110 protein-coding genes and 1 tRNA gene (1 of these 111 running past the window's edge) are annotated in these 111638 nt (G+C 70.4%); 47 read left to right on the forward strand and 64 right to left on the reverse strand.

What is annotated here, in order from left to right; genetic code table 11:
• Positions 1–539 precede the first annotated feature (539 nt).
• From ACFYRX_RS00005 to ACFYRX_RS00025, 5 genes are all read right to left on the reverse strand, one after another.
• Positions 540–1190, reverse strand: coding sequence for a TetR/AcrR family transcriptional regulator (locus ACFYRX_RS00005; protein WP_389095089.1), 651 nt, complete (start codon positions 1188–1190; stop codon positions 540–542).
• Entirely contained in the window at positions 1187–1867 is a 681-nt protein-coding gene (locus ACFYRX_RS00010) for a DUF4166 domain-containing protein (protein WP_389095091.1), read from the reverse strand. Before ACFYRX_RS00010 ends, ACFYRX_RS00005 begins: the two co-directional genes overlap by 4 nt.
• A complete protein-coding gene (locus tag ACFYRX_RS00015; protein WP_389095093.1) occupies positions 1864–2616 on the reverse strand; it encodes a hypothetical protein in 753 nt (250 codons plus the stop codon). Before ACFYRX_RS00015 ends, ACFYRX_RS00010 begins: the two co-directional genes overlap by 4 nt.
• Before the next feature lie 140 nt (positions 2617–2756).
• Positions 2757–3050 carry an MTH1187 family thiamine-binding protein gene (locus ACFYRX_RS00020; protein ID WP_141206993.1) on the reverse strand — a complete coding sequence of 98 codons (294 nt, stop codon included), beginning with the start codon at positions 3048–3050 and terminating at the stop codon, positions 2757–2759.
• The gene (locus tag ACFYRX_RS00025; RefSeq protein WP_389095095.1) at positions 3047–3391 is read right to left on the reverse strand and encodes a DUF3817 domain-containing protein; all 345 of its coding nucleotides are present in this window, start codon (positions 3389–3391) and stop codon (positions 3047–3049) included. The genes ACFYRX_RS00020 and ACFYRX_RS00025 overlap by 4 nt, the downstream gene beginning before the upstream one ends.
• 575 nt (positions 3392–3966) lie before the next feature.
• Here ACFYRX_RS00025 and ACFYRX_RS00030 point away from each other — a divergent pair.
• From ACFYRX_RS00030 to ACFYRX_RS00045, 4 genes are all read left to right on the forward strand, one after another.
• Positions 3967–4599, forward strand: a complete 633-nt coding sequence (locus tag ACFYRX_RS00030) for an AIM24 family protein (protein ID WP_389096848.1) — start codon at positions 3967–3969, stop codon at positions 4597–4599.
• A gap of 1 nt (position 4600) precedes the next feature.
• Positions 4601–5251 carry an AIM24 family protein gene (locus ACFYRX_RS00035; RefSeq protein WP_389095097.1) on the forward strand — a complete coding sequence of 217 codons (651 nt, stop codon included), beginning with the start codon at positions 4601–4603 and terminating at the stop codon, positions 5249–5251.
• On the forward strand, positions 5248–6045 hold the full coding sequence (locus ACFYRX_RS00040) for an AIM24 family protein (RefSeq protein WP_389095099.1): 798 nt from the start codon (positions 5248–5250) through the stop codon (positions 6043–6045). The genes ACFYRX_RS00035 and ACFYRX_RS00040 overlap by 4 nt, the downstream gene beginning before the upstream one ends.
• 92 nt (positions 6046–6137) lie before the next feature.
• Positions 6138–6614: a MarR family winged helix-turn-helix transcriptional regulator gene (locus ACFYRX_RS00045; protein WP_389095101.1), complete on the forward strand. Its 477-nt coding sequence runs from the start codon at positions 6138–6140 to the stop codon at positions 6612–6614.
• 61 nt (positions 6615–6675) lie between these two features.
• Here ACFYRX_RS00045 and ACFYRX_RS00050 read toward each other — a convergent pair whose 3' ends face one another.
• Both ACFYRX_RS00050 and ACFYRX_RS00055 read right to left on the reverse strand, forming a co-directional pair.
• Positions 6676–8067 (reverse strand): sensor histidine kinase, encoded by a 1392-nt coding sequence (locus tag ACFYRX_RS00050; protein ID WP_389095103.1) that lies wholly within the window; start codon positions 8065–8067, stop codon positions 6676–6678.
• Entirely contained in the window at positions 8064–8732 is a 669-nt protein-coding gene (locus ACFYRX_RS00055) for a response regulator transcription factor (protein WP_389095105.1), read from the reverse strand. Before ACFYRX_RS00055 ends, ACFYRX_RS00050 begins: the two co-directional genes overlap by 4 nt.
• 125 nt (positions 8733–8857) lie before the next feature.
• On the opposite strand from ACFYRX_RS00055, the gene ACFYRX_RS00060 reads away from it, so the two are divergent.
• Positions 8858–9463 carry a PepSY domain-containing protein gene (locus tag ACFYRX_RS00060; RefSeq protein ID WP_389095106.1) on the forward strand — a complete coding sequence of 202 codons (606 nt, stop codon included), beginning with the start codon at positions 8858–8860 and terminating at the stop codon, positions 9461–9463.
• Positions 9464–9471: 8 nt separating this feature from the next.
• Here ACFYRX_RS00060 and ACFYRX_RS00065 read toward each other — a convergent pair whose 3' ends face one another.
• The 3 genes from ACFYRX_RS00065 to ACFYRX_RS00075 are packed head-to-tail and all read right to left on the reverse strand — an operon-like array spanning position 9472 to position 11826.
• Positions 9472–9606 (reverse strand): hypothetical protein, encoded by a 135-nt coding sequence (locus tag ACFYRX_RS00065; RefSeq protein WP_389095108.1) that lies wholly within the window; start codon positions 9604–9606, stop codon positions 9472–9474.
• A gap of 35 nt (positions 9607–9641) precedes the next feature.
• Positions 9642–10598 carry a methylmalonyl Co-A mutase-associated GTPase MeaB gene (gene meaB, locus ACFYRX_RS00070; protein ID WP_389095109.1) on the reverse strand — a complete coding sequence of 319 codons (957 nt, stop codon included), beginning with the start codon at positions 10596–10598 and terminating at the stop codon, positions 9642–9644.
• A 25-nt stretch (positions 10599–10623) separates the two neighbouring features.
• Positions 10624–11826, reverse strand: coding sequence for an acetyl-CoA C-acetyltransferase (locus ACFYRX_RS00075; protein ID WP_389095111.1), 1203 nt, complete (start codon positions 11824–11826; stop codon positions 10624–10626).
• 148 nt (positions 11827–11974) lie between these two features.
• Between ACFYRX_RS00075 and mce the strand changes: the two genes are divergently transcribed.
• The 8 genes from mce to ACFYRX_RS00115 all read left to right on the forward strand — a co-directional run bounded on the left by mce (position 11975) and on the right by ACFYRX_RS00115 (position 21975).
• Entirely contained in the window at positions 11975–12415 is a 441-nt protein-coding gene (gene mce, locus ACFYRX_RS00080; RefSeq protein ID WP_389095113.1) for a methylmalonyl-CoA epimerase, read from the forward strand.
• Between the two features lie 230 nt (positions 12416–12645).
• Complete coding sequence (gene scy, locus ACFYRX_RS00085) at positions 12646–16557, forward strand: polarized growth protein Scy (RefSeq protein WP_389095115.1); 3912 nt, start codon at positions 12646–12648, stop codon at positions 16555–16557.
• A gap of 182 nt (positions 16558–16739) precedes the next feature.
• Positions 16740–17675, forward strand: a complete 936-nt coding sequence (locus ACFYRX_RS00090; protein ID WP_389095116.1) for a cellulose-binding protein — start codon at positions 16740–16742, stop codon at positions 17673–17675.
• A gap of 73 nt (positions 17676–17748) precedes the next feature.
• Complete coding sequence (locus ACFYRX_RS00095; protein WP_389095118.1) at positions 17749–17922, forward strand: hypothetical protein; 174 nt, start codon at positions 17749–17751, stop codon at positions 17920–17922.
• A gap of 103 nt (positions 17923–18025) precedes the next feature.
• Positions 18026–18988 carry an ABC transporter ATP-binding protein gene (locus tag ACFYRX_RS00100; RefSeq protein WP_389095120.1) on the forward strand — a complete coding sequence of 321 codons (963 nt, stop codon included), beginning with the start codon at positions 18026–18028 and terminating at the stop codon, positions 18986–18988.
• A gap of 2 nt (positions 18989–18990) precedes the next feature.
• Positions 18991–19761, forward strand: coding sequence for an ABC transporter permease (locus tag ACFYRX_RS00105; protein WP_389095122.1), 771 nt, complete (start codon positions 18991–18993; stop codon positions 19759–19761).
• A 115-nt stretch (positions 19762–19876) separates the two neighbouring features.
• On the forward strand, positions 19877–21103 hold the full coding sequence (locus ACFYRX_RS00110) for an ABC transporter ATP-binding protein (RefSeq protein ID WP_389095123.1): 1227 nt from the start codon (positions 19877–19879) through the stop codon (positions 21101–21103).
• Positions 21100–21975 carry an ABC transporter permease subunit gene (locus ACFYRX_RS00115; RefSeq protein WP_389095125.1) on the forward strand — a complete coding sequence of 292 codons (876 nt, stop codon included), beginning with the start codon at positions 21100–21102 and terminating at the stop codon, positions 21973–21975. Before ACFYRX_RS00110 ends, ACFYRX_RS00115 begins: the two co-directional genes overlap by 4 nt.
• Before the next feature lie 6 nt (positions 21976–21981).
• Here the strand turns inward: ACFYRX_RS00115 and ACFYRX_RS00120 are convergent, their stop codons facing one another.
• Positions 21982–22323 carry an ATP/GTP-binding protein gene (locus tag ACFYRX_RS00120; RefSeq protein ID WP_389095126.1) on the reverse strand — a complete coding sequence of 114 codons (342 nt, stop codon included), beginning with the start codon at positions 22321–22323 and terminating at the stop codon, positions 21982–21984.
• A 223-nt stretch (positions 22324–22546) separates the two neighbouring features.
• Here ACFYRX_RS00120 and ACFYRX_RS00125 point away from each other — a divergent pair, with 223 nt between their 5' ends.
• A complete protein-coding gene (locus ACFYRX_RS00125; RefSeq protein ID WP_389095128.1) occupies positions 22547–23575 on the forward strand; it encodes an LLM class flavin-dependent oxidoreductase in 1029 nt (342 codons plus the stop codon).
• An 88-nt stretch (positions 23576–23663) separates the two neighbouring features.
• On the opposite strand, the gene ACFYRX_RS00130 is transcribed toward ACFYRX_RS00125, so the two are convergent.
• Positions 23664–24056 carry an SCO5389 family protein gene (locus ACFYRX_RS00130; RefSeq protein WP_389095130.1) on the reverse strand — a complete coding sequence of 131 codons (393 nt, stop codon included), beginning with the start codon at positions 24054–24056 and terminating at the stop codon, positions 23664–23666.
• Positions 24057–24311: 255 nt separating this feature from the next.
• On the opposite strand from ACFYRX_RS00130, the gene nucS reads away from it, so the two are divergent.
• A complete protein-coding gene (gene nucS, locus ACFYRX_RS00135; protein WP_389095132.1) occupies positions 24312–24983 on the forward strand; it encodes an endonuclease NucS in 672 nt (223 codons plus the stop codon).
• A gap of 79 nt (positions 24984–25062) precedes the next feature.
• On the opposite strand, the gene ACFYRX_RS00140 is transcribed toward nucS, so the two are convergent.
• The 4 genes from ACFYRX_RS00140 to ACFYRX_RS00155 all read right to left on the reverse strand — a co-directional run bounded on the left by ACFYRX_RS00140 (position 25063) and on the right by ACFYRX_RS00155 (position 29955).
• Positions 25063–27609 (reverse strand): ATP-binding protein, encoded by a 2547-nt coding sequence (locus tag ACFYRX_RS00140; protein ID WP_389095134.1) that lies wholly within the window; start codon positions 27607–27609, stop codon positions 25063–25065.
• A gap of 243 nt (positions 27610–27852) precedes the next feature.
• Positions 27853–28176 carry an STAS domain-containing protein gene (locus ACFYRX_RS00145; RefSeq protein ID WP_328750541.1) on the reverse strand — a complete coding sequence of 108 codons (324 nt, stop codon included), beginning with the start codon at positions 28174–28176 and terminating at the stop codon, positions 27853–27855.
• 151 nt (positions 28177–28327) lie between these two features.
• Entirely contained in the window at positions 28328–29176 is an 849-nt protein-coding gene (locus ACFYRX_RS00150; protein WP_389095136.1) for a 3-hydroxyacyl-CoA dehydrogenase family protein, read from the reverse strand.
• A gap of 137 nt (positions 29177–29313) precedes the next feature.
• Positions 29314–29955: a TetR/AcrR family transcriptional regulator gene (locus ACFYRX_RS00155; protein ID WP_389095138.1), complete on the reverse strand. Its 642-nt coding sequence runs from the start codon at positions 29953–29955 to the stop codon at positions 29314–29316.
• Positions 29956–30034: 79 nt separating this feature from the next.
• Here ACFYRX_RS00155 and ACFYRX_RS00160 point away from each other — a divergent pair, with 79 nt between their 5' ends.
• Genes ACFYRX_RS00160 through ACFYRX_RS00170 form a run of 3 tightly spaced genes read left to right on the forward strand, consistent with a single transcriptional unit; the run spans position 30035 to position 32177 of the window.
• Positions 30035–30817, forward strand: a complete 783-nt coding sequence (locus ACFYRX_RS00160; protein ID WP_389095140.1) for an ABC transporter ATP-binding protein — start codon at positions 30035–30037, stop codon at positions 30815–30817.
• Positions 30818–30841: 24 nt separating this feature from the next.
• A complete protein-coding gene (locus tag ACFYRX_RS00165) occupies positions 30842–31591 on the forward strand; it encodes an ABC transporter permease (protein ID WP_389095142.1) in 750 nt (249 codons plus the stop codon).
• Positions 31592–31604: 13 nt separating this feature from the next.
• Positions 31605–32177, forward strand: coding sequence for a cob(I)yrinic acid a,c-diamide adenosyltransferase (locus ACFYRX_RS00170; RefSeq protein WP_389095144.1), 573 nt, complete (start codon positions 31605–31607; stop codon positions 32175–32177).
• A 78-nt stretch (positions 32178–32255) separates the two neighbouring features.
• Here the strand turns inward: ACFYRX_RS00170 and ACFYRX_RS00175 are convergent, their stop codons facing one another.
• Positions 32256–32786, reverse strand: a complete 531-nt coding sequence (locus ACFYRX_RS00175; protein ID WP_389095146.1) for a hypothetical protein — start codon at positions 32784–32786, stop codon at positions 32256–32258.
• Positions 32787–32936: 150 nt separating this feature from the next.
• Here ACFYRX_RS00175 and ACFYRX_RS00180 point away from each other — a divergent pair, with 150 nt between their 5' ends.
• The 3 genes from ACFYRX_RS00180 (at position 32937) to ACFYRX_RS00190 (ending at position 36697) form a co-directional block, all read left to right on the forward strand.
• Complete coding sequence (locus tag ACFYRX_RS00180) at positions 32937–34109, forward strand: sensor histidine kinase (RefSeq protein ID WP_389095147.1); 1173 nt, start codon at positions 32937–32939, stop codon at positions 34107–34109.
• Positions 34106–34747, forward strand: coding sequence for a response regulator (locus ACFYRX_RS00185; protein WP_389095149.1), 642 nt, complete (start codon positions 34106–34108; stop codon positions 34745–34747). The genes ACFYRX_RS00180 and ACFYRX_RS00185 overlap by 4 nt, the downstream gene beginning before the upstream one ends.
• Before the next feature lie 126 nt (positions 34748–34873).
• The gene (locus ACFYRX_RS00190; protein WP_389095151.1) at positions 34874–36697 is read left to right on the forward strand and encodes a glycosyl hydrolase family 18 protein; all 1824 of its coding nucleotides are present in this window, start codon (positions 34874–34876) and stop codon (positions 36695–36697) included.
• A 20-nt stretch (positions 36698–36717) separates the two neighbouring features.
• Here ACFYRX_RS00190 and ACFYRX_RS00195 read toward each other — a convergent pair whose 3' ends face one another.
• The 26 genes from ACFYRX_RS00195 to ACFYRX_RS00320 all read right to left on the reverse strand — a co-directional run bounded on the left by ACFYRX_RS00195 (position 36718) and on the right by ACFYRX_RS00320 (position 64791).
• The gene (locus tag ACFYRX_RS00195) at positions 36718–37164 is read right to left on the reverse strand and encodes a DUF2550 domain-containing protein (protein ID WP_389095153.1); all 447 of its coding nucleotides are present in this window, start codon (positions 37162–37164) and stop codon (positions 36718–36720) included.
• 142 nt (positions 37165–37306) lie between these two features.
• A complete protein-coding gene (locus ACFYRX_RS00200; protein ID WP_389095155.1) occupies positions 37307–37681 on the reverse strand; it encodes a F0F1 ATP synthase subunit epsilon in 375 nt (124 codons plus the stop codon).
• 217 nt (positions 37682–37898) lie between these two features.
• Positions 37899–39335, reverse strand: a complete 1437-nt coding sequence (gene atpD / locus ACFYRX_RS00205; RefSeq protein WP_389095157.1) for a F0F1 ATP synthase subunit beta — start codon at positions 39333–39335, stop codon at positions 37899–37901.
• Positions 39335–40252, reverse strand: a complete 918-nt coding sequence (locus ACFYRX_RS00210; RefSeq protein WP_389095159.1) for a F0F1 ATP synthase subunit gamma — start codon at positions 40250–40252, stop codon at positions 39335–39337. Before ACFYRX_RS00210 ends, atpD begins: the two co-directional genes overlap by 1 nt.
• 20 nt (positions 40253–40272) lie before the next feature.
• Positions 40273–41865 (reverse strand): F0F1 ATP synthase subunit alpha, encoded by a 1593-nt coding sequence (gene atpA, locus ACFYRX_RS00215; protein ID WP_389095160.1) that lies wholly within the window; start codon positions 41863–41865, stop codon positions 40273–40275.
• A 125-nt stretch (positions 41866–41990) separates the two neighbouring features.
• The gene (locus ACFYRX_RS00220) at positions 41991–42806 is read right to left on the reverse strand and encodes a F0F1 ATP synthase subunit delta (protein ID WP_389096850.1); all 816 of its coding nucleotides are present in this window, start codon (positions 42804–42806) and stop codon (positions 41991–41993) included.
• 2 nt (positions 42807–42808) lie between these two features.
• Positions 42809–43354, reverse strand: a complete 546-nt coding sequence (locus ACFYRX_RS00225) for a F0F1 ATP synthase subunit B (RefSeq protein ID WP_389095162.1) — start codon at positions 43352–43354, stop codon at positions 42809–42811.
• Between the two features lie 40 nt (positions 43355–43394).
• Positions 43395–43643: an ATP synthase subunit C gene (locus ACFYRX_RS00230; RefSeq protein ID WP_030008695.1), complete on the reverse strand. Its 249-nt coding sequence runs from the start codon at positions 43641–43643 to the stop codon at positions 43395–43397.
• Positions 43644–43715: 72 nt separating this feature from the next.
• The gene (gene atpB / locus ACFYRX_RS00235; protein ID WP_389095164.1) at positions 43716–44552 is read right to left on the reverse strand and encodes a F0F1 ATP synthase subunit A; all 837 of its coding nucleotides are present in this window, start codon (positions 44550–44552) and stop codon (positions 43716–43718) included.
• A gap of 210 nt (positions 44553–44762) precedes the next feature.
• On the reverse strand, positions 44763–45176 hold the full coding sequence (locus tag ACFYRX_RS00240) for a hypothetical protein (RefSeq protein ID WP_389095166.1): 414 nt from the start codon (positions 45174–45176) through the stop codon (positions 44763–44765).
• Between the two features lie 310 nt (positions 45177–45486).
• The gene (locus ACFYRX_RS00245; protein ID WP_389095168.1) at positions 45487–46791 is read right to left on the reverse strand and encodes an MraY family glycosyltransferase; all 1305 of its coding nucleotides are present in this window, start codon (positions 46789–46791) and stop codon (positions 45487–45489) included.
• Between the two features lie 129 nt (positions 46792–46920).
• A complete protein-coding gene (glyA, locus tag ACFYRX_RS00250) occupies positions 46921–48162 on the reverse strand; it encodes a serine hydroxymethyltransferase (protein WP_389095170.1) in 1242 nt (413 codons plus the stop codon).
• A gap of 144 nt (positions 48163–48306) precedes the next feature.
• Complete coding sequence (locus tag ACFYRX_RS00255; RefSeq protein ID WP_389095172.1) at positions 48307–48981, reverse strand: protein-tyrosine-phosphatase; 675 nt, start codon at positions 48979–48981, stop codon at positions 48307–48309.
• Positions 48978–49625, reverse strand: a complete 648-nt coding sequence (locus tag ACFYRX_RS00260) for an L-threonylcarbamoyladenylate synthase (RefSeq protein WP_389095174.1) — start codon at positions 49623–49625, stop codon at positions 48978–48980. Before ACFYRX_RS00260 ends, ACFYRX_RS00255 begins: the two co-directional genes overlap by 4 nt.
• Positions 49626–49677: 52 nt before the next feature.
• Positions 49678–50523: a peptide chain release factor N(5)-glutamine methyltransferase gene (gene prmC, locus ACFYRX_RS00265; RefSeq protein WP_069765549.1), complete on the reverse strand. Its 846-nt coding sequence runs from the start codon at positions 50521–50523 to the stop codon at positions 49678–49680.
• Between the two features lie 66 nt (positions 50524–50589).
• Positions 50590–51666: a peptide chain release factor 1 gene (gene prfA, locus ACFYRX_RS00270; RefSeq protein ID WP_389095175.1), complete on the reverse strand. Its 1077-nt coding sequence runs from the start codon at positions 51664–51666 to the stop codon at positions 50590–50592.
• 105 nt (positions 51667–51771) lie between these two features.
• Complete coding sequence (rpmE, locus tag ACFYRX_RS00275) at positions 51772–51990, reverse strand: 50S ribosomal protein L31 (protein ID WP_389095177.1); 219 nt, start codon at positions 51988–51990, stop codon at positions 51772–51774.
• Positions 51991–52140: 150 nt separating this feature from the next.
• Positions 52141–53247 (reverse strand): LCP family protein, encoded by a 1107-nt coding sequence (locus ACFYRX_RS00280; protein ID WP_389095179.1) that lies wholly within the window; start codon positions 53245–53247, stop codon positions 52141–52143.
• Positions 53248–53454: 207 nt separating this feature from the next.
• Positions 53455–55269 carry a trypsin-like serine protease gene (locus ACFYRX_RS00285; RefSeq protein ID WP_389096852.1) on the reverse strand — a complete coding sequence of 605 codons (1815 nt, stop codon included), beginning with the start codon at positions 55267–55269 and terminating at the stop codon, positions 53455–53457.
• A gap of 143 nt (positions 55270–55412) precedes the next feature.
• On the reverse strand, positions 55413–57500 hold the full coding sequence (gene rho, locus ACFYRX_RS00290) for a transcription termination factor Rho (RefSeq protein ID WP_389095180.1): 2088 nt from the start codon (positions 57498–57500) through the stop codon (positions 55413–55415).
• Positions 57501–57925: 425 nt separating this feature from the next.
• The gene (thrB, locus tag ACFYRX_RS00295; RefSeq protein WP_389095182.1) at positions 57926–58861 is read right to left on the reverse strand and encodes a homoserine kinase; all 936 of its coding nucleotides are present in this window, start codon (positions 58859–58861) and stop codon (positions 57926–57928) included.
• Between the two features lie 238 nt (positions 58862–59099).
• Complete coding sequence (gene thrC, locus ACFYRX_RS00300; RefSeq protein ID WP_389095184.1) at positions 59100–60158, reverse strand: threonine synthase; 1059 nt, start codon at positions 60156–60158, stop codon at positions 59100–59102.
• Positions 60159–60164: 6 nt separating this feature from the next.
• Positions 60165–61457, reverse strand: a complete 1293-nt coding sequence (locus ACFYRX_RS00305; protein ID WP_389095185.1) for a homoserine dehydrogenase — start codon at positions 61455–61457, stop codon at positions 60165–60167.
• A gap of 141 nt (positions 61458–61598) precedes the next feature.
• Positions 61599–62990, reverse strand: a complete 1392-nt coding sequence (gene lysA, locus ACFYRX_RS00310) for a diaminopimelate decarboxylase (RefSeq protein WP_389095187.1) — start codon at positions 62988–62990, stop codon at positions 61599–61601.
• Between the two features lie 25 nt (positions 62991–63015).
• Positions 63016–64107: an ArgS-related anticodon-binding protein NrtL gene (gene nrtL / locus ACFYRX_RS00315; RefSeq protein ID WP_389095189.1), complete on the reverse strand. Its 1092-nt coding sequence runs from the start codon at positions 64105–64107 to the stop codon at positions 63016–63018.
• Between the two features lie 165 nt (positions 64108–64272).
• The gene (locus ACFYRX_RS00320; RefSeq protein ID WP_389095191.1) at positions 64273–64791 is read right to left on the reverse strand and encodes a response regulator; all 519 of its coding nucleotides are present in this window, start codon (positions 64789–64791) and stop codon (positions 64273–64275) included.
• A 129-nt stretch (positions 64792–64920) separates the two neighbouring features.
• On the opposite strand from ACFYRX_RS00320, the gene ACFYRX_RS00325 reads away from it, so the two are divergent.
• Positions 64921–64992: transfer RNA gene (locus ACFYRX_RS00325), tRNA-Arg, on the forward strand.
• A gap of 679 nt (positions 64993–65671) precedes the next feature.
• Positions 65672–66310: a hypothetical protein gene (locus ACFYRX_RS00330; RefSeq protein ID WP_389095193.1), complete on the forward strand. Its 639-nt coding sequence runs from the start codon at positions 65672–65674 to the stop codon at positions 66308–66310.
• A gap of 19 nt (positions 66311–66329) precedes the next feature.
• Here ACFYRX_RS00330 and ACFYRX_RS00335 read toward each other — a convergent pair whose 3' ends face one another.
• Positions 66330–67019, reverse strand: a complete 690-nt coding sequence (locus ACFYRX_RS00335; RefSeq protein WP_389095195.1) for a M24 family metallopeptidase — start codon at positions 67017–67019, stop codon at positions 66330–66332.
• 460 nt (positions 67020–67479) lie between these two features.
• Positions 67480–68268 (reverse strand): VOC family protein, encoded by a 789-nt coding sequence (locus ACFYRX_RS00340; protein ID WP_389095196.1) that lies wholly within the window; start codon positions 68266–68268, stop codon positions 67480–67482.
• Positions 68269–69099: 831 nt separating this feature from the next.
• Here ACFYRX_RS00340 and ACFYRX_RS00345 point away from each other — a divergent pair.
• Positions 69100–69318 carry a hypothetical protein gene (locus tag ACFYRX_RS00345; protein WP_318318927.1) on the forward strand — a complete coding sequence of 73 codons (219 nt, stop codon included), beginning with the start codon at positions 69100–69102 and terminating at the stop codon, positions 69316–69318.
• Between the two features lie 366 nt (positions 69319–69684).
• Here ACFYRX_RS00345 and ACFYRX_RS00350 read toward each other — a convergent pair whose 3' ends face one another.
• Both ACFYRX_RS00350 and ACFYRX_RS00355 read right to left on the reverse strand, forming a co-directional pair.
• Complete coding sequence (locus tag ACFYRX_RS00350; RefSeq protein WP_389095198.1) at positions 69685–70614, reverse strand: M56 family metallopeptidase; 930 nt, start codon at positions 70612–70614, stop codon at positions 69685–69687.
• Complete coding sequence (locus ACFYRX_RS00355) at positions 70611–70982, reverse strand: BlaI/MecI/CopY family transcriptional regulator (protein WP_389095200.1); 372 nt, start codon at positions 70980–70982, stop codon at positions 70611–70613. Before ACFYRX_RS00355 ends, ACFYRX_RS00350 begins: the two co-directional genes overlap by 4 nt.
• Before the next feature lie 117 nt (positions 70983–71099).
• On the opposite strand from ACFYRX_RS00355, the gene ACFYRX_RS00360 reads away from it, so the two are divergent.
• From ACFYRX_RS00360 to ACFYRX_RS00380, 5 genes are read left to right on the forward strand one after another with little or no spacing between them, the layout of a single operon-like run.
• Positions 71100–71768: a DedA family protein gene (locus tag ACFYRX_RS00360; RefSeq protein WP_389095202.1), complete on the forward strand. Its 669-nt coding sequence runs from the start codon at positions 71100–71102 to the stop codon at positions 71766–71768.
• Positions 71765–72370, forward strand: a complete 606-nt coding sequence (locus tag ACFYRX_RS00365; RefSeq protein ID WP_389095204.1) for a phosphatase PAP2 family protein — start codon at positions 71765–71767, stop codon at positions 72368–72370. The genes ACFYRX_RS00360 and ACFYRX_RS00365 overlap by 4 nt, the downstream gene beginning before the upstream one ends.
• A complete protein-coding gene (locus tag ACFYRX_RS00370; protein ID WP_389095205.1) occupies positions 72367–73098 on the forward strand; it encodes a phosphatase PAP2 family protein in 732 nt (243 codons plus the stop codon). The genes ACFYRX_RS00365 and ACFYRX_RS00370 overlap by 4 nt, the downstream gene beginning before the upstream one ends.
• Complete coding sequence (locus ACFYRX_RS00375) at positions 73052–73714, forward strand: response regulator transcription factor (protein ID WP_389095206.1); 663 nt, start codon at positions 73052–73054, stop codon at positions 73712–73714. The genes ACFYRX_RS00370 and ACFYRX_RS00375 overlap by 47 nt, the downstream gene beginning before the upstream one ends.
• The gene (locus ACFYRX_RS00380) at positions 73711–75084 is read left to right on the forward strand and encodes a sensor histidine kinase (protein WP_389095208.1); all 1374 of its coding nucleotides are present in this window, start codon (positions 73711–73713) and stop codon (positions 75082–75084) included. The genes ACFYRX_RS00375 and ACFYRX_RS00380 overlap by 4 nt, the downstream gene beginning before the upstream one ends.
• A gap of 6 nt (positions 75085–75090) precedes the next feature.
• On the opposite strand, the gene ACFYRX_RS00385 is transcribed toward ACFYRX_RS00380, so the two are convergent.
• Both ACFYRX_RS00385 and ACFYRX_RS00390 read right to left on the reverse strand, forming a co-directional pair.
• Positions 75091–75981 carry a hypothetical protein gene (locus tag ACFYRX_RS00385; protein ID WP_389095210.1) on the reverse strand — a complete coding sequence of 297 codons (891 nt, stop codon included), beginning with the start codon at positions 75979–75981 and terminating at the stop codon, positions 75091–75093.
• Between the two features lie 156 nt (positions 75982–76137).
• The gene (locus ACFYRX_RS00390; protein ID WP_389095212.1) at positions 76138–76977 is read right to left on the reverse strand and encodes a hypothetical protein; all 840 of its coding nucleotides are present in this window, start codon (positions 76975–76977) and stop codon (positions 76138–76140) included.
• Positions 76978–77146: 169 nt separating this feature from the next.
• Between ACFYRX_RS00390 and ACFYRX_RS00395 the strand changes: the two genes are divergently transcribed.
• A complete protein-coding gene (locus tag ACFYRX_RS00395; protein ID WP_389095213.1) occupies positions 77147–78199 on the forward strand; it encodes a sodium-dependent transporter in 1053 nt (350 codons plus the stop codon).
• 147 nt (positions 78200–78346) lie between these two features.
• Here ACFYRX_RS00395 and ACFYRX_RS00400 read toward each other — a convergent pair whose 3' ends face one another.
• A complete protein-coding gene (locus ACFYRX_RS00400; RefSeq protein ID WP_389095215.1) occupies positions 78347–79648 on the reverse strand; it encodes a sensor histidine kinase in 1302 nt (433 codons plus the stop codon).
• Between the two features lie 154 nt (positions 79649–79802).
• Between ACFYRX_RS00400 and ACFYRX_RS00405 the strand changes: the two genes are divergently transcribed.
• From ACFYRX_RS00405 to ACFYRX_RS00425, 5 genes are all read left to right on the forward strand, one after another.
• Positions 79803–80471 carry a hypothetical protein gene (locus ACFYRX_RS00405; protein ID WP_389095217.1) on the forward strand — a complete coding sequence of 223 codons (669 nt, stop codon included), beginning with the start codon at positions 79803–79805 and terminating at the stop codon, positions 80469–80471.
• 5 nt (positions 80472–80476) lie between these two features.
• Complete coding sequence (locus ACFYRX_RS00410) at positions 80477–81217, forward strand: ABC transporter ATP-binding protein (RefSeq protein WP_389095218.1); 741 nt, start codon at positions 80477–80479, stop codon at positions 81215–81217.
• Positions 81204–81866 carry an ABC transporter ATP-binding protein gene (locus ACFYRX_RS00415; protein ID WP_389095220.1) on the forward strand — a complete coding sequence of 221 codons (663 nt, stop codon included), beginning with the start codon at positions 81204–81206 and terminating at the stop codon, positions 81864–81866. The genes ACFYRX_RS00410 and ACFYRX_RS00415 overlap by 14 nt, the downstream gene beginning before the upstream one ends.
• Entirely contained in the window at positions 81863–84514 is a 2652-nt protein-coding gene (locus tag ACFYRX_RS00420; protein ID WP_389095222.1) for an FtsX-like permease family protein, read from the forward strand. The genes ACFYRX_RS00415 and ACFYRX_RS00420 overlap by 4 nt, the downstream gene beginning before the upstream one ends.
• A 62-nt stretch (positions 84515–84576) precedes the next feature.
• Entirely contained in the window at positions 84577–85326 is a 750-nt protein-coding gene (locus tag ACFYRX_RS00425; RefSeq protein ID WP_389096854.1) for a response regulator transcription factor, read from the forward strand.
• A 133-nt stretch (positions 85327–85459) separates the two neighbouring features.
• Here ACFYRX_RS00425 and ACFYRX_RS00430 read toward each other — a convergent pair whose 3' ends face one another.
• Complete coding sequence (locus ACFYRX_RS00430) at positions 85460–86374, reverse strand: lysylphosphatidylglycerol synthase domain-containing protein (protein ID WP_389096856.1); 915 nt, start codon at positions 86372–86374, stop codon at positions 85460–85462.
• 29 nt (positions 86375–86403) lie between these two features.
• Positions 86404–87891 carry a hypothetical protein gene (locus tag ACFYRX_RS00435; protein WP_389096858.1) on the reverse strand — a complete coding sequence of 496 codons (1488 nt, stop codon included), beginning with the start codon at positions 87889–87891 and terminating at the stop codon, positions 86404–86406.
• Between the two features lie 127 nt (positions 87892–88018).
• Here ACFYRX_RS00435 and ACFYRX_RS00440 point away from each other — a divergent pair, with 127 nt between their 5' ends.
• Positions 88019–88405, forward strand: a complete 387-nt coding sequence (locus ACFYRX_RS00440; protein WP_389095224.1) for a BlaI/MecI/CopY family transcriptional regulator — start codon at positions 88019–88021, stop codon at positions 88403–88405.
• Between the two features lie 58 nt (positions 88406–88463).
• Here the strand turns inward: ACFYRX_RS00440 and ACFYRX_RS00445 are convergent, their stop codons facing one another.
• The 4 genes from ACFYRX_RS00445 to ACFYRX_RS00460 form a co-directional block, all read right to left on the reverse strand.
• Entirely contained in the window at positions 88464–89132 is a 669-nt protein-coding gene (locus ACFYRX_RS00445; protein ID WP_389095226.1) for a response regulator, read from the reverse strand.
• On the reverse strand, positions 89129–90385 hold the full coding sequence (locus ACFYRX_RS00450; RefSeq protein ID WP_389096861.1) for a sensor histidine kinase: 1257 nt from the start codon (positions 90383–90385) through the stop codon (positions 89129–89131). The genes ACFYRX_RS00445 and ACFYRX_RS00450 overlap by 4 nt, the downstream gene beginning before the upstream one ends.
• Positions 90386–90449: 64 nt before the next feature.
• On the reverse strand, positions 90450–91289 hold the full coding sequence (locus ACFYRX_RS00455; RefSeq protein WP_389095228.1) for an ABC transporter permease: 840 nt from the start codon (positions 91287–91289) through the stop codon (positions 90450–90452).
• Positions 91286–92233: an ATP-binding cassette domain-containing protein gene (locus ACFYRX_RS00460; RefSeq protein ID WP_389095230.1), complete on the reverse strand. Its 948-nt coding sequence runs from the start codon at positions 92231–92233 to the stop codon at positions 91286–91288. Before ACFYRX_RS00460 ends, ACFYRX_RS00455 begins: the two co-directional genes overlap by 4 nt.
• A gap of 203 nt (positions 92234–92436) precedes the next feature.
• Here ACFYRX_RS00460 and ACFYRX_RS00465 point away from each other — a divergent pair, with 203 nt between their 5' ends.
• Positions 92437–93228 carry a hypothetical protein gene (locus tag ACFYRX_RS00465; RefSeq protein ID WP_389095232.1) on the forward strand — a complete coding sequence of 264 codons (792 nt, stop codon included), beginning with the start codon at positions 92437–92439 and terminating at the stop codon, positions 93226–93228.
• 631 nt (positions 93229–93859) lie between these two features.
• On the forward strand, positions 93860–94063 hold the full coding sequence (locus ACFYRX_RS00470) for a cold-shock protein (protein WP_319213826.1): 204 nt from the start codon (positions 93860–93862) through the stop codon (positions 94061–94063).
• A gap of 169 nt (positions 94064–94232) precedes the next feature.
• Here ACFYRX_RS00470 and ACFYRX_RS00475 read toward each other — a convergent pair whose 3' ends face one another.
• Complete coding sequence (locus ACFYRX_RS00475; RefSeq protein WP_389095234.1) at positions 94233–94922, reverse strand: response regulator; 690 nt, start codon at positions 94920–94922, stop codon at positions 94233–94235.
• Positions 94919–96583 carry an ATP-binding protein gene (locus ACFYRX_RS00480; RefSeq protein WP_389095236.1) on the reverse strand — a complete coding sequence of 555 codons (1665 nt, stop codon included), beginning with the start codon at positions 96581–96583 and terminating at the stop codon, positions 94919–94921. Before ACFYRX_RS00480 ends, ACFYRX_RS00475 begins: the two co-directional genes overlap by 4 nt.
• Before the next feature lie 237 nt (positions 96584–96820).
• Between ACFYRX_RS00480 and ACFYRX_RS00485 the strand changes: the two genes are divergently transcribed.
• The 3 genes from ACFYRX_RS00485 to ACFYRX_RS00495 all read left to right on the forward strand — a co-directional run bounded on the left by ACFYRX_RS00485 (position 96821) and on the right by ACFYRX_RS00495 (position 99707).
• On the forward strand, positions 96821–97681 hold the full coding sequence (locus ACFYRX_RS00485) for an ABC transporter ATP-binding protein (protein WP_389095238.1): 861 nt from the start codon (positions 96821–96823) through the stop codon (positions 97679–97681).
• Positions 97678–98556 carry an ABC transporter permease gene (locus ACFYRX_RS00490; RefSeq protein ID WP_389095240.1) on the forward strand — a complete coding sequence of 293 codons (879 nt, stop codon included), beginning with the start codon at positions 97678–97680 and terminating at the stop codon, positions 98554–98556. The genes ACFYRX_RS00485 and ACFYRX_RS00490 overlap by 4 nt, the downstream gene beginning before the upstream one ends.
• Before the next feature lie 62 nt (positions 98557–98618).
• On the forward strand, positions 98619–99707 hold the full coding sequence (locus tag ACFYRX_RS00495; protein WP_389095242.1) for an ABC transporter substrate-binding protein: 1089 nt from the start codon (positions 98619–98621) through the stop codon (positions 99705–99707).
• A 188-nt stretch (positions 99708–99895) separates the two neighbouring features.
• Here ACFYRX_RS00495 and ACFYRX_RS00500 read toward each other — a convergent pair whose 3' ends face one another.
• A complete protein-coding gene (locus tag ACFYRX_RS00500) occupies positions 99896–100912 on the reverse strand; it encodes a M56 family metallopeptidase (RefSeq protein WP_389095244.1) in 1017 nt (338 codons plus the stop codon).
• Between the two features lie 4 nt (positions 100913–100916).
• Positions 100917–101297, reverse strand: coding sequence for a BlaI/MecI/CopY family transcriptional regulator (locus ACFYRX_RS00505; RefSeq protein ID WP_389095246.1), 381 nt, complete (start codon positions 101295–101297; stop codon positions 100917–100919).
• 199 nt (positions 101298–101496) lie between these two features.
• Here ACFYRX_RS00505 and ACFYRX_RS00510 point away from each other — a divergent pair, with 199 nt between their 5' ends.
• The 3 genes from ACFYRX_RS00510 to ACFYRX_RS00520 all read left to right on the forward strand — a co-directional run bounded on the left by ACFYRX_RS00510 (position 101497) and on the right by ACFYRX_RS00520 (position 104329).
• Complete coding sequence (locus ACFYRX_RS00510; protein WP_389095248.1) at positions 101497–102897, forward strand: glycosyltransferase; 1401 nt, start codon at positions 101497–101499, stop codon at positions 102895–102897.
• Entirely contained in the window at positions 102894–103631 is a 738-nt protein-coding gene (locus tag ACFYRX_RS00515) for a polysaccharide deacetylase family protein (protein WP_389095250.1), read from the forward strand. Before ACFYRX_RS00510 ends, ACFYRX_RS00515 begins: the two co-directional genes overlap by 4 nt.
• 221 nt (positions 103632–103852) lie before the next feature.
• On the forward strand, positions 103853–104329 hold the full coding sequence (locus tag ACFYRX_RS00520) for a hypothetical protein (protein WP_389095252.1): 477 nt from the start codon (positions 103853–103855) through the stop codon (positions 104327–104329).
• A 1066-nt stretch (positions 104330–105395) separates the two neighbouring features.
• On the opposite strand, the gene ACFYRX_RS00525 is transcribed toward ACFYRX_RS00520, so the two are convergent.
• Positions 105396–105569, reverse strand: coding sequence for a hypothetical protein (locus ACFYRX_RS00525; RefSeq protein WP_389095254.1), 174 nt, complete (start codon positions 105567–105569; stop codon positions 105396–105398).
• Positions 105570–105718: 149 nt separating this feature from the next.
• Here ACFYRX_RS00525 and ACFYRX_RS00530 point away from each other — a divergent pair, with 149 nt between their 5' ends.
• The 3 genes from ACFYRX_RS00530 (at position 105719) to ACFYRX_RS00540 (ending at position 107153) form a co-directional block, all read left to right on the forward strand.
• Complete coding sequence (locus ACFYRX_RS00530) at positions 105719–106276, forward strand: GIY-YIG nuclease family protein (RefSeq protein ID WP_389095256.1); 558 nt, start codon at positions 105719–105721, stop codon at positions 106274–106276.
• 203 nt (positions 106277–106479) lie between these two features.
• The gene (locus ACFYRX_RS00535; RefSeq protein ID WP_389095258.1) at positions 106480–106743 is read left to right on the forward strand and encodes a CopG family transcriptional regulator; all 264 of its coding nucleotides are present in this window, start codon (positions 106480–106482) and stop codon (positions 106741–106743) included.
• Positions 106740–107153, forward strand: a complete 414-nt coding sequence (locus ACFYRX_RS00540; protein WP_389095260.1) for a PIN domain-containing protein — start codon at positions 106740–106742, stop codon at positions 107151–107153. The genes ACFYRX_RS00535 and ACFYRX_RS00540 overlap by 4 nt, the downstream gene beginning before the upstream one ends.
• 71 nt (positions 107154–107224) lie before the next feature.
• Here ACFYRX_RS00540 and ACFYRX_RS00545 read toward each other — a convergent pair whose 3' ends face one another.
• From ACFYRX_RS00545 to ACFYRX_RS00555, 3 genes are all read right to left on the reverse strand, one after another.
• Positions 107225–108658: a hypothetical protein gene (locus ACFYRX_RS00545; RefSeq protein ID WP_389095262.1), complete on the reverse strand. Its 1434-nt coding sequence runs from the start codon at positions 108656–108658 to the stop codon at positions 107225–107227.
• 8 nt (positions 108659–108666) lie between these two features.
• Positions 108667–110160, reverse strand: a complete 1494-nt coding sequence (locus tag ACFYRX_RS00550; RefSeq protein ID WP_389095264.1) for a DUF4365 domain-containing protein — start codon at positions 110158–110160, stop codon at positions 108667–108669.
• 206 nt (positions 110161–110366) lie between these two features.
• Positions 110367–111638, reverse strand: the 3' portion of a protein-coding gene (locus tag ACFYRX_RS00555; protein ID WP_389095266.1) for a tyrosine-type recombinase/integrase. The gene runs 120 nt beyond the window's last position; 1272 of the gene's 1392 nt are visible here — the last part of the coding sequence; the start codon falls outside the window, past its right edge; its stop codon occupies positions 110367–110369.

A 111638-nucleotide genomic window follows, 5' to 3' on the forward strand; every position in this document is an offset into this window, starting at 1 on the left:
GGCTCCTTGAGCAGTGCTCGGTTCCGGACGCCGGCCGCTGCGGGCGGACACCCCCCACCCCGTCCCCTTCCCGCCGTCGGCGACTGCAGGTGCGTCCACCGTCCCACCCAGGGCGTCGGCGGCTGCGTGCGTCCACCGTCCCGCCCAGGGGTGCGGGGGCCGTGTGCGTCCGAGGTGCGTTCACCGTCCCCACCTAGGGGCGCGGGGAACTGCGCGGCCAGCCCCCACCGGGCCGCACTCGCCCTACGGCAGGCCGTCCCACCCCCTTAGGGGCGCGGGGAACTGCGCGACCAGCCACGACGGAGCCGCAGCCGGTCCACAACCTCTGCAACCTTGACGCCCTCGCACCGACATCGCCGGCGAATACAGAGAGTCGTGGCTGCGATCAGGCATCAGGAGCCGGCTGACGAACCCGTGCATGGGGGAGCACGACGGAGTCGTTCGGGATGTCGCTCCGGATCAGCCGGCGCCAGGCGGGCAGGTGCAGCGGGCCCTACGCCCAGCGGCGGGGGTCCTCTCGGGTCGGGGAGCGGACGGGGTCAGCGGCGGCCGGTCCTGCGCAGGTGGTGGCGCACGGCGCGCTGGGCTACCGGGCCCAGGTCCTCCAACGCGGCGACGAGCACGCCGAGTTGCTCCAGGGCGTCCAGAGCCGCGCCGGCTCCGGCCGCGTCGACCCCTTCGTACAGCTCGATGCCCACGAAGGACGCGGCCACGGCCCGGGCCAGGCCCGCCGGGTCGGCGAACTCCCCGAAGGGCGTGGCCGCGAGGACCCTGGTGAGGACCCTCTCGATCTCGGCGATCCACAACTCCAGACCCGCCGCCGTGGCCGGGCCGAGGGTGGCGTGGGTCTGGGCGCCGGCCAGCAGCTGCCCGAGGAGGGCCACATGTCCGCCGGCCCGCTCCTCCTCGTGGACCCGCCGCCCCACCGCGAGGAGTTCGGACAGCGAGCTCACCGCGGCGAACCGCTCCCGATAACGGGCCACCGAGCGCTCGGCCCCGTAACGGCAGGCCGCCGCGAGGAGTTCGTCGACGGAGCCGAAGTGGTAGAAGACCAGGGCCTGGTTGACCCCGGCGGCCGCCGCGACCGTGCGGGCGGAGGTCTTGGCGATGCCCTGTTCGGTAAGGGTGCGCAGAGCGCCTTCGAGGAGTTTGGTCTTCGTCTCCAGGGACTTCGCGGTCTCGGGGCTCATGCGCGCGCCTCCTCACGGACCGGCCGGAGACCGGGGCGGACTCCGCAGGCCGCGATGTCGGTGTACGTCGCCTCGAAGGAGCCCTCGTAGCCGAAGAGCGGGCCGAAGTACCGGTTCACGACCCGGACCCGGATACGGAAGCGGCCGGCCTCCTCGTCGTACGACTCCCGCACCTCCGCGGTCGCACCGACCAGGTCGGGCACCCGGACGTCCACCATGCCCTCCCGGAACCGGTGCTCCCCGGAACGGATCAGCAGCGAGCCGTCGGGCTCGGCGTGGAAGTGCAGCTCGCTGGCCAGGTGCTGGTGGGTGCCGAGGTAGTCGAGAATGCGGTCGCCCTGGGGGCTCAGCACCATCTGGGCGTCGAAGCGGCGAGGGCGGCCGGGCAGGCGGAAGGTACGCACGAAGCTCACCGTCTCACGGCCGTAGGTGTCGGCGTAGGGCACGTTCTCGATCACGAACGGCACGTTCCGCCCCGGTCTCGGCACCAGGATGTTGCGCGTGGCCCCGAGCGCCAGGAACGGCTTCACGAAGGCCCGGCCGTGCCAGACACGGTCCATCACGCCCCGGCCGGTACAGGCCTCGCCGCTCGCGAGACCGACCGAGAAGCGGCGCTGGAGCTGGGGGTGCAGACGGTCGAAGGCGTCGCCCATCACCGTGCGGAACATCGAGGTCATCGCGGGGTCTCCAGGGTTCGAAGGACACTCGGGGCACGCACGCGTGTGGCCGGTTGGCGCAGGCAGCGCCGGGCCGCGGGAGTACCGGCCAGGGGCGACGTGAACAGGGCCAGCGAGACGATCACGGCGAGCAGCAGTGGCCACACGTACGCCAGCGACGCGGCCAGCGGGCCGAAGAGGCGCAGGAACCGCTCCAGGCCGAGACCGGTGCAGCCGACGGTGACGACGAGGGCGCGCACCAGCAGTTCGGCCAGCCAGTTCCGCAGCGCCCGCTCCGGGGTGATCCCGCGCTCCAGCCACAGCCTCAGCCGGTCGAAGGACCAGGCCGTCGCCCAGCCGATGAGAGGGCGGAAGAGCAGCCTGTCGGCGAGGGCACCGACGCGTCCCCAGCGGGGGCGGTAGTCGTAGCCGGTGAGGAACGTGACGCTGTCGCCGTCGGGGAGGTAGCGCCAGTAGCCGCTGCCCTCCGCGAGGAGCGAGAGCGGGTGCGGGGAGGAGAAGCGCAGGGCCGAGGTGCGAGTGCCGTCGGGGCGTTCCCGCTCCCCCGCCGAGACCCCGGTGCCGGCGACGGTGAGGCCGGGCAGCACGCGCGTGGCGTACCGGAAGCGCTGCGGTTCGCCCTCCGCGCGCGGGAGGTGGGTGATGCGCGTGAAGCGGAGGTCCCAGCGCTGATGCTGCGACGGTTCCTGTGTGCGGGTCCAGAGGTCGTCGAGATCGGCGCGGATGCGGGCCTCGATATAGAGCCCCATTGATTCCCCCAGGTGAGCTCACTGTTTGAGCGACTGCTCAAACACTCAGAGCGGAACCGTACACACTTTTGAGCGATCGCTCAATAACTCGGCCCGAGAAAACCCCGACCCGCGCGGGCCGGGGTTCACATGCGGGGGCGTCAGCCGGCGAGGTGCCGCTCCACCGTCTCCACCTTGGACGTCAGACCGTCCGTCACGCCGGGGCGGATGTCCGCCTTGAGGACCAGCGACACACGCGGCGCCCGCGCCTCGACGGCAGCCACGGCACGCTTCACCACGTCCATCACCTCGTCCCAGTCACCCTCGACCGAAGTAAACATGGCGTCGGTGCGATTGGGGAGCCCCGACTCCCGAACGACCCGCACCGCGTCGGCGACGTACTCACCCACGTCCTCGCCGACCCCGAGCGGGGTCACGGAAAAGGCGACGATCATGCCTTCACGACCCCTTCGCTCCGGGCACGGGAGGCGATGACCGCGTCTTCGGCCTCGCGCTTGAGCTTGCGCTCGGCGAAGAAGCCGCCGGTGGGCAGCACGGAGAGAACGAAGTACCAAATACCGGTCTTCGCGGACCACTTGGTGCGATTCCAGGCGTCCAGCCAGAAGATCACGTACAGGATGAACAGGACGCCGTGGAGCATGCCCATCGGCCGCACGGCGTCGAAGTCCGTGGTCCGCTTCAGCACCGAGCAGACGAGCAGGATCAGGAACGAGACCGCCTCGGGGGCGGAGACCAGGCGGAGGCGTCGGATGGCGGAGGCTGTCTTGAGGTCCACGGGTCACCTTCGGTGAGAGGTACGTCGACGGTCTGGCGGTTTGTGAACGCACGCACAAGCGTTCACCCATTGTGGCAAACGGTTCGGGGGTCCCCGGCTGGGGGGTCGTAGTGCCGTTGGTTTCCTTCATGCCGCTACCGGGACTGGTGGGGCGCCCATTGAAGTGCCGGGCGAGGTCGTCGGGCGGATGCAGGCCGGTGGGGGCTGATCGCGCAGTTCCCCGCGCCCCTGGGTGGGAACGGTGGACGCACCTTTGGACGCGCACGGCCCCCGCGCACCCCTGGGTGGGGACGGTGGACGCACGCAGCCGCCGACGCCCTGGGTGGGACGGTGGACGCGCCTGCAGTCGCCGACGGCGTGAAGGGGACGGGGTGGGGGGTGTCCGCCCGCAGCGGCCGGCGTCCGGAACCGAGCACTGTTGAAACGACCGAGCCGCCGGACCGAGGACGGGCACCCCCCACCCCGGCCCCGACCCACCCACGGGCCTATAGGGGCGCGGGGAACTGCGCACAACACCAGCCCCCACCGGCCCGCAGACACAAGGGCTTTCGGCCAGATATCTTCACTTCGTGGCGATGTTTCGACTCCAAGGCAGCAAGGTGCTGGCCGTCGACATGACCGGAGACGCCGTAAAGGCGAAGAACGGCTCGATGGTCGCGTACGACGGACAGATGGCGTTCAAGAAGATGAGCGGCGGTGGTGAGGGGATCCGCGGCATGGTGACCCGCCGGATCACCGGCGAGCAGATGACCGTGATGGAGGTGTCGGGGCACGGAACGTGCTGGTTCGCGGACCGGGCCTCGGAGATCAACCTCGTCGGCCTCCAGGGGGACAAACTGTTCGTGGAGTCGAGCAACCTGCTCGCGACCGACGCCGGACTCAGGACCGGCACCAGCTTCACCGGCCTACGCGGGGCGACACAGGGCAACGGGCTCTTCACGACGACCGTCGAGGGCCACGGCCAGGCCGCGATCATGTCCGACGGCCCCGCGGTCGTCCTGCGGGTGAGCCGGCAGTACCCCCTGACCGTCGACCCGGGCGCGTACATCGCGCACCAGGGAAACCTGAGCCAGTCCTTCCAGTCCGGTGTGACGTTCCGCACGTTCATGGGCGAGGGCGGCGGCGAGGCCTTCCAGATCCGCTTCGAGGGCGACGGCCTGGTGTACGTCCAGCCCAGCGAGCGGAACACGATCGCGGGGGACGTGTGACATGCCCTTTCGTGAGATCAACTCCAAGATGATCGAGGCGACCGTCCTCCCGGGCCAGCGCCTGTTCAGCCAGCGCGGCGCGATGCTCGCCTACAAGGGCGAGGTGTCCTTCACACCGAACATCCAGGGCGGCCAGGGCGGCATCGCGTCGATGCTCGGGCGCCGGGTGGCGAACGAGGACACCCCGCTGATGACGGTGGAGGGCAGCGGCACCGTCCTGTTCGGGCACGGCGGCCACCACGTCCAGGTCATCAACCTCACCGGCGACACCCTGTACGTCGAGGCGGACCGCCTGCTCGCCTTCGAGGGCACCCTCCAGCAGGGCACCATGTTCATGGGCTCGCAGGGCGGCGTCATGGGGATGGTGCGGGGCCAGGTCAGCGGCCAGGGACTCTTCACGACCACCCTCAAGGGCCACGGCTCGGTGGCCGTCATGGCCCACGGCGGCGTCTTCGAGGTCCCGATCACCCCGCAGCGCCCGGTGCACGTCGACCCGCAGGCCTACGTCGCCCACCACGGCGACGTCCGCAACAAGCTGTCGACGGCGCTCGGCTGGCGCGACATGGTGGGCCGCGGTTCCGGCGAGGCCTTCCAGCTGGAGCTCAGCGGAAACGGCGCGGTGTACGTCCAGGCCTCTGAGGAGAAGCTGTGAGCCACTACCCGGGCGCGGGTCCCACCGTGTACGACCCCATGACGCTGCCCTCGGACGACAACGTCAACAACTACACCTTCTGCATGGAGCTCAAGGGGAGCCAGTGGTTCCTGCAGAAGGGGAAGATGATCGCCTACTACGGGCAGATGGACTTCAACGGCATCGGGCACGGCCGTTTCGACGGCCTCATCCGTACGTCCTTCCATTCGCCTCTGCACGCGAGCGACTGGGTCGTGGCGCAGGGTTCCGGCAAGATGCTCCTCGCCGACCGGGCCTTCGACGTGAACTCGTACGACCTGGACAACGGCAACCTGACCATTCGCTCGGGCAACTTGCTCGCTTTTCAGCCAAGTCTCGCGCTCAAGCAGTCGATCGTGCCGGGCTTCCTGACCCTCATCGGAACCGGAAAGTTCGTGGCCGCCTCCAACGGCCCGGTGGTGTTCATGGAGCCCCCGATCCGGGTGGACCCGCAAGCGCTTGTGGGCTGGGCGGACTGCCCCTCACCGTGCCACCACTACGACCACGGGTACATGACAGGCCTGATGGGTGGTCTACGTGCGATGACGGGCCTCGGCGGGGCTTCCGGGGAGGAGCACCAGTTCGAGTTCGTGGGGGCCGGAACGGTACTTCTCCAGTCCTCCGAGGCACTCATGGCCGAACAGGCCACGGGGGCGGTTCCGCTCGAGCCCGGAGTGCCCGGCGGACACGGGGTACCCACAGGGCATCCACAGCAGCCGGGGGTACCGCGCCTTCCCGGACAGCTGGGTGACCTCCAGCGTCGCTTCGGGCTGTGAGCGGTAGTCTGCGGAGTGTGACGTCGAACGTGTGCGCGCCGTCACACCACCCTCATTAGTTCGCCTTTCAACCTTTTAGGTAGACTTCATTCATGGAGACCGAGACGGCCACGCGCTGGCTGACCGATGCGGAGCAGTGCGCCTGGCGCACCCACCTGGAGGTCAACAGGCTGTTGACGTATCAGCTCGAAAGGGACCTTCAACCGTTCGGCCTGACGATGAACGACTACGAGATCCTGGTCAATCTCTCCGAGTCGGAGGGCGTACGGATGCGGATGAGCGACCTCGCGGCCGCCACCCTCCAGTCCAAGAGCCGGCTCTCGCACCAGATCACCCGCATGGAGAGCGCGGACCTGGTCAGGCGGGAGAACTGCGAGTCCGACCGCCGCGGCCTGTACGCGGTCCTGACCGAACACGGCATGGAGACGATGAAGAAGGTCGCGCCCCATCACGTGGCCTCCGTGCGAAGGCACTTCATCGACCTCGTACCGGTCGAGTCCCTGCCGGAACTGGACAAGGCCTTGAAGCCGATCGCGGAGCACCTGAGAGGTCACCGGGGCCGCCCCTGAGGAACTGCGCGACCGGCCACGACGGCGAGGCAGACGCCGGACGGCAGGTCGAGGCAGTCCCCTAGGCGATCGAAACCGGCAGGCGGAGCTCGAAAAGAGCCCCGCCTGTCGGCGCATCACGAACCGTCAGCGTGCCACCATGCCGAGCCGCGACATCCCGGGCAATGGCAAGACCCAGCCCCGCGCCCCCGTCGTCCCGCGCCCGCGCCTCGTCCAGCCTCACGAACCGCTCGAAGATCCGCTCCAGGTCCGCCGGGGGCACCCCGTCCCCGTCGTCGGCGACCTCCACGACGGCCCATGCCCCGTCCCGCCGCACGGTCACGGTGACCGCCGACCGGGCGTGCCGCTGGGCGTTGTCGAGCAGATTGCCCAGAACCCGTTCCAACTGCCCCCGGGATCCGGTCACTTCCACCCGCGCCGCCCCGGCCGTCACGCCGTCCCGCCCGCGGCTCTCCCGCAGGGCCAGCTCGCCGAGGTCGATCCGGCCGTCACCGGGCCGCTCCCCCGCGTCCAGCCGGGCCAGCAGCAGCAGGTCCGCCGCAAGCCGCTGCAAGCGAACCGTGTCCTCGACCGCCCCCTCCAGATCCAGCAACTCAGGATGCGCGGCGGCGACCTCCAACTGCGTCCGCAGGGAGGCGATCGGGCTGCGCAGCTCGTGCGAGGCGTCCGCGACGAACCGGCGCTGGCGTTCCACCGAGGTCTCCAGCGCGGCCAGGGTCTCGTTGGTGGTGCGGGCGAGGCGGGCCACCTCGTCGTGGGTGTCCGGCACCGGGACGCGGCGCGCGAGGTCCTGCGAGGCGGTGATGGCCGCCATTTCCCGGCGGATGGCCTCAACCGGGCGAAGGGCGCGACGCGTGACGGTCCAGGTCACCCAGGCGACCACCCCGAGCAGGAGGGGCAGGCCGATCAGCATGACCGTGGCGGCGGTGTGCACCGCGTCCTGCTGGGCCTGGAGCGAGGCACCGGCGTACACGAGGACCGTCTGTTCGCGTCGGTCGGTGACGTCGACCTGGGCGAACCGGTACGCGGCGCCCTCCCCGTCCACGGTGGCCCGGCCCTGCCCGTGCCAGGTGACCTCACCGACCTCGCCGGCCTCGTTGTCGTCGTTGTCCTCGCCCTGCCGCGCGTCGGGGCTCGGGATCGGGGTGACGTCCAGGACCCCGGTACCGCTGATCGACTCCAGGTCCTCGCTCGCCGCGAGCACCCGCCCGTCCCGGTCGACCACCTGGACCGGATGGTCCTCGTCCAGGTCCAGTTCCCGGTACGGCACACCCTGCGCGATCTGCGTCGCCACCCCCCGGGCGGCGCTGTCGGCGACGGTGTCCGCCTGGCCGGCGAGGTTGCTGCGCAGCGACAGCAGGACGACGGCGCCGGCGGCGATCAGGGCCACGGCCACCACGGCGGTCGCGGCCAGCGTCGCCCGCGCCCGGACCGAGCCGAACAGCCTCCTCACCTCCCGGCCTCCAGCCGGTATCCCGCGCCCCGGACCGTCCGGATCAGCCCCGCGTCCAGCTTCCGGCGCAGGGTGCTGACGTACACCTCGACGATGTTCGGGTCCCCGTCGTACGCGAAGTCCCAGACGTGCTCAAGGATCTGCGCCTTGGAGACCACCTCGCCGGCCCGCACGGCGAGCTGTTCCAGGACGGAGAACTCCTTGGTGGTGAGGGTGACTTCGCCGCCGTCGAGGAAGACCCGGCGGGCGGCGGTGTCGATCCGGAGGCCGCCGAGTTCGAGCACCGGCGAGGCCCCGTTCCCGTTGCCGCGCCGCCGCAGCAGGGCCTTGATGCGGGCCACGAGGACGACGTAGGAGAAGGGTTTGGTCAGGTAGTCGTCGGCGCCCGTGTCCAGGCCCTCGGCCTCGTCGTACTCGCCGTCCTTGGCGGTGAGCATCAGGATCGGCACCTCGTGACCCGCGGCGCGCAGGGCGGCGCAGACCCGGTAGCCGTTGAGGCCGGGCAGCATGATGTCGAGGATCACCAGGTCGTACGACCCCTCGGTGGCCCGGTGCAGTCCCTCCCGGCCGTCGTGGACGACGTCGACGGCGTAGCCCTCGGCGGTGAGTCCCTTGGCGAGGGAGAGGGCGAGTCGCTTTTCGTCCTCGACGATCAACAGGCGCATGCGTCCAGGGTGGCAAACCGAACCTGAAGACGCCTTCAGGAGGCTTCAGGCCTGCTTCAGCTCCCCTCCGGCAGCGTGGGTCCCGTCGAAAGCGAACGAAGCAGAACGGCTCTGGAGGAATCCTCATGAAGCGCAACATCGTCATCGCCACCCTCACCGCCGCCGCCCTGGCGACCGGCGGCACCGTCGCGGCATTCGCGGCGGGGAACGACGCGGCGACGGCGACGCAGCGCCAGGCGAACACCGGCGCCCAGGTGGCCGCGGACCACGACGACTCCGACGACGACCGCACAACGGTCCGCACCGGCAACGTCACCGCCGCCGAGGCGATCGCGGCCGCCCTGAAGCACACCCCGGGCACCGCCGTCTCCGCCGACCTGGACGACGACGGCGCCGACGCGTGGGAGGTGACCGTCGTCAAGGGCGACGGCTCGGAGTACGACGTGCGGGTCGCCCCGGACTCCGGCAAGGTGCTCGGCGCCCAGCGCGACACCGACGACGACAACGACGCCGACGACCGCGCCGAGCTCGCCGCACTGAAGGGCGCGAGGACCGACGCCCGCGAGGCCGCCCTGGCCGCCGCCGCGAAGGGCACGGTCACCGAGGTCGGTCTCGACGACGACAAGGGCGCCGTGACCTGGAGCGTGGACACCGTGAAGGACGGCAAGCAGGGCGAGTGGAAGGTCGCCCTCGGCTCGGGCAAGGTCACCCAGGACCGCGACGACGACTGACACGGCCGTCACACGACAGCCGCACCACCGCGAAGGGCGCCCCTCCCCCGGGCGCCCTTCGCCATGGTCAGCACCGCCGTCACGGCGACCACCCCGCCCGTCACCGCGAAACACACGGCCTGCCCCGCGAGAACTCCGCCCACGGCCGTTCCACCCGTGCTGCCGGCGTTGAAGGGCCTCAGCCCTGTGTGAGCCCCTCCACCAGTTCGTCCGCCGCCCCGTACGGGTCCAGTTCGCCGGCGACGATGCGCTCGGCGAGCGCGCCGAGGCGCCGGTCGCCGCTCAGGTCGCCGATGCGTGCGCGCAGGGCCGTGAGGGCGATCGCCTCGACCTCGTGGGCGGCGCGGGCGCGGCGGCGCTCGGTGAGGACACCGTGCTCCTCCATCCAGGCGCGGTGCTTGTCCAGCGCCTCGACGACCTCGTCGATGCCCTCGGCGCGACTGGCGACCGTCTTGACGATGGGCGGACGCCAGTCGCCGGGGCCTCGGGACTCGCCCAGGCCCAGCATGTGGTTGAGCTCGCGGGCGGTCGCGTCGGCGCCGTCGCGGTCGGCCTTGTTGACGACGTAGACGTCGCCGATCTCCAGGATTCCGGCCTTGGCGGCCTGGATGCCGTCGCCCATGCCCGGGGCGAGCAGCACCACGGAGGTGTCGGCCTGGGAGGCGATCTCGACCTCCGACTGGCCCACGCCGACCGTCTCGACCAGGATCACGTCGCAGCCGGCCGCGTCCAGGACCCGGATGGCCTGCGGGGCGGACCGGGCGAGACCGCCGAGGTGGCCGCGGGTGGCCATGGAGCGGATGTAGACGCCGGGGTCGGAGGCGTGGTCCGACATGCGCACCCGGTCGCCCAGCAGGGCGCCGCCGGAGAACGGCGAGGACGGGTCGACGGCCAGGACGCCGACCCGCCTGTCCTGCTTGCGGTAGGCGGTCACGAGGGCCGAGGTGGACGTCGACTTGCCCACCCCGGGCGATCCCGTCAGGCCCACCACGTACGCGTTGCCCGTCAGCGGGGCCAGCGCCTGCATGACCTCCCTGAGCTGCGGGGACGCCCCCTCCACGAGGGAGATCAGCCGGGCCACGGCCCGCGGCCGGCCTTCCCTGGCCTGGGCGACCAGCGAGGAGACGTCCTGCATCACAGCTCCGTTCAGCGAGGGGGACTCAGGCCTTGGGTACCCGCACGATCAGCGCGTCACCCTGGCCGCCGCCGCCGCACAGCGCGGCCGCGCCCACGCCGCCGCCCCGGCGCTTCAGCTCCAGGGCCAGGTGCAGGACGAGCCGGGCGCCGGACATGCCGATGGGGTGGCCCAGGGCGATCGCGCCACCGTTCACGTTCACCTTTTCGGTGGACACGCCGAGGTCCTTCATCGACTGGACCGCGACGGCCGCGAAGGCCTCGTTGATCTCGATCAGGTCGAGGTCGGAGACCTCCAGGCCCTCCTTCTTGAGGGCGTGCAGGATCGCGTTGGACGGCTGGGACTGCAGGGAGTTGTCGGGACCGGCCACGTTGCCGTGGGCGCCGATCTCGGCGATCCACTCGAGGCCGAGCTCCTGCGCCTTGGCCTTGCTCATCACGACCACGGCGGCGGCACCGTCGGAGATCTGCGAGGAGGTGCCGGCCGTGATGGTGCCGTCCTTGGTGAAGGCCGGGCGCAGCTTGCCCAGGGACTCGGCCGTGGTGTCGGCGCGGATGCCCTCGTCCTTGCTGAAGACGACCGGCTCGCCCTTGCGCTGCGGGATCTCGACCGGGGTGATCTCGGCCTCGAAGACGCCGTTCTTCTGCGCTGCGGCGGCGCGCTGGTGGGACAGCGCGCCGATCTCGTCCTGCTCGGGGCGCTGGATGCCGAGCCGCGTGTTGTGCTTCTCCGTGGACTCGCCCATGGGGATGTTCTCGTAGGCGTCGGTGAGGCCGTCGTAGGCCATCGCGTCGAGCATCTCGATCGCGCCGTACTTGAAGCCCTCGCGGGACTTCGGGAGCAGGTGCGGGGCGTTGGTCATGGACTCCTGGCCGCCCGCGACGACCACGTCGAACTCGCCCGCGCGGATCAGCTGGTCGGCCAGCGCGATGGCGTCGAGGCCCGAGAGACACACCTTGTTGATGGTGAGCGCTGGGACGTTCATCGGGATGCCGGCCTTGATCGCGGCCTGGCGTGCCGGGATCTGGCCCGCCCCGGCCTGGAGCACCTGGCCCATGATGACGTACTGCACCTGGTCGCCACCGATTCCCGCACGGTCGAGGGCGGCCTTGATCGCGAAGCCGCCGAGGTCGGCTCCGGAGAAGGACTTCAGCGAGCCCAGCAGTCGTCCCATGGGCGTACGGGCGCCCGCGACGATCACCGAGGTGGTGCTGTTCGATCCAGACATGAGGTGCGATCCCCTTACCGGCTGCACTGCCGAGGAGTGAACGAGGGTTTACTTCGAATGTACTGAGTGGCACTCCGTGCCGTCATCGCTCCGTCGGTGTGATCGCGCGCACGTTGCGTAACCGTTCCGCGAGCGCTGCACTGACTACATGCTGACGCGAATCGACCACATCGGGATCGCCTGTTTCGACCTCGACAAGACCGTCGAGTTCTACCGGGCCACGTACGGCTTCGAGGTGTTCCACTCGGAGGTCAACGAGGAGCAGGGCGTGCGCGAGGCCATGCTCAAGATCAACGATACGTCCGACGGCGGCGCTTCCTACCTGCAGCTTCTGGAGCCGACCCGCCCCGACTCGACCGTCGCGAAGTGGCTGGACAAGAACGGCGAGGGTGTCCACCACATCGCTTTCGGTACGGCGGACGTCGACACCGAGGCGGCGGACATCAAGGACAAGGGCGTACGCGTTCTGTACGAGGAGCCGCGACGTGGCTCCATGGGGTCACGGATCACCTTCCTGCACCCGAAGGATTGCCACGGCGTACTGACAGAACTGGTCACTTCGGCGCCTGTTGAGTCACCTGAGCACTGACCCTCGTACATATGGGCCGGTAGGGTTGGGGGCGGTCGCCGCTCTTGCCAGGGCGACCGGGTCCTGCCCATGGCGGCAGAACCGCGCCGGGGTCCGGGTTTCGGGGGCGAGCAGTGGGCGGCAGCCCATGCTCCACCGTGATCTGACACCATTCCCCGGGGGCCCCGTTCGGCGGATGGACAGGGCTCGTTCGGAAAGACTTGCGACCAGGGGACGGATGGGACCGCGCAGTGCGGGGCTACGAACGCCAGGAGCGAGAGCCGGCGGCTGACGTCGACCACCTCTCTCGGTTCGAGGCCGAGATGGATCGGCTGAAGACCGAGCGGGAAAAGGCGATTCAGCACGCCGAGGACCTCGGCTACCAGGTCGAGGTGCTGCGCGCCAAGCTGCACGAGGCGCGGCGCACCCTCATGTCCCGGCCCGAATTCGGCGGCGGCGACATCGGCTACCAGGCCGAGCAGTTGCTGCGCAATGCGCAGATCCAGGCCGACCAGTTGCGCCAGGACGCCGAGCGCGAGCTGAGCCAGGTCCGCGCGCAGACCCAGCGCATCCTCCAGGAGCACGCCGAGCAGGCCGCCCGCCTGCAGGCGGAGCTGCACCAGGAGGCGGTCACCCGCCGTCAGCAGCTCGACCAGGAGCTGTCCGAGCGCCGCCAGACCGTCGAGTCCCACGTCAACGAGAACGTGGCATGGGCCGAGCAGCTGCGCGCCCGCAGCGAGTCCCAGGCCCGCCGGCTCCTGGAGGAGTCCCGCGCGGAGGCCGAGCAGGCCCTGGCGGCCGCCCGCGCGGAGGCCGAGCGGGTCGCCGCCGAGGCCCGTCAGCGTCTGACGAGCGAGGCCGAGGCGGCCCGTGCGGAGGCCGAACAGCTGCTGCGCCGCGCCCGCGCGGACGCCGAGCGACTGATCGACAGCGCCTCCACACAGGCCCAGGAGGCCACCGACCACGCCGAGCAGCTGCGCACCTCCACGGCGACCGAGTCGGACTCCGCCCGCCGTCAGGCCACCGAGCTCAGCCGCGCCGCCGAGCAGCGCATCGCGGAGGCCGACGAGGCGCTGCGCAAGGCGCAGGCCGAGGCCGACAAGGTGCTCAGCGAGGCCAAGGCGGCCGCCGAGAAGGCGCTGGCGAGCGCGGAGTCGGCGAACGAACAGCGCACGCGCACGGCCAAGGAGCAGGTCGCCCGGCTCGTCACCGAGGCCAGCCAGGAGGCCGAGGCGACCAAGGCGGCCGCCGAGCAGATCGTCGCGGACGCCCGCGCCGAGGCCGAGAAGATCACCGCCGAGGCCTCCGAGAAGGCCCGCACGCTCACCGCCGAGGAGAGCGCGACCCAGCTCTCCAAAGCGGCCAAGACCGCCGAGGACGTCCTCAACAAGGCGCAGGAGGACGCGCGGAACACCACCAAGGCCGCCGCCGAGGAGGCCGAGCGGATCCGTCGCGAGGCGGAGACCGAGGCGGACCGGCTGCGGGCCGAGGCGCACGACATCGCCGAACAGCTCAAGGGCTCCGCGAAGGACGACACCAAGGAGTACCGGGCCAAGACGGTCGAGCTCCAGGAGGAGGCCCGTCGGCTGCGCGGCGAGGCCGAGCAGCTGCGCGCCGACGCGGTCGCCGAGGGCGAGAAGATCCGCGCGGAGGCCCGCAAGGAGGCCGTCCAGCAGATCGAGGAGGCCGCCAGGACCGCCGAGGAGCTGCTCGCCAAGGCCAAGGCGGACGCCGACGAGCTGCGCCAGACCGCGACGACGGACAGCGAAAAGGTCCGCACCGAGGCCATCGAGCGCGCCACCACGCTGCGTCGGCAGGCCGAGGAGACCCTTCAGCGCACCCGTCAGGAGGCCGAGCGGCACCGCGAGGAGGTCGCCGAGCAGGCCGAGGGCATCAAGGCCGACGCCGAGCGGGCCGCCCTTGAGCTGCACGAGGAGACCGAGCGGGCCATAGAGGCCCGCCGCGCCGAGGCCGCCGAGGAACTGACCCGGCTGCACACCGAGGCCGAGGAGCGCCTCGCCACCGCCGAGCAGGCCCTCACCGAGGCCCGTGAGGAGGCCTCACGGATCCGCCGCGAGGCCGCCGAGGAGACCGACCGGCTGCGTGGCGAGGCCGCCGAGCGGATCCGTTCGCTCCAGCAGCAGGCCGAGGCCGAGGCCGACCGGCTGCGCACCGAGGCCGCGTCCGACGCGTCCGCCTCCCGCGCCGAGGGCGAGGCCGTCGCCGTACGGCTGCGTTCCGAGGCGGCCGCCGAGGCGGAGCGGCTGAAGACCGAGGCCCAGGACACCGCGGACCGGCTCCGGGCGGAGGCGCGGGCCGCCGCCGAGCGGCTCGCCACCGAGGCGTCCGAGACGCTGGCCGCCGCCCAGGAGGAGGCCGACCGGCGCCGCCGCGAGGCCGAGGAGTACCTCGGCTCGGCCCGCCAGGAGGCCGACCAGGAGCGCGAGCGGGCCCGCGAGCAGAGCGAGGAACTCCTCGCCTCGGCCCGCAACCGGGTCGAGGAGGCCCAGACCGAGGCCGTACGTCTGGTCGAGGAGGCGGACCGGCGGGCCACCGAGATGGTGTCGGCCGCCGAGCAGCACGCGCAGCAGGTGCGGGACTCCGTCGCCGGGCTGCACGAGCAGGCACAGGAGGAGATCACCGGGCTGCGCAGCGCCGCCGAGCACGTGGCCGACCGCACCCGGCGCGAGGCGCAGGAGGAGGCCGACCGGGTCCGCTCGGACGCCTACTCCGAGCGGGAGCGGGCCAGCGAGGACGCGGCCCGGATCCGGCGCGAGGCCGCCGAGGAGACCGACGCGGCCAAGTCGCTCGCCGAGCGCACCGTCTCGGAGGCGATCTCGGAGGCGGAGCGGCTCAGGTCGGAGTCGTCCGAGTACGCCCAGCGGGCGCGCACCGAGGCCTCCGACGCGATCGCCCAGGCCGAGCAGGACGCCTCCCGGACCCGGGCGGACGCCCGCGAGGACGCCAACCGCATCCGGTCGGACGCGGCGACGCAGGCGGACACCCTCATCACCGAGTCGCGCAACGAGGCGGAGCGGCTCACCGAGGAGACCATCGCCGACACCGACCGGCTGCGGACGGAGACGGTCGCCGAGGCGGAGCGGGTGCGCGTCGAGGCGATCACCGAGGCCGACCGGGTGCGGGCCGAATCGGTCGCCAGGGCCGAGCAGTTGATCGGCGAGGCCGCCGGCGACGCGGAGCGCCTGCGGGCCGAGGCCGCCGAGACGGTCGGTCAGGCCCAGCAGCACGCGGAGCGGATCCGTACCCAGTCCGAGCGGGTCAGGGAGGACGCGGCGGCCACGGCCGAGGAACTGGTCAACTCCGCGCGCGCGGAAGCCGATCGCACCCTCGACGAGGCCCGCAAGGATGCCAACAAGCGGCGTTCCGAGGCCGCCGAGCAGGTCGACACGCTCATCACGGAGACCGCCGCCGAGGCGGACAAGCTGCTCACCGAGGCGCAGCAGCAGGCGCTCAAGACCACCGCGGACGCGGAGGCGCAGGCCGACAGCATGGTGGGCGCGGCCCGCAAGGAGGCCGACCGGCTGGTGTCCCAGGCGACGGTCGAGGGCAACTCGACGGTGGAGAAGGCCCGTACGGACGCGGACGAACTGCTCGTCGGCGCCCGCCGGGACGCCACCGCCATACGGGAGCGGGCGGAGGAGCTGCGCGACCGGATCACGGGCGAGATCGAGGCACTGCACGAGCGGGCCCGCCGTGAGGCCGCGGAGACCATGAGGTCGACCGGCGACCGCTGTGACGCGCTCATCAAGGCGTCCGAGGAGCAGCTCGCCAAGGCGCAGGCGAAGGCCAAGGAGCTGGTCTCGGAGGCCAATTCGGAGGCCGGCAAGGTGCGGATCGCCGCGGTCAAGAAGGCCGAGGCGCTCCTCAAGGAGGCCGAGCAGAAGAAGGCCACGCTGGTCCGGGAGGCCGAGGAGCTCAAGGCCGAGGCGATCCGCGAGGCCAAGCGCACGGTCGAGGAGGGCAAGCGCGAGCTCGAGGTCCTCGTCCGGCGCCGCGAGGACATCAACACCGAGATCTCCCGTGTCCAGGATGTCCTGGAGGCGTTGGAGTCTTTCGAGGCTCCAGCGGCGGGCAAGGACAACGGCGTCAAGGCGGGCGCAGCGGTCGGCGCCCCTCGTTCGGGTAAGCCTTCGGACAGCTAACCGACTGCTTGGTTCCGGTCCCGTCTGGGGCCTTTGACCAAGTTTTTGGCAAGCCGTCCCGGGGTTAGCCACTCAAAAGGGGTGTCATTCTCCAGATCAAACACGTATCCGCTCGATGACACACCGCTTCGGCCCCTAGGATTCCCCCTATCACCTCACCGGTCTCATTTGACAGGAACCCCATGAGCGACACTTCCCCCTACGGCTTCGAGCTTGTGCGGCGTGGGTACGACCGCGCGCAGGTGGACGAACGGATCTCCAAGCTCGTCTCCGACCGTGACAGCGCTCTCTCCCGCATCACCGCCCTGGAGAAGCGCATCGAGGAGCTCCACCTCGAGACGCAGAACGCCCAGGCCCAGGTGTCCGACGCGGAGCCGTCGTACGCCGGCCTCGGCGCGCGGGTCGAGAAGATCCTCCGCCTCGCCGAGGAGGAGGCCAAGGATCTGCGCGAGGAGGCCCGTCGCGCGGCCGAGCAGCACCGCGAGCTCGCCGAGTCGGCGGCCCAGCAGGTCCGCAACGACGCGGAATCGTTCTCCGCGGAGCGCAAGGCCAAGGCCGAGGACGAGGGCGTCCGGATCGTCGAGAAGGCCAAGAGCGACTCCTCCCAGCTGCGCCAGGAGGCGCAGAAGGACGCGCAGCAGAAGCGTGAGGAGGCCGACGCCCTCTTCGAGGAGACCCGCGCCAAGGCCGCGCAGGCCGCCGCCGACTTCGAGACGAACCTCGCCAAGCGCCGCGAGCAGTCCGAGCGCGACCTGGCGTCCCGTCAGCAGAAGGCGGAGAAGCGCCTCGCGGAGATCGAGCACCGCGCGGAGCAGCTGCGCCTGGAGGCCGAGAAGCTGCGTACCGACGCCGAGCGTCGCGCCCGCCAGACGGTGGAGACCGCGCAGCGCCAGGCCGAGGACATCGTGGCCGACGCCAACGCCAAGGCCGACCGCATCCGTTCGGAATCCGAGCGCGAGCTGGCGGCTCTGACGAACCGTCGCGACTCGATCAACGCTCAGCTGACGAACGTCCGCGAGATGCTCGCCACGCTCACGGGTGCCGCGGTGGCCGCCGCCAGCTCCCCGGTCGAGGACGAGCCGATCTCCCGTGGGGTTCCGGCTCAGCAGTCCCGGTAGTCAGTAGCGCGTTCCAGAGGCCCGCACCGTCTCCCCCGAAGGTGCGGGCCTCCGGCGTGGGCGGAACCTGTCCGTGCGCGCCCTGCCCCCGGCCCTCGGCATCCCGCCCGGCCGACGGGGCGCACCGGAGGTCAGACACCGGACCCGCCCGCGCGGCCCGCCGCCGGTCCACGTCTCCTCCGCGCTCGGCGGCTTCCTCCGCACCGCAGGCCTCGCGGCCGTACTCGGCCATGGCGGTGTCGCGTAAGCCTTCGTCCCGTCCACGGGTTTCACGTTTCTTGCCGCGCTCGTCGGTCTCCGTTTGCCCATCGGAGTGGCATTCGAAGGGGCCCGCCCCTAGCGTGGTCGGCATGATCGAGCTCGAGGGGCTGACCAAGCGGTACGGCGAGAAGGTGGCGGTCAACAACCTGACCTTCGCCGTCAGACCGGGCATCGTCACGGGCTTCCTCGGTCCCAACGGTGCCGGCAAGTCGACCACCATGCGCATGATGCTGGGCCTGGACCGGCCGACCGCCGGCGACGTCCGTATCGACGGCAAGCACTACGACCAGCTCAAGGACCCGCTGACGTACATCGGCGCCCTGCTGGACGCCAAGGCCATGCACGGCGGGCGCAGCGCCTTCAACCACCTGCTGTGTCTCGCGCAGAGCAACGGCATCTCGCGCAAGAGGGTCGACGAGGTGCTGGACACGGTCGGGCTCACCGCCGTCGCGAAGAAGAAGGCCAAGGGCTTCTCGCTCGGCATGGGACAGCGGCTCGGGATCGCGGGCGCACTGCTCGGTGATCCGCGGATCCTGATGTTCGACGAGCCGGTCAACGGACTGGACCCCGAGGGCATCCACTGGATCCGCAACCTGATGAAGTCCCTTGCCGCGCAGGGCCGTACGGTCTTCGTCTCCTCCCATCTCATGAGCGAGATGGCGCTGACCGCCGACCACCTCGTCGTCATCGGCCAGGGGCGGCTGCTCGCCGACACCTCCATGGCCGACTTCATCGCGCAGAACTCGCGGTCGTACGTCCGTATCCGGACCCCGCAGCGCGAGCGCCTGCTCGACGTGCTGCACGCGGCCGGGGTGACCGTGGTGGAGACCGGCAACGGCACGCTGGAGGTGGACGGCAGCAAGTCCGAGCACATCGGTGAGCTGGCCGCCCAGCACCAGCTCGTGCTGCACGAGCTGAGTCCCCAACAGGCCTCCCTGGAGGAGGCGTTCATGCAGCTGACCGCGGAGTCGGTCGAGTACCACGCACACAGCGACACACCCGTCGACGCACCGCAGCAGCAGCCGTGGGGCAACGGCTGGAAGGGGAACTGACCATGGCGGCGACCCAGGTCATCCGCTCCGAGTGGACCAAGATCCGGTCGGTGGCGTCCACGGTGTGGACGCTCTCCCTCGCCGTGGTCGTGACCATCGGGCTCGGCATCCTGATCTCGGCCCTGTCGAAGAACGAGTTCGACAACATGAGCCGCCAGGACCAGCTCTCCTTCGACCCGACCTTCGTCAGCTTCGCCGGGATGACCCTCGGCCAGCTCGCGATGATCGTGTTCGGGGTGCTCGTCGTCTCGAACGAGTACAGCACCGGCATGATCCGCACCTCGCTGGCCGCCGTGCCGCAGCGCGGCGCCTTCCTGGCCGGCAAGATCGCGGTGGCGACCGGGCTCTCGCTCGCCGTCGGCCTCGTCACCAGCTTCGTGACCTTCTTCCTCGGCCAGGCGATGCTCGGCTCCCACCGGGCCGAGATCGGCGACCCGGGCGTGCTGCGTGCCGTGATCGGCGGCGGCCTCTACATGACCCTCATCGCGATGTTCTCGATGGGCGTGGCCGCGATGCTGCGCTCACCGATGCTGTCGCTGGGAATCCTGATGCCGTTCTTCTTCCTGATCTCCAACATCCTCGGCAACGTCCCGGCGACGAAGAAGATCGGCCGGTTCCTACCCGACCAGGCCGGCAGCAAGATCATGCAGGTGGTCACCCCGCTCGACGACGACACTCCCTACGGCCCCTGGGGCGGGCTCGGGATCATGGCGCTGTGGGTGGCGGTGGCGCTGATCGGTGGCTACGTCCTGCTGAAGAGGCGTGACGCGTGAGGCCTGCCGAAGGCTTTGCTTTCATTTGAGCGGAACCGTCAGCGTCCCGATAAGCTCCTAACCCTTACGGGGGGCGTGTGCCCCGCTGTCCTGAACCTTGCGATGGGTGCGGAGCATGATCGAGGCAGTCGGCCTGACAAAGCGCTACGGCGACAAGACCGCTGTGCACAACCTTTCCTTCCAGGTGCGTCCCGGTGCCGTCACCGGCTTCCTGGGCCCCAACGGCTCGGGCAAGTCGACGACCATGCGGATGATCCTCGGCCTCGACAACCCCACCGCGGGGCAGGTGACGATCGGCGGCTACCCGTATCGCAGGCTGCCCAACGCGGCCCGGCAGGTCGGCGCGCTGCTCGACGCCAAGGCCGTGCACGGCGGCCGGGCGGCCCGCAACCATCTGCTGTGCCTGGCCCAGCTGTCCGGGATCCCGGCCCGGCGGGTCGACGAGGTGCTCGGTGTCGTCGGCCTCCAGGACGTGGCCAGGAAGCGCTCCAAGGGCTTCTCGCTCGGCATGGGACAGCGGCTCGGGATCGCGGCCGCGCTGCTCGGCGACCCGCAGGTGCTGCTCTTCGACGAGCCGGTCAACGGGCTCGACCCCGAGGGCATCCTGTGGGTGCGCAACCTCATGAAGGCCCTGGCGGCGGAGGGCCGGACCGTCTTCGTCTCGTCCCACCTGATGAGCGAGATGGCGCTGACGGCGGACCATCTCATCGTCATCGGGCGCGGCCAGTTGCTGGCCGACATGGGCGTGCGGGACTTCATCGCCGCGAACTCCGCCGGTTTCGCGCGGGTGCGGACGCCGGACACCGAACCGCAGCTGCGCGAGAAGCTGTCGGCCGCGATCACGGAGGCGGGCGGGCACGTCCTCCCGGAGCAGGACGGCGGGTTGCGGGTGACCGGACTGCCCCTGCCCCGCATCAGCGACATCGCCCACGACACGGACGTACGTCTGTGGGAGCTGTCCCCGCACCAGGCCTCGCTCGAAGAGGCGTACATGCGGATGACACAGGGTGCCGTGGACTACCGCTCGACCAGCGACCAGAAGGCGGGGCTCATGCAGCCCCTCCCCCTGGGTGCCCAGCCCCCCATGCCGGTTCCCGGTCAGGGCCAGCCCGACTGGTACCCGCCGGCTCCGCCGCAGCAGGGCGGCCAGCCGTTCGGGGGCCCGCAGGGCGGGCCACAGCCGGTCCCGTACGGCGGCCCCAACCCGTACGCCCCGGCGGGCCCCGCGGCCCCCCAGGGCCCGGCTCAGCCGGCCGCGCCGGCCCCCGTGCCGCAGCCCCCCGCTCCCGCCCCGCAGGGATCCGCCCCCGCCACCCCGACCCAGCCCGAGGACGCCCGATGAGCACCCCGCAGCCCCCGATGCCGCAGGCCGCCGCAGCGAACTGGCAGGTGGCTGCCGGACCGTCGTCGTACCCGGGCTACACCTCGCCGATCCCCGTCGTGCGGACGCATCTCGGGCATGCGATCGCGTCGGAGTGGACGAAGATCCGCTCGGTGCGCTCGACGATCTGGACGCTGGGCGTGTTCGTGGTGCTGGTGATCGGCATCGGGCTGGCGGTCGCCGCGCTTCTGTCGGCCAACACCTCGCAGGACGACCTGAGCGGCGAGAACCCGTTGTCGTTCGGGTTCTTCGGACTGCTGCTCGGCAGCATGTGCGTCATGACGCTCGGCGTGCTGACCACGGCCTCGGAGTACGGCACCGGCATGATCCGGACCACGATGGTCGCCTGCCCCTCCCGCAGCCGCGTCCTCGCGGCGAAGTCGATCGTGTTCTTCGCCGTCGCCTTCGTGACCACCCTGGTCTCGGTGCTGGTCGTCGCCCTGGTCGACGTGGCTCTGCTGGACGGCGCGCGGACCCCGACCGGCCAGGAGTGGCTGAAGGGCACGATCGGCATCTCGCTCTACATCGCGCTGCTCGGTCTGCTCTCGCTGATCATCGGTTCGATCATCCGGCACTCGGCGGGCGCGATCACGATCATGATCGGTGTCGTACTGGCCCCGCTGGTGATCGCGCTGTTCATGTTCTCGCGGTCCCTTGAGGGCCTGCGCCAGGCGCTGTTCGAGTACTCCATCCCGAACCAGTTCAGCGTGTTCTACTCCAACTCCCTCACCGATTCCGGCCCTTCGGGCTGGGACCCGCTGTGGATCATCGTCGGCGTGGCGGCCGTGGCGTTCGCCGGCGCCTACGCCCTGCTGGAGAAGCGGGACGTGTAAGCCGCTTCAGAACTTCGGCGCGTTACGGGACCGCTGCACCCTCGTGGTGCGGCGGTCCCGCGCGTTCCAGCAGGCCTTGTGCCAGTGCCGGCGCTCGTCGACGCCGGAGTGGTCCGGCCACGCCACGATGTGCGGGACGCCGTCCGGGATCATCTGGTCGCAGCCCGGGCAGCGGTACGTCTTGCCCTGCGCGCTCGCCCCTGCCACATGCCGGATGTTCCAGTCCTCGCCCTGCCAGTGCGTCGAGGACTGGAAGCCGCCGTAGCGGCCGGACCGGTCGTCCTCGGCGCTCCGGTCGGCCGGGTCCGACGAACCGGCACCCTTGGGTCGGTTGCGACGCGGGGACACAGGACACCTCACGGGGCTATACAGGAAGCAGGGACCGTGTCCAGCCTACGCGGCGGGACGCGGGGTACGCGTAGGGAACCAACCCCCACAAGTCCCCCTCCGGGGAGACCCATTCTGCAGACAATCGGCAAATCTCTCCGCCAGGCCGTGTCCTCGGCACGTGTCAGACGGTTATGCCGAGTGGGGGAGCTCCGTGTCGGAGCCAAGGAAGCAGGAAAAGCACATGCACGTAGGAACATTCGTGTTGGCGGCCCAGTTCCCGGGACAGGGACAGGGGGAGGCGCTGCACCGCGCGGTCCGCTCGGCCGAGGTCGCCGAGGAGGCCGGCCTCGACGCGGTCTGGCTGGCGGAACACCACTTCGTGCCGTACGGCACCTGCCCGTCCGCCATCACCCTGGCGGCCTTACTGCTGGGCCGCACCCAGCGCATCCGGGTCGGCACCGCCGTGAGCGTGCTGCCCACCGTCCACCCCGTCGCCCTCGGCGAGCAGGCCGCGCTGCTGCACATGACGAGCGGCGGGCGCTTCTCGCTGGGCGTGGGCCGCGGCGGTCCCTGGGTCGACCTGGAGGTGTTCGGCTCGGGCCTGGAGGCCTACGAGAAGGGGTTCCCGGAATCACTCGATCTGCTGGTGCGCTGGCTGCGCGAGGCCTCGGTCGGGGCCGACGGCGAGCGCTTCCGATTCCGTGAAGTGCCCGTCGTACCGCGGCCGTCGGAGTCGCTCACCGAGGAGGACGGCCCGGAGGTGGTCGTCGCCTGCACCTCGCCCGCGAGCATCCGGCTGGCCGCGGAGAAGGGGCTGCCGATGCTGCTCGGAATGCATGTCGGCGACGAGGAGAAGACGGAGATGGTCGCCCTGTGGCGCAGGCAGGCGCGGGCGGCCGGACACGCGCCGGAGAAGGTCCTGGGCGCGCCCCATGTCTCGGCCGGCGTCTGCCAGATCGCGGACCGGCGCACGGACGCGGTGGAGGCCCTGGCGAAGGCGATGCCGGGCTGGCTCAGGCAGGGGCTCGGCGCCCATGTCACGGTCGACGGCCGCACCCGGCAGATGCGCGACCCGGTGGCCTACACCGAACTGCTCTGCGGACTGCACCCGGTGGGCACCCCCCGGCTGTGCGCCGACCGCCTCGCGGCGACCAGCGAACGGACGGGCATCTCCCGCTTCGCCCTGCTCGTCGAGGGCTCGGGAGACCTCGCGGCCACCGAGGAGAACGTACGGCGGCTGGGTGGCGAGGTGCTGCCGCATCTGACCTGAAGTGGACGAGACCCTGTCCGACGGGAAGCTTGCCGCCCCGGTACTGATGCACCTCCCGCGTACGGAGCGGCAAGCAAGCGGTGTCGCGTCAGCAGTCCCGGAACTCCGGAGACTGGTTCAGCAACTGACTGCGCACCGAGGTGAAGCGGACCAGCGTCTCGTCGACCGAGGCGTCCAGCGGGAACACCGCCACCCGGTGGCAGTTCTGGAAGGCCAGCCGCACACCGAAGTGCCGTTGCAGCGCGCCGCGTATCGCGTCACTCGCAAGGGCACGCAGCAGCTGACCGCGTGCCTGCTCGTCCGGCGGGGGCGTCTGGTTGTCGGCGAAGTTGCCGCCGTCCACCTTCAGCTGGGCCACCAGGGAGCTGATCATCTCCCATGCGTAGGGCAGGGAGGTCCGGACGCAGTCGACGAATTCGCGTTCGTCGACCTCGCCTCGCTCGGCCTTCTCCAGTAGGGCCGGTGAGACGTCGAGCGACATGGGTTCTCCTCTCGCACCCCCGATTGCTCAGGGGTTGCCGGACAGATGAGGGAGTTCGCGATATCGGACACTCTCAGTACATGCCTCGCGACCTCCCGGTTACTACGGTAGGCAACGGCCGGTGACCGCACCAGGAGAATGCGAACAAAGGGCACTCCCAACAGGCTCACAATCGGCCACAAGTGAACAGGGTTCCTTCACAGCCTTACGGGCCGAATCGCGTGGACATGCGCCCGTCGAGTAGCGTTGCCGACCATGCGTCTCGTCATTGCCCGGTGTTCCGTCGACTACGCGGGCCGGCTCACCGCCCACCTGCCCTCGGCCCCCCGTCTGATCCTGGTGAAGGCCGACGGCAGCGTCTCCATCCACGCCGACGACCGGGCCTACAAGCCCCTGAACTGGATGTCGCCGCCCTGCACGTTGAAGGAGGGAGCCGGCGACGACGAAGGCGTCTGGACCGTCATCAACAAGGCGGGCGAGAAGCTCATCATCACGATGGAGGAGATCCTGCACGACTCCTCGCACGAACTGGGCGTGGATCCGGGCCTGATCAAGGACGGCGTGGAAGCACACCTCCAGGAACTGCTCGCGGACCGCATCGAAACGCTCGGAGACGGCTACAGCCTGATCCGCCGCGAGTACATGACGGCCATCGGCCCGGTCGACATCCTGTGCCGGGACGCCGAGGGACAGACCGTCGCGGTGGAGATCAAGCGGCGCGGCGAGATCGACGGTGTCGAGCAACTCACCCGCTACCTGGACCTGTTGAACCGCGACCCCCATCTCGCCCCGGTCCGCGGCATCTTCGCCGCCCAGGAGATCAAGCCCCAGGCCCGCGTGCTGGCCACCGACCGCGGCATCGGCTGCACGGTCCTGGACTACAACGCGCTGCGCGGCATCGAGGACGACAAACTGCGGCTGTTCTGACAGCACTTGTTCGCTACGACGACGAGGGCCGGGTCCGTGTGACGGACCCGGCCCTCCTGTCGCGCGCTGTGCCTCGGACTCAGATGACCTGCTCCGGGCTGCTCGCCGGGGCGCTGCTTGCCGAACTGCTGGTCTCCACCGGGGTGGTGGAGGCCGTGCCGCTGGCCGAGGTGGCGTTGCTCGGGGTCGTGGCGGTCGGGGTGGGCGTGGGCGTCACCGAAGGCTCCGGAGTCCCGGACGGTGACGTCGACGGTGACGAGGAAGGCGGGCCCGTCGGTGTGGACGGTGTCGACGAACTCGTCGAGGGCTTGGGCGTCGACGGCTTCGGCGAGCTCGGCGTACCGCTGCTTCCCGGCCTCTTCGTCCCGCTCGCGCTGTCCGACGGCTCCGCCGGTCCCGTGGGCGTCGGATCGTCCGCGGTCCCGAAGGTGCCGTCGGGTCCCGGATCGGTCGGACGGGACGTGGCCGTACCCGTGTCGCCCGAACCGTCGTCGTTCTTGGGGGCGTCGGCTCCGAGGTTGCCCTCGTCGATGCCGACGCTGGCCGACGGATTGGGGCCGACCTGGTTGGAGGGGGCGTTGGGGTCGTGGTCGGAGGTGGCGCCCAGCGTCACTACCGTGCCGAGCACCGCCACCAGCAGCGCGCCCGCGCCGGCCGCGACCAGGTTGCGCTTGGCGAGGCCCTTGAGACCGCCCCGGGCCTTGCGCGAGGGCGCGGGCCGCCCGGAGGCGCGGTTGACGACGATCGTCTGCGAGTCGGCCGGCGGCAGGAGCGCCGGGAAGGCCGCGGGGACTCCCCCGGGCGGCGAGGCCGACTCGTCGTACCGGGCGTCGGGCACCTCCTCGCCCGCCGTCGCGCCGAGGCCGGCCAAGCCCGCCAGGCCGGGCGCGGTGCCGTCCCGGTCGGAGACCAGGGCGAGGGCGCGGCGGCCCGCGACGGTGCCGTGCTTGTCGGCGCGGGCGCCGCGCAGGCCGACGGAGGCCTCCAGTTCGGCGCGGGCGCGGTCGAGCTGTCCGCCGCAGAGCGCGAGGATGCCGAGTTCGTGGTGGAAGTAGGCCCGTTCGGACACCTCGCCGGTGAGCCGGGAGGCCTCCGCACCGGAACTCAGGGCCCGCTCCCAGGCGCCCCAGTGGCCGCCCGCGGCGAACGCGGGCGCCGCCGTGCGGGCCAGCTGCACGAGGGGGCTCTCCTCGCCCTCGGCGGGCGGGGACGGGGGCTCCTCCGGCTCGTGCGAGGCCGAGACCAGGGTGTCGAGGGCGGCGAGCAGGGCGTCCGCCTCGGCGCACACCCGTTCCGGGGTGACCGAGGGGTGTCCGGCCCACCAGCCGTAGTGCTGGGCGGCCGCGAGGGCGCGGGTCTCGGCGTCGTCGCCGTATCCGGCGGCCTCAAGCTGGGTGAGGACTCCGGCGGCGAGCCGGTAGCGGGAGCCGGTCGGGGAGACCAGACCCGAGGCGGCGAGCTCGCCCAGCGCGGCGTCCGCGTGGGTGTCGCCGACCAGGGCGGGCAGATGGGCCTGATGGGGCACCTCGCCACCGAGTGCGACGGCGAAGCGCAGGGTGGCGCGCGCGGACTCGCTCAGCCGGGAGGCGAGCAACGGGGCCGGTGCCGCGGCCTCGCCGAGCGCGGGCAGGGGTATCTCCTCGCCCTGGTCCGCCCCGAAGGGCGCGTCGGCCGGAGCCGCGTCCGCGAAGACGCCGAACTCGTCGACGGCGCTCGCCCCGGCCCGCTGCCGGTCGCGCTGCCTGAGCAGGGCACCGGCCTGGACGAAACGCAACGGCAGGCCCTCGGACTCGAACCAGAGGTCGCCCGCCCAGTTCGACTCCTCCTCGGTCAGCACCCGGCCGACGACGCGCTCCAGGAGTTCGAGTCCGTCGGCACGCTCCAGACCGCTGAGGAAGACCTCCTCGACGGTGGAGTCGACCGAGGGCGCGGGCACCTCGGGCGTGGCGCCGACCACGAACGCGCACTCGGGGGTGGCGTCCAGCAGTTCGTCGAGCGCGGCGCCGCCGAACTCGATGTCGTCGAGGACGACGACCGCGCCGATGTCCCGCACACAGGACAGCAGTCCGTCCCGGTCGGGGCGGTGCAGGGGCGAGTCGTAGACGGCGTAGTAGAGGTCGTACAGCAGGTCGGTCGCCGTGCGGTGGAAGCCGGTGAGGCGGACGACGCCGTCGGGCGCGAGGTCCGAGCAGTCCTCGGCGATCACGTCGAGGAGGCTGGTGCGGCCGGATCCCGCGGGGCCGGTCAGGCGGACCGAGCGGCCGCGGGCGAGCAGCCGCACGAGTCGTTCGCGTTCGTCCTGGCGGGCCAGGAGCGGCAGGGCGGTGCGGGTGGGTCCCGGCGGGACGGGCGGGCGGGCCGCGCGGTCCACTTCGGCGCGTTCGGCGGCACCGAACTTCTCTGCCCGTCCGGGCCGCTCGCCGGGCGGGCAGACCTCTATCTCGCTGCCGTCGACGGGGTTGACGGTGAGCAGGAAGTCGCCCGCGACGAGCTGCACGGTGCGGGCGAGCCCCTGTGAGTGCTGGCCGAGGCCGGGTGTCAGAGGGTCCCTGGGAGGCCGCGGACGCGACGTTCCGCCGTCGCCGTCATGGCCGTACTCCTCGGGTCCCCGGTTGTTCGGGTCCATAGGTTTCAAGCCCCCCAAAAGCGTCTGGTGTGTAGTGGGTCCTGTCGGGCCCAGGCCCCTCCCGGCCTGCTGCACACAGCGCTGTCGCTTCTGGTCCGGGCCCGCTCGAAGGGTGTGTGGCAGCGGGCGACCGAACCCTAAACCTTCGCACAGTATCTACGACAGCCCGGGGTCCCGCGCCGTCCGAGACGTCACAGTCTCGTGAGGATTGCGCGCGAGATGCGTTTCGCCGGGGTGCGGGGGTCAGACGCGGGGTAGCGACTCCACCCCGATACCGCCCTCGACCGCGAGGATCCGGTGCAGTCGGGTGGCGACCAGGAGGCGCTGCATCTGCGGCGGTACGTCGCGCAGCACCAGGCGGCGACCGCAGCGGCCGGCCCGGCGATGCACCCCCATGATCACCCCGAGTCCTGTGGCGTCCCAGGAGTCCAGCTCGGACAGGTCGAGCACCAGGTCGCCGGCTCCGTCGTCGACAGCCGAGTGCAGGACCGTACGGGCGTCCGCCGCGCTGCGGACGTCGAGGCGGCCCCCGACGACCAGCTCGGCGTGGTCGCCCCTGATGTACATATGCGCTCCCCGTGAGTGCGTGCAGTACTCCACGAATGTGATGTCCAGTGATGACACCTCTGACTGCGTTGGGCGGTCAGAGGTTGCCGTCCGTAAGCGAACCGATACCCAATTCACCCCCGCGTGTGCAACGCGCGGGGCTTGTGCGGTTTCAGTGCTTGTAGAAGCCCTGCCCGCTCTTGCGTCCGATGTCACCGGCGTCCACCATCCGGCGCATCAGCTCCGGCGGGGCGAACTTCTCGTCCTGGGACTCGGTGTAGATGTTGCTGGTGGCGTGCAGCAGGATGTCGACGCCGGTGAGGTCCGCCGTCGCGAGCGGGCCCATGGCGTGGCCGAAGCCCAGCTTGCAGGCGAGGTCGATGTCCTCGGCGGTCGCGACGCCCGACTCGTAGAGCTTGGTCGCCTCGACGACGAGGGCGGAGATGAGACGGGTGGTCACGAAGCCCGCCACGTCCCGGTTCACGACGATGCACGTCTTGCCGACCGACTCGGCGAACTCCCGCGCGGTGGCGAGGGTTTCGTCGCTCGTCTTGTAGCCGCGGACCAGCTCGACGAGCTGCATCATCGGGACCGGTGAGAAGAAGTGCACGCCGACGACCCGTTCCGGGTGGGCGGTGGCCGCCGCGATCTTGGTGATCGGGATCGCGGAGGTGTTGGAGGCGAGCACGGCGTCCGGGCGCACGATCTTGTCCAGCGCGCGGAAGATCTCGTGCTTGATCTCCAGCTTCTCGAACACGGCCTCGACGACGATGTCGGCGTCCGCCGCGGCGTCCAGATCGGTGGTCGCGGTGATCCGGGCGAGGGCGGCGTCGGCGTCGTGCGCCTCCAGTTTGCCCTTGCTGACGAACTTGTCGTACGAAGCCTTGATGCCGTCGGTGCCGCGCTTGAGCGCCTCGTCGGTGACGTCCCTGAGGACGACGTCCCAGCCCGCCTGGGCGGAGACCTGGGCGATGCCGGAACCCATCAAGCCGGCGCCGATGACGGCAAGCTTCCGTGCCACTGTTGCGACTCCCCTTTGAAACGCCTTACAGCCTGTTTAGGTTGCCTCTTCGGCGGACCCTAGCGCTCGTGAGGGGCTGTGTGACCGCTTAGTAATGCGCGTCACGTCTCATCTGACGGACATCACACCGGTAGCTGTCACGAGTGCTCTCGTACGGCGTAGTTGAGCACCTTTTCGCTCAACAACTCCTCCATGTCGTCGAGAAGCGCGAGTGTCTCTCGTGATACTTCGTCCGGTTCGCGCCCCGCGACCATCTCGCGCCCGATGCTCCCCATGACCGTCTGGTGGATCCAGTTGATCTGACCGGCGATCAGGGCGGGCAGCGGATCGCCGGGCGCGGCCGCCGTCTCCTCGCGCAGCGTCGTCTCCAGGTTCTCCTGGACCTCCTGCTGGATGCTCCACAGCCGGGAGCGGAGCGGGGGCGCGTCGTGGATGACCCGCATGAAACGGTCGTATCCCGACATCAGGCCGACCCGGGGCGAGACCGCCTCGACCTCGTCGCGCAGTTCCCTCAGCACGGCCGCCGCCGCCGACTCGCCCACGTCCCGCCCGCGCACCCAGCGCGAGAGCCGGTCGACGACGCCCTTGCTGCGGTCGAGGAAGAGGTCCTCCTTGGTCGGGAAGTAGTTGTAGACGGTGTTCACGGACACGTCGGCGGCGTCCGCCACCTCCGCGATCGTCACCGTGACGAAGCCGTGGTCCAGGAACAAGCCCGTGGCGATGTCCGAGATCCGCTGCCTGGTCTCGCGCTTCTTCCGCTCCCTGAGCCCCTCTGCCATGTGCCAAATGCTAGCTTCGTGGGCCGTCTGAAATTTTGGAGCCATTGCAAACTTTAAGAGACTCTGTTTTTCTTGGCCCATGCCCATCATCAGTACGGCCTCGCTCGCCCGTACCTTCCAGACCCGGCGCGGCCCCTTGGAAGCCGTGCGCGGCATCGATCTGACGGTCCGCGAGGGCGAGATCCTCGGCTTCCTCGGCCCGAACGGCGCCGGCAAGACCACCACCCTCCGGATGCTCACCACCCTGCTCGAACCCACCGGCGGCGCGGCCACCGTCGCCGGCCACGACCTCGCGACCGACGCCGCCGGGGTGCGCCGGGTGTGTGGGTACGTGGCCCAGTCGGGCGGGGTGGACCCGCAGATCTCCGTGCGGGAGGAGCTGGTCACCCAGGGCCGCCTGTACCGCCTGACGACGTCTGAAGCAGCCGCACGTGCGGAGGAGTTGGCGCGCGACCTCGACCTCACCGAGCTGCTCGACCGCAGGTGCGGCTCACTCTCCGGAGGCCAGCGCCGCCGCCTGGACATCGCGTTGGCGCTCACGCACCGCCCTAAGGTGCTGTTCCTCGACGAGCCGACCACCGGCCTCGACCCCGGCAGCCGCGCCGACCTGTGGGACCTGGTCCGCCGACTGCGCGACGAGTACGGCACGACCGTCTTCCTCACCACCCACTACCTCGACGAGGCCGACGCCCTCTCCGACCGCCTCGTGATCGTCGACAAGGGCGTGGTCGTCGCCGAGGGCACGCCGAGCGCCCTGAAACTGCGGTACGGCGGCTCGATCGACGCCTCGCTCCAGGACACCTTCCTCGCGATCACCGGCCGCGGCCCCGCCCCGGCCGACGCCACCCCCGTAGCCGTATGAGCCCCGTAGCAGCTTAGGAAAGCCATGCTTCTTCACGACACCTCGATCGTCTACGGCCGCTATCTGCGCCAGTCCCTGCGCTCGCGTTTCGCGCTGCTGTTCGGTGTGCTGATGCCGCTGCTGTATCTGGTGTTCTTCGGACCGCTGCTCACCGGTCTCCCGCTCGGCGGACGCGGCAGCTCCTGGCAGGTGCTCGTTCCCGGGCTGCTGCTCCAACTGGGCTTGTTCGGGGCGCTGTTCTCGGGCTTCGTGATCATCCTCGAGCAGGGCCAGGGCGTGGTGGAGCGGATGCGGGTCACCCCCGTCAGCCGGCTCGCCCTGCTGCTGGGCCGGGTGCTGCGCGACGCCACCGTCTTCGTCTTCCAGGCGGTGCTGCTGGTCGTGGCCGCGGTGGCGATGGGACTGCGGGCACCGCTGGCCGGGATCCTGATCGGCTTCGCGTTCGTCGGCCTGCTGACCGCGTCACTGGCCTCCCTGTCATACGCGCTGGCGATGAAGGTGCGCACCCCGCAGGAGTTCGGCCCGCTGGTCAACGCGGTCAGCATGCCGTCCATGCTGCTGTCCGGCCTGATGCTCCCGATGACCCTGGGGCCTGCCTGGCTGGACGTCCTGTCCCACTTCATGCCGCTGCGCTATCTGGTGGACGCGATGCGGGACGCGTACGTCGGCTCGTACGCCACGGCCCACATGCTGTACGGCGTCCTGGTCGCCCTCGGTCTCACGGCGCTGGCCGTGACGGTCGGCACACGTGTGTTCCGGACGGCCGGGGCATAACTACGCTGGCCTCATGGTCAATCTGACGCGCATCTACACCAGGACCGGCGACCAGGGCAGCACCGCCCTCGGCGACATGAGCCGGGTCGCCAAGACCGACCTGCGGATCTCCGCGTACGCGGACGCCAACGAGGCGAACGCGGTGATCGGCACGGCGATCGCCCTGGGCGGGCTGGACCAGGAGATCGTCACCGTCCTCACCCGCGTCCAGAACGACCTGTTCGACGTCGGGGCCGACCTTTCGACACCCGTGGTCGAGAACCCGCAGTTCCCACCCCTGCGGGTCGAGCAGTTCTACGTCGACAAGCTGGAGGCGGACTGCGACCGCTTCAACGAGCGGCTGGAGAAGCTGCGGTCCTTCATCCTCCCCGGCGGCACCCCGGGCGCGGCCCTGCTCCACCAGGCCTGCACGGTCGTACGCCGGGCCGAGCGCTCGACGTGGGCAGCGTTGGAGGTCCACGGCGACCACATGAACCCGCTGACCGCGACCTACCTGAACCGGCTGTCGGACCTGCTGTTCATCCTGGCGCGGACGGCGAACAAGGACGTCGGCGATGTGCTCTGGGTCCCGGGCGGGGAGCGCTGAGCGGACGGGCAGCGCCCCGAAGGGGCGCGGGGAACTGCGCGACCAGCCACGACGGCGCTGCAGACGAACGCGGAGCGTTCAGCGCTTGCGCTTCGGGAACAGCGTGTAACTGCCGGCGATGACCACGTTGATGCCGATCAGCCACAGCATGCGCTGCTGCCACGCGCGCAGTGAGTCGCTCTGGCCGTAGCCGACATACCAGACCCCGGCCTGCAGCAGGACCATGGCGACCACCGCGGCCAGGATCCAGCGGCCCGCGACCTTCCACTCGTGGACGGCGCGGGCCGTTCCGTACTTCGGCGGCCGCACCGGCGGCGGGCCGCCCGCGAACCGGTGGGAGACCCGGGCGTCCGCCCATCTGATCGTCGAGTGGCCGAGGCCCACCGTGAAGCCGATGTAGACGGCGGCCAGGCCGTGCTTCCAGTCGGGCTCCGCACCGTTCTTGAGGTCGATCGCGGTGACCGTGAACAGCACGAGCTCCAGCAGCGGCTCGCACAGCAGCAGGGCCAGCCCGACACGTGGCATCCGCAGCCCGTAGCGGAAGGCCAGTCCGGCGGCGAGCAGCACCCAGAAGGCCACCTCGCACGCGACGATCAGTCCGACGATCACGATCGCTCCCTCCGTCTCCCCTCCAGGCTCCCGGCCGGGACCGCCCCTCGCGTCGTCGGCGGTGACGACACCGCCGTACATCGAACGATGCAGTCCAGGACCGTCCCCGGGGATCAGGCGCGGTGCGGGGACAGCGTGTTGGATGGAGTCATGGCCCTTCCGCGCCCGCACCGCTTCGACGTGTACCTCGCGGCCGGCGGGCTGCTCGGCGGCCTGCTGCTGGTGGGCATCGGCCTGGGCACCCGCCCGTCCAGCGACCCGATGACGCTCTTCGACGGTCCCTGGCCGGTCCTCGTGCCGCTCACCGTGCTGGCCGGCTGCGAGCTGCTGCGCCGCACGGCCCCTCGCGCGGCCCTGCTCACCGCGACCGTCGCGATCTGCGCCGACCTCACGACCCAGGGCAGCATCGCCTCGATCCTGATGTTCACCGACGTCGTCTACGCGGCCGTGCTGTACGGTCCGCTCGCCTCGGCCCGCCGCATCCAGTGGATCACCGGCCTGCTCACGGTGGCCGGGACGCTGGCGCCGTTCGCGGTGTGGCGTGAGCCGGAGGCGCTGCTGATCGGGGTGGTCGTCGGGGTCGTGGCGTACGGGCCCGCCGCCACCGGCTGGATCGTGCGCGACCACCGTGACGCCGCCGAAGCCGCGCGCTTGCGCGCCGAACAGACCGCGCTGCTGGCCGAGATGGACCGCACCCAGGCCGTCGTCGCCGAACGGGCGCGGATGGCACGGGAGTTGCACGACATGGTCGCCAACCACCTGTCCGCGATCGCCATCCACTCCACGGCCGCGCTGTCGATCGACGACCCCGCGACCTCCCGCGAGGCCCTCACCGTCGTCCGGGAGAACAGCGTCGCGGGACTCGCCGAGATGCGCCGGCTGATCAGGATCCTCCGGGACACCGACGGGGACCGTGAGCCCGCCGCCGTCCCCACCCTCGACGGCCTCGCCGCCCTGGTCGAAGGCGCCCGCGCCAACGGACTCGACATCACCCTGGACGCCGAACGCGTCGAGGTCCCCGCCCCGGTCGAACTCGCCGCCTACCGGATCGTCCAGGAGTCCCTGACCAACGCGCTCAAACACGCGTGCCCCGGCCGTGTCACGGTGACCCTCGCCCGCCGCGACACGATCCTCGACGTGCGGGTGAGCAGCCCCTACGGCCACCGGGACGGTCCGCGCGTCGCCGGTTCCGGATCGGGGCTGGTCGGGATGCGGGAGCGGGCCGCGCTGCTCGGCGGCACGTTCGAGGCCGGGCCCGAGGGCGCGCTGTGGACCGTATGTGCCGCACTCCCCCTCAGCGAAGCCGAAGGAGACCGCCAGTGATCCGTGTCCTCGTCGCCGAGGACCAGTCCGCCGTACGTGCCGGGCTCGTCCTCATCCTGCGCAGCGCACCCGACATCGAAGTGGTCGGCGAGGCGGCCGACGGTGAGCAGGCGGTGTCGCTGGCCCGGGAGTCGAGGCCCGACCTGGTGCTGATGGACATTCAGATGCCGCGTCTGGACGGGGTGTCGGCGACCAGGGAGATCGTCGCGGAAGGACTCGCCGACGTCCTCGTGCTGACCACCTTCGATCTCGACGAGTACGTGTTCGGGGCGTTGCGCGCGGGCGCGTCCGGCTTTCTGCTCAAGAACACCGAGGCGGCGGATCTGCTGGAAGCGGTACGGACCGTGGCGCGGGGCGAGGGTCTGATCGCACCCGCCGTGACCCGCCGCCTGATCGCCGAGTTCGCCTCCGGACCGGCCCGCGGTGCGGGTGCCGACCCGGCCGTTCTCGACACCCTCACCCGGCGCGAACGCGAGGTGTTCTCCTGCCTCGGCGAGGGGCTGTCCAACGCGGACATCGCGAACCGCCTCGACATGGCGGAGGCCACGGTGAAGACGCACGTCAGCCGTCTGCTGGGGAAACTGGAGCTGCGCAGCCGGGTCCAAGCCGCCGTCCTGGCCAAGGAGTTGAGGGTTTAGACGGAAACCCTCCTCCAAGGTGGTCCAGACCTATTGACCCGTGGTCCAGACCTTTCTATTCTCGCGGCACCGTGGGCGTGAGGCTCAGTCACGCCCCAACTCCCCGCTTGAAAGAGGAGGCGCACGATGCGCTTCAGACACAGAGCCGCGGCAGGCCTCGCGACGCTCCTGCTCCCCTTCGCCGGCCTGGTCGGCCTCGCGAGCCCCGCCCAGGCCGCGACCTCCGCCACCGCGACCTACGCCAAGACCCAGGACTGGGGCACCGGCTTCGAAGGCAAGTGGACGGTGAAGAACACCGGTACCAGCAGCCTCAGTTCCTGGACCGTCGAGTGGGACTTCCCCTCCGGCACCTCCGTCACCTCCGCCTGGGACGCCGACGTCACCTCCTCCGGCACCCACTGGACCGCCAAGAACAAGTCCTGGAACGGCACCCTCGCCCCCGGCGCCTCCGTCTCCTTCGGCTTCAACGGCACCGGCAGCGGATCCCCCGCCAACTGCAAGCTCAACGGCGGCAGTTGTGACGGCGGCTCCACTCCCGGGGACGCGGCCCCGTCCGCCCCCGGAACCCCCACCGCATCCGGCATCACCAACACCTCGGTCAAGCTCGCCTGGAGCGCCGCCACCGACGACAAGGGCGTCAAGAACTACGACGTGCTGCGCGACGGTGCCAAGGTGGCCACGGTGACGACCACCTCGTACACGGACACCGGGCTGACCGCCGGCACCGACTACTCGTACACCGTGCAGGCCCGTGACACCGCCGACCAGACCGGCCCGGCCAGCGGCGCGGTCGCCGTGCACACCACCGGCGGCACCACCGACCCGCCGCCCACCGGCTCCAAGGTCAAGCTCGGCTACTTCACCGAGTGGGGTGTCTACGGCCGCAACTACCACGTCAAGAACCTGGTGACCTCCGGCTCCGCCTCGAAGATCACGCACATCAACTACGCGTTCGGCAACGTCAAGGACGGCAAGTGCGTCGTCGACGACACCTACGCCGCCTACGACAAGGCGTACACCGCCGACCAGTCCGTCAGCGGCACCGCCGACACCTGGGACCAGCCGCTGCGCGGCAACTTCAACCAGCTGCGCGAGCTGAAGGCCAAGTACCCGAACATCAAGGTGCTGTACTCCTTCGGCGGCTGGACCTACTCCGGCGGCTTCGCCCAGGCCGCCGCCAACCCGGCCGCCTTCGCCGCCTCCTGCAAGTCGGTCATCGAGGACCCGCGCTGGGCGGATGTCTTCGACGGCATCGACATCGACTGGGAGTACCCGAACGCCTGCGGTCTGACCTGTGACACGAGCGGAGCCGCCGCCTTCAAGAACCTGATGGGGGCGCTGCGTTCGGAGTTCGGCCCGAACTACCTCGTCACCGCGGCCATCACCGCCGACGGCTCCTCCGGCGGCAAGATCGACGCGGCCGACTACGGCGGCGCCTCCCAGTACGTCGACTGGTACAACGTGATGACGTACGACTACTTCGGTGCCTTCGACGCGGACGGCCCGACCGCCCCGCACTCCCCGCTCACCTCGTACGCCGGCATCCCGGCCGCCGGCTTCAACTCCGCCGACGCGATCGCCAAGCTGAAGTCGAAGGGCGTGGCCTCCGGAAAGCTGCTCCTCGGCATCGGCTTCTACGGCCGCGGCTGGACCGGAGTCACCCAGGCCGCCCCGGGCGGCTCGGCCACCGGACCGGCGCCCGGCACCTACGAACAGGGCATCGAGGACTACAAGATCCTCAAGACGTCCTGCCCCACCACCGGCACCATCGCGGGCACGGCGTACGCCTACTGCGGCACCAACTGGTGGTCCTACGACACCCCCGCCACGATCGCCGGGAAGATGACGTGGGCCAAGAACCAGGGCCTGGGCGGCGCGTTCTTCTGGGAGTTCAGCGGCGACACCGCGGGCGGTGAGCTGGTGAGCGCCATCAACAGCGGACTGTCATAGCGGAACCACCCGAAAGAGCTCTAGGCGACGTTGACGCGCTGTCCGGGCGGGGCTGCCTCCAGCCACGCGAGAAACCCGGTCAGCGCGTCTTCGCTCATGGCGAGTTCGAGACGCGTGCCCCGGTGCACACAGGTCAGGACGATGTGGTCGGAGAGCAGCGCCAGCTCCTCCTCGCCCTCGGGGAGGCGGCGCCCCGCGACCTCGATCGAGGCGCGCTCCAGGACCCGGCGCGGGCGATAGGCGTAGGAGAAGACGCGGTACCACTCGATGCGGTCGCCGTTGTAGCGGGCGACCCCGTAACTCCAGCCCTTGCCGCTGGTGTCGGTCTTCTCCGGAACGTCCCAGCGCAGGGAACAGTCGAAGGTGCCGCCGGAGCGCTGGATGAGTCTGCGGCGCAGACCGAAGACGAACAGCCCCAGCACCACCAGGGCCACGACGATTCCGCACACAGTCAGAGCGAGGACCATCGACACCGACCTCCTCGTCTCCTAGGTACCTTCGACAGGTAACGGAACGGAAAAAACATCCAGATCTGCCTCAGCCGCGACCGGCACCGGATCACTCCGGTCCCAGCCGCGGCTGAGTGACGTCATCGCGTGAGGCGCGGGTTCAGCTCGCCGCCGCCGCACGCAGTCGCACATCGGCGCGACGCTCGGCGGCGGCATCGCCCTCCGCCTTCGCGCGCTCCAGCTCCCGCTCCGTGCGCTGGACGTCGATCTCGTCCGACAGCTCGGCGATCTCGGCCAGCAGCGACAGCTTGTTGTCCGCGAACGAGATGAAACCGCCGTGCACCGCGGCGACGACCGTCTCACCCGCACTCGTACGAATGGTCACCGGGCCCGACTCCAGCACACCGAGCAGCGGCTGGTGACCGGGCATGACGCCGATGTCGCCGGACGTGGTGCGCGCGACGACAAGGGTGGCCTCGCCGGACCAGACCTCTCGGTCGGCCGCGACCAGCGCGACGTGCAGCTCAGCAGCCAAGGTGGCTCCTCGGGTCACCACCCGACTCTCATCGCCGGGTGTCATTGGCAAGTCTAGTGGGGCGCCGAGCATCAAAGTGTCGGGGCCCACCCCGGAAGGCGGCCGGGGGTCTGGGGGTTGCCCCCCAGAGGATGCAGCAGTGGGCGTGAATGAGGGGGCGGGACGTGCCCCGCCCCCTCAAGCGTGAACCACGGGGTTCACTGTGAACTCAGGGAGTTCAGGAGACGCCGAGCTCCTTGGCGTTGGCCTTCAGGTCCTCGATGCCACCGCACAGGAAGAACGCCTGCTCCGGGAAGTGGTCGTAGTCGCCGTCGATGATCGCGTTGAAGGCCGTGATCGACTCGTCCAGCGGGACGTCCGACCCGTCGACGCCGGTGAACTGCTTGGCGACGTGGGTGTTCTGGGACAGGAAGCGCTCCACGCGACGGGCACGCTGGACGACCAGCTTGTCCTCCTCGCCGAGCTCGTCGATGCCGAGGATGGCGATGATGTCCTGGAGGTCCTTGTACTTCTGCAGGACCCCCTTGACCCGCATGGCGGTGTTGTAGTGGTCCGCCGTGATGTAGCGCGGGTCCAGGATCCGGGACGTGGAGTCCAGCGGGTCCACGGCCGGGTAGATGCCCTTCTCGGAGATCGGACGGGAGAGCACCGTCGTCGCGTCGAGGTGGGCGAAGGTGGTGGCCGGGGCCGGGTCGGTCAGGTCGTCCGCGGGGACGTAGATCGCCTGCATCGAGGTGATCGAGTGACCACGGGTCGAGGTGATGCGCTCCTGGAGGAGACCCATCTCGTCGGCCAGGTTCGGCTGGTAGCCCACCGCGGAGGGCATACGGCCGAGCAGGGTCGAGACCTCGGAACCGGCCTGCGTGAAGCGGAAGATGTTGTCGATGAAGAACAGCACGTCCTGCTTCTGCACATCGCGGAAGTACTCCGCCATGGTCAGACCGGCCAGGGCCACGCGCAGACGGGTGCCCGGGGGCTCGTCCATCTGGCCGAAGACCAGCGCGGTCTTGTCGATGACGCCGGACTCCGCCATCTCCTCGATGAGGTCGTTGCCCTCACGGGTGCGCTCGCCGACACCGGCGAACACGGAGACACCGTCGTGGTTGTTGGCGACGCGGTAGATCATCTCCTGGATGAGCACCGTCTTGCCGACGCCGGCACCACCGAACAGACCGATCTTTCCACCCTTGACGTACGGGGTGAGAAGGTCGATGACCTTGACGCCGGTCTCGAACATCTCGGTCTTCGACTCGAGCTCGTCGAAGTTGGGAGCCTTGCGGTGGATGCCCCAGCGCTCGCCCGTGTACTTCTCGTCGGTGTTCAGCACCTCACCGAGGGTGTTGAACACCTTGCCCTTGGTGAAGTCGCCGACCGGCACGGTGATGGAGGCGCCGGTGTCGGTGACCGCGGCCTGGCGGACCAGACCGTCGGTGGGCTGCATGGAGATGGTGCGGACCAGGCCGCCGCCAAGGTGCTGGGCGACTTCCAGGGTCAGCGTCTTCTTCGCGCCGTCCTGGGCCGGGTCGGCCACCTCGACGTGAAGGGCGTTGTAGATGTCGGGCATGGCGTCGACGGGGAATTCCACGTCGACGACCGGGCCGATGACCCGGGCGACGCGGCCCGTGGCAACGGCCGTCTCAACTGTCGTCGTCATTACCTGTCACTCCCCGCGGTCGCGTCGGCCAGGGCTGCAGAGCCACCGACGATCTCGCTGATTTCCTGGGTGATTTCGGCCTGGCGGGCCGCGTTGGCAAGTCGGGAGAGGCTGGTGATCAGGTCTCCCGCGTTGTCGGTGGCCGACTTCATCGCGCGGCGCGTGGCGGCGTGCTTGGAAGCGGCCGACTGGAGCAGCGCGTTGTAGATACGGCTTTCGACGTACCGCGGCAGCAGGGCGTCGAGGACGTCCTCCGCCGAGGGCTCGAAGTCGTACAGCGGAAGGATCTCGCCCTTGGGGGCTGCTTCCTTCGCCACCTCTTCGAGGCTGAGCGGAAGCAGTCGGTCGTCGAGCGCCGTCTGCGTCATCATCGAGACGAACTCGGTGAAGACGATGTGGAGTTCGTCCACGCCGCCCTCGGCCGTGTCCTTCTCGATGGCCTCGATCAGCGGGGCCGCGACCTTCTTGGCGTCCGCGTAGCTGGGCTCGTCGGTGAAGCCCGACCACGACTCCACGACCTTGCGCTCGCGGAAGTTGTAGTGGGCCAGACCGCGGCGGCCGACGATGTACGTGTCGACCTCCTTGCCCTCGGCCTCGAGCCGCTCGGTCAGCCGCTCCGCGACCTTGATGGCGTTGGAGTTGAAGGCACCGGCCAGACCACGGTCGCTCGACAGGAGCAGCACCGCGGACCGCACGACCGTCTCGGCCTGCGTGGTCAGCGGGTGCTTGGTGTTCGAGCCGGTACCGACCGCCGTGACCGCACGCGTCAGTTCCTGCGCGTACGGCGTGGAGGCCGCCACCTTGCGCTGCGCCTTGACGACGCGCGAGGCGGCGATCATCTCCATCGCCTTGGTGATCTTCTTGGTCGCGGTGACGGATCGGATGCGACGCTTGTAGACCCGGAGCTGGGCTCCCATGAGTCAGGTCCCTTCCGTGGTCACTTGGCCGTGGCGGCCGGCGCGTCTTCGCCGAGAAGCTTGCCGTCCGAGGTCTCGAACTGCTTCTTGAAGTCCGCGATGCCGTCGGCGATGGCGGTGAGCGTGTCGTCCGACATCTTGCCGCCCTCCTTGATGGAGGTCATGAGGCCCTGCTCCTTGCGGTGCAGGTACTCCAGGAGCTCCTTCTCGAAGCGGCGGATGTCGCCCACCGGCACCTCGTCCATCTTGCCGGTGGTGGCGGCCCAGACGGAGACGACCTGGTCCTCGGTGGCCATCGGCTGGTACTGAGCCTGCTTGAGCAGCTCGACCAGTCGCTGACCGCGCTCCAGCTGCGCCTTCGACGCGGCGTCCAGGTCGGAACCGAAGGCGGCGAACGCCTCCAGCTCACGGTACTGGGCGAGGTCCAGGCGCAGACGGCCGGAGACCTGCTTCATCGCCTTGTGCTGCGCGGAACCACCGACTCGGGAGACGGAGATACCGACGTTCAGCGCGGGGCGCTGACCGGCGTTGAAGAGGTCCGACTCCAGGAAGCACTGGCCGTCGGTGATGGAGATGACGTTGGTCGGGATGAACGCCGAGACGTCGTTGGCCTTCGTCTCGACGATCGGCAGACCGGTCATCGAGCCGGCGCCCATCTCGTCGGAGAGCTTCGCGCAGCGCTCCAGCAGACGGGAGTGCAGGTAGAAGACGTCACCCGGGTAGGCCTCACGCCCCGGCGGGCGGCGCAGCAGCAGGGACACGGCGCGGTAGGCGTCGGCCTGCTTGGAGAGGTCGTCGAAGATGATGAGGACGTGCTTGCCCTCGTACATCCACTGCTGACCGATGGCCGAACCGGTGTACGGCGCAAGGTACTTGAAGCCGGCCGGGTCGGACGCCGGGGCGGCGACGATGGTCGTGTACTCCAGCGCGCCGGCCTCTTCGAGGGCGCCACGCACGGAGGCGATGGTCGAGCCCTTCTGGCCGATGGCGACGTAGACGCAGCGGACCTGCTTCTTCGGGTCGCCGGAGCGCCAGTTGTCGCGCTGGTTGATGATCGTGTCGACGGCCAGGGCGGTCTTGCCGGTCTGGCGGTCACCGATGACCAGCTGACGCTGGCCACGGCCGATCGGGGTCATCGCGTCGACGGCCTTGTAGCCGGTCTCCATCGGCTCGTGCACCGACTTACGGGCCATGACACCGGGAGCCTGCAGCTCAAGGGCGCGTCGGCCGCTGGTCTCGATCTCGCCGAGGCCGTCGATCGGGTTGCCGAGCGGGTCGACGACGCGGCCGAGGTAGCCCTCGCCGACGGCCACGGAGAGAACCTCGCCGGTACGGGTGACCGGCTGGCCCTCTTCGATGCCGCTGAACTCACCGAGGACGACGGCGCCGATCTCGCGCTCTTCCAGGTTGAGCGCGAGGCCGAGGGTGCCGTCCTCGAACTTCAGCAGTTCGTTGGCCATGGCCGAGGGAAGGCCCTCGACCTTCGCGATGCCGTCGCCGGCAAGGGTGACCGTACCGACCTCCTCGCGCGAGGCCGCGTCCGGCTTGTACGACTGGACGAAGGTCTCCAGTGCGTCCCGGATCTCCTCCGGCCGGATCGTGAGCTCCGCCATCTGGGTTCCCTGCTCTCCTTGTTGGGCCCGAAGTTTCACTTTGGGGGTCTGGGGGCGACCCCCAGGATTCTTCATGCACGGCCCAACCAGGGCCGTCGTAAGTACGTACTGCTATGAAGTTGCTGTCAGCCCGCGACGCGGCGGCCGGCATCGTCGATGCGGTCCGCGATCGAGCCGTTGATGACCTCGTCGCCGACCTGTACCCGGATCCCGCCCAGGACCTCGGGGTCCACGTCGAGGTTGAGGTGCATCGTGCGGCCGTAGAGCTTCGCGAGGGCGGCGCCCAGGCGCTGCTTCTGCGAGTCGCTCAGCACGACCGCTGAGGTGACGACGGCGACCGTGCGGTCCCGGCGCTCGGCGGCGAGCTTGGACAGGGACTCCAGTCCCGCTTCCAGGCTACGTCCCCGCGGCGCGGTCACAAGGCGCGTCACCAGACGCTCGGACGTCACGTCGGCACGGCCGCCGAGCAGAGTGCGCAGCAGCTCGCCCTTGGCCGACGCCCTCGCGGCGCGGTTGGTCAGTGCGGCGCGCAGCTCGGTGTTCGAGGAGACGATCCGGCCGAACCGGAACAGTTCGTCCTCGACGTTGTCGAGCGTGCCCCGCTGCTGCGCGGCGGTGAGGTCCGCGACGTTCGCCAGTTCCTCCAGCGCGTCCGTCAGGTCGCGCGACTGCGACCAGCGCGAGCGCACCAGACCGGACACCAGGTCGACGGTCGTCCCGCCGACCTGGCCGCCGAGCAGGCGCTGGGCCAGTTCGGCCTTGGCCTCGCCGGCCTGCGCCGGGTCGGTCAGGACCCGACGCAGCGACACCTCACGGTGGAGCAGCGCGGTGACGGAAGCCAGCTCCTCGGCGAGCTTCGCCGCGTCGACGGACGTGGAGTCCGTCAGCGCGTCGAGACGCTCGCGTGCGGCGGCCAGTGCCTCGCGGCTCGCTCCGTGCATCGTCATCGCGCGGCCTCGGCCTTCTCCTCGAGGTCTTCGAGGAAACGGTCGATGACGCGACTCTGCCGGGCGTGGTCCTCGAGGGACTCGCCGACGAGCTTGCCGGCCAGGTCGGTGGCGAGCTTGCCGACGTCCTGACGCAGCGCGGAGGAAGCGGCCTTGCGGTCGGCCTCGAGCTGCGCGTGACCGGCGGCGACGATCTCCTCGCGCTGCCGCTGGCCTTCCGCGCGCATCTCGGCGATGAGCGTGGCGCCCTGCTCCTGCGCCTCCTGGCGCAGCCGCGCGGCCTCGTGGCGGGCCTCGGCGAGCTGGGCCTTGTACTGCTCAAGGACGCTCTGGGCCTCGGTCTGTGCGGCCTCGGCCTTCTCGATACCGCCCTCGATGGCCTCGCGACGCTCTTCCAGAACCTTGTTGATGTTCGGGAGAAGCTTCTTGGCGAGGAAGCCGAAGACGATGACGAAGGCGATCAGGCCGATCACGAGCTCCGGAATCGGCGGGATCAGCGGGTTTTCCGCTTCCTCGGCCGCCAGCTGAACCAGGGGGCTCATATCAATGCCTTTCGTCGAAAGGGGCTGTCCGACGTCTGGGTCAGGAGGTCGGGTAGACGAACGGCATGACCAGACCGATGAGGGCGAGCGCCTCACAGAAGGCGAAGCCGAGGATCTGGTTGGCGCGGATCAGGCCAGCCGCTTCGGGCTGGCGAGCGAGCGCCTGGGTGCCGTTACCGAAGATGATGCCGACGCCGACGCCCGGGCCGATCGCCGCGAGGCCGTAACCGATCGAGCCGAGGTTGCCCTTGATCTCGACGCCGGCTGCAAGGGTCTGGAGAGCGGACATGCCGGTTCTTCCTTTTCTTTCAAGGACCGGTGGGGGTTGGCCACCGGATGTCTGATTGCGGGTCGGGCTGGCTCAGTGGTGCTCGGCGAGCGCGCCCTGGATGAAGCTGCAGGTCAGCAGGACGAAGACATACGCCTGGACCGCCTGGATGAAGAGCTCGAAGGCCGTCATCACGAGGACCATCACGAACGAGACGCCGGAGTAGGCGATACCGATGCCGTTCAGCATGTACCAGCTGGCGATCGTGAAGAGCAGCAGGAGCGTGTGACCGGCGAACATGTTCGCGAAGAGTCGGACGGCGTGAGTGAAGGGCCGCACGATCAGGTTCGAGAACAGCTCGATGGTCATCGACAGCGGGAGGACCGCGCCGAGGGACTTGTCGTAGCCGGTGAAGTTCTTCCAGGCGCCGACGAAGCCCTGGCGCTTGAAGGTCAGCGAGACCCACACGATGTAGACGATGCCGGCGAGGACCGCGGGATAGGAAATGATCGCGGTGACCGGGAACTGGGCGATCGGGACGATCGACCAGAGGTTCATCATCCAGACGAAGAAGAAGAGCGAGACGACGAGCGGTACGTACTTCTCGCCTTCCTTCTTGCCGATGGTCTCGTAGACGACGCCGCGCCGGACGAAGTCGTAACCGGCCTCGGCGATCATCTGGAGCTTGCCGGGAACGACCTTCGGACGGGCGAAGGCGGCCCAGAAGAAGGCGACGATGATGACCGAGCCGAGGAGGGCCAGCAGCATCGTCTTGTTGAAGTACGAGTTGCCGTCCGCGTCGCCGAGGAGCGGCTCGAACAGGAACGAGTGCAGGCCAGGAGCCGGGAAGCCACAACCGTCGAACAGGTGGCAGTCGGTCTCGAAGGCGAGCACCTGCGTCGGGTCAGCACTCACCGCGGGCTCCTTCATCGTGGCGCATAGGTACGGCAACCTCGTTGTGTCGGCGCGGCGTGCAGCCGCGGTTCGGCACGGGACTGGTGTTTCGGATGTGGGGGCGGCTGTGGGGCATCAAGCCTCGCGATTGAGCAGGCGTCAGCTCAGATGCCCGCGCCCGCGATGCCGCAGTTGGCACCGGACGATAGCAGGAGATCTCACGCCCCTTTATCCCGGCCCTACCCCTCACGACGAGTGCCCCGATTTTTCGGGCTCGACGTAAAGGATCTTGGCCTTCATGTGCGCACGGGTCTGCGCGGCGATCCACGCGAGTGTGCCGGCGACCAGCGTGATCGCGAAGGCCCTGGGGTGGAAGAGCGTGGTGTTCTTGAAGACGGCCAAGAAGATGAACAGCAGCAGGATCTGCGCCGCGTACAGCATCAGGCCCATCATCTGGAACAGGTGCGGAAGCGATTTGGCAGTGCGCTGCAGAACGTACAGCCCGATGCCCATGAAGAGGATGACGATGACCGTCGCGACGGCCGCCCCGACCGCACCCTTGCCCCCGACGACCACGCCACTGACGACGGCGGCGATCGCGCCGACGGCAGCCGTGGGCACGGCGGCCTGAGCCAGGATCCGGACGTCGTTGGAGGGCATGGCGGCAACTCCGCTTTCGAAAGGGGGGAGGGGTGTCGTCATGGACGAGCGTAGTCCCGGGCTGAGGGTGACTCTCACGCCAATGGACCGTCGCACTACGGTCCTTCGGCTCTGTCCCGGGTTCTCGTGAACCGTATCACAAACTATTTGATGCGGTCTTTACCTAGAAGGTGTGCTCGCTGTCACACATGAGAGTGACGGTGCGCGTCTGTGCAGGATCACGGTCGACTTGTCTGATATAGGAGCGGTTTGTCGCCCCGTCAAACTCCCACGCGTTGGCAATGCTTTAGTCAGATTCTTACCTTGGGCGTCAGCGCGACGTCTCCGCCTTACGCCTCTCCGGGACGTGCGAACGGGCGCTCAGCGCGGTCGCGCCGTTGACACCCGCCACCCCCACGGCGACCGGGGTGCGCTGTTCCACCTCGACGGGCTCCGCGACCACGGCCCGCCGGCGGCGGTAGCGCGGCGGCACCAGGTGCTGGGCCCACACCGGGACGCGCGGGGTGAAGCGCGGCAGCAGGAGCAGCACGAGACCGAGGGCGCTGAGGATCACGACGCCGAGGACGATCCACATGGACGCGGAGTTCACCGAGTAGGTGAGCGAGCCGAACGCGATCAGCGCCGCCCAGAAGTACATGATCCACACCGCGCGGCTGTGCGAGTGCCCGACCTCCAGCAGCCGGTGGTGCAGATGCCCGCGGTCGGCGGCGAACGGCGACTGGCCGCGCCAGGTGCGGCGCACGATGGCCGAGATCAGGTCGGCGGCCGGCACCGCGATGATCGTCAGCGGCAGCAGCAGCGGGATGTAGACGGGGACCGTCTGGTGCACGGCCGCCTTCTCGGACCCCGCGAACAGCTTCAGCGCGTCCGGGTCGATCTGGCCGGTGATGGAGATCGCGCCCGCGGCCAGCACGAGGCCGATGAGCATCGAGCCGGAGTCGCCCATGAAGATCCGCGCGGGGTGCATGTTGTGCGGCAGGAAGCCCAGGCACATGCCCATCAGGATCGCCGAGAACAGCGTGGCCGGGGCGGCCGCCTCGATGCCGTACGAGTACCAGATCCGGTAGGCGTACAGGAAGAACGCGGCCGCCGCGATGCAGACCATGCCGGCCGCGAGGCCGTCGAGGCCGTCGACGAAGTTCACCGCGTTGATGGTGATGACGACGAGCGCGACCGTCAGCAGGGTGCCCTGCCACTGGGTCAGCGCGACCGAGCCGACGCTGGGGATGGGCAGCCACAGGATCGTCAGACCCTGCATGACCATCACGCCCGCGGCGATCATCTGTCCGCCCAGCTTGATCAGGGCGTCGATCTCGAACTTGTCGTCCAGGACGCCGATCAGCCAGATGAGGGCGGCGCCGGAGAGCAGCGCGCGCGGTTCGTTCGACTTCTCGAAGACCTCACTGAGGTTGGTCAGGTGGTCGGCGACCAGCAGGCCCGCGCACAGTCCGAAGAACATGGCGATCCCGCCGAGCCGCGGAGTCGGTTCCCGGTGCACGTCACGGGCCCTGATCTCCGGCATCGCTCCGGCCACGATCGCGAACTTGCGTACCGGCCCTGTCAGCAGATACGTCACCGCGGCCGTGATGCAGAGCGTCAGCAGGTATTCACGCACGGGCTTCCCCACAGGTCTCGCTGGCCATCTCAGCACCACACCCTAGCGACGGTCGCATACGGTTGTGGACTTCCGGGTAGAGCAGATGGTTGCACGTGTGGCTGTGCACCCTGGTGCAACTACCCTCGCTCAGGCCGGATACGGGGGAAATCCGCCTACTAGATCCCGCACTTCTTCACGTGCCTTCGCGCTCTCGACCTCCCCGCGCACCACCCCCGCGAGCAGGGCGGCGATCCTCGCCATCTCCTGTTCGGCCATGCCCTGCGTGGTGACGGCGGCCGTGCCCAGGCGCAGCCCGCGGGAGTTCGCGTGAGGCAGCGCACAGCAGTCGAGCACCATCCCGGCGGCCGCGAGGCGACCGCGCGCGGTGCGTCCGTCGACACCGAGGGGCGCCGGATCCACCGTCACGAGGTGGGTGTCGGTGCCCCCGGTGGTGACGACGAGCCCCTCGCCGGCCAGACCGGCTGCGAGGACCCGCGCGTTGACGACCACCTGATGGGCGTACGCGGCGAACGCGGGTGTCGCTGCCTCGCCGAACGCGACCGCCTTGGCCGCGATGGTGTGCATCTGGGCGCCGCCCTGGGTGAACGGGAAGACCGCCCGGTCGACCCGCTCGGCCAGCTCGCTCCCGCACAGGATCATGCCGCCGCGAGGGCCGCGCAGCACCTTGTGTGTGGTGGCGCAGACGATGTCGGCGTACGGCACCGGACTGGGCGCCGCTCCCCCTGCGACCAGTCCGATGGGGTGGGCGGCGTCGGCGATGAGATACGCGCCCACCTCGTCGGCCACCTCCCGGAAGAAGGCGTGGTCGATGTGCCGGGGGTAGGCGGTCGAACCGCACACGATCGCCTTGGGCCGGTGGCTCAGGGCGAGCGAGCGCACCTGGTCGTGGTCGATGAGTCCGGTCTCGGCGTCGAGGCCGTAGGGGACGAAGTCGAACCAGCGGCCGGAGAAGTTGGCGGGCGAGCCGTGGGTGAGGTGGCCGCCGTAGGGCAGGCCGAGAGCGAGGACGGTGTCGCCGGGGCGCAGGAGGGCGGCGTACGCGGCGAGGACCGCCGAGGAGCCGGAGTGGGCCTGCACGTTCGCGTGCTCGGCACCGAACAGGGCCTTGGCCCGGTCCACCGCGAGCCGTTCGGCGACGTCGACGAGCTCGCAGCCGCCGTGGTGACGGGCGCCCGGGTAGCCCTCGGCGTACTTGTTGGCCAGCGGCGAGCCGAGCGCGGCCAGCACGGCCGGAGAGCAGAAGTTCTCGGCCGCGATCAACTGCAACGACGACGACTGCCGGTCGAGTTCCCCGAGCAGGATCTCGGCCAGCTCGGGGTCCTGCCGCGCGAGGACGTCGGCGGTCTCTGGGGCATGGGTGACCGACATGGTGGACTCCGGGCGTCGACGGTGACGTACGTCCAATGTAGGCCGGTGGCAGGAGGGACGCCCGGTCGTTGCTGCGCGCGGGTGCGACGGGCCGGCAGGTTCCCCCGCCGCCACCGGGTCCGGCGCCTCGTTCGGCCCCGCCCGTCACGCGCGCGCGGGAACCCCCGTCAGCGCCGTCACCACCGGGTCCAGCGCCTCGTTTATCTCGTCCCCGATCGAGCGGAAGAAGGGCAGGGGGGCGCCGTACGGGTCGAAGACCTCGTCGGCCTCGGCGGTCGGGGCCAGGAGCCACCCGCGTAGAGCCGCCGCGGCGCGGACCAGGGCCCGGGCGCGGATCACCAGGCCGTCGTCCTCCAGGGGCGGCAGGGTCGCGGGGTCTATCGCCTTCACCAGGCGGGTGAACTCCTTCAGGGTGAAGGTGCGCAGGCCCGCCGAGTGCCCCATCGAGATCACCTGCTGACGGTGGTCACGGGTGGCCGTCAGGACCAGGTCCGCCATGATCACGTGTTCGTCCAGCAGTTCCCGCCCCGTGAACCCGGTGGGGTCCGCGCCGAACTCGGCCAGCACGGTCTCCGCGTTGGTCTCCATGGGCGCGCCCTCGTGGCCCCAGGTCCCCGCGCTCTCCACGACGACGCCGCCCCACAGCGGGTCGCCGAGCCGGTCCGCCAGGGCATGCCGGGTCAGCCGCTCGGTGATCGGCGAGCGGCACACGTTGCCGGTGCTGACGTGGAGGATGCGGAAGCTGTCGAGCGGGAGCCCTGTGAAGGTCCGCGTCTCTTCCCCGTCCCATATGCCACGCCCCGCGTCAGGGGCCGTCAATTCGCCACCTCGAGGTCGGGTACGACCTTCCTGAGCTCCTCGGCGGAGATCGCGCCCGCGCGCAGCAGCAGGGGCACCTCGCGGGTGACGTCGACGATCGAGGACGGCACGATGCCGGGGGTGGGGCCGCCGTCGAGGTACACGGAGACCGAGTCGCCGAGCATCTCCTGCGCGGCGTCGCAGTCCTCCGGCGACGGGTGGCCGCTCAGGTTCGCCGAGGACACGGCCATGGGGCCGACCTCGGTCAGCAGTTCGATGGCGACGGGGTGCAGCGGCATGCGTACGGCGACCGTGCCCCGGGTGTCGCCCAGGTCCCACTGCAGGGACGGCTGGTGCTTGGCGACGAGGGTGAGCGCGCCCGGCCAGAACGCGTCGACCAGCTCCCAGGCCAGCTCGGAGAAGTCGGTGACCAGACCGTGGAGGGTGTTCGGGGAGCCGATGAGCACGGGGGTGGGCATGTTGCGGCCCCGGCCCTTGGCCTCCAGGAGGTCGTTCACAGCCTCCGAGGAGAACGCGTCGGCGCCGATGCCGTACACCGTGTCGGTCGGGAGGACCACGAGCTCGCCCCGGCGGACGGCGGACGCGGCTTCGCGCAGACCGGTCGTGCGGTCGGTCGCGTCGTTGGTGTCGTATCGCCGAGCCATGTCTAGCGGGCCTCCTCGTACACGGACTTACGGGAAAGAGTCTTCGGGGTGGTCACGGCATCGCCCTGCGGGCCGTCGCGAACCGGGGGCGCTTGTTGAGGTCGGGGTGGTCGGCCGCGTCGGCCCAGCCCCGCTCCTCGGTGAAGATCCACGGGACCTGGCCGCCCTGGGTGTCGGCGTGCTCGATGACGACGACGCCGCCGGGGCGCAGGAGACGGTGTGCGGTCCGTTCCAGACCGCGGATGAGGTCGAGGCCGTCCTCGCCGGAGAACAGGGCGAGTTCGGGATCGTAGTCCCGCGCCTCTGGAGCGACGTACTCCCACTCGGTGAGCGGGATGTAGGGCGGGTTGGAGATCACCAGGTCGACATGGCCGTCGAGGTCGGGGAAGGCGTCCAGGGCGTTGCCCTGCCGCAGGTCGACCCTGGAGCCCTCGACGTTCTTACGGGTCCAGCGCAGGGCTTCCTCGGACAGCTCCACGGCGTGCACGCGGGAGCGCGGGACCTCCTGGGCGAGGGCGAGCGCGATGGCGCCGGAGCCGGTGCACAGGTCGACGATGCACGGCTCGACGACGTCCATCGCGCGGACGGCGTCTATGGCCCAGCCGACCACGGACTCGGTCTCGGGGCGCGGCACGAACACACCGGGGCCCACCTGGAGTTCGAGGTACCGGAAGTAGGCGAGGCCGGTGATGTGCTGGAGCGGCTCGCGCTGCTCACGGCGCGCGATGGTCTCCCAGTAGCGGGCGTCGAAGTCCGCGTCCTTCACGGAGTGCAGCTCGCCCCGCTTCACGCCGTGCACGAACGCGGCGAGCTCCTCCGCGTCGTTGCGCGGCGAGGGCACGCCGGCGTCGGCCAGCCGCTGGGTGGCCTGGGCCACCTCTGCGAGCAGCAGGTTCACGCAAGTCCTCCGTGTCGTACTCGGTCGTGCGTAGGTACCTCTTCAGCGCTACCTCTTCAGCGTCCTTTACGCGGCCGCCAGCTTCGCCGCCGAGTCCGCGTCGACGCAGGCCTGGATCACCGCGTCGAGGTCGCCGTCCAGGACCTGGTCCAGGTTGTACGACTTGAAGCCGACACGGTGGTCCGAGAGCCGGTTCTCCGGGAAGTTGTACGTGCGGATCTTCTCGGAGCGGTCGACGGTGCGGACCTGGCTGCGACGGGCGTCGGCGGCATTGCGCTCCGCCTCCTCCACGGCTGCCGCGAGGAGCCTGGAGCGCAGGATACGCATCGCCTGCTCCTTGTTCTGCAGCTGGCTCTTCTCGTTCTGGCAGGAGGCGACGACTCCGGTGGGAATGTGCGTGATGCGCACCGCGGAGTCGGTCGTGTTGACGGACTGCCCGCCGGGCCCCGAGGAGCGGTACACGTCGATGCGGAGGTCGTTCGGGTTGATCTCGACGTCGACCTCCTCGGCCTCGGGCGTGACGAGGACACCGGCCGCGGAGGTGTGGATACGGCCCTGCGACTCGGTCGCCGGCACGCGCTGCACGCGGTGCACGCCGCCCTCGTACTTCAGCCGGGCCCAGACGCCCTGGCCGGGCTCGGTGGCGCCGTTGCCGCCCTTGGTCTTCACCGCGACCTGGACGTCCTTGTAGCCGCCCAGTTCGGACTCGGTGGCGTCGATGATCTCGGTCTTCCAGCCGACGCGCTCGGCGTACCGGAGGTACATCCGCAGGAGGTCGCCGGCGAACAGGGCCGACTCGTCGCCGCCCGCGCCCGCCTTGACCTCGAGGATGACGTCCTTGTCGTCGTTGGGGTCGCGCGGCACGAGAAGAAGCCGCAGCTTCTCCGTCAGCTCCTCGCGCGTCCTCTCCAGCTCCTTGACCTCGGCCACGAAGTCCGGGTCGTCGGCGGCGAACTCCTTCGCCGTCTCGATGTCGTCGCCGGTCTGCTTCCAGGAGCGGTACGTGCCGACGATCGGGGTGAGCTCGGCGTAACGCTTGTTCAGCTTGCGGGCGTTGGCCTGGTCGGAGTGGACCGACGGGTCTGCGAGCTTGGTCTCCAGGTCGGCGTGCTCACCGACGAGTTCCTCGACGGCCTCGAACATCTCTGGGCTCCTGTACTGCGAACGAAGGGGGAATACGGGCGACCAAAAACGCCGGTCCCGGCCGCACTCCGAGGAGTACGGCCGTGGACCGGCGCTGGTGGCTCGCTACTTCTTGGCAGCAGCCTTGCCGAAGCGGGCCTCGAAGCGGGCCACACGGCCACCGGTGTCGAGGATCTTCTGCTTGCCCGTGTAGAACGGGTGGCACTCGGAGCAGACCTCGGCACGGATGGTGCCGCTGTCGATCGTGCTACGGGTGGTGAACGACGCGCCACAGGTGCAGCTGACCTGCGTCTCGACGTACTCGGGGTGGATGTCGCGCTTCAAGGTGTCTCCTAGTTTCGGGAGGGTGCCGGGTCGCCACCGCGGATTGCGGGGGCGTGAACCGGGACCGACGTACCAGTCTGCCAGGACTGGCCGCATCCCCCAAAACGAGGGGACGCCAGGATCTATTCCCAGGCCGTGACCAGCGGTCCGCTACGAGGTGACGACGCCCTTGGCCTGGCCCGTCGCGTTGCCTTCGGTGGCGGATTTCGGGATCGTCCGGTCGTTCTCCAGGGCCGTCCAGATCTGCTTGGCCTTGGTCTCCTCGACGATCACCCGGTTCGGGTTCGCCGGGTCGTACCGGACCGGCATCGTGACCATGGTCATGTTCGCGGGGGTGATGCCCTTGAGGCCGCTCGCGAAGGAGACCAGGGAGTTGACCGAGCCGAGGTCGGAGTCGGTGGTGACGGCCTTGGTGGCGGTGTCGGCGAGGTCGTACAGCTTCTTGGGGCTGGTCAGCACGCCGACGCTCTTGACCTGCTTGACCAGCGCCTTGATGAAGGCCTGCTGGAGCTGGATACGGCCGAGGTCGGAGCCGTCGCCGACGCCGTGCCGGGTGCGGACGAGACCGAGGGCCTGCTCGCCGTCGAGCTTGTGGGTGCCGGCCTTCAGGTTCAGGTGGCTGTCGCTGTCCTTGATGGCCTCGGTCGTGGTGACCGTGACCCCGCCCAGCTCGTCGACCAGCTTCTCGAAGCCGCTGAAGTCGACCTCCAGGTAGTGGTCCATGCGGATGCCGGTCATGGACTCGACGGTCTTCACCGCGCAGGCCGCGCCGCCGGTCGTGTACGCCGAGTTGAACATGACGTCCGTCGCGGCGTCGTGCTCCTTGCCGTCGGTGTCGGTGCACTGCGGGCGGTCGATCAGGGTGTCGCGCGGGACGGAGACCACGGTGGCCTTCTTGTGGCCCTCGTACACGTGGATGATCATCGCGGTGTCGGAGCGGGCGCTGCCGTCGTCGGTGCCGCCGCCGAGCGTCTTGTTGGAGCCGGAGCGGGAGTCCGAACCCAGGACGAGGATGTTCTCGGAGCCGTTGTCGACCTTCGTGGGCCGGGCGCTGCCGAGGGCCTGGTCGATGTCGATGCTCTTGATGTTGCCGTTGAGCTTGAAGTACAGGTAGCCGGCCCCGGTACCGCCCAGCACGACGATCCCCGCGGCGACCCAGGCCGTGACCAGCAGACCCTTGCGGCCCTTGCTGCGCGGCTTTCGGCGGCGTCCCTTGCCACCCGGTATGCCGGGTGTCGGCGTGCTCTCGGCTGACATGTGCTCCTCGAATCCCGTTCGGTCGGTTACCCCCTGCTTTCAGGGTCAGACGTGGTCTCGGAAGACCCGTACCGCACCATGGTCGCTCCGCCTGGTCAGACGGCGAAACTCGGGAAAGGGTTGCACAACGTGTTGTGACCACCGCGTGAAGCAGTGGTCACAACACGTCACGGGAGATATCAGGAGGATCCCCGTTCACCAGCGGTTTCAGCCAAAGATGTCGTACTGCTGGAAACCGGTGCCCATGGTGGTCCTTGTGGCAAAGATCTCGCTTGTCCCCTTGCCGGTGCCCTTGTACAGGTAGAGCGTGCCGCCCGGGGTGCGGGCGACCAGGTCGGCCCTGCCGTCGCCGGTGATGTCACCGACGGCGTCGAAGGCGTTGTAGCCGCTCCAGTTCTTGCGCACCTTGACCCGGGCCGAGAACACGCCCGTGCCGGACTTGCCGGTGCCCTTGTACAGGTAGAGGTCGCCGGTGCTCTTGTTGCGGGCCAGCACGTCCGCCTTGCCGTCGCCGGTGAAGTCACCGTGCCCGAGCAGGAGGTTGTACTGGCTCCAGCCGCCGCCGACCCGTACCCGGGCCGCGAAGCTGCCGTCGCCCTTGCCGGGGTAGATCCACAGGACGCCCGCCGAGTCGACGGAGAGCAGGTCGGCCTTGTAGTCGCCGGTGACGTCGCCGGGGGTGAGGATCCGGGTGCGGGTCTTCCAGTTCGTGAAGACCTTCTTCGGGTCGGCCCAGGCGCCGGTGGTCCCGTCGGCCGACGGGACGAACCGCAGCCAGTAGACGTCACCGGTGGCCGAGACGCGGTACACGAGGTCCTGGTAGCCGTCCCGGTTGAGGTCGGTCTGCCGGAGCAGGTTCACCCCGTTCCAGTCGCCCCAGGACTTCCGGGCGGCCAGGGTGGTGCCCTTGGAGTCCAGCTCGTAGCCGACCTTGGTGGAGGACTTGCGCACCCACAGGTCGGCCTTGTGGTCGAAGTTCAGGTTGGTGTCCTCGACGCGCGGATAGACGGCGCCGACGTACTTGCTGACCTTCGTGAAGACGCTGTAGGCGCCCTTGGCGACGCAGTCCGTCACGTTCCAGGAGACGACGCCGACGATCCGGCCGTTGACGACGAGCGGGCCGCCGGAGTCGCCGCTGCAGATCGCGGTCGTACCGGAGTCGCTGCCGCTGGCGGGCTTTCCGGCGCAGACCATGTGCCCCTTGATGAACCAGGAGCCGTAGGCCGCCGCGCAGGTCGTGTCCGACTTGATGGGCAGCGTGGCCGTCTTCAGCGTCTGGGAGACGGCGTCACTGGTGGAGCTGGTACGGCCCCAGCCGTAGACCTTGGCGGCCTTGGCACCGGCCGTGGAGGCGTCGTACGAGGCCGTGTCCGTGGAGGTCGTCATCCGGATCGGGGTGGCCTTGACGGGGATCGCCAGGGTCAGCACCGCGATGTCGTTGTCGATGGCGTCCTCGTTGTAGGACGGGTTGTACCACTGCCGCAGCACGGGCGCCGGGGTGCCGCCGTGCAGGTCCCCGTCCTCGGAGGGCAGTTGCGTGGCCCCGGTCACCACGACGCCGCCGGTCGCCCAGTCGGCGCCCTTGACGCAGTGCGCGGCGGTGAGGATCTTCGTCGGCGCGATGACGGCACCGCCGCAGAAGAAGCCGGTGTCGTCGCTGGTGTCCGTGGTGCCCTGGTCGTCGGTGTACCAGAGCTGGGCCATCCAGGGCGCCGAGGAGATGTTCGTCGTCGAGCCGCCGATGATCATCGGCGAGATGCTGCCGTCGACCGCCGGGCTGCTCGCCGCCGTCCTCGAGGGCCGGGTCACCGACCCGGAGCCGTCGTCGGCCGCCATGGCGGCGAGGACCCGCTTCTCCAGCTCGGCCCGCGAGGGCGAGGACGCCGCGGCGGCCGTGCTGGGCGCCTTCGGCTCGGGGCCGGCGGTCGCGGCGTTCGCCGACGTGGTCAGCAGAGCGGCGGCCACGGCGACGGGCAGCGCGATCCGGACACGACGTCTGAGGCGACCGGCGCCTCCGGACATGGGTATGCCCATGCAAGTCCCCCCTAGGGATCACAAGTTCAGAGATCGGAAATCCGACCGAAGAGCGTGATCGTAACCCGCCAGGAACCACCAAAAAGGGCCGCCCCCCGAAAACGGGGGACGGCCCTTCAGAAGGCTTTGCCTCAGTCGCCGTTGCCCGGCATCGGCGTCGTCTTCTGGATCTGCAGCAGGAACTCGCCGTTCGACTTCGTCTGCTTCATCTTGTCGAGCAGCAGCTCGATCGCCTGCTGGGAGTCGAGCGCGTGCAGCACCCGGCGCAGCTTCCAGGTGATGGCGAGCTCGTCGCTGCCGAGCAGGATCTCTTCCTTACGGGTACCGGACGCGTCGACGTCCACCGCCGGGAAGATGCGCTTGTCGGCGAGCTTGCGGTCGAGCTTGAGCTCGGCGTTGCCGGTGCCCTTGAACTCCTCGAAGATGACCTCGTCCATGCGGGACCCGGTGTCCACCAGGGCGGTGGCGAGGATGGTCAGCGAGCCGCCGTCCTCGATGTTGCGGGCCGCACCGAAGAAGCGCTTCGGCGGGTACAGGGCGGTCGAGTCGACACCACCGGACAGGATGCGGCCGGAGGCGGGCGCGGCGAGGTTGTACGCACGGCCCAGACGGGTGATCGAGTCGAGCAGCACGACCACGTCGTGGCCCAGCTCCACCAGCCGCTTGGCGCGCTCGATGGCGAGCTCGGCGACCGTGGTGTGGTCCTCGGCCGGACGGTCGAAGGTCGAGGAGATGACCTCGCCCTTCACCGACCGCTGCATGTCGGTGACCTCTTCCGGACGCTCGTCGACCAGGACGACCATCAGGTGGCACTCGGGGTTGTTGTGCGTGATCGCGTTGGCGATCGCCTGCATGATCATGGTCTTGCCGGTCTTCGGCGGGGCCACGATCAGACCGCGCTGCCCCTTACCGATCGGCGCGACCAGGTCGATGATGCGGGTGGTGAGGATGCCCGGGTCCGTCTCCAGACGCAGGCGGTCCTGCGGGTACAGCGGGGTCAGCTTGTTGAACTCCGGCCGGCCGCGCCCCGAGTCGGGAGCCATGCCGTTCTGGGAGTCCAGGCGGACCAGCGCGTTGAACTTCTCGCGGCGCTCGCCGTCCTTGGGCTGACGGACCGCACCGGTGACGTGGTCGCCCTTGCGCAGGCCGTTCTTGCGGACCTGGGCGAGGGAGACGTACACGTCGTTGGGGCCCGGCAGGTAGCCCGACGTACGGATGAAGGCGTAGTTGTCGAGGATGTCCAGGATGCCCGCGACGGGGATCAGGACGTCGTCGTCGGCGAGCTGCGGCTCACCGGCGCCGCCGCCGATCTCGTCACGTCCACGACGGCCACGGCGGTCCCGGTAACGGCCCCGGCGGCCACGCCGGCCATCGCCGAACTCATCGTCGTCCTGCGGGCCGTTGTCGCGCTGCTGACGGTCCTGACGACCCCCGCCCTGCTGCTGGCCCTGCTGCGAACCGCGCTGCTGGCCGCCCTGGCCCGGCTGGTCGTCGCTCTTGCGGCCACGGTCCTGACGGTCACCGCGCTCCTGGCGGTCACCGCGGTCCTGACGGTCACCGCGGCCGCGGTCACGGCGGTCGCGGCGGCCACGGCCCTCGCCGTCACCGGCGTCACCCTGAGGCTGCTGTGCGGGCGCCTCGGCCTTGGGCTCGCTCTTGGCCTCGGCCACGATCGTCTCGGCGCCGCCCGTGGGGGCACCGGCCTCGGCGGTGGCGCGGCGACGACGGCGCTCGGTGGGAGCGTCCTCGCCCCCGGCGTCCCGGCCTCGCTCGGCCTGGGCGGTGCCGCCGGCCGGCTGACCGGGAATCTCGATCTGCTGCTGGGCCACGGCCTTCTCGGCCTTCTGGGCGGGCGCCTCGGCCTTGGCCTCCGCCTTCGCCTCGGCGGACTCGCCGGTACGGGCCTTGGAGGTGGCACGGCGCTTCGGCTTGGTCTCGACGGCGTCCCCGGCGGGGGCGGACGCGGCCTTCGCCGGAGCGCCACCTCCTGCCTGCGCCTCCTTGATGACCTCGATCAGCTGGCTCTTGCGCATACGCGCGGTGCCCCTGATGCCGAGGCCGGATGCGACCTGCTGGAGCTCGGCCAGCACCATGCCGTCGAGGCCGGTACCGCGGCGCCGCCGGGAGCCTGCACCGGTGGCAGGCGCGGAGGCGTCCGTGTCGGGCGCGGCAGCGGTCTCCTCGACACGTGCGCCCATCAGATCGGTGGTGTCGCTCACGAAGGGTCCTTCCCTGGAGCGGACGTCGGCCTGTCTGGCTCGGCGACCGTTTGTGCTGTCCGACGTCGGTCCCATCCTTGTGGACCGTGCCGGGGCGGTGGTCCGCCTGAACGGCGGAGGAATGTGGTGACGGCGCTTCCGAAAACCGTGGCACTGAGTGTCCGTGTCACGCGGTTTGGTCGCACCGGTTCCGGAGCGTGCCCGGCATGTCGCTCAGTGCTCGCGTACGAGGTACTGCCCATGTACGTCGTACGAAACACAGTGCGGCTTGGGAGGCTCCCGGAAGAATGTCTGTCCCGGACGGGGACGTGAAGCACCTCGCCATGGTGGGGTCGGGTGCAGACTTGAGATTAACACTACCGGATCCAACAAACATTCCCCCTCTCGAAATCCGGCGGCCGCCGGATCTCCTGTCACTTCTGATGTCACTGGCCGATGTCGCCGGCCGCCGCGAGCGGCAGCACGCTCGCGCCGTGGGCGTCGAGTTCCAGCCGGTTGGCGGCCCAACCCTCGCCCGCCAGATGGGCCACCTTGTCGGCGCTTTCCGCGTCGGCCAGCGCGAGCACGGTGGGTCCCGCTCCCGAGATGACCGCCGGGATCCCGTCGGCCCGCAGCCGCTCCACGAGCGCGGCGCTCTCCGGCATGGCGGGAGCGCGGTAGTCCTGGTGGAGACGGTCCTCGGTGGCCGGAAGCAGCAGCTCGGGGCGCCTGGTGAGGGCCTCGACGAGCAGCGCGGCACGGCCCGCGTTGGCGGCTGCGTCGACGTGCGGCACGGTGCGCGGGAGCAGGCCGCGCGCGGTCTCGGTCAGGACCGCCTTCCCGGGCACGAAAACCACCGGAACGATGGAATCGACGGGTTCGGTCCTGATCGCCCGGGCGGCGCCGGCCTCCATCCAGGAGATCGTGAATCCGCCGAGCAGACAGGCCGCCACGTTGTCGGGGTGGCCCTCGATCTCGGTGGCGAGCTCCAGGAGCGCGGTGTCGTCGAGGCGGGACTCGCCGCCTATGGTCACGGCGCGCGCGGCGACGATGCCGGCGCAGATGGCGGCCGAGGAGGAGCCGAGGCCACGGCCGTGCGGGATGCGGTTGGCGCAGACGATCTCCAGGCCGCGCGGCTGGCCGCCCAGCAGGTCGAAGGCGGTGCGCAGGGACCGTACAAGAAGGTGGTTCTCGTCGCGTGGGAGCGTTTCGTTCCCCTCCCCCGCGATGTCGATGAGCAGCCCGGAGTCGGCCACGCGGACGACTACGTCGTCGTAGAGCCCCAGGGAGAGGCCGAGGGCGTCGAAGCCCGGTCCGAGGTTGGCGCTGGTGGCGGGGACGCGCACCCGGACGGCGGCGGCACGGAAGGCGGGACCGGCCATCTCTCGATGACTCTCCTTGAGCTGCGTGATTGTCGAAGGCATTCGATAGGTACCTGGAGACCCTCAGGCCGCGGAGACTACGCGGCTCCCTGCCATGCGCGGGGGCATATGCAGGGGGCGGGTTCGCTACAGCCTATCGAAGGAAGGTTCTGTGGCGACATAGGGCGCACAGGAGGCGCACGATGCGTGTCGTAAGCCCCCTGTGCACCCCTTCAGGGGATTCCCTGCTCAGCGCTGTTCAGGCGAGGCCGAGGCGCTCGGCCGCCGTCGCCGCGTCGACCGGGACGGTGACGGGCTGCGGGGCGCCGGCGACGGCCCAGTCGGGGTCCTTCAGACCGTTACCGGTGACGGTGCAGACGATGCGCTGTCCCGGATCGACCTTGCCCTGCTCGGCGGCCTTCAGCAGACCGGCCACCGAGGCGGCGGAGGCGGGCTCCACGAAGACACCCTCCTGAGCGGCCAACAGCCGGTAGGCGCGCAGGATCTCACGGTCCGTCACCTCGTCGATGAACCCGCCGGACTCCTCCTTCGCCGCGAGGGCGTACTGCCAGGAGGCGGGGTTTCCGATGCGGATCGCGGTGGCGATGGTCGAGGGGTCCTTGACGATCTCGCCGCGCACGATCGGGGCGCTGCCGGAGGCCTGGAAGCCCCACATCCGGGGGGTCCTGGCGGCGATGCCGTCGGCGGCGTACTCCTTGTAGCCCTTCCAGTACGCCGTGATGTTGCCGGCGTTGCCGACCGGCAGGACGTGGATGTCGGGCGCGTCGCCGAGCATGTCCACGATTTCGAAGGCGGCCGTCTTCTGGCCCTCGATGCGCACCGGGTTGACCGAATTGACCAGCGCCACCGGGTAGTTGTCGCTGAGCGACCGGGCCAGGGTGAGGCAGTCGTCGAAGTTTCCGTCGACCTGGAGGATCTTCGCGCCGTGGATGAGCGCCTGGCCCATCTTGCCGAGCGCGATCTTGCCGCGCGGGACGAGCACGGCACAGACCATGCCCGCGCGTACGGCGTAGGCGGCGGCGCTCGCCGACGTGTTGCCGGTGGAGGCGCAGATGACCGCCTTCGCGCCCTCCTCCTTGGCCCGCGTGATGGCCATGGTCATACCGCGGTCCTTGAAGGACCCGGTGGGGTTGGCGCCCTCCACCTTGAGGTGGACCTCGCACCCGGTGCGCTCGGAGAGCACCTGGGCGGGCACGAGGGGCGTGCCGCCCTCGCGGAGCGACACGACCGGCGTGGTGTCGGAGACGGGCAGCCGGTCCCGGTACTCCTCGATGAGTCCGCGCCACTGGTGGGTCATTGCTCGTTACTCTCCTTCAACCCGCATGATGCTGGCGACACCCCGCACGGTGTCGAGCTTGCGCAACGCCTCGACGGTCCCGTTCAGGGCGGCGTCGGAGGCCCGGTGCGTGACGACGACGAGAGAGGCCTCGCCGTCCTTGCCCTGCTGGCGAACCGTATCGATGGACACGCCGTGCTCGGCGAACACGGTCGCGACCTGGGCGAGAACACCCGGTTTGTCCGCCACGTCGAGGCTGATGTGGTAACGCGTGACGACCTCGCCCATGCCCGAGACGGGAAGGGCGGCGTACGCGGACTCACCGGGTCCGGTCGTGCCGCTGAGCCGGTTGCGGCAGACGGCGACGAGGTCCCCGAGCACGGCGGAGGCGGTGGGGGCGCCGCCCGCGCCCGGACCGTAGAACATCAGCTGGCCGGAGGCGTCGGACTCGACGAACACCGCGTTGTACGCGCCGCGCACGGACGCCAGCGGGTGGGTCAGCGGGATCATCGCGGGGTGCACGCGCGCGGTGACGGACTGCCCGTCCTCGGCACGCTCGCAGATGGCGAGGAGCTTGATGGTGCAGCCCATGTTCTTCGCGGAGGCGAAGTCGGCGGCGGTCACCTCGGCCATGCCCTCGCGGTACACGTCGTCGAGGCGCACACGCGTGTGGAAGGCGATCCCGGCGAGGATGGCGGCCTTGGCGGCGGCGTCGAAGCCCTCCACGTCGGCGGTCGGGTCGGCTTCCGCGTACCCGAGGGCGGTGGCCTCGTCGAGGGCCTCCTGATAGCCGGCGCCCGTGGAGTCCATCTTGTCGAGGATGAAGTTCGTCGTCCCGTTGACGATGCCGAGCACCCGGTTGACCTTGTCGCCGGCGAGGGACTCGCGCAGCGGACGGATCAGCGGGATGGCACCGGCTACGGCGGCCTCGTAGTAGAGGTCCTTGCCGTGCTGTCCGGCCGCCGCGTGGAGGGCGGCCCCGTCCTGGGCGAGGAGCGCCTTATTGGCGGAGACGACGGAGGCGCCGTGCTCGAAGGCGGTGGTGATCAGGGACCGGGCGGGCTCGATACCGCCGATGACCTCGACCACGACGTCGATGTCGCCGCGCTTGACGAGGGCGGTGGCGTCGGTGGTGACGAGGGAGGGGTCGATGCCCTCACGGACCTTGGAGGGCCGCCGTACCGCGACCCCCGCGAGCTCGACGGGGGCCCCGATGCGGGCGGCGAGGTCGTCGGCGTGCGTCGTCATGATGCGCGCCACCTCTGAGCCGACCACTCCACAGCCCAGCAGCGCCACCTTCAGCGGACGCGTACGCATCATCCGACCTCGTTTCCTCATACCGTCAACGGTGGGACCAGTCTCACTCACCGGACGGGACTTTCTGCCCGTCGTCCGGATTATGAGACATCTATTTCATTTGTCCGGGGGTGGAAGACCGAAGATCTTCCACCCCCGGTGTTCTCAGCCGACGTCGAGCCGCAGCAGGTCCTCCTCCGTCTCGCGGCGGACGATGACACGCGAGGCGCCGTCGTTGACGGAGACGACCGGCGGGCGCAGGACGTGGTTGTAGTTGCTCGCCATGGACCGGCAGTAGGCGCCCGTCGCCGGTACGGCGATGAGGTCACCCGGTGCCAGGTCGGCGGGCAGGAACGCGTCCTTCACCACGATGTCCCCGCTCTCGCAGTGCTTGCCGACGACGCGGGTGAGCATCGGCTCGGCGTCGCTCGTCCTGGACACGAGGGCGACGGTGTACTCGGCGTCGTACAGCGCGGTGCGGATGTTGTCCGACATGCCGCCGTCGACGGAGACGTAGGTGCGCAGACCGTCGAGGCGCTTGATGGTCCCGACCTCGTAGAGCGTGAAGGCGGTCGGTCCGACGATGGCGCGGCCGGGCTCGACGGAGATCCTCGGGGTCCGCAGCTTGGCGGCCTCGCACTCCCTCGTCACGATCTCGGTCAGCGCCTTGGCGATCTCGTGCGGCTCACGGGGGTCGTCGTCGCTGGTGTAGGCGATGCCGAGCCCGCCACCGAGGTCGATCTCGGGGAGCTCGACGCCGTGCTCGTCACGGACGTCCTTGAGCAGCCCGACGACCCGGTGCGCGGCGACCTCGAAGCCGGACATGTCGAAGATCTGCGACCCGATGTGGGAGTGGATCCCGATGAGCTCGAGCCCGTCGAGCTTCAGCGCCCGCCGTACGGCCTCCGCGGCCTGCCCGCCCGCGAGCGGAATGCCGAACTTCTGGTCCTCGTGGGCGGTGGCGATGAACTCGTGGGTGTGGGCCTCGACGCCGACGGTGACACGGATCTGGACGCGCTGCCGCTTGCCGAGTCCCTGCGCGATGTGGGCGACGCGGACGATCTCCTGGAAGGAGTCGAGGACGATCCGGCCGACGCCGTTCTCGATCGCCCTGGTGATCTCCTCGGTGGACTTGTTGTTGCCGTGGAAGGCGATGCGCTCGGCGGGCATGCCGGCGGAGAGCGCGGTCGCGAGCTCGCCGCCGGAGCAGACGTCGAGGTTGAGCCCCTCCTCGTGCAGCCAGCGCACGATCGCCCGGGACAGGAACGCCTTGCCGGCGTAGAAGACGTCGGCGTCGGCCCCGAAGGCACTGCGCCAGGCCCGCGCCCGGGCCCGGAAGTCGGACTCGTCCACGATGTAGGAGGGAGTGCCGTGCTCTTCGGCGAGGGTCTTGACGTCGATGCCGCCGACGGTGACGACACCGTCGCTGTCACGACCGACCGTCTGGGCCCACACCTTGGGGTCGAGAGTGTTGAGGTCGGCGGGCGGCGCGGAATAGTGCCCCTCGGGAAGGACGTCGGCGTGGCGGGGCCCGGCGGGATGTGCGGAACGGCTCATGTTCTCGGGTGGCTTTCTGTGTGCGTCACAGGTGTTCGGGTGCGTCGATGCCGAGCAGGGACAGGCCACCGGCCAGCACCGCCCCGGCGGCTTCGGCGAGCGCGAGCCGGGCACGGTGGGCGGCCGAGGGTTTCTCCGCACCGCGCGGAAGCACGGTGACCAGGAACGGCAGAACGGCATCGGCGACGGTGACGAGATGCCGGGCGAGCAGGTCGGGGGCGTGGTGCGCGGCCGACCGGGCGAGGACACGGGGGTGATCGGCGAGGGCGTTGTGCAGCGCCTTCGTGTCCTGCGATGTCTGCGTGTCCGGTACGGCGGGTCCGGCGGGTTCGGCGTGGAAGCCCAGGTCGGCGGCGTTGCGGCTGAGGGCCCGGGTGCGGGCGTGGGCGTAACGGACGCGGAAGAGAGGGTTGCTCTCGCGCTGGACCAGGTGGTCGGCGGTGATGCGGGGACGGTCGTGGGCGGCCGGGTGGAGCAGGGCCCAGCGGGCGGCGTCGCGCCCCAGGGGCAGAGGGTCGCGGGCGGCCAGTACGGGCCGTACGGCGACGAGGGGGGCGGCGGACGTGGGGCCCCCGGGATGCCCGGGATGCCCGGGACTGCCGTACGCGTCGCTGTGCGCATCGAGGACGTCGGTCCACTCGGGCTCGGGCCGGTCGGCGCAGCTGGTGCGGACGAGGGCGCCCTGGGAGCGGAGGACGCGGGCGACGGCGTCCATGACGACGACCGCGCGGACCTCGTGGGGGGCGTGCAGTCGCACGAGCTGCCCGGTGGGCCGGTCGGCATGGCCGTACCCGCGGCCGCACCGCAGGATCTCCCGCACCAGGGTCGGGTCGCTCCCCCGCACGCTGATGTTGAGAAACCCGGGCCCGGTGACGACGACGTCACTGATGCCGTCGGTCCTGGCGATGTGCTGCCGGAGAATCTCGGCGACCCGCAGCGGGGGCTGCCCGGCCGGCCGGGCGAGCTGCAGGGCCACGTTGGTGGCGTAGTCACCCCACCCACCGGGGCCTGGAGGCGTGACCTTGACCTGCCCCGGCACGGTCACGTCGAGCTCCCCGTCATCGACAGCACGACGCACCGCGCGCAGCACGGTACGGGAGAGCTCGACGGGGGTCACGGGTCAAGCGTAGGGGAGGAGGGGGGTGGGTAGGCGAACGGGTTTGGGCGGAGGTCCGCGATGTGGACGGGGGTCGCGAGACGGGGACGGGTCGTTCGGAGCCGGTTGCTCTTGGAGCTGGTCGCTCTAGGAGCCGCTTGTTCTGGGAGCGGATCGTTCTGGCGATCAGCCGCCGGTGCGACCGACCCGTTCGGTCTCACCACCACCGAGGACACCTCCGACGAGAGGACTGCCCTCCTCCGCCGCGTCCCGCCCCTCTCCACCCCGCTCCAGCAACTGCCGTACAAGGCGTACGAGTTCGGCAGGCTCGAAGGGCTTGGCGAGGAAGGCGTCGACACCGACGTCGAGGCCGCTGTCGACCTCGTACTGCGTGCAGGCGCTGACGATGGCGAGGGGCAGATGAGAGGTCCGGGGGTCGGAACGCAACCGCGCGGCAGTCTGCAGCCCGTCCAACCGGGGCATGACCACGTCGAGCGTCACCACATCGGGCCGCACCTGATGAACGACATCCAGACACTCGACACCATCGGCCGCGGTCACGACCTCGAGACCCTCCAGCTCGAGATTGACCCTGATCAACTGCCGGATGACCTTGTTGTCGTCCACAACAAGCACCCGACCCGACGCGCCTGGCACAACTCGAGAGTAGGTGTGGACCGGCCACCGCGTCCGGGTTTTCCCCACTTCCACCCCGCACGGGGACGCACCCCCACTCCGACCGCCCGACGCCACCGCGAAACCCGTTCCTGATCACCCGGAGGGAGCTGGTAGTGTTCTACCCGTCGCCGCGAGCCACCAGCTCAACGCCGATACGCCCCCGTAGCTCAGGGGATAGAGCAACGGCCTCCGGAGCCGTGTGCGCAGGTTCGAATCCTGCCGGGGGCACTCCGGGAAAAGCTCCTGACCTGCAGAAATGCGGGTCGGGAGTTTTTGCGTTCACGTCAAAACGCACACGGTCTTTTAACCGTTGCTCTTTTCGAGCCACACGCCCCTCCACATACTGTGGATAACCTCTCCTGCTGACAGGTTTCCGCAGGTCAAAGACCCGCGACTGGGCGTTTGATTGTCTCCCTCCCTGGCAAATACCGACCGCACCCCGTCGTGGGCACCAAGGCGTCGACTTTCCTCGAACATCGCGCGTGACCTGCACTGATGTGACTGACGGCACACGAAAACGCACACGGTCAGGAGGGTCGTTGCTCCTTTGCCTCAATGCTTGGCCAGCACTTCACAAGAAGAAGTCGTTTGTGGCGGCGGAACAACTGCTCCAGGACCACAAGTACGCCATCGACGCCAGGCGCGGCGCCACCGCCCTCGCCACGCCCGGACCGCCACGATCCTGACCTCCGGCCCCGAGGGCCTCACGGCGCTGTGCGGTGGGCACGCCACCGTCATCAACATCTGAGGGCAGGCCGCACCGGCTTCCCGTTCCTGAAGAAGCACGAACACACGTCGCCGCCAGCCGACGACCACCCAATGCCACCGAAGTCCACGATCCCCGCGACCAGTTACGCCAGGAAGACTGCTACTCAACCAAGCACATCGGCCGGTATAACGATCTGCCATGACCATCATCGCGGCGCCGAGCGAGACATTCTGGACGGCTATGGGAGCGGTGGGAGCCGTGCTCGCGATCCCGACAGCGCTCTTCATCGGCTGGCTCGGTTACCGCGCCGTCTGGCCACGACGCCGGATCTATTGGTCGGCGCGCGTCAGTACTCTCACGCACACCGCCGCTCACGGCACTTTGACGATCACGCACGGAACCACGACCCTGAGCAATCCGCACGTAGTGGAAATTGACCTTTCCAACGTCGGCAACAAGGATCTGGAGCCGGCTCAATTCAACGGCCAGCCCATCGAGGTCACATCCACAGCCGACGTGATCGCTGTCCTCAACGAGACCTCACGGCCTACGGCGCAGCGGGTGCTGCCAGCCACCGTCGGCGCCAAAACTCTCAGCCTGAACCCTGCGACACCTCTGCACCAGGGCCAGACATTGACATACATCATGCTGGTAGACGGCTCAGACCCGCAGATCGACCTCCGGGCATCTGCGAGCAACACCCATATCAAGCGTCAGACCCGGCTGACGCCCGATGAGATCGTCCGCATGTACTACACGCGCATGTCCCAGGTCGTGGGAGCCAGCGCCGGAACAGGGATTCTTTACCTCGTCTTCCTTCTGCTCTCCAAAGCGTGACGAGGCGGGACGTGACGGATCAGAGCGTGAGCAGTTCCTCGTAGAAGCCCCCGAAACCCCGCTCCCGGTCGATGAGATGGATCTCCAGGATCCAGTGGCAGCGACGCCCGACCTTGTCAGTACGCCGCAGCGGGGTGTCGTTGTCCGCGGTGATGTACGACTCCACGTCCGCGCCGTCGATCTTCTCGTGCGGAAATTCGCCGACCAGATGCCCGGCGTGCCAGCCGCCCAGTTCCCAGCCGGACTCGGCGGCCAGCCGCTCGACCTCGGCGTGCAGCCGCTTCCCGGTGATCTCGGGATCATCTTCGAAGAAGTGCTTGCCGGCGGCGAAGATCGTCGGCAGGTCGTCGCGGAGGCGGTGCTTGACCGGGTCGTCGCCGAGGACGAAGGTCCGCCCGAAGTCGGCCTCGTACTCCTCGAAGATCGGCCCGAAGTCGGCGAACACGATGTCGTCCGCGCCGATCGCCCGGTCCGGCGGGTTCTCCTTGTAGGGCTTCAGGGTGTTCGGGCCGGAGCGCACGATCCGCTTGTGCCAGTGCCGGGTCGTGCCGAACAGCTCGTTCGCCAGGTCCCGGATCCGGTCGCTGACCGCCCGCTCCCCCTCACCCGGCGCGACCAGCCCGCGCACCTCGATCTCGGAGAAGAGCCGTTCGGCCTTCGCCTGAGCGTCCAGCAGTCGTGCCGCGCGGGTGGGCTCGTCGTCTCTCATACCGGGAACGTACATCTCGTCAGTGGCCCCGGTGTCGGGGACGTCGGCGAGTTCGGAGGTCACCCGGTAAGGGCGATTCTGCGCACCGGGTGCGGCCGTCTTCGCAGGTCACATCGTATGCGACCTATGAGTTGCATCGATGGACCGGTCAGGTCTCCAAAGTGGCCGTTCGTGACACCCGCGCCGGAGGACTGCGCAACGGTGCGTCTGTGCCGTGCCGCCGGTCTCGTTCTGCGGAAAGCGGGGCTGAAAGTCCTCACCGTCGCCCAGTCGAGGGACGGACCTTGCTCCAGGTTCCCCACTCGCAGGTTCAGGGATGGCCCGGCCTCAAGGGTGCTCCTTCGGCGATGGCTGACCGGTCGCCGCCGTGCCGTGCCCAGCCTGGATGTGCCGTCCGTCAAAGATTGACCCCGCCCACCCTGCTTGAGTTCGGGAGGGCGAGGTCTTGGCGTCTGGAGCCCTACATCGGAACGGCCTTGATCACTGCGAAGACGGCGCCCTGTGGGTCCGTCACGACCGACATCCGGCCCGCGACCATGTCGAACGGCGGGAGCAGAACGTTACCGCCCGCCCTGACCAGCGCGTCCACTGTGCTGTCGGTGTCGTCCACCGAGAAGTAGGTGAGCCAGTGCGGAGGCGTCCCAGGGGGCGCCATCTCGCCCATGGTGGTCATGCCACCGACCGAGCGGTCGCCGATGTTCATCGAGTGGTAGTCGTCCATGCCCTCCATCGGGACGGACGACAGGCCGAGCGCCTGCTGGTAGAAGGCCCCGGCGGCGGCCAGGTCCGGGGTGTGCAGCTCGTTCCAGGTGAAGGCGCCGGGCTCGTTGACCACGGCGGCGCCCCAGAAGTCGACGGGCTGCCAGACGCCGAAGACGGCGCCGGTCGGGTCGGCCGCCACCAGCATCCGGCCGACGGTGCCCACGTCCATCACCGGGAACATCACAGTGCCTCCGGCCGCGCCGATCGCGTCCTGGGTGGCGTCCGCGTCGGTGCTGGCCAGGTAGGTGGTCCACACCGTGGGCGGCGTGGGAACACCCTCGTCCATCGGCTGGGCCTTCATGATCCCGGCCACCGGCTTGCCGTTCAGGGTGCACACCGTGTACCCGCCGAACTCGGCCGGTCCGACCTCGCCCTGCCAGCCGAACAGGTCGCGGTAGAAGTCGAGGGCCGCCTGCTGGTCGGGAACCGTCAGGTCGGTCCAACAGGGCGTGCCGGGTGGGTAGTGCGAGGCTGTGACTTCGGGCATTGCGGTCCTTTCGATCAGGGTCTTCCCCAACCTCTCGTCTTCGGCCGGCACCGGCCGTCCGACACGCCACAACGAAGGGGGAAGCCTGACCGCCTGCCAGGTCGTCACCCGTTCCGACCGGGGAATCGGGAGCGAGCCCGGGGTTGTTCGGAGGTCCTCATCAGCGTCGCGGGCGGGCTCGAAGCGGACGGTGAGCGAAGGGGGGATGGCTGCGCGGAGGCGGGTTCAGACGTCTCGTCGGCTGTGGGCGACGCGCCCGCTGTTCCATGCCCGCCGGCGGGCGCCGCGCCGGAGGTCGGTGCTGCGTACGGAACACGCCGGCCGGATGACCTTCTCTTCGTCTGTTCCGGGGCTCTCTGCCTGCGAACTCAGTGATCAGCCTGGCATGGGTGCGGTCTCGGGGGTCGCGTCGCGGTTTCCCGATGATCACAGTTATCTTTTCCGCGGTCCTGCAAGAGGGTCGTTTCCGATTCCACCTGAACGCCTGCTTCTCCGTTGCCGCTCCGCTCGTCATCACCGTGGGCGCGTAGCTGGTGCTCGAAGGGCGGAGAACTGGTGTTGGATCTGTCCGGCCTGGCGGCAGAGCCGGACGCCTTCCCTCACCCAAAGCGTTGAACGGCTGGTCATTGCAGTGGAGTTGACGGATCGCTAGAGTCGTTCTGCCAACTACTCACAGGAGGCTCCTTGACTTCATCGCTTCATACGTGGACACAGCCGGACGGCTGTTCCGGGGCGACCTAAGCCCCGCTGCGTACCGCTGGTGACCACTTGACCCAGGTCAAGTGCGTCCAGATCCAGCGGAGATAGCGAACAAGTCAATGGAGGTACCGAGTGTCGGCCAACTCGACGCACCAGCTCGCCTGCACGCATCCCGGGCGTGATGTTGCGATCGTCAGTCTGTGTGCTGTTGTGGTTTCTCTCGTCGCGGTCATTGTGGTGATGGCCTTCCATGGCAACCCCCTCGCGACTTTCGGTGCGAGTGGCAGCGCCTTCGCTGCGGCCTTCAGCGGAGGCATGGGCGTACTGTCCCACCTCAAACGCACCGCGTAGTGACTCGGGAGGGGCGGCCGGGACGGGCTGCCCCTCAGCGGTCTTCCCCCGTCACCATTCCCCACAGCCGGTCCGAGAGTTCCGGCGGCTCCCGCAACGACGAACTGAGCGGCGAGCTCCGCCGGGAACAGGCCAGGGATAAGACGATGCGGATGATCATTGCGGAGCTCTCCCTCGGGTTGGAGCAGGCCAAGGCCGAACTCGAGGCCCTCGCTGGAGTCACTTTCGGTTGCCGGACCCACGTTGATCCGAGAGCGCTTTGGCCGGGCTTCAGGCGAAGAGGGGCGCCGATCTTGGCCGACTGCGATGGTGCGCGGGCGGATGGGGCGACGACGCGGAGTGTGTTCGTCGGTAGGCGCTGGGCCGTCAGCGGTTCTCTTCGCCTTGGGCGACCTCGACCTGGTGGTGGAAGGCCATCACGCCGGTGGTCGCGGTCGCGGCGGGGAGGATCGCGCAGACGGTGAGGAGCAGGGCGATCCACCGTGTGGATTTCGGGCGGCCGTCGCCGGGGGCGAGGAGGGCGGCGACCCGCTGGGGAACGGGGCCCGTGGTGGCCCCGGGGGCGAAGTCCGGGCGGGTGGAGCGCTGAGCGTCTGAGGCAAGGGCGGCGCGGGCGATGGCCCGGGCGAGCAGGCGGCGGTCGCCGACGGTGGCAGCGGCACTCTCGTCGGCGGCGCGTTCTGCGGCGAGCCGGATGGTGGCACGTGTCGCGCGGAGTGCGGGGTGGCAGTGGGCGGCGAGTTCGGCCGCCGCCAGGAAGTAGTGGTGGCCGCCCGCGTTGTGGGCCCGCTCGTGGGCGAAGAGGGCTTCCCGTTCGGCGGGGCCGAGGCTGCGGAGCATCGCGGTGGTGACGACGATCCGGTGGGGTCTGCCGGGTAGGGCGTACGCATCTGGATGCGGTGAGTGGACGACGCACAGGTCGCCGGCGGCGGGACGGCGGTCGGCCTCCGTGCGGGCGGTGCGGAAGGCCCGGACCTGCCGCAGGACTGAGCGGGCGAGAGTCGAGGTGCCGAGGGTGAGCGCGCCGGTGGCGAGCGCGGCGGCCGGGAGGACGAGCAGGTCGGAGGGGGTGCGCAGGGGGTGGATAAGGTCGCCGAGTGCCGCGAAGAGGGAGAGCTTGAGCAGGCCGATCAGCACGAGGGCGCCGAGGGCGGCCAGGCACGCACCGGCGCACGCCAGAGCGCAGGCGGTCAGCGCCCGCAGGACGGTGACCGGGTCGAGGCGGGCGAGGACGCGCCGGGCCAGTGCCGGCAACGTGAAGGGCAGCAGGAGCGGAATCAGCAGGAGGGCGATCACTGTTCGTCGGCCTCCAGCAGTTGGCGCAGCAGTTCCCCGTCGTCCGGGTTGAGCTGGGCGACGAAGCGGGCGAGGACGGTCTCGCGGTCGGCGTCCCGGTCGAGTTCGGTGTGCATGCGCTGGGCGGTCAGCCCGGGGGCGTCCTGCACCGGGACGTAGGCGTAGCCGCGCCCGTGTCGCTCGCGGTCGACGACGCCCTTGCCATGGAGGCGGGACAGGATCGTCGTCACCGTCGTCCGGGCGAGGCCGGAGGCGAGCTCGACCTGTACCTGTGCCGGGGTGAGCGGTGCGTCGGCAGCCCACAGTGCGGCCATGACGGCGGCTTCGAGCTCGCCGGCCGGTCGGCGTTCGTCCTTCGGGTCGGTCATGGGAACGGTCCTCACCCCGCTATCGTCTACAGTTCAGTAGACCGTCTACAGAATTGTAGTCGCTGGTCGGGTGCTGTTGCGACGCGCCCGCTCCGCCGGACCGAAGGGGTCGCGACGATGTCCACACCCGTCCACCTATCGTCGCAGCTCGCTGTCGACGTGCTCGATGCCCATTCTCTGCTGGCCGCCTTCGGAGTGCTGGGGGTGGGGGCGGTGTTGTTCGCCGAGACGGGCTTGCTGATCGGCTTCTTCCTGCCGGGCGACTCGCTGCTGTTCACGGCGGGGCTGCTGTGCACCGGCACGGCCGACAGCGGGGTGAAGCTGTCGCTCGGGCCGCTGCTGGTGGCCGCGTCCGTCGGTGCGCTGGCCGGGGCGCAGTGCGGATATTGGCTCGGGAGAAGAGCGGGCGGCGCTCTGCTCGCTCGCAGTCACTCGCCCCGGCTGCACCAGGGGGCGCACCGGGCCGAGGAGTTGCTGGAGAAGTACGGGCACGCGAAGGCCATCGTGCTGGCCCGGTTCGTGCCGGTGGTGCGAACGGTGCTCAATCCGGTGGCGGGAGCACTTCGGGTGCCGGTGGGGACATTCACGCTGTGGCAGATCGTCGGCGGGCTCGTGTGGAGCATCGGCCTCACCCTCGCGGGGTATGCGCTGGGCTCATCGATCCCGAACGTCGACCGTTACCTGCTCCCGCTGGTGGCGTTGATCATTGTCGTGTCGCTGACCCCTCTCCTTGCCGAGGTGTACCGGGCCCGCCGGGGCACCACGCCCAAGGGGGGAAGCAGGTGATCATGGCCTTCGACGGATCGTCGATCGACGGCTCCACCTACCTGGATGTAGCGAGGCTGGCCTGGCATGCGCCGGGCTGGCTGGACGGGGCTGTGTCGTTCTGGTCGACGTACGGGCTCGCGGTGTTCGCCGTCCTCGCGGGCGTCGGCTGGTGGTTCGCGCGCCGGGCCGGGGGCGCGGCGGCGGTGACGGCGCTGGCCGTGCCGGTGGTCGTGGTCGTGGCGTTCGGCGTGGATGCCGTGGTGAAACTGCTGGTGCGCGAGGACCGGCCGTGCCAGAGCCTGCGTGTGCGGACGCTGGAGGCGTGTCCGGCGCCCGGGGACTGGTCCTTCCCCAGTAACCATGCGGCGATCGCCGCCTCCGCCGCCGTGGCCCTGTTCTTCGTCTCCCGTCGGCTGGGAGCGGTCGCGGCGGTGGCGGCTCTGGCGATGGGGGTCTCCCGGGTGTGGGTCGGCGCGCACTATCCGCACGACGTCGTGGCCGGAGTGCTGGTCGGCGGGCTCATCGCGCTCCTGTCGATGACCGCCGTGCGGCGGTGGTCGCGACCCGTGGGCCGGTGGATCGCCTCCAGCCGCATGCACCCGATGGTGACGGCCCCATGAACCGGCGCGACGCCGCCGACCTGGCCGGCACCATCGGTCTCGGCGCCTACATCGCATTCGGCATTCTCATCTGGGTGGTGATCGGCCAGGACGGTGCTCCGCTGCGGATGGACGACGGTTTCCTTACCTGGTCGCTCGCCCATCGCCCGGACGTGGCGATGGCGCTGGCCCGAGGGGTGACCGACACCGGCAGTGGCGCCGTCCCGTATGTCCTCGCGGCGCTGGCCGGTGTGGTGGCAGGGCGAACCGTGCGGCAACGGATGTGGGCCGCCGCGCTGAGCGTTGCCTGCCTGGGATGCGGGCAGGCGATGCGTTACGGGGTGATGGAACTCCTCCAGCGACCGCGTCCGCCGCACGCCGACTGGGCAACGTCGGCCGGTGGCTGGGCCTTCCCCTCGGGCCACACCACCACAGCAGCCCTCACCGCGGGGCTGCTGATCGTCGCCCTCTCGCTGCGCGCCCCACGCGGCGCCACCTCGCTCCGGGCTGTCATCGGGTGCTGGGGCGTACTGGTGGGCCTGTCCCGGATCTATCTCGGCGTGCACTGGTTCAGCGACGTCATCGGGGGCTGGCTGTTCGCCACCGGATGGCTCGGTGTGTGCCTGTATGCGATGGCCCGATGGCTGCCCGCCTCACGCGTTCACGGCACGACCCGTACGCCGGAAGATCCGACGGAGGACCATGCACCACAAGATCCTGGTCGTCGAGGACGATCACGCCCTGCGTGATGTGCTGCGCCGCGGCCTGCTGGACGAGGACTTCGAGCCGGTGCTCGCCGCCGACGGCGCCACCGCCCTGAGACTGGCCAAGGATGACGTCGCAGCGGTCGTCCTGGACGTGGGGCTGCCCGACGCGGACGGACGGGACGTCTGCCAGGCGCTGCGCGCCAACGGCTTCGCCGCCCCGATCATCTTCCTGACGGCCCGCCACCACCTCACCGACCGGCTGTCCGGCTTCTCCGCCGGGGCCGACGACTACCTGCCCAAGCCGTTCCACCTCGCCGAACTCGTCGCCCGGCTACGGGCCGCCATCAAACGCGCCGGCCCACCGGCCGTGGCCACCGCCGGGGATCTGCTGCTGGACGCGACCCGGCACACTGCGCGAGTCGGCGAAGCCGACGTCGACCTGTCCCCGACGGAGTTCCGGCTGCTGGCCACGCTCGTGGCCGCGGGCGGCGCCATCGTGAGCCGGCGCGACCTGGTCCGGGCCGCCTGGCCGGACGGCGCACAGGTCAACGACAACACCCTCGACCAGTATCTGAGCCGGCTGCGCCGCAAGCTGCGCGAGGCCGGCAGCGGCCTGAGCCTGACGACGGCGCGCGGGATCGGACACCGGCTGTCATGAACCCGCTGCTGCACCGCCTGGCTCCCCGCACCCTGCGCGGCCGGCTCTCCCTCGTGGCGCTGACCACCGCCGCGCTGCTGATGACCGTGCTGACCGTGGCGTTCAACACCGTGATGGACCGGCACCTGCAGCACCAGGCGGACGACCAACTGCGCAACCGTGCCGCGGCCGTCGCCACGACCATCGACACCACAGGTCCCCGGGTGCGGGTCCTGGAGACCGTCAACGACCAACTCCTCGACGCGAACGTGTGGATCTACGCCGGGACACAACTGCTGGAGCAGCCCCCGTCCACGACGGCCGACAGCACGCTGACCCTGGCCGCCGACCGCCTCGCCGCACAACACGAGCGAGCCTGCTCGACCGTCGACGCCGAAAGCCCGCACGCCGTGCGCCTGTGCGCAGATCTCGTGGGCAGCCGTCACAGCGCCACCGTGGTCACGGCCCTGGACCTGGGGCCGTACCGCAGTTCGGCCGACACCCTGCTGCTCGGTTCCCTGATCCTGGACGCCGCCATGCTCGCGTGCACCTACGCGCTGACGCGCCTGGCCGTCGGACGGGCGCTGCGCCCCGTGCGGACCATGACCGACCAGGCCACCCAGTGGAGCGCGGTCGGCTCCGACGAACGCTTCGGCACGGACGGCCATCCGGCCGAACTCGCCCGCCTGGGCTCCTCGTTGGACGCGCTCCTGGACCGTATCCGCACCGTGCTGCGCCACGAGCAGCAGCTGACCGGCGAACTGTCCCACGAACTGCGCACCCCGCTCACCCGGATCATCATCGAGCTCGACTGGTGGCAGGCGCGCCCACGCACCGCCGCCGAAACCCGCGCCACCCATGAGGTGATCGCCGAGGCCGCCCAGTCCATGCGCACCATCTGCGACACACTGCTCAACGACGCCCGGGACAGAGGTCAGAACACCTCGACGGCCCCCGGCACCACCGCCGTCGCCCCCGTCCTGCACCGGCTGGCCGGGAATCTCGACGCACGGGAGCGGGTGAAGATCTTCATCGACGTGGCGGATCCAGGACTGCACGCGGGAGTCGCGCCCGCCCTCCTCGAACGCATCGTCAGCCCGCTGCTGACCAACGCGGTCCGCTACGCCCTCTCCACGGTGACCGTGTCCGCGCGGCAGCTGCCGGGCAGCGTGCGTATCGAGGTCACCGACGACGGTCCCGGCGTGCCGGAGGCGTTCGTCGACGACCTCTTCCAGCCCGGCCGCCGCGCCGACACCGGCGACGGGCACGACGGCGCGGGCCTCGGACTGCCGCTCTCACGGCGCCTGGCCCGCGCCGTCGGCGGCGAGGTGTCCCACGACCCCGCTCACACGCGCGGAGCGCGCTTCCGGGTCGACCTGCCTGCCGGGTGACCGGACTCAGTCGGCCCGCTGAGTGACCGGCTCCCCTTCCGATCGCCGCGACGCGGTGATCCGGCGTTCCTGGACCTGCGCGAAGGCGACCAGACCGAGCAGGACGGCCAGCAGCACAGCCGACGAACCCGCCGTGCCGAGGTCCAGGCCGCCCTTGGCGGCCGGCTTGGTCAGGAAGTCACCCGCCGTGGCGCCCAGGGGGCGGGTGAGGACGAAGGCGATCCAGAACAGCAGCACGTTCGGCACCACCGGCACCTTCATCAGGGCGACGAGGACGACCAGCGCGGCCGTCACGAGCAGCGCGCCACCGGCGTAGCCGAGCCCGGAGCTGTCGGACAGGAAGTCGCCCATGGAGGTGCCGAGGGTGTTGGAGACGAGAATCGCCGACCAGAACAGGGCCTCGCCGCGGAAGGTGACGATGTCGCGGATCTGGAAGGTCATCCCGGTCGTCTTCCAGACGGCGAAGATGACCAGCAGGACCGAGATGAGGATCGCCGCGCCGGTGGGGTAGCCCAGGCCGAGCCCCTGCGGTCCCCACCCCAGGGAAGTGGAACCGCCGGAAAGGAACTTGGCGCTCGCGTCCCGGTTCATGAAGTCGGACATCGTGGTGCCGGCCATGCTGGTCGACAGGATCACGGTCCAGTAGAAGAACGGGTTGTAGCGGCTGGACCTGAGCTGGACGACCAGCGTCACCACGAAAAGCAGGAACAGGACGATCGTGGTGAGGAAGTAGCCGAGCTTGAGGGTCTGCGCGAAGAGGTCGCCGGCCGTCTCACCGAGAGTGGTCGCGGCGACCTTCATGATCCAGAACGCCAGAGTGACCTCGGGTAATTTCTTCATCACCGACTTGGTCGCGCTCGCGACGTCCAGATCGGTGAACAGTTCCGGTTGCTGCACTGTGGGGGGCTCCGCTTCGGTCGAACGGCAGAGCGCCCGCCCCGCGATGGGGACGAGCGCCCTGTGAGAAGAGGCGACCGCGCAATGGCGATCGTCGTGACCAACTGTGGCAGCGTGTAGGTCTGAACGCATCCTGAACGCCTGCCGCGTGCCTGCTCAGGCCGCGTGCCGCGCGATGCGCTGAGGCTCCGCCACGTCCTTCCGGGTCACCGAGAGGTAGACGACCAGGCCGAGGATGACGGTGAGGAACAGAGCACTGGTGACGACGGTGCCCAGCCCCAGGCCGCCGTCGCCGGTGGGCTGGGAGAGGTAGTCGCCGATGGACGCGCCGAGCGGGCGGGTGAGGACGTAGGCGATCCAGAAGCTCCAGACCGCGTCCAGGCCGAGCTTGAAGTGCGCGAGGGCGACCGCGGCGATGGCCAGGCCGAACAGGAGCGCGGCGAGCCAGTAGCCGAGGTCCATGCGCTCGGAGACCAGGTCACCGGCCGCGGTGCCGAGCGCGAAGGTGAACAGGACGGCGAGCCAGTAGTAGGACTCCCGGCTGCGGGTGTCGATGTGGTGGATGGACAGGGTCCGCTCACGCCGGTACCAGATCACGAAGACGATCGCGAGAATGACCGCGAAGACGGTGGTACTGGTCGCCAGGGGTACGCCCATGTTGTCGGTGAGGTTGTCGCTGATCAGCGTGCCGACGACACTGATCAGGGCAACCGCGAGCCAGTACACGCCCGCGCGGTAGGCCGTGGTGCGGAACTGCACCACCAGGACGACCGCCAGCAGCGCGCTCATCAGCACCGACACGCCGGTCAGGCCGAGGCCGGCCTTCTCGTTGAGGAGGTCGGCAGCTGTCTCGCCCACGGTGGTGCACAGCACCTTGATGATCCAGAAGTAGGCGGTGACCTCGGGCACCTTGTTCCAGCCCAGCCGGCGGCCGGAGGACACCGCTTGGGCGCCGGCCACCGGGGTCGGGGAGGTCTTGGACGTCTCGTATGTCATGAGACCTGACCGTGCCACGGGATACCTGAACGCATCCTGACTGCCGTGCGGCATCGCCTGCCGCATCCGCGTCACCCGGGCACCATGAATGCCATGACGACTCGTGATCAGGGCTTTTACATAGCGGCGTTCCGCCCCGTCCAGTCCGCCGCTATGGAAGAAGGCCGCCTTGAACCATCCGTCTGGCTCCCTCCCGCCCGCTGACCGGGCGGAAATCTGGCTGCGCCGCCGACTCGGCCGGGCCGTGGTGCTGTCCTATCTCGCCGCCCTCCTCCTGCCCGGTCCCGGTCTGTGGCTGCGCCGGGAGCACACCCTGCCGCTCGGCACCGCGGGCGGTCTGCCGCTGAGCACCGGCCCGCTGCTGCTGTCCCTGGTGCTCTTCTCCGCCGGGTTCCAGGTGCCCGTCCGAGAGCTGGGCCGACTGCTGCGCAGTCCCACCGCCCTGCTGGCGGGACTCGTCCTGCACCTGGCGATCCCGCTGCTGGTGATCCCCCTCGTCGCGTTCGTCCTGCGTCAAACGCCCGACGCTGACGGCGGCAGCGGCCTGGTCACGGCGATGATCCTGATCGTGGCGATGCCCGTCGCCGCCGGAGCCACCGTGTGGACCGGCAAGGACGACGGCGACCAGCCCACCATGGTGGGGCTCGTCCTCGCCTCGACACTCCTGAGCCCGCTCACCATCCCGCTGGTCATCACCACCCTGGTACCGCTCCTCAGCGACGACTACGCCGACACACTCACCACGACCGGGCACACGGCCCACGGCGGCTTCGCCCTCGTCGGCGTGGTCCTGCCCTGCGCGGCCGGAATCCTGTGCCGGCTCGCCCTGCCGACGGCGTGGCGGGGCCACGCGCTGCGCGTGATCACGCCCGTGGCCCTCGTCGGATCGTTGGTCCTGACGTACGTCAACGCCAGTGGCGCCCTCGGCTCGTTCCTCGCGCACCCGCGTCCACTGCTGCTCGGCGCGGCGCTGGTCGTGGCGACGCTCGTCTGCCTGCTCTCCTTCCTGCTGGGCCGGGCCGCCGCACGCCTGCTGCGCCTGGACGCCCCCTCCTCCTCGTCGCTGACGCTCGCCTGCGGCATGAACAACAGCAGCGCCAGCGCGGTCCTGATCACCACCACACTGCCCGACAAACCGCACCTGCTGCTGCCCGTGCTCGCCTACGGGCTGCTGCAGAAAACTGCCGCAAGCCGGGTCGTCGCCTCGGCCTCGCGTGCGTGAGCGGTCGCAGCCCGTGTCCGCACCCGGTCCCGGAGACGCAGCTTGCCCAGGATGCGGATGATGTGGGTTCGACGGTGCCCCTCCTCAGGATGCTCGTGGCCGCAGTACGAGGCAGCCACCGTCTCACCCAGGTACCTCTTGTGCCTCTTATGCCTCGTTCTGGTCGACTGGCACGAGCAGCGTAAAGGTGGCCGGTTGGCCGCTGGTCAGGGAGAGCCTGCCGCCGAGGGAGACGGCCAGGTCCCGGGCGAGGGCCAGACCGATGCCTGTTCCCGGCCCGCCGCCGGTGTGCCCGCGGTCGAACAGCCGGGCCGGCTCACCCGCCACGGCGCCCTCGTCGCTCACGTCGAAGGCGAGGGCGTCCTCCAGGTCCCGCACCGCGACCCGGACGGTGCCGCGGCCGTGGACGCGGGCGTTGTCCAGCAGGATGCCGAGGACCTCCGACACGGGCGCGCCCGGGACCTGGACATCGGCCGGTGCGTCACGCGCGGCGCACTCCAGGCGTCTGCCGTCCCCGGCGAATACCCCGTGCCACCGCTCCTGCGTCTCCTGCACCAGTTGCCGTACCGCGATCTTGCCGGCGGCAAGGCGGGACACCTCCCTGGAGCGGGACAGGCGCAGTACCTCCTCCACCGTGTGGTGCAGGCGAGCCGTAGTGGCCAGAGCTTCGGCCAGCACGGGCCTCAGCCGAGCGTCGCTGTCCTGGGCGAGACCCGATTCCAGGGTGAGCTGGAGGCCGGTGAGGGGGGTACGCAGCTGATGAGAGGCGTTGGCGGTGAAGTCGCGTTCGTGGCGCAGGAGTTCGGACAGGCTGTGCAGCATCTCGTTGTGGGTGCGGGCGACCTGGTCGATCTCGGCGATGCTGCTGGGGGCGGCCCGGGCGTTCAGGTCGCCCTCGGTCACGGCCCGGCAGTGGCGGGAAAGATCCTCCAATGGTGTCGCCAGTGCCTGCGCCTGACGGCGCGCCACCAGGACGGCCACGGTCAGTGCGAGGGCGCACGCGCCGGCGAGTACGGCCCATACGGCGAGAACGCGGTCGCGTACGGCATGGGCGGGTGAGGAGGCGCGTACGACGCCGATGACCTGCTCGGCGTGCGCGACCGGCACCGTGACCGTCAGGTCACCGGCCGAGTGCCCGCGCACCACCGTCCCGCCGAGGGCCCGGCGTACCGTCGCGTCACCGCTCTTGGGGCCGTTGCCCGCCCGCAGGCGCAGTCGGGTGTCGTACAGGCCCAGGTGCCCTCCGGCAGGGGCCGCGGGCAGTTCCACCGGGTCGCCGCTCGTGTAGTCCGGGCTGACGCGTACGGCGCCGGCCAGGGCCGCCCGCTCCAGGGTGTCGCGCTGGCCGGCGTACAGGGACGACCTGATCACCAGGGCGAGCGGGACGGCGAGGAGGGCGACGGCGACCAGGGCTGCGGTCAGGGCCACTCGCACCACGCGCTGTCTCATGCCCCCATCATGCGGGCCGCCCACCTGCGCGGACACGAGCCGCCACACGCTTTTGCCGTCGTCTAACCCTCGGCGGGCGGAGGGTTAACCGGCTGCCTTCTAGCGTCGATGCCGTGACCGTCCGGTCCGAGGACTTCCCTGGAGGGCAGTGGCCATGGCAGCACACACACGGTCGTACGCGGCCGTCGCACTGGCGCTCGTAGCGGCGGTGGCCGCCGGTTGTTCCGGTTCCGGTTCCGGGTCGGGTTCGGGTTCGGGATCCGGCTCCGCGACGCCTCCGGCCGCTCCCGCGTCCGGTTCCTCCGGCGGTGGCAGTGGGCAGAACAACGCGGCGCCCACCGAGTCCAACCCGCCGGGCGACATCCCAGACAACCAGGTGTTCGTCTCCTACCGGCCGAGCGGCGGTTCCTTCACCGGCTTCACCGTGAAGGTGCCCGAGGGCTGGGCCCGCACCGGCCAGGGAAGCACCGCCGTGTTCACGGACAAGCTCAACACCGTGAAGATCACGGCCGCTTCCGCTGCCGGCGCGCCCACGACCGGCTCGGTCACCAACACGGTCGTACCGCAACTGCGCTCCCGGGTTTCGAAGTTCGCCGCTCCCAAGGTGTCGGAGGTGCCCCGGCACGCCGGCCGTGTGGTCCTGCTCACCTATCAGGGCGACTCGGCGAAGGACCCGGTGACCGGCAAGGTGGTGCGGGACGCGTTCGAGCGGTACGCCTTCTACCGCGCCGGGAACGAGGTGGACCTGACCCTGTCCGGGCCGGTCAAGGCTGACAACGTCGATCCCTGGCGCATCGTCAGCGACTCCTTCGCGTGGCGGTGAGCCCGATGCCCGTCGACTCGTACCACTCCGGTGGTTCGGCCGCCGACGTCCTGACGGCCCGCGAGCTGTACCGCTTCTACCGGGCCGGCGAGGAGGAGACGCTCGCGCTGCGCGGGGTGTCGCTGACGGTGCGGCGCGGTGAGACGGTCGCGGTCGTGGGGCCGTCCGGGGCCGGCAAGTCGACCCTGCTGGCGTGCCTGGCCGGACTCGACGAGCCCTCCGGCGGCGAGGTCCGCGTGAGCGGCGTACGGATCAGTCACCGGCCCGAGACCGAGCGGGCCCGGCTGCGCGCCCGGCACATCGGCGTCCTGCTGCAGTCCCGCAATCTGCTGCCGCACCTGAGCGTGCGCGACAACGTCCGCCTGCCGCAGCGGGCGCGGGACCGCAGGGCCCTCGTCCCGGCCGAGACTCTGCTGGCCCGGGTGGGGCTGGCCGGCCGGGCGCATGCCCTGCCCCGGCAGCTGTCCGGCGGAGAGCTGGCGCGGGCCGGGCTGGCTGTCGCGCTGGCCAACGCGCCCGCCGTCCTGCTGGCCGACGAGCCGACCGGTGAACTGGATGGCGAGAGTGAGCAGTTGGTCCTTTCGATGCTGCGGGAGCGGGCCGCGGAGGGCTGCGCGGTGCTGATCGTCACGCACAGCGCGGAGGCGGTCCGGATCGCGGACCGGGTGATCACCCTGACGGACGGCAAGGCCACCGACACCCCGAACCCGCACGGCCGACGGGAGGCGCACGATGTCATCGGATGACGTGCTCGTCAGCTGCGCGGACGCGGCCCTGACCTTCGGCCGGGGGACGCAGGCGGTCGTGGCCGTGCACGGCGCGGGCCTGGACATCCGGGCCGGAGACCGGCTCGCGGTGATCGGCCCGTCGGGGTCGGGCAAGAGCTCGCTGCTGCACCTGATCGCCGGGCTCGAACAGCCCACCCACGGCACCGTCACCCGCGCCGCCTCCCTCGGGCCGTACGACATCGGACTCGTCTTCCAGGGCGACAGCCTGATCCCCGCCCTGAACGTGGCCGAGAACACCGCCCTCCCCCTGGTCCTCGCCGGCCACCCGGAAGAGGCGGCCAGGCAGATGGCCCTCGCCGCGCTCGCCCTGGTGGACGCCGCCGAACTCGCCGACCGGCTGCCCGAGGAGATCTCCGGCGGCCAGGCCCAACGAGTGACCGCCGCCCGGGTCCTGGCCCAGGCACCCCGCCTGATCCTCGCCGACGAACCCACCGGCCGCCTCGACCACACCACCGGCGCCTGCGTCCTGGACGCCCTGCTGACGGCCGCCGGCCACACCGGCGCGGCCCTCATCATCACCACCCACGATCCCGCCGTCGCCGCCCGGCTCACCGCACGGCGCACCATGCGCGACGGACGGCTGCTCGCACCCGAGGAGGCGTCATGATCACCGCATGGGCCGGCGGGCTGACCCGCCACCGCACCGGACGGCTGCTGGCCGCCCTGGCAGGCATCGCGCTCGCGGTCGCCCTCGTCGCCGCACTCGGCTCCTTCCTCACCGCCTCGAAGGCGACCATGACCCAGCGCGCCCTGCGCTCGGTCGCCGTGGACTGGCAGGTCCAGGTGCAGCCAGGCGCCGACCCGAACGCCGTCCTGTCACTGGTGCAGAAGACTCCCGGCACCGGAGCCGCGCTGCCGGTCGGCTTCGCCCACACCAGCGGCTTCACCGCCCGCGTGCAGGGCAGCACCCAGACCACCGGTCCAGGCATGGCCCTCGGCCTTCCCGACGGCTACCGTGCCCGCTTCCCGGACGTCATCCGTACGTTGTCGGGCTCCTCCACCGGCGTCCTGCTGGCCCAGCAGACCGCCTCCAACCTGCACGCCGCGCCCGGCGACACCATCGGCCTCCAGCTCCCCGGCGCCGGCCTGCGCCAGGTGAAGGTGGACGGCGTGGTCGACCTGCCCCAGGCCGACTCCCTCTTCCAGACCGTCGGCGCCCCGAGCCAGTCCCAGCCGACCGCGCCCCCGGACAACGTCGTCCTGCTGCCTGCCGCCCGGTTCGCCTCCCTCACCCGCGGCGCCACCGCCGTCACCACCCAGATCCACGTCATCCGCGACGACACGCGCCTGCCCTCCGACCCGGCTGCCGCGTTCTCCTCGGTCACCGGTGCCGCCCACAACCTGGAGGCACGCTCCGCGGGCACCGCCCTGGTCGGCGACAACATCGGCGCCGCTCTCGACTCCGCACGCCAGGACGCCCTGTACGCGCAGATCCTCTTCCTCTTCCTCGGCGTGCCCGGCGCGGTCCTGGCAGCCGCGCTGACGGCGGCGGTCGCCTCGGCCGGCGGCGAACGGCGCCGCCAGGAGCAGGGGCTGCTGCGGCTACGCGGACTGCGCCCCCGCCAGATCACCGGTCTCGCGGGCCTGGAGGCCGCCCTGATCGGCCTCGCCGGGGGCCTCGCGGGGCTGGCAGTCGCCGCGCTCACCGGCCGTCTCGCCTTCGGCGCGGCCTCCTTCGGCGCGAGTGCGGGGACGTGGTGGGTCTGGTACGCGATCGCCTTCGTGCTGGGAGCCGTGGTGGCCGCCGGGGCCGTCCTCGTCCCCGCCTTGCGGGATGTGCGCTCGGTCACCGTCGCCGACACCCGCAAGCAGGAGGGCCAACTCCGTACCCAGTCACCCTGGTGGATGCGGTACGGCCTGGACTTCGTGCTGCTGACCGGCTCGTGGCTGGTCTTCCGTGCCTCCTCCGGCAACCAGTACGCCCTGGTCCTCGCCCCTGAGGGTGTCCCCAGCATCTCCGTGTCGTACTGGGCTTTCCTCGGCCCCGCCCTGCTGTGGGCCGGCGCGGCGCTGCTGCTGTGGCGCCTCACCCTGCTCGCCCTCACCCACGGCCGTCCCGTCCTGACCCGGCTGGCCCGCCCGCTGACCGCGACCCTGGCCGGCACCACCGCTGCCGTCCTGACCCGGCGCCGCCGTCCGCTCGCCCGCTCGGTGGTCCTGCTCGCCCTCGCCGTCTCCTTCGCCGTGTCCACCGCCGTCTTCAACGCCACCTTCCAGCAGCAGGCCGAGGTCGACGCCCGGCTGACCAACGGCGCCGACGTCACCGTCACCGAACCGCCCGGGGCCCACCTCGCACCCGGTGCCGCCTCCGCCCTGAAGGTCTCCGGCGTACGGCACGTCGAACCCCTCCAGCACCGCTTCGCCTACGTCGGCTCCGACCTGCAGGACCTCTACGGCGTGCGCCCGGACACCATCGCCAAGGCCACCTCACTCCAGGACGCCTACTTCGCCGGCGGCACCGCCCACCAGCTGATGCGACGCCTCGCCCAGCGCCCGGACAACCTCCTGGTCAGCGTCGAGACCGTCAACGACTTCCAGCTCTCCCCCGGCGACACCGTCAACCTGCGCATCCAGGACGCCCGCACCAAGGCCCTGCGCACCGTCCCCTTCCACTACGCGGGCATCGCCAAGGAATTCCCCACCGCCCCCAAGGACAGCTTCTTCGTCGCCAACGCCTCCTACATCGCCAAGGCCACCGGCAGCGACGCGGCCGGCGCCTTCCTCCTCGACACCGGCGGCAGCCACCAGAAGCAGATCGCCGCACAGCTGCGCCGGCAGCTCGGCACCGGTGCCACCGTCACCGACCTCACCCAGGCCCGCGGCACCGTCGGCACCAGCCTCACCGCCGTCGACCTAGCGGGCCTGACGCGCGTCGAACTCGCCTTCGCGGTGCTGCTGGCCGCGGGAGCCGGCGGACTCGTCCTCGCCCTCGGGCTCGCGGAGCGCCGCCGCACCTTCGCGATCGCCACGGTCCTCGGCGCGCGCGCCCGCCAGCTGCGCGGCATGGTCCTCACCGAAGCCCTGCTGCTGGCCGCCGGTGGCCTGGCCGGAGGCGCCCTGATCGGCTGGGCGCTGTCACAGATGCTGGTCAAGGTCCTGACCGGGGTCTTCGATCCTCCGCCCGCGAGCCTGTCGGTCCCCGGCACCTACCTGGCACTCACCGCGACCGCCGCCGTCGCCGCCATCCTCGCCGCAGCCCTCAACGGCATCCGCGGCACCCGCCGCCCCGCCGTGGAGGAACTCCGTGACCTGTGACCGACCCGTACGGCAACGACGAGCCCATGGCCCACGCCACTCCTAGGCTGTCGACCATGCGCATGCCCGTCGCACCAAACGCACCGGACCGCAGCCGTCCGCGTGTCCTCGTCGTCGAGGACGACGCCACCATCGGCCACCACCTGGAAACCGGCCTGCGCGGCCACGGCTACGCGCCGGCGTGGTGCCGTACGGGGGCGGGCGCGCTGGTGGAGGCACTGCGGGCACCGTACGACGTGCTGCTGCTGGACCTGGGGCTGCCGGACATGGACGGCCTGGACGTGGCCCGGCAGCTGCGCGCCCGCCTTCCCGACCTGCTGATCGTCGTGCTGACGGCGCGCACCGAGGACATCGACGTCATCGCCGGACTGGACGCCGGGGCCGACGACTACCTGGTCAAACCGTTCAGCCTGACCGTGCTGCTCGCCCGGCTGCGGGCGCATCTGCGGCGGCACGCGGTGGCACCCCCGGCCCGGGAGCCGGTGCGGCTGGGCGATCTGGTCGTCGACGTGGCGGCCCGGCGCTGCGCGCTGCACGGCGTCGAAGTCCCGCTGCGGGCCAAGGAGTTCGACCTGCTCGCGGTGCTGGCCGGGCGGGTCGGCGAGGCGGTGTCGCGGGAGACGCTGATGGCCGAGGTCTGGGACGAGAACTGGTTCGGGTCCACCAAGACTCTGGATGTGACGATGGCGGGCCTGCGGCGCAGACTGACCGAGGCCGCCGAGGCGAACGGGTCCCCGGCCCGGCTGCCGGAGATCACCACACTGCGGGGACACGGCTACCGGCTCGAACAGCAGCCGGCCCCGTCGAGCTGAGAACGCATTCGGGGCCTCGCGCCAGGGCGCCCACCGCGCCGACCGGTTCTGCGGCTCCGGCCCTGCTGCCGCCCTGCCGGTGGGCCGATGCCCGTGACCCACCGGCGGGGGGACGGCACCGTCTCCGGGTGGCTCACAGCGCCGAGCGGCGGACCAGCAGTCCCAGGACCAGCAGACCGGGGGCCATCGGCAGCCAGCCGGTCAGCAGGCGGTAGCCAAGGACCGCCGAGATGGCCGTCTGCCCCGGTACCCCGGCCGCCGTGAGGGCGAGGGCGAGCGCGGCATCCAGCGACCCCAGTCCACCGGGCGTGGGCAGCAGTGCCGCCGCGCCGCTGGCGACGAGATACGCCATGACCACCCGGCCGGTGGGCAGGGCGAGGCCGAGCGCGTGGACCACAGCGACGACCACCCCCGCATGCAACAGCGCGAACGCGACCGAGCCGCCCCACAGCGCACAGGCCCGTGCCCGGACCCGGTGCACGTCCCGCACGTCGGCGAAGGCCCGGCCCGCCGCCCGCCGCAGACGACCACTCACCGCGACCGCCAGCACGACCACCCCTACTGCCACCGGCAGCAGGAGCAGCACGTGCGGGACCCGCGCCGAAAGCCGGACCGTGCCCGGCGAGGTCACCAGCAGGGCCACGCCCAGCACGCACCGGACGATCCCGCCGACGGCCGCCTTCACCGCCAGCGCGGTCGCCGAGCGCCTGGTGGACAGCCCACACCGCGTCAGGAACCGCAGATTCACCACAGTCGCACCGGCCCCGGCCGGGAGGAGGTGGTTGGCGGCGCACGCCGCGAACTGCGCGGCCACCAGCCGCCCCCTCGGCAGCCGTTCGGCGACCGCCCCCTGCTGCGCCACGGCCGCGCACACCCATGTGGCCATGGCGGCGAGGCAGGCGAGCAGCAGCCACTCCCCGTCGGCCGCGGCCAGCTGGTCGGTTCCGCTGTCGAGTGTGGCCCGGTGCGATGCGAGCATCCCGACGGCGGCGACGAGCACCGCCAGAGTGATCCCCACCTGCCAGTACAACCGCCGCCGCCCGGTCATCGGCAGGCCGTCGGCCGCGCTCACGCCGTTCACCGCCCCTGCCGTACGGCGGGAGCCACGTATGCCTGGAGAACGCCGACCCGTTCCACGGGCCAGCCGTGAGCGTAGGCGGGCGGACGGCCGCCCGGCGGGGTGAGGACGGCGAAGGGCTTCCGGTGGGCGGCCCGGGTCAGTTCGGCCGCGGTCGCGCTGGCGTCGTGGCCCGCGGTCTGGGCGGAACCGCAGCCGGTGTAGAAGGCGATCGGGACGGCCTCGTAACCGCTGAGCAGACACGGAGACCGCACCCCGAGCGTATGGAGGGCCGCCGCGGTACGGGACCAGTCCGCGCGGTGGGCGACGGAAGCGCGCACGGTGCGCTCCAGGACGACGTACTGCACGGCCAGATGGCCCGCCAGACCGGCCGCCACCAGGCTCATGGCGAGGGTGCGCGCACGCCCGCGGGCCGGAGCGGTGACCACGTGGACGAGGCCGTAGGCGACGGGAAGGGCGAGCAGGGCGTAGGCGGGCAACAGGAAACGGGGGGCCGCGTAGCCGATGAGGAACAGGTAGGGCACGGCCGCCGTGACGGCGCAGACCCCCGGGAGCAGGACGGGCAGCGCGCGCCGGGCACGGACCGCGGCCACCGCGCCGAGGGCGGCCAGCAGCGGCAGCGCGAACCACCACAGGGTCACCACCGGGCTGGGGACCGACCCGGTGCAGGGCCGGCACAGCGTGCGCCCGCCGAGACTGCGCAGCTGGTCCACGACCGCCAGGTGCCATCCCAGGCCGCCCTGGATACGGGAGGCGTCAAAGAGGCGCTGCGCGAGGCCGCCGTAACTCGCGTACGCCTCGATCACCCACTCGCCGACGCCCGCCAGCAGTCCGGCGACCAGCACGACGAGAAGACGCGGGCGGCGCAGGGAAAGGGCGAGCAGAGGCAGTACGACATAACTCGCGTCCATCGGGCGCATCCACGCCATCAGCGCCGCACCCGCGAACAGGCCCCACCAGGCTGCCCGGTCCCGTGCGTTCGCGCGGGCGCGCAGGAAGCAGCCGACGCAGGCCAGGGCGCCGACGGCGACCCAGTAGTTGGGCATGGCCTGCGGGCCGTAGAACACCGTCACCCACAGGGAGACGAACAGGGCGCCCGCCAGGGCCAGGACGCGCGGCATGACGTGGGCTCGCCAGACGCGCAGGGCGAAGTAGAGGGCCAGGCCGGACAGGACGCCCAGGTAGATCCGCAGGAGGGAGGTGGAGCCGGACCACGACGTGACCGGGGCGACGAGGAGGGAGATGCCCCGGGCGCGGGGCGCGCTGAAGAAGGCGGCCGGGGCGTGGCCGCTGACCTGGCTGACGTAGACCGTCTCGTCCCACCCGAGACCGAATCCCGGCCGGACCAGGGCGAGTTGGGCAAGGACGAAAGTGGCCGCGACCGCCGCGAGCCAGGGCTCACCCCGGGGGCGCCGAGTCCGGGCGGCCTGCGGTGTGAGGCCGGCTGGACAGGCGCCGGTCGTCGTGGCGTTCGAGCCGTCGGCCATCATGTACCTCTCGTCGTCGCAGGCCACGGGATCGATCCCCTACAGCCCGTAGGGCCTCTTGTAACACTACGGCTTGTAGGGTTAGAGGAGGGTGAGAGGATGTCTCCCCACGTCAAAGGTGGCCGACATGGCGGGCAGCGGCCCACGCGAGAGGCCCGAACGGCGTAGTGCGGGCGAGCTGGAGGCTGCGGTTCTGGCTGCTCTGTGGGCGGTGGAGCGTCCCCGAACGCCGGCCGAGATCCAGGCGGAACTGGGCGGCGGTCTGGCCTACAACACGGTGCACACCATCCTCAGGCGGCTGTACGACAAGGGGCTGGTGCTGCGGGACGCGGACGGGCGGCGCGGCGCCTACCGGCCGGCGCGCGACGCGGCCGAGCTGACCGCCGAGGCCATGCACGACGCCCTGGACCGGGGACCGGATCCGATCGCCGTCCTCCAGCGCTTCGTGACCGGGCTGAGCGCGGGGGAGGCGCGGGCGCTGCGGGAACTGCTTGATGGGGAGAGCCCGCCATGACGTCGGTCGTGCCGCCGAGTGATGCCCCGGATCCGGCGGGCCGGCCTCCGCCGTCCGCTCACCCGGCGCCGGGGCCGGCGAGTCCGAGGTCGTAGGCGAAGATCACGGCCTGGATGCGGTCGCGGGCGCCGATCTTGGCCAGGACCCGGCCGACGTGCGTCTTCACCGTGGACTCGGACACGACGAAGCGGGTGGCGATCTCGCCGTTGGTCCAGCCCTTGCCGATGGCGACGAGGATCTCGCGCTCACGGTCGGTGAGGGAGGCCAGCCGCTCGTCCTCGCTCGCGTCGCTCCTGCCGGCGGGCACGTGCTGGGCGTACTCGTCCAGGATGCGGCGGGTGAGAGCCGGGGCGATCACCGCGTCGCCGGCGGCGACCGCGCGGATGCCGGCGAGGAGTTCCTCGGGGCGCGCGTCCTTGAGGAGGAAGCCGCTGGCTCCGGCGCGCAGGGCGGCGTGGACGTATTCGTCGAGGTCGAAGGTGGTCAGCACGAGGACGCGGGAGCGGCCCCCGGCGGCGGTGATCCGGCGGGTGGCTTCGATGCCGTCCATGCCGGGCATGCGTACGTCCATCAGGACGACGTCGGGGCGTAGTTCGGCGGTCTTGCGGACGGCCTCGGCGCCGTGCGCGGCCTCGCCGACCACCTCCGTCTCGGGGATGGAGTCGAGCAGCACCCGGAAGCCGTAGCGCTGCAGCGGCTGGTCGTCCACGACGAGCACCGTGGTCACCGGGCACCTGCCTGAGGGGTCAGGTGGAGGGTGGCCTCCACCATCCATCCGCCGCCGTTCGCAGGTCCGGCGCTGACGTCGCCGCCGTAGAGCGCCGCTCGTTCGCGCATGCCCACCAGCCCGTGTCCTTCCTCGTTCCATGGTCCGGGACGTCCAGCCGGCCCGTCGTCCCGGACACGCATGACCAGCCGGGTGTCCTCGACGATCAACGACAGTTTCACCCGTGTGCCGGCCCCGGCGTGCTTCAGAGAGTTGGTGAGGGCTTCCTGGACGATGCGGTAGACCGTCAGCTGCATCCCGCGGTCCAAGGCGTCCACCTCGCCGACGGTCTGGTAGACGACCTCCAGGCCCGCGGTGCGCACACCGTCGCACAACGCCCCGATGTCCACGAGAGCGGGCTGCGGACTGAGTTCGGGCGCCGTGGCCAGCACGTCCGATGCCTCCCGCAGGACGCCGAGCACTCGCCGCAGCTCACCGAGGGCCGTCCGGCCGGTGTCGCCGATGAGCCGCAGGGCCTCCTTGCCGCGGTCCGGAGCCGTGTCCGTGGCATACAAGCCGGCGTCGGCGAGGGTGATCATGACGGACAGGTTGTGGCCGACGATGTCGTGCATCTCGCGAGCCACCCGCGCCCGTTCGGTGGCGGTCGCGAGCCTGCTGCGCTGGTCGCGTTCTATCTCCAGGCGGGCCGCCCGCTCCCGCAGCCCCGCGAGCTGGGCCCGCCGCGTCCTGATCATCAGGCCGAGCGCCAGGGCCGCGGTCGCCGTGCTCAGCAGGAAGAACAGCGCGTCCCAGACGGACACGGCCGGCGCTACGCGCACCGCGACCAAACCCACCGCACCCGCCATGACGCCGCAGGCCCACGGCAGCCGCCGCATCCGCCCGTGCAGAGCCAGGCTGTAGAGGGCGATGAACAGGGCGACGTCCGCGCGCAGCGCGGCGCCCAGCGACCACTGCAGCACGAACACGGCCGCGATGGCACCGAAGGCGGCCATGGGCCTGCGCCGCCGCCACAGCAGCGGCAGCACCAGACCGACCTGAAGGAGCAGCATGGCCGCCAGGGGAAGCCGGGTGAAGGCGAGACGGAACCGGCGTGGACCGTCGCCGTCCCCGGCGCCACCGTGCAGCAGGTCCGGCAGGCAGAACATGAGGAAGACCAGCACCACCACCGCGGTGTCCAGCACCCACGGACGGTCCCGGTCCGCCTGCTTCAGCCGCTGGCCGCCCCGGGAGAACCGGGCGACCAGCGGTCCCATCCCGCCGATGTCGCCGGCGGACGTGGTCGTCGTCAAGGTGGTCACCCGCCCATCGTGCAGGCCATCAGACGTCGCGGCGCACCAGCCGGTACGCCGCGCCCGCCAGCGCGAGTGCCGTCCAGCCGAGGAAGACCAGCAGCCCGGCCGTGGGTGACAGGGTGGTGCTGTCGTGGGTCAGGGCGAACATCGACTCGCCCGCATTGCTCGGCAGGTAGGGGCTGATGTTGTCCTGCCAGGAACTGGGGAGCAGCGAGACGAGCCCGGGGATCAGCATCAGGGTGGCGACCAGCACCGAGATGCCGCCGGCCACCGACCGCAGCAGGGCGCCGAGGGCGGTGCCGATCACGCCGACCAGGCCGAGGTAGAGCCCGGCACCCAGCAGGCTTCGCAGAACTCCCGCGTGTGTCAGGCTCATCGCGGCCGGGGTGCCGGAGACGATGCCGCTGCCGAACCCGAACGCGACGAACGCGCCCAGGAGGCCGACCACCAGCGCGACCAGCCCGAACACGGCCGCCTTGGACCACAGCACGGGCAGCCGGCGCGGTACGGCCGCGAGCGTCGAGCGGATCATGCCGGTGGAGTACTCCCCGGCCGTGACCAGCACGCCGAGCACGCCCAGGGCGAGCTGGGCGAAGTGGGTGCCGAAGAGGGACAGGCTCACGGCCGTCGAGGCGGCGAAGTCGCGGTCCATGTGAGCGGAGCCGATCCCGGACTTGTAGCGGCTCGCGGCGATCGTTCCGAAGGCGACGAGGAAGACCAGGCCGAGGCCCAGGGTGATCCACGTCGAACGCAGCGACCAGAGCTTGGCCCATTCCGAGGACAGCACGCGCCGTCCGGTCACCCGGTAGGCGGGGCGAGCGGGGTCGGCCGGGGGCGCCTCGACGGGCGCGGTGAGGATGCTCATGCCGCCCTCCCGTCGGCCGCGAGGGTGTCGATGTCGGTCGTGGTGCCGTGGTACTCCACGGCATCCCTGGTCAGTTCCATGAATGCCTCCTCCAGCGACACCGTCCGCGTGGTCAGTTCGAACAGGGCGATCCCGTGCTCGGCCGCCTTCAGGCCGATCTCGCGGGCACTGAGCCCGGTCACCTGAAGCTCCTCGGAGCCGGCGCGGCCGGTGATGTCGACACCGGGTCCCGCCAGAACCTCCCGCAGCCTCGCCGGATCCTGCGTGGCCACCTTCACCGTGTCCCCGCCCGCCTCGCGGATCAGGTCCGCCACGGTGGTGTCGGCCAGCAGCCGCCCGCGTCCCACGATGATGAGGTGGTCCGCCACCAGCGCCATCTCACTCATCAGGTGGGACGACACGAACACGGTCCTGCCCTCGTCCGCGAGCCCCGTCAGCAGGTTGCGGATCCACAGGACGCCCTCCGGGTCGAGCCCGTTGACCGGCTCGTCCAGCATCACCGTCTGTGGATCACCCAGCAGGGCCGCCGCGATGCCGAGCCGCTGGCCCATGCCGAGGGAGAAGGCGCCGGCCCGTTTCTTCGCGACGCTGCCGAGCCCGGCGAGGTCGATGACCTCCTCGACCCGGCGACGGGGGATTCCGTGCGTCAGCGCGAGCGCCCTGAGGTGGTTGCGGGCCGAGCGGCCCGGGTGGACCGACTTCGCCTCCAGCAGGGCGCCGACCTCCTGCAGCGGCGCCTGATGCCGGGCGTAGTGGCGACCGTTGACCTTCACGGAGCCACTCGTCGGGGCGTCGAGCCCGACGATCATCCGCATGGTCGTGGACTTCCCCGCGCCGTTGGGGCCCAGGAATCCGGTCACCGTGCCCGGCTCGACGGCGAAGTCCAGCCCGTCGACGGCCGTCTTCTCGCCGTACCTCTTCGTCAACTGCTGTGCGTCGATCATTCGCGTCTCTTCCTGTCGGACACCAGCGCCCGTCCGTGGCCCCTGAACGCCTCACCGGCAACGCTAAGACCCGAAACGCCCCGATTCGGTCATACCGCGGACTGATCCACGCCCGTCAGGTCGTACCGGGGTACTACATGGCACCGTTGCCGCGCGCACGCCGTTCAGGTTGCGTTCATGCTCGAAGTGCCATCGTGCTGATCATGACCGCAGAGCACGTCCTCGACGACCGGCCCCTCGCCCCCGTACGCCGGATGGCGAACAAGGTGCCGGAGGTGACCGTCTACTTCTGGATCATCAAGGTGCTGACCACCGGCATGGGCGAGACGGCGTCGGACCTCCTTGCGCGGACGCTCGGCCCGGTACCGGCGGTAGCGCTCGGCGGCCTCGCTCTGGCGGGCTCCCTGGCCGTCCAGTTCACTCTCCGCAGGTACGTCGCCTGGGCCTACTGGACGGCTGTCGTCATGGTCAGCGTGTTCGGCACCATGGCAGCCGACATCCTGCACGTCGGCCTCGGCGTGCCGTACGCCGTGTCGACGCCGGCCTTCCTGGCCGTACTGGCCGCGGTCTTCGTGCTCTGGTACGCGAGCGAGCGGACCCTGTCCATCCACACCATCCGCACCCGCCGCCGCGAGACGTTCTACTGGGCGGCCGTCCTCGCCACCTTCGCCCTCGGCACCGCCGCCGGCGACCTCACGGCCACCGTCGGCTTCGGCTACCTGGGCTCGGTCATCCTCTTCGCGGCCGGCATCTGCGTGCCCGCCCTGGCCCACCGCTTCGGCACCCTGAACGCGGTGACCGCGTTCTGGACCGCATACGTCATCACCCGCCCCCTCGGCGCCTCCCTCGCCGACTGGATGGCACTCGGCCACACCCGCGGCGGCCTGGGCCTCGGCCTGGCACCGGTCACACTCGCGTGGACGGCCGCGATCATCGGATTCGTCGGCTACCTCGCCGTGTCACAGCGCGACAGGCGCGTTCTCACCGCAACCTGAAAGTCAGGCCCAGGCCGGCACGCCGCCACATCGACGCCGTGTTCGCGCTCTGGTGGCGCCGCTCAGCGGTTACATGGAGGCTCGACCTGAGCATCCTCACCGACGCCGGGATCACCCTTCAACGACCGCCCAGTGCGACCCAACGCCCGGGGGTCGCTGCGGCTACGCTCGCTGGCGAACGCACTGTCGCCCGGCCTTCCCCTTCTGCTGGCCCGGGGGGAGCCCGGCCTGCTGCAGCCGATCACGTGCTGACCACATGCCGAGCAACACGTCGCCCAGCATGAGTACATCGTTAGACGTGTCCATTACGGAACACCGACCTCCTGCTGCCAGACGTTGGGGAGGGGCACGCTCCCTGTGCGAAACTCGGCAAGCTGGTGCGCGGCATGTGGCTTGCCTAGTGAACTGAGGGTGGGCAGCACACCGAGAGGCCAGGCGCTGATGCCGCGCCTTTTGCTGGCGGCTGTCGCCACGCGGGTGTAGCGTCGTGATCAGCAGTCGTGGTTCCGAAGTTCTGTTCGCCCGTGATCGCCATCACGGGCGTTCTTGCTGTTCAGCGCCTCTCCGGACCAGGGCGATCACCTCCCGGGCACGCAGGGTGCGGGCCCGGTTTCCCTCGAAGGAGACAGTCATGGCCAAGGGCACTGTGAAGTGGTTCAACAGCGAGAAGGGCTTCGGCTTCATCGAGCAGGAGGGCGGCGGCCCTGACGTGTTCGCCCACTACTCCAACATCGCCGCCCAGGGCTTCCGCGAGCTGCAGGAAGGCCAGACGGTCGAGTTCGACGTCACCCAGGGCCAGAAGGGCCCCCAGGCGGAGAACATCCGCCCCGTCTGATCCGCCGCTGCGGCAAGGCCAGGCATCCCGGCTTCGGGACGCCTGGCCTTGCCAACTGCCGTGTCGCGGCCCTCAGGTCGGCTCCATAGCCCGAGCCTGGTCCGTCACGGGCGCGGCTCAGACCTGCTGAGGCTGCAATAAGAGCTCCGTGCACACCCGCGGCGAGCCCTCAGTGCACGATCCGGTAGCGGTGTTCGGGCCGGCCGGTGGTGCCGTAGCGGAGTTCGAGCCGGACCATGCCCTCGCGTACGAGGTAGGAGAGGTACCGCTGGGCCGTGGCACGGGAGACGCCGGTGAGTTCGGCGGCCTGGGCCGCGGACAGGGCGTCGTGGGCGGTGCGCAGGACCTGGTGGAGAAGGGCGAGGGTCGGCGCGGAGTGTCCCTTGGCCGGGACTCGGGGGACGGCTGGCGGGCGGGCGGCGCTGAACAGGGCGTCCACGTCGGCCTGGTCGGTTCGGGAGGCCAGGCCGAGGGCGTCCGCGCGGTGCTGGAGTTCGCGGTAGGCGGTGAGCCGCTCGGCCAGGTCGGCGGAGCCGAACGGCTTGACCAGGTAGCCCACGGCGCCGAGCTTCATGGCGGTCCGCACCGACGTGATGTCCCTGTCGGCGGTGATCATGATCGCGTCGGGGCGGGCGCCACCCTCGTCACCGCTGAGCCGCCGAAGCACGTCGAGTCCGCTGCCGTCCGGCAGGAAGATGTCGAGCAGCAGCAGGTCGGGGTGGAGGGCGTGCACCGCGTCCAGCGTCTCGGCCACCGTCGCCGCCCGGCCAACCACCTCGAAGCCCTCGACGCGGGACGCGTAGTCGCAGTGGATGTGGCTGATGTGGAAGTCGTCGTCCACCACCAGGGTCCGGATCATTCGTGGCCACCTCCTGTCGGCGAGGCCGTCGTGAACTGTGCGTCCCGCGGTACGGGTGTGGCGTCCGGCAGTGGCAGTACGACGGTGAAGACCGCGCCGGGACCTTCACTGACGGCGATGGTGCCGCCGTCCCGCTGGGCCAGCCGGTGGACGAGGGCCAGCCCCAGCCCGCGCCGGGCGGTGCCCCGGTCGGGCCGGGTCGACCAGCCGTCCTCGAAGATCGACCCGGCGGCGCCCGGCGGAATCCCGGGGCCGCTGTCCGCGACCCGCACCAGCACCTGGTCGACCGCCTCGATCAGCGAGAGCTCGACCTCACGGCCGCCCGCCGGAGGCGGTCCGCCGGCCGCGGCGTCGATCGCGTTGTCCAGCAGGTTGCCGACAATGGTCAGCAGCCGGCGCAGATGCGGCGGGTCCTCGCCCAGCGCGGAGTCGTCGCTGAGCACCACCCGTACCCCGCGCTCGGCGGCGACCGTGGTCTTGGCGACGATCAGCCCCACGAGCAGCGTGTTGCCGATCCGTTCGCGTACGGACTCGGTCAGTGCCTGGTCGGCGCCGGCCGACTCGACGGCGTACTCGAAGGCGGCGTCGTGGTCGCCGATGTCCAGCAGCCCGGCCACGGTGTGCATGCGGTTGGTGAACTCGTGCTGCTGGGCGCGCAGGGCGTCGGTCAGCCCGCGTACCGAGTCCAGTTCGCGCAGCAGGCCGATCAGCTCCGTGCGGTCGCGTACGGTGACCACCGCGCCCAGTTCACGGCCCTGCAGCGTCACCGGCATCCGGTTGACCACCAGGCAGTGGTCGTCGGTCAGCACGCTGAGGTCGGTGCCGGGCAGGGTGCCGTCCAGGGCGCGGCGCAGCCGCCCCTCGGGCAACATCTCGTCGAGCCTGCTGCCGAGCGCCGTGCCGATGCCGAGCAGGTCGCGCGCCTCGTCGTTGACCACGGTGATCCGGCCGTCGGGAGCGAAGGCGATCACGCCCTCCCGGATACCGTGCAGCATGGCCTCGCGATCCTGAAGCAGCCCGGCGATCTCCTCCAGTTCCAGCCCGAAAGTCGACCGCTTCAACCGGCCGGCCAAGAGGAACGCCGCCGTCGAGCCGAGCGCGACGGCGATCGCGGCGTAGATGCCGAAGGTGGGCAGTTCCCGCCACAACTCGCCGAGCACGTCCCGTTCGGGGATGCCGGCCGACACCTCACCGACCAGCGTGCCCGCAGGCCCGTACAGCGGAGCCTTGCCGTTCGCGGAACGTCCGGTCGCTCCCTGGTCGGAGCCCACGTGGGTGCGGCCGTCCAGCACCACGATCGGATCGCCCACCGGCTCGCCGATCAGCCCCGGATCGGGGTGCGAGTGGCGGATGCCGTGCAGGTCGATCACCACCACGTACGACGCCCCCGACGCCTTCCGGATCCGTTCGGCGACGGTCTGCACGATGTCACCGGCCCCGCCGTGACCCACGGCCTGCCGGATTTGCGGTTCGGCGGCCGTGGTCTGCGCGATGTCCAGGGCCCGCTGCTCGTAGGCACGGTCGATCTCGGCCCGCTGGGCGAACGCGAACAGCACGAAGCCGATGGCCCCGGTGAGAGTCAGGATGACCAGCTGGTTGGCCAGGATCCGCGCGGAGAGCCTCCCCTTCCCGCCGCGGCCGATCCGGATACGGATGGGCATCACAGGTGCCTTCGCCCTTGTCGTGCTGCCGGGCCCGGCCCCTGCGCCGTACCCGTGGTGGCGTGATTGTGTCCCACCACTGACATTCTGCCCACCCCCTGACCTGCTGAGCAGAACGCGCAGAACTGCCGTTAACACGACTAACGCGAGATACGTGTGAAACAGCGACGTAATACTGCGCGGCCTTTAGCGTCTGCCTTCCTCGACCTCCGAGGTGAGAGAAGGAGACGGCCTCACATGGCTTCGCGAAACGATGTCGCCGTGCTCCCTGGCGCCGAGAGAATCGGCCGGGACAGCGCGCGAGTGGAAATTTCAGGACTCACGAAACGATTTCTGACTCCTGCTGGTGAGGTGTTCACGGCACTGCAGGACGTCTCCTTCACCGTCGAGCCGGGCCAGTTCTGTGCCGTGGTGGGCCCGACCGGCTGCGGCAAGTCGACGACCCTGAGCATGGTGTCCGGGCTCGACCGGCCCAGCGAGGGGTCGGTCAAGGTCGGCGGCCGTGAGGTGGACGGCGTCGCCGACGGCGTCAGCTTCATGTTCCAGGCCGACGCGCTGCTGCCCTGGAAAACGGTCCTCGGCAACGTGCTGATGGGCCCCGTCTTCCGCGGCGTCCCCAAGCAGAAGGCGCAGGCATCGGCGCGCGACTGGATACGCCGGGTGGGCCTGACCGGGTTCGAGGACCGCTACCCGCACCAGCTCTCCGGCGGCATGCGCAAGCGCGTGGCGATGGCCGCCGCGCTGATCAACGAACCCCGGATCCTGATCATGGACGAACCGTTCGGCGCCCTGGACGTGCAGACCAAGGCGATCATGTCGACCGAACTGCTCGGCCTGTGGGAGCAGATACGTCCCTCGGTCATCTTCATCACCCACGACCTCGACGAGGCCGTGGCGCTCGCCGACCGGGTCGTCGTCATGACGTCCAGCCCCGGATCGGTCAAGGCGGTCTTCGACATCGACCTGCCCCGCCCACGCGGTGCGGTCCAGGAGATCCGCTTCCAGCCCCGCTTCATCGAACTCCAGCACCAGATCTGGGAAACGCTGCGCGAGGAGGTGGAGCGCGCCTACGCACGCACCGCAGGAGGTACGCCATGAGCACGACGTCCGCAGTTTCCGCCACGCTGGTCAAGGACGGCGCACCGCCCTCGGCTGCGGACGCCGCCAAGCGCGCCGTCCGGCAGCGCACCGCGCTCGTGTGGGCGGGCCGCATCGGTCTCGCGGTCTTCGTCATCGGCGGCTGGCAGGCGTTCACGACCTGGGGGATCGTCGACCCGTTCTTCTTCGGGCAGCCGTCCGGCATCGCCAAGCGGCTGGTTGACCTCTTCCGGCACGGCACCGAGTTCGGGTCGTTCTACTCGAACATCTGGACAACGATCCAGGAGGCGCTCGCCGGCTTCGCCCTCGGGGCCGTCACCGGAGTGGTCTTCGGCGTCACCCTCGGCCAGAGCCGCTTCCTCGCCGACGTGCTCGGCCCCTACATCAAGATGGTCAACGCGATCCCGCGTATCGTCCTCGGCTCGATCTTCATCGTCGCGTTCGGCATCGGTGTCCTGCCGAAGATCCTGCTCGCCGCGGTGCTGGTGTTCTTCATCGTCTTCTTCAACGCCTTCCAGGGCGTGCGCGAGGTCGACCGCAACATCCTCGCCAACGCGAAGGTGCTCGGCGCCTCACAGACGCAGATCACCCGTCACGTCATCGTGCCGTCCGCGCTCACCTGGATCATCGCCAGCCTGCACAGCGCCTTCGGTTTCGCCATCGTCGGTGCGCTGGTCGGCGAGGTGCTCGGCGCGCAGAGCGGGCTCGGCCTGGTCATCAAGACCGCGCAGAACAACTTCGATCCCGACGGCGTGTTCGCGACGATGCTCGTCATCTCGGTCATCGTGCTCGGCGCCGAGTGGCTGATCGGAAAGCTCGAACACCGGCTGCTGGCCTGGCGCCCGCCGGCGCCGACCGAGGCGAACTCCCTCTGACGCCCCCGCACTTCCCCCTCCTTCATCTCAGAACCCTGCTCAGCAAAGGAATGTGGTCAGCCATGTCCAGACGACCCGTCGCCGTCGCCGCGTCTCTGCTCACCGTTCTCGCCCTCGGCGCGGTCAGCGCCTGTTCCAGCACCTCGTCCGCCTCGACCGGTGGTTCGGGCGGCACACCGACCGTCAAGCTCATGGCCGGCGGCCTCGACAAGCAGATCTACCTGCCGTACCAGCTCGCCCAGCAGCTCGGCTTCTACAAGAAGTACGGCGTCAACGTCGAGCTGAGCACCGAACAGGACGGCGGGGTCGGCGCCGAGGAAGCCATGGCCTCGGGGCAGGTCGACATGGCAGGCGCCTGGTACAACCACACGATCGAGTTCCAGGCGAAGGGCAAGGCGGTCGAGGACGTCGTCCAGCTCTCCGGCGCGCCGGGCGAGCGCGAGATGTGCACCACGAAGTCGGGCGTCACCTCGGGCGCCGACTTCAAGGGCAAGACGCTCGGCGTCACCGACCTGGGTTCGGGCACCGACACCCTCACCCAGTTCCTTGCCGCCAAGAAGGGCGTCAAGACCAGCCAGTTCCACCGGATAGCCGTCGGGGCGGGCTCCACCGCCGTCGCCGCACTGCAGAAGGGCAAGGTCGACTGCGTGATGACGACGCAGCCGACGGTCGCCGCGATCCAGAAGAAGGGCGTCGGTACGTCCGCGATCGACCTGGCCACCACGGCCGGCGCCACGACGGCGATGGGCGGCGCCTATCCCGCGGCCAGTGTGCTCGCCCGCACCGACTGGGTGAACCAGAACAAGGCCACCGTGCAGAAGGTCGTCGACGCGCTCGTCGCCACCATGCACTGGATCAACACCCACAGCGCGGCCGACATCGCGAACAAGCTGCCGGCCTCGTTCGTGTCGAACCAGCTGGTGACCAAGGCCGACTACATCTCGGCCCTGAACGAGGACAAGGGCCAGTTCCTCCCCGACGGCATCATGCCGGCCGGCGGTCCGAAGACCTCTCTGGCGACGGAACAGCTGGTCGGCAACGTGAAGGGCGCGGTGGACCTCGGCAAGACGTTCACGAACGCCTTCGCCGTCCAGGCCAACAAGACCGAGGGCTTCAAGACCACCACGACCCCGGCCGGCCCGAACGGCTGACCGCACCGCTCACGGCCGGGCCGTCCGGGTGGCTTTCACCCGGACGGCCCCGGCCATCGTGCGTCCCTTGCCATCCAGTACAGGAGGACCGGCAGGCCGGCGCCCGGCACCAGGGGCGTGGAGTCGCGGGCCGGCGCGAACACCGACCTCTCGGTCAACTGCCGTGCGTACGCGACCAGCTGCGACGACTATCTGCGATGACTTCCGCGTTCGCCGCCTTCACCGTGGCCGCAGCAGCCGTCCGGCCGCTGCGGGGAGTGGCCCGCCGACGCCACGCCGAGCGCCCCCGCGTCCGCTGCGCACTGGGCTCGCTCCGCGCTCTCGACCAGGCTCTCACTGTCCGACGCAGCGTTGGCCAGGCTCGCGCAGCACAGGGTGAGCAGGAGGGCGCCCGCCGCGAAGGGCAGGGTGCGGCGCGGGGGAGGCGGGGCCAGCAGGGCCCGCACCCGCTGAGGCACCGCCCCGCCGGTCGCGGCCAGGGCGGCGGGGCGGGGCAGGCCGGCGGAGGCGAGAGCCGCCCGCCCGACGGCGCGGGCGACGACCGTACGGCTGCCGATCCGGGCCGCGGCCTCCTCGTCGGCCCACCGCTCCAGGACGAACCCACCCGCCTCAGCCAGCGGTCGCAACAGCGGGTTGACGGCTGCCGTGAGCCGCCACAGGGCCTGGAAGAGGTGGTGGCGGCCGCGCAGATGTGCCCGCTCGTGCGCCAGGAGTGCCTCGCGCTCAGCGTCGCCGAGACAGCGCAGCATCCCTCGGGACACCACGATCCGTCCGGGGGCACCGGGCAGCGCGAACGCCTGCGGGGCCGCGTCGTCGAGCACCACCAGTTCGGTGTCTCCGGACAGTCCGGCGCATTTCCGCCGGGCCCACAGGACATGGCGGACCTGCCTTACGGCCGCCACCCCCAGCGAGACGAGCCCCGCCGCCAGGGTCAGCGCGCCGACGGCCGCGACGGCGAGCGAAACCGGGTCCTCGGCACGCAGAGCGGCCACCGACCAGTGGCCCTCCTCGGCGACCTCGGGGATCTGCGCGAACCCGGTGAACGCCAGCAGCGTCAGCGATCCGAGCCAGCCCGCCGCCGTCACCAACGCCGCGCACGCCAGGAACCAGGCCGCGGGCCGCGGAGCCGGCCGCCGGGCCGCCCGGGGCGCGAGTACCGCGAGGACCACGGTGACCAGAAGCGGGACGTAGACGCTGATCCTCACAGGCTCACCGCCCGTCGTCGCCGCGCCCGGCGTCCTGCTCGCCCAGCAGGCGGTGCAGCAACTGCTCCTCCTCCTGGGACAGTTCGGAGACGAAGCGGGCGAGCACCGCCTCCCGGTCCGAGCCGCGCTCCAGCAGACTGTGCATCCGTACGGCGGTGTCGGACGCCTCGTCCCGGACCGGCGCGTAGGCGTACCCGCGTCCCGCCGGGTGCCGTACGAGCATGCCCTTGTCGTGCAGGCGCGACAGGATCGTCAGCACCGTCGTGTAGGCCAGGTCCCCGGGGAGCCGCTCCAGGACCTGCCGTGCGGTCAGTGGCTCGTCCACGGCCCAGAGCGCGGCGAGGACGTTGCTCTCCAGCTCCCCGCGTGCCCTTCGGCCGGTCACTCCGCCACTTTCGTCGCTCTTCCGGTCGCGCACCGTTCACCAGCCCTTTCACTCGGCAGCCCAGACTACCGGCGGACCTACTACGGCTTGTAGGACGCCCACGGGATATTCATACGAGACCTACTACATCTTGTAAGATCTCAGCTACTACATGTTGTAGAGTTCGGCCGCCCCACTCCATCTGCGGAGGAACGAGCCCATGCCCTGCTCCGGAAGTTCGGTGCGTCCGCGCGCGCTGGCGGCCGCCATCCCGCGCCCTGAGCAGGCGCCGGCCACGGCCCGGGCCGAGCGTGTCGCGATCGTCTCGGCGAGCATCGGCGCCGGCCACGACGGCGCCGCCGCCGAGCTGGCGCGCGGGCTCACCGCCCACGGTTTCGTCGTCGACCGGTTCGACCTGCTGGATCTGCTGCCCGCGCGGATCGGACCGCTCGTCCGGGACGGTTACCACCGCATGCTCGTCCAGGCCCCCTGGGCCTACCAGCGGATCTACCGCAGCACCGAACGCGCCGGTGGCGGCGGGATGTTCGCCAGGGCACTGTTGCGGACGGCCGAGGAGCGCATGATGCGCGCGTTGCACCCCGACACCAGGGCGGTCGTCTCGACCTACCCCGGAGCCAGCCGTGTCCTGGGCGGCCTGCGGCTCCGCGGGCGGCTGACCGTGCCCGTCCTCACCTACCTCACCGACTTCTCCGTGCACCCCTTGTGGGTGGCCGACGGTGTCGACGTCCACCTCGCCGCGCACGCCGTGCCCGCCTCCCAGGCCCGGGCCGCCGGGGCGCGGGACGTCCGGGTGTGCGGTCCGGTAGTGGATCCGCGGTTCCGCCCCGGCAGCGCGGGGGATCGCGCCACGGCCCGGGCCCGTTTCGGGCTGCCGGAGAACGCCCCGCTGGCGCTGCTGGTCGCCGGCTCCTGGGGTGTCGGACCGGTCCGGCAGGTCGCCCTGGAACTGCGCGACTGCGGCGCCGCCGTCCCCGTGGTCGTCTGCGGCCGCAACGAGGCGCTGGCCGAGCAACTTCGCGCGGACGGCATCGACCACGCCTACGGCTGGGTCGACGACATGCCCGCTCTGATGCACGCCGCCGACGTCCTGGTCCAGAACGCCGGCGGGCTCAGCTCCCTGGAGGCGTTCGCCACCGGTCTGCCCGTCGCGAGCTACCGCTGCATACCGGGCCACGGACCCACCAACGCCGCCGCCCTGGAGGGGGCCGGTGCGGCGGTCTGGATTCGCGACCCGGCCCGCCTCAAGGCCGTGCTGTGCGACCTGATCGACGGCCCGCTCGGACTGCGTCAACGCGCCACCGGCCTCGCCCTCTTCTCCGCCGAGCCCGGCGATTCGGGGCCCGTCGCGGAGACAGCGCGCGTCCACCGCGCGGGACTGCCGGCATTGCCTTCCCGGCCCGCCGTGCGACGACGCCGTCCGGCGGCTCGTCGGCTCGTCGCCACCACCGCCGTGGCATGCGGGGTGTGGGCCAGCGCTGTCGGCACGGGAATCGCAACCGCGTACGACGGCTCGGGCATGATCCACGCCATCGGGCACAGCCTCGACCTGGACGACTCCCTCCCGGACCACGTCCCCCACCCACAAGGCCACCACTCGTGACCGCCGCCCGCCTGGTCCGTACCGCCGCTCTCGCCGCCCTGCCCGCCCTCGTCACCGCCCATGCCGCCCCCGCCGTCTCCACCTTCGGGCCACTGCGCAACCGCGCCATGCCCCGCCTCTCGGGCCGTGGCCGCCCGGATCACGTCGCCCTCACCTTCGACGACGGACCCGATCCGCTGTCCACCCCGTTCTTCCTGCGCCTCCTGGCCGAGCGTCAAGTCCGCGCGACCTTCTTCCTGCTGGGCCGCGAGGCGCGGCGCTCGCCCGGACTGGTCCGCGAGATCGCCGCGGCGGGACACGAGATCGGCGTCCACGGCTGGCTGCACCGCCCGCTGGTGCTGCGTGGCCCGCGCGCGACGTACGACGACTTCGCACGGGCCCGCGACACCGTCGCCGACATCACTGGGCTCCGGCCCACGCTCTTCCGGCCCCCCTACGGTGTCATGTCGACCGCCGCACATCTGGCCGCCCGCCGCCTCGGCCTCACCCCGGTGCTGTGGACCTGCTGGGGCGAGGACTGGACCGCCCGCGCCACACCGGCGTCCGTCCACCGCACCGTCACGTCCGACCTGGACGGCGGCGGCACCATCCTGCTCCACGACTCCGACTGCACGTCCGCCCCGGGAGCCTGGCGCTCGACTCTGGGCGCGCTCCCCCGCATCCTCGACACCTGTGAGCAACGGGGCTACGAGGTCGGCCAGTTGCGCGACCACGGATGGCGCCACCCGGCGTGACGCCTCGAGGTCGACGACCTCCTGTCGACCGGGGCTCCCTCGCAGAACGCTCACTCACGGTCATTGGCGAGAGTCGCGGAACGTGACCGCCTTACCGGTGGACCACAGCCGGGGCGGCGGGGGCGTCGCGCAGACCGAGCCGCAGATGCTCGACGTGGAACAGGGCCTGTTCCTTCGAGGGCGAGAGCCGGACGGCCACCGACCTCGCCACGAGCCTCCTGGTGATTGCCGCGGTAATGCAGTTCTTCGACTGCGCCCAGAACATCGGCGTCGGCCTGCTGCGCGGCCTCGACGACACCAAGGGCGGCTTCCGCGTCACCCTCGTCGGCTACTGGCTCGTCGGCCTGCCCGCCTCCGCACTTCTCGGCTTCGCCACCGGCTGGGACACGGTCGGCATCTGGCTGGGCCTGCTCATCGGCCTCGCGACCACCGCGACCCTCCTGCTGCGCCGCTTCAACCGGGGTATCGGGCTCCTGCACGGAGTCGCGGCGCCCGGCCCTGACGTCTACCGCGACCGGAGGCCCACAAGAGGTCACTCCGGCCGTCTCACCCAACGGCGTCGCGGCGATCTTCTGGCAGGGGTGGCGACGGTGAGGTCGATGAGAGGCTGCGGATTCTCCAAGGTCGGACACTCCCGTACTTGGGGGCGGTGCGGAGGGGCGCCCGTCTCCACGAAGGAAAGGGGCGCCCTGCGATAACTCCCCGGCGCCACAGCAGCCGTCCTACGCGACTTGCTCGGCGGCCCGGCAACATCGCCGTCTTGGAGCACGCCGCCGCCTCGCTGCGCGACCACTCCGCCGACTCGGTGCTCTGGGGCGACGGCCCCTGTGGCCAAGACCGCCGCCACAAAGCGTCGTGGTCGAGAACCCCGCGACCAGGCACGATGCCGTTGCGGACATCTCACCATCCTGGTACCCGGACAGCGCGGAATAGCGCCGTTACATCGTGTGTACCCCGAGGGAGGCGATCCCACTGGGAGTGGATCTGACGCCACCGCAGCATGTCTGAACCAGTCTCCCGCCCATATGTGCAAGGCATTCGTCCGTGAAGATGGCCGCTGACCACACGAAGTTCATATCCCGAAGATCGCTGTTCTCCTCGTCCACACGGGCGAACAGAACCAAGACATACAGATCATTGATGGGAGTTTTCTCGCCACGGACGCCCCCAAAGCCTGATCGCCTCCAAGGAGCCTTCGTTCGGGCGTGCGGCGCGAAACGCGCCTTTACCCGCACCCGAGCGAGCCCGCAGTACCGGTCCGCCGGTGGTCGTTCTGCGCCAGCGCATGGCGCAGTACCCGCGCTCGCATCCCACGCCCACCGCTCGCCTTGGCGCTGCCGGGCGAACGCGGCAAGACTCGGTACTCGTTGAACGAGGGAGGCCCGAGGAACTGCTAGATCAACGCCGTTTGGGCGCGCGGGGCTGTCCCATCCGCCAACGGCTGGACCGAACTCACCGGATTCGTCGAATCCGGTACGCACGGCTCTGGCCCGGTTGTAAGCCGCCGCCACCGACGTGCTCGGCCAGAGGGCCGCAGCGGTGAGGGACTGTGCGAGGCCGCCGATCGGATCGTTCCTGTCCGCCGAGAGCCCGGCCTTCTGTAGCCGATCACGTGCTGACCACATGCCGAGCAACACGTCCCCCAGCATGAGCACATCGTCAGAAGTGTCCATTGCGGAACGCCGACCTCCTGCTTCCAGACGTAGGGAAGGGATACGCTCGCAGTGCGAAACTCGACAAACTGATACGCGACATGTGGCTTGCCTAGTGAACACTCGAAGGCCGTGCCGAGCCATCCCCCTGCACGATCGCGACAACCACACCAAGGGCGGCGCCGATCGACAGCGCGTTCATCACTGCGGCATGCAGGGCGATTGTGACCGACCGGACCAACGCGAGCATCAGCACCATGGACAGTGCGATGACGACCCCGATCATCAGCGGAAGACGTTCGGCGGATGCCTCGGAGACGTCGCGCGCCCTCAGTGAAACGGCCCACGTCGGCCCCGAGCGGCCTGTCTGATCAAGCTTCAGCGTGGTGGCCCGCAGGCGATGACAGCTCCGCTCGTCGCGCTTAGGGTGCGTCCATGTTCGACGACACAACAGTGCAGCGGGCCAAAGCCGATCTGTTCTCCGAGCCCCACCCTCTCGGCCGCGTGGCCGCCACCCTGCCCGGGACCGCAGGGGTGTACGCCTGGTGGGCGCCGCACGAGGTCCTGGCCTCCTTCCCCGGACCGGTCAACTCGGACGATCCCGGACGGCGATTGGTCTACCTGGGCAAGGCCAGTCGGCTGCGGTCCCGCGTCGTTTCGTACCACCTGAGGGACTCCGGACGGTCCACCCTGCGCCGGACCCTGGCCGGACTCCTCATGCCCACCGAGGGCTACCGCACCACCTGGACCGACCGCGTCGTCCTGATCCCCGAGGACGAGCAGCGTCTCACCCACTGGATGCACCACCACCTCACCCTCACCTGGACCGAGCACCCCGACCCCGTCCCGCTGGAGAAGAAACTGATCTCGCTGCTGCACCCGCCGCTGAACGTAGAGGGAGCGGAGCATGGTGCCTCCCGGGACCACGTCAAGCAGGCACGGGCCTTCTACTACGCCAGTGCCGACCCGCGTCCGGACAGGCAGCCGGCGTAGTTCATGTGTCGCGGGCCCCTGTGCCTCGGCGTCTGCCCTGCGCGCGACGGCCGGCGACGATTGCGGATGGGCCGGCCGTTGCACCGGCTCGCGCCAGGACTCGCACAGGGACGGATCACCGGGGTGCCCGCCTCCCGGTCTCGACCGCGCGGGTCCGCGTTCCGTACACGTCGCGCGGGAGGATGGAGGGTAGGATAGGTAGCATGAGTGAGCCTACCGGCAAGTACTCGATCACCATGCCGCGCGACATCGCCGAAGCCGCCAAGGCCCGCAGCGGCCCCTCCGGCCTCTCCGCCTACGTCGCCGCAGCCGTCGCCCGCCAGATCGAACGCGACAACCTCAACGAACTCATCACCGTCGCCGAGGCCGAACACGGCCCCGTCACCGACGAGGAGATCCAGGCGCTGCGCGACCAGCTCCACCAGGCCCGCGACAACCAGGCAGCCGGCGGAGCGAACGCAGCGTGAGCCGCTCCCCCGCCGTCCCCGGCGGCACCCTCGTGCTCGACAGCGAGGGACTGGCCAAGGCCGTCCTCCGCGACCGCACCGTCACCGCCTGGCTCGCCCTGGCCCGCGCCGACGACCTACGAGTGATCACCTCCGCAGCCACCCTGGTCGAAGTCGTCCACCCGCGGATCAACCGCCCCGCCCTGGAGTGGACCCTCTCCCGCCTCGTCATCGAACCGGTCACCGAACCCATCGCCCGCCACGCCGCCGCCCTCCTCGCCGACGCCGGCCTGCACGGCCACAAGCACGCCATCGACGCCATGCTCAGCGCCACCGCCCTCGCCGCCCCCGGACCGGCCACGATCCTGACCTCCGACCCGGAGGACCTCACCATGCTGTGCGGCAGGCGCGCCACCGTCATCAAGATCTGACGTGTCCGCCGCCGGATGCCGCTTTCGGCCGAAGCATCCGCTCGCATCGGCAGCCGCCCGCCGGTTTGCCTTTACATGTAGTGGGCGTAGCGAGTGGCCACAGCCTGGTCGGGCGGGCAGAAGCGGAGAATGGACTTGACCTGGTTGGCCGTGCGCAGGGTGAGGGGGAGGCGTCCGTCCAGGCGGGTCTGGTTCCAGTTCATCTTGGTGAGAGCGAGGACTTCGGCCGCCAGTTCGCGTGGGTTTCGGGTGGGAGTGGCGGGTCTGATGCCGATCGGGCGCGGGATGTACATGCCGGGGTAGGTCCGGTAGAACTCGATGCTGCCGGTCGCGTACAGCGCGAGTTCGCGTTCGCCGAGGACGGCGAGGGTGCCGCGCAGGGGCGGTGCGTCGCCGGGGCGGAAGGTGGCGGCGCCTTCGCTGCTGGTGATCCAGCTCATCTCCAGCGTGTCGATGAACCGTTCGTCCGCGGCGTCCTGGAAGCCGCCTGACTCCTCGGTGATGAAGGCCGAGGTCTTGTGCAGCACGATGCGGGCGGGCGCAGTGTGGTGTTCGCGCCGGTAGGCGTCCAGTGCCTGGAGCAGGAGTGCGTCGGCGCCCGCCAGGTGGGGCTGGCGGTCGGTGCGGCTGATGCGTGCCGGTCCTCCGCGCACGATCACTCCGTCCCCGCGTTCGTTGAAGACCTGGGCGACCGAGGTGTTCAGGGCGTTTCCGTCGTCGCTGCGGTAGAACGCGATGCCGACGTAGCAGGTGGTGAGATCGGCGGGGTTACGCAGGAGGCGCCAGGGGACGCCGCCGGCCTTGTAGTAGAGGGCGACGTGGAGGTTCCAGGCGCGGCTGGCCTCGTCCTGCCGGCTGTGGCCCTCGGGAGGGCGGGTCGCTTCGTCCCAGGTACTGCGCCGGATGATCTGGATGGGCTGGCGCAGGTTCAGCAGCCGGGCTTTGAGTAGGTCGTGGAAGTTGGCGAACTGGCCCAGCGGCGGATCGTCAGGGTCGTCCTGCGCAGGGTCACCGGATGCGTCCGGACGGCCTGATGATCGGCCGCTCGTCTCGACGAGTTGCTCGGGTCTGGCGACCAGGAGGACGTCAACCCGGTTCTCGTCGGCCAGTGCCCTGATCTCTTCCGCGTAGACACTCACGGCCCTGGTCAGGGCTGCCGGCTGGCCGGCGGACTCGATGGCACGCAAATCTCTGCTGCTGATCGCGCGTGTGTTGCGGTCACTGAAGACCAGGGTGGTGTGCAGGCCGCGGTCGGTGTCGCACCCGGGGAATTCCGGGAACAAATGCGGGTACTGCTCATCCTTGGCCGCGATGGGCTCCCGGCAGCGCTCCAGCCACCGGCGCAACCCCTCGAGTTGGTCTGCGGGACCGACCAGGCCGACGCGGATCGCTCGGGGAGCATCGGCCGCGCCGAGATCGGCGGGACCGTAGTTCGTGATGCCGAACCGAGGATCGATGTGCCGGGCCGCGCCACCGAATTCCAGCTCGGGTTCGTCAAGGATCACGGAGTACATCACTGGCCTCGCCTCGCGCTGTTCGTTCCTCCCCGACGGGACGTCCGTCGCCCTGCGGACCTGGCCTTGCTTCCGGCGCCTCTTCGTCGGGGGGCGCCGGCGTCGCCGTCGCTGTCCCCGTCCTGAAGCAGGCTGAGAAGATCCTGGGTGTCCGTATCCGCGACGGCCAGCACGGTGTCCAGGCTTTCCTGTCCCCCGGCGGACGGGTCCTGGTCGTCCTCGGGGGCGGCGCCGGACGGAGCCGGTCCCCACCACCGGTCGTCGATTCCCCGGTCAACGGTCATGGTGGCGAGTTCGCCGAACTGTACGGGCCGTGGTTCGGTGAACAGGTCGGCGTGGTTCAGGTAGTTGGCCCACACGCGGGTCCAGAACCGGACGGCTGGGTGCCGGTCCAGGCGTTTGATCCCCGCGAGCAGCCGGTCCGCGTAGGGGTGCTCGGTGTGCCCGTCGGTGGTGAAGCAGTAGTCCGGCTCCAGCTGGCAGTACCAGACTCCGCCCAGGCGCCGGAATCGTGTGCGCAGCGCGGCGTGGTGGTAGAAGCCGACACGCTGCGGGTCGGACTTGGAGGCGTGTGGGCCGAACACGGTCCGGCCGCGTGATCCCGGTCCCTTGCCGGCCTTACGCGGCCCCAGACGCGAGGTCGCCCGGAAGTGCACGTGTTTGCGCTCCTTGTGCCACCGCAGGTCCGGGTAGGAGTCCTGAACGGTCCGGGAGAGCAGGTCAGCGAAGCGGTGCTGGGTGTCCAGGTCGTCACTGTCCGCCCATTCGACGGTCTCGTGGCGCTCAGGGTCTCCGGCGCAGAGCACCCGCAGGGGCGAGTCCCGCAGGCTGTGGAACGACAGGACCAGTCCGTCCCGCAGAATCCAGCCGGACGCGCGCCGGCCCTGTGCGTCCAGCGCGGCGCCGGCCGCGCGATAGTCGGTGAAGGCCGCAGGGGCCAGATGCACCGTCGGCGGCATCTCGGTAACGGGCAGCAGGTTCGTGGTGAGCACTTCGGTGATCGGCGCGGGCCGCAGGTACAGGCCCGATGTCCGGGGCACGGCAAGATGCAGCAGCGCCTGGGCTGCCTCCCGGTCGAAGCGCTGGGTGTGCTTGTCGATGTGCACGACGCGCTCGGCACGGCTGACCGCGTCCGGGAACGCCGCCTTGACCTCCGTCCACCATGCCTCGTCGCTCTCAGGGTGGGAGAAGACCAGGATGACCGGCGAGTTGCCGGACAACCAGTGATCAAGATCGCGCTGGTCGCAGACGTAGCGGAACCCATCGTCCGTCTCACCGGAGAAGCGCCTGTCCTGGGCCTTGCTCTGGACCAGCAGGGTCAGATTGAGAACGGCCCCGCTGCCGGGTTCCACCAGGTCGATGTGCCCGTCGATGCCGTGATCGACCCGCCGGGGGTGAAAGAGGTGGCCCATCTCCAGGCACCGGCGTTCGATCAGGGCGATGCCCTTCTCCCCGATGAACGTCTGGCGCGTCACGGTCTTGCGATCCGCCATCACCACACCCTCCCTGCTGGACACGGCACGGCTACGAGCCACCGGCCGAGCTGCTGCTCAGTCAGGCTACGCGGCACTACTGACAACCAGGCCCGAGCGCATCCAGGGGCTCCACAGGACAACAGCCGCGGCGCAAGGGGCATCCAGCCCTTCCAGCTGAACCTGGCGGATTTCTCCCACGCCCGCTTCAGCTCGGGCGCGGGAAGCTACGCCTCGTGCTGCTCGTCAGGCTCAGGCGGCTGGTCGTAGGAGCTCAAGAGCCCTTCGATGCGCTGGTTGTTGATGGACTGCCGGTCGTACAGGCACCTCGCGTACCGGCTCAGCAGGACCCCGACGCTGTTGCCCGCCCGCTCGGCAACCTCCGCCGGGTCGGCGCCCGCGCACAGCCACGTGGACAGCGCCGAGTGCCGCAGGTCATAGGGCCGCTTCGCGAGCGGGGTGCCGGTGAGCGCGGGCGGCAGGGCGAGAGCGCGGCTCTCGTGCCAGACCCGGTGGTAGGTGGTGTAGCTGATGACCCGGCCCTGCTCGGTGAAGAACAGCCGGCCGTCGTCGGCCGTGCCGAACGTAGTGACGTGATCGCGCCACAGGGCGACCAGGTGCGGCGGGAGCGGTACCACCCGTGTCTCTCCCGGCGGACGGTTCTTCAGCCCGCGCTCGTCGTGGTTCTCGCCGCTGTCGGTCCACCGTTTACCCGCCTGCGGCCGGGTGCGGTGCAGGATCACCCGGCCCCAACCGGTGACGGGCAGGCGGCAGTCCGGCAGCGCGACCGCGACCGCCTCCTCGGGGCGCAGGCCCGCGTAGTACATGCCGGCGAAGAACCCGACCAGCCGACGGCCGCGGGCCCGCTGGTAGCCGCCCACGTAGGAGACGGCGTCCAGCAGATTCCGGGCCTGGTTCGGGTTGGCCACCACCCGCGGGTCGACCGTGACCGCCGGCTTGGGCACCCGCCAGCGCACCTTGTTCAGCGGGTGGCTGCCCAACTCGCCCCGCTCGACGGCGTAGTGGAGGGCGTGCACCAGCACCTTGCGTTTGCGGCGCATCGTCTCCACCGCCGCCTCACCGCCGTCGAGCTTGCGGCGCAGCGACTCCAGCACGTCACGCGCCAGGACCGGATCGTGCAGATCCACCAGGGGACGGGATGCCTTCGCCACCCACTGCAGCACCAGCCGGTCCTCCACCGGCATCTCCCCCTGCCCCGGGCCGGGCACGACGAACGCCCAGTGCCGCAAAGCGCGGCGCAGCAGCTGCCCGCCCGGCCGCCCCGGAAGATCCCACAGCATCGCCACCGTGATAGCGGTCAGCGCGTCGCTGACCTCGTCCCGGGTCTTCGCCGCCCTGCCCGGCCAGTGGGCTCGCGCGTACTCGGTGGCGAAGGCATACCAGCTCAGTTGCGACGGTCGCCGTGCCCCGTGGGCGGAGCTGCTCACCTCGGCCAGGCCCACGCGGATGGCCCGTACCAGCTCCGCGCCGAACTCTCC

The sequence above is a fragment of the Streptomyces sp. NPDC005374 genome (genome assembly GCF_042872225.1).
Lineage (GTDB): Bacteria > Actinomycetota > Actinomycetes > Streptomycetales > Streptomycetaceae > Streptomyces.

What these genes read in the sequence shown, in the direction of transcription:
- ACFYRX_RS00005 (WP_389095089.1), bottom strand. Translation starts at nt 1,190, where the DNA reads ATGAGCCCCGAGACCGCGAAGTCCCTGGAGACGAAGACCAAACTCCTC.
- ACFYRX_RS00010 (WP_389095091.1), bottom strand. Translation starts at nt 1,867, where the DNA reads ATGACCTCGATGTTCCGCACGGTGATGGGCGACGCCTTCGACCGTCTG.
- ACFYRX_RS00015 (WP_389095093.1), bottom strand. Translation starts at nt 2,616, where the DNA reads ATGGGGCTCTATATCGAGGCCCGCATCCGCGCCGATCTCGACGACCTC.
- ACFYRX_RS00020 (WP_141206993.1), bottom strand. Translation starts at nt 3,050, where the DNA reads ATGATCGTCGCCTTTTCCGTGACCCCGCTCGGGGTCGGCGAGGACGTG.
- ACFYRX_RS00030 (WP_389096848.1), top strand. Translation starts at nt 3,967, where the DNA reads ATGTTTCGACTCCAAGGCAGCAAGGTGCTGGCCGTCGACATGACCGGA.
- ACFYRX_RS00035 (WP_389095097.1), top strand. Translation starts at nt 4,601, where the DNA reads ATGCCCTTTCGTGAGATCAACTCCAAGATGATCGAGGCGACCGTCCTC.
- ACFYRX_RS00045 (WP_389095101.1), top strand. Translation starts at nt 6,138, where the DNA reads ATGGAGACCGAGACGGCCACGCGCTGGCTGACCGATGCGGAGCAGTGC.
- ACFYRX_RS00055 (WP_389095105.1), bottom strand. Translation starts at nt 8,732, where the DNA reads ATGCGCCTGTTGATCGTCGAGGACGAAAAGCGACTCGCCCTCTCCCTC.
- ACFYRX_RS00060 (WP_389095106.1), top strand. Translation starts at nt 8,858, where the DNA reads ATGAAGCGCAACATCGTCATCGCCACCCTCACCGCCGCCGCCCTGGCG.
- meaB (WP_389095109.1), bottom strand. Translation starts at nt 10,598, where the DNA reads ATGCAGGACGTCTCCTCGCTGGTCGCCCAGGCCAGGGAAGGCCGGCCG.
- ACFYRX_RS00075 (WP_389095111.1), bottom strand. Translation starts at nt 11,826, where the DNA reads ATGTCTGGATCGAACAGCACCACCTCGGTGATCGTCGCGGGCGCCCGT.
- mce (WP_389095113.1), top strand. Translation starts at nt 11,975, where the DNA reads ATGCTGACGCGAATCGACCACATCGGGATCGCCTGTTTCGACCTCGAC.
- ACFYRX_RS00090 (WP_389095116.1), top strand. Translation starts at nt 16,740, where the DNA reads ATGAGCGACACTTCCCCCTACGGCTTCGAGCTTGTGCGGCGTGGGTAC.
- ACFYRX_RS00100 (WP_389095120.1), top strand. Translation starts at nt 18,026, where the DNA reads ATGATCGAGCTCGAGGGGCTGACCAAGCGGTACGGCGAGAAGGTGGCG.
- ACFYRX_RS00105 (WP_389095122.1), top strand. Translation starts at nt 18,991, where the DNA reads ATGGCGGCGACCCAGGTCATCCGCTCCGAGTGGACCAAGATCCGGTCG.
- ACFYRX_RS00110 (WP_389095123.1), top strand. Translation starts at nt 19,877, where the DNA reads ATGATCGAGGCAGTCGGCCTGACAAAGCGCTACGGCGACAAGACCGCT.
- ACFYRX_RS00115 (WP_389095125.1), top strand. Translation starts at nt 21,100, where the DNA reads ATGAGCACCCCGCAGCCCCCGATGCCGCAGGCCGCCGCAGCGAACTGG.
- ACFYRX_RS00125 (WP_389095128.1), top strand. Translation starts at nt 22,547, where the DNA reads ATGCACGTAGGAACATTCGTGTTGGCGGCCCAGTTCCCGGGACAGGGA.
- ACFYRX_RS00130 (WP_389095130.1), bottom strand. Translation starts at nt 24,056, where the DNA reads ATGTCGCTCGACGTCTCACCGGCCCTACTGGAGAAGGCCGAGCGAGGC.
- nucS (WP_389095132.1), top strand. Translation starts at nt 24,312, where the DNA reads ATGCGTCTCGTCATTGCCCGGTGTTCCGTCGACTACGCGGGCCGGCTC.
- ACFYRX_RS00140 (WP_389095134.1), bottom strand. Translation starts at nt 27,609, where the DNA reads ATGGACCCGAACAACCGGGGACCCGAGGAGTACGGCCATGACGGCGAC.
- ACFYRX_RS00145 (WP_328750541.1), bottom strand. Translation starts at nt 28,176, where the DNA reads ATGTACATCAGGGGCGACCACGCCGAGCTGGTCGTCGGGGGCCGCCTC.
- ACFYRX_RS00155 (WP_389095138.1), bottom strand. Translation starts at nt 29,955, where the DNA reads ATGGCAGAGGGGCTCAGGGAGCGGAAGAAGCGCGAGACCAGGCAGCGG.
- ACFYRX_RS00160 (WP_389095140.1), top strand. Translation starts at nt 30,035, where the DNA reads ATGCCCATCATCAGTACGGCCTCGCTCGCCCGTACCTTCCAGACCCGG.
- ACFYRX_RS00165 (WP_389095142.1), top strand. Translation starts at nt 30,842, where the DNA reads ATGCTTCTTCACGACACCTCGATCGTCTACGGCCGCTATCTGCGCCAG.
- ACFYRX_RS00170 (WP_389095144.1), top strand. Translation starts at nt 31,605, where the DNA reads ATGGTCAATCTGACGCGCATCTACACCAGGACCGGCGACCAGGGCAGC.
- ACFYRX_RS00180 (WP_389095147.1), top strand. Translation starts at nt 32,937, where the DNA reads ATGGCCCTTCCGCGCCCGCACCGCTTCGACGTGTACCTCGCGGCCGGC.
- ACFYRX_RS00190 (WP_389095151.1), top strand. Translation starts at nt 34,874, where the DNA reads ATGCGCTTCAGACACAGAGCCGCGGCAGGCCTCGCGACGCTCCTGCTC.
- ACFYRX_RS00195 (WP_389095153.1), bottom strand. Translation starts at nt 37,164, where the DNA reads ATGGTCCTCGCTCTGACTGTGTGCGGAATCGTCGTGGCCCTGGTGGTG.
- atpD (WP_389095157.1), bottom strand. Translation starts at nt 39,335, where the DNA reads ATGACGACGACAGTTGAGACGGCCGTTGCCACGGGCCGCGTCGCCCGG.
- ACFYRX_RS00210 (WP_389095159.1), bottom strand. Translation starts at nt 40,252, where the DNA reads ATGGGAGCCCAGCTCCGGGTCTACAAGCGTCGCATCCGATCCGTCACC.
- atpA (WP_389095160.1), bottom strand. Translation starts at nt 41,865, where the DNA reads ATGGCGGAGCTCACGATCCGGCCGGAGGAGATCCGGGACGCACTGGAG.
- ACFYRX_RS00220 (WP_389096850.1), bottom strand. Translation starts at nt 42,806, where the DNA reads ATGCACGGAGCGAGCCGCGAGGCACTGGCCGCCGCACGCGAGCGTCTC.
- ACFYRX_RS00225 (WP_389095162.1), bottom strand. Translation starts at nt 43,354, where the DNA reads ATGAGCCCCCTGGTTCAGCTGGCGGCCGAGGAAGCGGAAAACCCGCTG.
- ACFYRX_RS00230 (WP_030008695.1), bottom strand. Translation starts at nt 43,643, where the DNA reads ATGTCCGCTCTCCAGACCCTTGCAGCCGGCGTCGAGATCAAGGGCAAC.
- atpB (WP_389095164.1), bottom strand. Translation starts at nt 44,552, where the DNA reads ATGAAGGAGCCCGCGGTGAGTGCTGACCCGACGCAGGTGCTCGCCTTC.
- ACFYRX_RS00240 (WP_389095166.1), bottom strand. Translation starts at nt 45,176, where the DNA reads ATGCCCTCCAACGACGTCCGGATCCTGGCTCAGGCCGCCGTGCCCACG.
- glyA (WP_389095170.1), bottom strand. Translation starts at nt 48,162, where the DNA reads ATGTCGGTCACCCATGCCCCAGAGACCGCCGACGTCCTCGCGCGGCAG.
- ACFYRX_RS00260 (WP_389095174.1), bottom strand. Translation starts at nt 49,625, where the DNA reads ATGGCTCGGCGATACGACACCAACGACGCGACCGACCGCACGACCGGT.
- prfA (WP_389095175.1), bottom strand. Translation starts at nt 51,666, where the DNA reads ATGTTCGAGGCCGTCGAGGAACTCGTCGGTGAGCACGCCGACCTGGAG.
- ACFYRX_RS00280 (WP_389095179.1), bottom strand. Translation starts at nt 53,247, where the DNA reads ATGTCAGCCGAGAGCACGCCGACACCCGGCATACCGGGTGGCAAGGGA.
- ACFYRX_RS00285 (WP_389096852.1), bottom strand. Translation starts at nt 55,269, where the DNA reads ATGTCCGGAGGCGCCGGTCGCCTCAGACGTCGTGTCCGGATCGCGCTG.
- thrB (WP_389095182.1), bottom strand. Translation starts at nt 58,861, where the DNA reads ATGGCCGGTCCCGCCTTCCGTGCCGCCGCCGTCCGGGTGCGCGTCCCC.
- thrC (WP_389095184.1), bottom strand. Translation starts at nt 60,158, where the DNA reads ATGACCCACCAGTGGCGCGGACTCATCGAGGAGTACCGGGACCGGCTG.
- ACFYRX_RS00305 (WP_389095185.1), bottom strand. Translation starts at nt 61,457, where the DNA reads ATGATGCGTACGCGTCCGCTGAAGGTGGCGCTGCTGGGCTGTGGAGTG.
- lysA (WP_389095187.1), bottom strand. Translation starts at nt 62,990, where the DNA reads ATGAGCCGTTCCGCACATCCCGCCGGGCCCCGCCACGCCGACGTCCTT.
- ACFYRX_RS00330 (WP_389095193.1), top strand. Translation starts at nt 65,672, where the DNA reads ATGACCATCATCGCGGCGCCGAGCGAGACATTCTGGACGGCTATGGGA.
- ACFYRX_RS00335 (WP_389095195.1), bottom strand. Translation starts at nt 67,019, where the DNA reads ATGAGAGACGACGAGCCCACCCGCGCGGCACGACTGCTGGACGCTCAG.
- ACFYRX_RS00340 (WP_389095196.1), bottom strand. Translation starts at nt 68,268, where the DNA reads ATGCCCGAAGTCACAGCCTCGCACTACCCACCCGGCACGCCCTGTTGG.
- ACFYRX_RS00355 (WP_389095200.1), bottom strand. Translation starts at nt 70,982, where the DNA reads ATGACCGACCCGAAGGACGAACGCCGACCGGCCGGCGAGCTCGAAGCC.
- ACFYRX_RS00360 (WP_389095202.1), top strand. Translation starts at nt 71,100, where the DNA reads ATGTCCACACCCGTCCACCTATCGTCGCAGCTCGCTGTCGACGTGCTC.
- ACFYRX_RS00370 (WP_389095205.1), top strand. Translation starts at nt 72,367, where the DNA reads ATGAACCGGCGCGACGCCGCCGACCTGGCCGGCACCATCGGTCTCGGC.
- ACFYRX_RS00375 (WP_389095206.1), top strand. Translation starts at nt 73,052, where the DNA reads ATGCACCACAAGATCCTGGTCGTCGAGGACGATCACGCCCTGCGTGAT.
- ACFYRX_RS00380 (WP_389095208.1), top strand. Translation starts at nt 73,711, where the DNA reads ATGAACCCGCTGCTGCACCGCCTGGCTCCCCGCACCCTGCGCGGCCGG.
- ACFYRX_RS00390 (WP_389095212.1), bottom strand. Translation starts at nt 76,977, where the DNA reads ATGACATACGAGACGTCCAAGACCTCCCCGACCCCGGTGGCCGGCGCC.
- ACFYRX_RS00400 (WP_389095215.1), bottom strand. Translation starts at nt 79,648, where the DNA reads ATGAGACAGCGCGTGGTGCGAGTGGCCCTGACCGCAGCCCTGGTCGCC.
- ACFYRX_RS00405 (WP_389095217.1), top strand. Translation starts at nt 79,803, where the DNA reads ATGGCAGCACACACACGGTCGTACGCGGCCGTCGCACTGGCGCTCGTA.
- ACFYRX_RS00410 (WP_389095218.1), top strand. Translation starts at nt 80,477, where the DNA reads ATGCCCGTCGACTCGTACCACTCCGGTGGTTCGGCCGCCGACGTCCTG.
- ACFYRX_RS00415 (WP_389095220.1), top strand. Translation starts at nt 81,204, where the DNA reads ATGTCATCGGATGACGTGCTCGTCAGCTGCGCGGACGCGGCCCTGACC.
- ACFYRX_RS00420 (WP_389095222.1), top strand. Translation starts at nt 81,863, where the DNA reads ATGATCACCGCATGGGCCGGCGGGCTGACCCGCCACCGCACCGGACGG.
- ACFYRX_RS00425 (WP_389096854.1), top strand. Translation starts at nt 84,577, where the DNA reads ATGCCCGTCGCACCAAACGCACCGGACCGCAGCCGTCCGCGTGTCCTC.
- ACFYRX_RS00430 (WP_389096856.1), bottom strand. Translation starts at nt 86,374, where the DNA reads ATGACCGGGCGGCGGCGGTTGTACTGGCAGGTGGGGATCACTCTGGCG.
- ACFYRX_RS00435 (WP_389096858.1), bottom strand. Translation starts at nt 87,891, where the DNA reads ATGGCCGACGGCTCGAACGCCACGACGACCGGCGCCTGTCCAGCCGGC.
- ACFYRX_RS00440 (WP_389095224.1), top strand. Translation starts at nt 88,019, where the DNA reads ATGGCGGGCAGCGGCCCACGCGAGAGGCCCGAACGGCGTAGTGCGGGC.
- ACFYRX_RS00450 (WP_389096861.1), bottom strand. Translation starts at nt 90,385, where the DNA reads ATGGGACCGCTGGTCGCCCGGTTCTCCCGGGGCGGCCAGCGGCTGAAG.
- ACFYRX_RS00455 (WP_389095228.1), bottom strand. Translation starts at nt 91,289, where the DNA reads ATGAGCATCCTCACCGCGCCCGTCGAGGCGCCCCCGGCCGACCCCGCT.
- ACFYRX_RS00460 (WP_389095230.1), bottom strand. Translation starts at nt 92,233, where the DNA reads ATGATCGACGCACAGCAGTTGACGAAGAGGTACGGCGAGAAGACGGCC.
- ACFYRX_RS00465 (WP_389095232.1), top strand. Translation starts at nt 92,437, where the DNA reads ATGACCGCAGAGCACGTCCTCGACGACCGGCCCCTCGCCCCCGTACGC.
- ACFYRX_RS00470 (WP_319213826.1), top strand. Translation starts at nt 93,860, where the DNA reads ATGGCCAAGGGCACTGTGAAGTGGTTCAACAGCGAGAAGGGCTTCGGC.
- ACFYRX_RS00475 (WP_389095234.1), bottom strand. Translation starts at nt 94,922, where the DNA reads ATGATCCGGACCCTGGTGGTGGACGACGACTTCCACATCAGCCACATC.
- ACFYRX_RS00480 (WP_389095236.1), bottom strand. Translation starts at nt 96,583, where the DNA reads ATGCCCATCCGTATCCGGATCGGCCGCGGCGGGAAGGGGAGGCTCTCC.
- ACFYRX_RS00485 (WP_389095238.1), top strand. Translation starts at nt 96,821, where the DNA reads ATGGCTTCGCGAAACGATGTCGCCGTGCTCCCTGGCGCCGAGAGAATC.
- ACFYRX_RS00490 (WP_389095240.1), top strand. Translation starts at nt 97,678, where the DNA reads ATGAGCACGACGTCCGCAGTTTCCGCCACGCTGGTCAAGGACGGCGCA.
- ACFYRX_RS00495 (WP_389095242.1), top strand. Translation starts at nt 98,619, where the DNA reads ATGTCCAGACGACCCGTCGCCGTCGCCGCGTCTCTGCTCACCGTTCTC.
- ACFYRX_RS00510 (WP_389095248.1), top strand. Translation starts at nt 101,497, where the DNA reads ATGCCCTGCTCCGGAAGTTCGGTGCGTCCGCGCGCGCTGGCGGCCGCC.
- ACFYRX_RS00525 (WP_389095254.1), bottom strand. Translation starts at nt 105,569, where the DNA reads ATGATCGGGGTCGTCATCGCACTGTCCATGGTGCTGATGCTCGCGTTG.
- ACFYRX_RS00530 (WP_389095256.1), top strand. Translation starts at nt 105,719, where the DNA reads ATGTTCGACGACACAACAGTGCAGCGGGCCAAAGCCGATCTGTTCTCC.
- ACFYRX_RS00535 (WP_389095258.1), top strand. Translation starts at nt 106,480, where the DNA reads ATGAGTGAGCCTACCGGCAAGTACTCGATCACCATGCCGCGCGACATC.
- ACFYRX_RS00550 (WP_389095264.1), bottom strand. Translation starts at nt 110,160, where the DNA reads ATGGCGGATCGCAAGACCGTGACGCGCCAGACGTTCATCGGGGAGAAG.